The organism is Janthinobacterium amylolyticum (assembly GCF_051380655.1).
Taxonomy (GTDB): domain Bacteria; phylum Pseudomonadota; class Gammaproteobacteria; order Burkholderiales; family Burkholderiaceae_D; genus Janthinobacterium.
Genome location: NZ_JBNYXL010000004.1, coordinates 333,174 through 448,516, shown reverse-complemented (window position 1 = coordinate 448,516; position 115,343 = coordinate 333,174). Strand labels below are relative to the sequence as shown.

93 protein-coding genes and 5 tRNA genes (2 of these 98 cut by a window edge) are annotated in these 115,343 nt (G+C 64.1%); 53 read left to right on the top strand and 45 right to left on the bottom strand.

The annotated features are described in order from the left end of the window. From ACQ4WR_RS11285 to ACQ4WR_RS11275, 3 genes are all read right to left on the bottom strand, one after another. On the bottom strand, positions 1-976 hold the beginning of the coding sequence (locus tag ACQ4WR_RS11285; RefSeq protein ID WP_436487290.1) for an AAA family ATPase. It extends 2,783 nt beyond the left edge of the window; 976 of the gene's 3,759 nt are visible here — the first part of the coding sequence; it begins with the start codon at positions 974-976; the stop codon falls past the left edge of the window. Positions 977-992: 16 nt separating this feature from the next. Beyond that, entirely contained in the window at positions 993-2,219 is a 1,227-nt protein-coding gene (locus tag ACQ4WR_RS11280; protein WP_436487289.1) for an exonuclease SbcCD subunit D C-terminal domain-containing protein, read from the bottom strand. 142 nt (positions 2,220-2,361) lie between these two features. Next, entirely contained in the window at positions 2,362-5,382 is a 3,021-nt protein-coding gene (locus ACQ4WR_RS11275; RefSeq protein WP_436487288.1) for a PAS domain S-box protein, read from the bottom strand. Positions 5,383-5,662: 280 nt separating this feature from the next. Between ACQ4WR_RS11275 and ACQ4WR_RS11270 the strand changes: the two genes are divergently transcribed. Further along, the gene (locus ACQ4WR_RS11270; RefSeq protein ID WP_034755042.1) at positions 5,663-6,034 is read left to right on the top strand and encodes a YajD family HNH nuclease; all 372 of its coding nucleotides are present in this window, start codon (positions 5,663-5,665) and stop codon (positions 6,032-6,034) included. Positions 6,035-6,056: 22 nt separating this feature from the next. After that, positions 6,057-6,725, top strand: coding sequence for a winged helix-turn-helix domain-containing protein (locus ACQ4WR_RS11265; RefSeq protein WP_102299200.1), 669 nt, complete (start codon positions 6,057-6,059; stop codon positions 6,723-6,725). Between the two features lie 57 nt (positions 6,726-6,782). On the opposite strand, the gene ACQ4WR_RS11260 is transcribed toward ACQ4WR_RS11265, so the two are convergent. After that, complete coding sequence (locus ACQ4WR_RS11260; RefSeq protein ID WP_436487286.1) at positions 6,783-8,936, bottom strand: TonB-dependent receptor domain-containing protein; 2,154 nt, start codon at positions 8,934-8,936, stop codon at positions 6,783-6,785. Positions 8,937-9,200: 264 nt separating this feature from the next. Between ACQ4WR_RS11260 and ACQ4WR_RS11255 the strand changes: the two genes are divergently transcribed. Beyond that, positions 9,201-10,565, top strand: a complete 1,365-nt coding sequence (locus ACQ4WR_RS11255) for a sensor histidine kinase (protein WP_436487285.1) — start codon at positions 9,201-9,203, stop codon at positions 10,563-10,565. 25 nt (positions 10,566-10,590) lie between these two features. Here the strand turns inward: ACQ4WR_RS11255 and ACQ4WR_RS11250 are convergent, their stop codons facing one another. Continuing rightward, a complete protein-coding gene (locus ACQ4WR_RS11250) occupies positions 10,591-13,803 on the bottom strand; it encodes a di-heme oxidoredictase family protein (RefSeq protein ID WP_436487283.1) in 3,213 nt (1,070 codons plus the stop codon). A 10-nt stretch (positions 13,804-13,813) separates the two neighbouring features. On the opposite strand from ACQ4WR_RS11250, the gene ACQ4WR_RS11245 reads away from it, so the two are divergent. The 10 genes from ACQ4WR_RS11245 (at position 13,814) to ACQ4WR_RS11200 (ending at position 28,375) form a co-directional block, all read left to right on the top strand. Beyond that, a complete protein-coding gene (locus ACQ4WR_RS11245; protein WP_436487282.1) occupies positions 13,814-14,230 on the top strand; it encodes a hypothetical protein in 417 nt (138 codons plus the stop codon). 13 nt (positions 14,231-14,243) lie between these two features. Beyond that, complete coding sequence (locus ACQ4WR_RS11240) at positions 14,244-15,515, top strand: winged helix-turn-helix domain-containing protein (protein ID WP_436487280.1); 1,272 nt, start codon at positions 14,244-14,246, stop codon at positions 15,513-15,515. Further along, a complete protein-coding gene (locus ACQ4WR_RS11235) occupies positions 15,512-16,504 on the top strand; it encodes a DUF2804 domain-containing protein (RefSeq protein WP_102293408.1) in 993 nt (330 codons plus the stop codon). The genes ACQ4WR_RS11240 and ACQ4WR_RS11235 overlap by 4 nt, the downstream gene beginning before the upstream one ends. 197 nt (positions 16,505-16,701) lie before the next feature. After that, a complete protein-coding gene (locus ACQ4WR_RS11230) occupies positions 16,702-17,283 on the top strand; it encodes a serine acetyltransferase (RefSeq protein WP_436487279.1) in 582 nt (193 codons plus the stop codon). 222 nt (positions 17,284-17,505) lie between these two features. Further along, positions 17,506-20,166, top strand: coding sequence for a bifunctional acetate--CoA ligase family protein/GNAT family N-acetyltransferase (locus ACQ4WR_RS11225; protein ID WP_436487278.1), 2,661 nt, complete (start codon positions 17,506-17,508; stop codon positions 20,164-20,166). A 122-nt stretch (positions 20,167-20,288) separates the two neighbouring features. Continuing rightward, entirely contained in the window at positions 20,289-20,990 is a 702-nt protein-coding gene (locus ACQ4WR_RS11220; protein ID WP_436487276.1) for a hypothetical protein, read from the top strand. A gap of 180 nt (positions 20,991-21,170) precedes the next feature. Continuing rightward, positions 21,171-23,747, top strand: a complete 2,577-nt coding sequence (locus ACQ4WR_RS11215) for a DUF349 domain-containing protein (protein ID WP_436487274.1) — start codon at positions 21,171-21,173, stop codon at positions 23,745-23,747. Next, the gene (moaE, locus tag ACQ4WR_RS11210) at positions 23,744-24,217 is read left to right on the top strand and encodes a molybdopterin synthase catalytic subunit MoaE (protein ID WP_102293410.1); all 474 of its coding nucleotides are present in this window, start codon (positions 23,744-23,746) and stop codon (positions 24,215-24,217) included. Before ACQ4WR_RS11215 ends, moaE begins: the two co-directional genes overlap by 4 nt. 121 nt (positions 24,218-24,338) lie before the next feature. Beyond that, on the top strand, positions 24,339-26,945 hold the full coding sequence (gene clpB, locus ACQ4WR_RS11205; protein ID WP_102293411.1) for an ATP-dependent chaperone ClpB: 2,607 nt from the start codon (positions 24,339-24,341) through the stop codon (positions 26,943-26,945). A gap of 314 nt (positions 26,946-27,259) precedes the next feature. Then, the gene (locus tag ACQ4WR_RS11200) at positions 27,260-28,375 is read left to right on the top strand and encodes a polyamine ABC transporter substrate-binding protein (protein WP_436487273.1); all 1,116 of its coding nucleotides are present in this window, start codon (positions 27,260-27,262) and stop codon (positions 28,373-28,375) included. A 93-nt stretch (positions 28,376-28,468) separates the two neighbouring features. On the opposite strand, the gene ACQ4WR_RS11195 is transcribed toward ACQ4WR_RS11200, so the two are convergent. From ACQ4WR_RS11195 to ppk1, 3 genes are all read right to left on the bottom strand, one after another. Beyond that, complete coding sequence (locus ACQ4WR_RS11195) at positions 28,469-28,594, bottom strand: hypothetical protein (RefSeq protein ID WP_258002836.1); 126 nt, start codon at positions 28,592-28,594, stop codon at positions 28,469-28,471. A gap of 598 nt (positions 28,595-29,192) precedes the next feature. Then, positions 29,193-29,651, bottom strand: a complete 459-nt coding sequence (gene sixA / locus ACQ4WR_RS11190; RefSeq protein ID WP_102293413.1) for a phosphohistidine phosphatase SixA — start codon at positions 29,649-29,651, stop codon at positions 29,193-29,195. Positions 29,652-29,684: 33 nt separating this feature from the next. Then, the gene (ppk1, locus tag ACQ4WR_RS11185; protein WP_102293414.1) at positions 29,685-31,778 is read right to left on the bottom strand and encodes a polyphosphate kinase 1; all 2,094 of its coding nucleotides are present in this window, start codon (positions 31,776-31,778) and stop codon (positions 29,685-29,687) included. A 271-nt stretch (positions 31,779-32,049) separates the two neighbouring features. On the opposite strand from ppk1, the gene pstS reads away from it, so the two are divergent. The 14 genes from pstS to ACQ4WR_RS11115 all read left to right on the top strand — a co-directional run bounded on the left by pstS (position 32,050) and on the right by ACQ4WR_RS11115 (position 46,603). Then, a complete protein-coding gene (gene pstS, locus ACQ4WR_RS11180) occupies positions 32,050-33,099 on the top strand; it encodes a phosphate ABC transporter substrate-binding protein PstS (RefSeq protein ID WP_102293415.1) in 1,050 nt (349 codons plus the stop codon). A gap of 240 nt (positions 33,100-33,339) precedes the next feature. Further along, positions 33,340-34,311 carry a phosphate ABC transporter permease subunit PstC gene (gene pstC / locus ACQ4WR_RS11175; RefSeq protein WP_225240714.1) on the top strand — a complete coding sequence of 324 codons (972 nt, stop codon included), beginning with the start codon at positions 33,340-33,342 and terminating at the stop codon, positions 34,309-34,311. Continuing rightward, entirely contained in the window at positions 34,308-35,204 is an 897-nt protein-coding gene (gene pstA, locus ACQ4WR_RS11170; protein WP_102293416.1) for a phosphate ABC transporter permease PstA, read from the top strand. The genes pstC and pstA overlap by 4 nt, the downstream gene beginning before the upstream one ends. Before the next feature lie 38 nt (positions 35,205-35,242). Beyond that, positions 35,243-36,025 (top strand): phosphate ABC transporter ATP-binding protein PstB, encoded by a 783-nt coding sequence (pstB, locus tag ACQ4WR_RS11165; RefSeq protein ID WP_010396817.1) that lies wholly within the window; start codon positions 35,243-35,245, stop codon positions 36,023-36,025. A gap of 48 nt (positions 36,026-36,073) precedes the next feature. Beyond that, on the top strand, positions 36,074-36,784 hold the full coding sequence (gene phoU / locus ACQ4WR_RS11160; RefSeq protein ID WP_070218051.1) for a phosphate signaling complex protein PhoU: 711 nt from the start codon (positions 36,074-36,076) through the stop codon (positions 36,782-36,784). Between the two features lie 5 nt (positions 36,785-36,789). Next, positions 36,790-37,479, top strand: a complete 690-nt coding sequence (locus ACQ4WR_RS11155) for a response regulator (protein WP_034755074.1) — start codon at positions 36,790-36,792, stop codon at positions 37,477-37,479. Between the two features lie 11 nt (positions 37,480-37,490). Then, on the top strand, positions 37,491-38,807 hold the full coding sequence (phoR, locus tag ACQ4WR_RS11150) for a phosphate regulon sensor histidine kinase PhoR (protein WP_102293417.1): 1,317 nt from the start codon (positions 37,491-37,493) through the stop codon (positions 38,805-38,807). A 74-nt stretch (positions 38,808-38,881) separates the two neighbouring features. After that, positions 38,882-40,078: a selenoneine synthase SenA gene (gene senA, locus ACQ4WR_RS11145; protein WP_436487269.1), complete on the top strand. Its 1,197-nt coding sequence runs from the start codon at positions 38,882-38,884 to the stop codon at positions 40,076-40,078. Positions 40,079-40,120: 42 nt separating this feature from the next. Beyond that, positions 40,121-42,067: a UvrD-helicase domain-containing protein gene (locus ACQ4WR_RS11140; protein WP_436487267.1), complete on the top strand. Its 1,947-nt coding sequence runs from the start codon at positions 40,121-40,123 to the stop codon at positions 42,065-42,067. Between the two features lie 219 nt (positions 42,068-42,286). Further along, positions 42,287-43,189 carry an NAD-dependent epimerase/dehydratase family protein gene (locus tag ACQ4WR_RS11135; protein ID WP_436487265.1) on the top strand — a complete coding sequence of 301 codons (903 nt, stop codon included), beginning with the start codon at positions 42,287-42,289 and terminating at the stop codon, positions 43,187-43,189. Between the two features lie 402 nt (positions 43,190-43,591). Further along, the gene (locus ACQ4WR_RS11130; RefSeq protein ID WP_102293437.1) at positions 43,592-43,975 is read left to right on the top strand and encodes a LiaF transmembrane domain-containing protein; all 384 of its coding nucleotides are present in this window, start codon (positions 43,592-43,594) and stop codon (positions 43,973-43,975) included. Further along, positions 43,965-44,780, top strand: a complete 816-nt coding sequence (locus ACQ4WR_RS11125) for a LiaI-LiaF-like domain-containing protein (RefSeq protein ID WP_436487263.1) — start codon at positions 43,965-43,967, stop codon at positions 44,778-44,780. The genes ACQ4WR_RS11130 and ACQ4WR_RS11125 overlap by 11 nt, the downstream gene beginning before the upstream one ends. A gap of 6 nt (positions 44,781-44,786) precedes the next feature. Beyond that, complete coding sequence (locus ACQ4WR_RS11120) at positions 44,787-45,863, top strand: sensor histidine kinase (RefSeq protein ID WP_436487261.1); 1,077 nt, start codon at positions 44,787-44,789, stop codon at positions 45,861-45,863. Positions 45,864-45,874: 11 nt separating this feature from the next. Then, positions 45,875-46,603, top strand: coding sequence for a LytR/AlgR family response regulator transcription factor (locus ACQ4WR_RS11115; RefSeq protein WP_102293439.1), 729 nt, complete (start codon positions 45,875-45,877; stop codon positions 46,601-46,603). On the opposite strand, the gene ACQ4WR_RS11110 is transcribed toward ACQ4WR_RS11115, so the two are convergent. From ACQ4WR_RS11110 to ACQ4WR_RS11100, 3 genes are all read right to left on the bottom strand, one after another. Further along, a complete protein-coding gene (locus ACQ4WR_RS11110) occupies positions 46,592-48,853 on the bottom strand; it encodes an ATP-dependent DNA helicase (RefSeq protein ID WP_436487260.1) in 2,262 nt (753 codons plus the stop codon). The two genes, ACQ4WR_RS11115 and ACQ4WR_RS11110, sit on opposite strands and share 12 nt — an antisense overlap. Continuing rightward, entirely contained in the window at positions 48,850-50,502 is a 1,653-nt protein-coding gene (locus ACQ4WR_RS11105) for a VRR-NUC domain-containing protein (RefSeq protein WP_436487258.1), read from the bottom strand. Before ACQ4WR_RS11105 ends, ACQ4WR_RS11110 begins: the two co-directional genes overlap by 4 nt. A 95-nt stretch (positions 50,503-50,597) precedes the next feature. Then, positions 50,598-51,302, bottom strand: coding sequence for an SMI1/KNR4 family protein (locus tag ACQ4WR_RS11100; RefSeq protein WP_436487257.1), 705 nt, complete (start codon positions 51,300-51,302; stop codon positions 50,598-50,600). A gap of 168 nt (positions 51,303-51,470) precedes the next feature. Between ACQ4WR_RS11100 and ACQ4WR_RS11095 the strand changes: the two genes are divergently transcribed. Beyond that, positions 51,471-52,688: an MFS transporter gene (locus ACQ4WR_RS11095; RefSeq protein ID WP_102293423.1), complete on the top strand. Its 1,218-nt coding sequence runs from the start codon at positions 51,471-51,473 to the stop codon at positions 52,686-52,688. Beyond that, positions 52,685-53,314, top strand: a complete 630-nt coding sequence (locus tag ACQ4WR_RS11090) for a helix-turn-helix transcriptional regulator (RefSeq protein ID WP_436487255.1) — start codon at positions 52,685-52,687, stop codon at positions 53,312-53,314. Before ACQ4WR_RS11095 ends, ACQ4WR_RS11090 begins: the two co-directional genes overlap by 4 nt. Positions 53,315-53,369: 55 nt before the next feature. Here ACQ4WR_RS11090 and phaP read toward each other — a convergent pair whose 3' ends face one another. From phaP to ACQ4WR_RS11070, 4 genes are all read right to left on the bottom strand, one after another. Beyond that, positions 53,370-53,981 carry a TIGR01841 family phasin gene (phaP, locus tag ACQ4WR_RS11085; protein WP_436487254.1) on the bottom strand — a complete coding sequence of 204 codons (612 nt, stop codon included), beginning with the start codon at positions 53,979-53,981 and terminating at the stop codon, positions 53,370-53,372. A gap of 107 nt (positions 53,982-54,088) precedes the next feature. After that, positions 54,089-54,283 (bottom strand): hypothetical protein, encoded by a 195-nt coding sequence (locus ACQ4WR_RS11080; RefSeq protein WP_102293425.1) that lies wholly within the window; start codon positions 54,281-54,283, stop codon positions 54,089-54,091. Positions 54,284-54,332: 49 nt separating this feature from the next. Further along, a complete protein-coding gene (locus tag ACQ4WR_RS11075) occupies positions 54,333-56,564 on the bottom strand; it encodes an ATP-binding protein (RefSeq protein ID WP_436487252.1) in 2,232 nt (743 codons plus the stop codon). A 115-nt stretch (positions 56,565-56,679) separates the two neighbouring features. Next, positions 56,680-57,105: a winged helix-turn-helix transcriptional regulator gene (locus ACQ4WR_RS11070; RefSeq protein ID WP_436487251.1), complete on the bottom strand. Its 426-nt coding sequence runs from the start codon at positions 57,103-57,105 to the stop codon at positions 56,680-56,682. A 116-nt stretch (positions 57,106-57,221) separates the two neighbouring features. On the opposite strand from ACQ4WR_RS11070, the gene ACQ4WR_RS11065 reads away from it, so the two are divergent. Then, positions 57,222-58,073 (top strand): SDR family oxidoreductase, encoded by an 852-nt coding sequence (locus ACQ4WR_RS11065; protein WP_436487249.1) that lies wholly within the window; start codon positions 57,222-57,224, stop codon positions 58,071-58,073. Positions 58,074-58,185: 112 nt separating this feature from the next. Here the strand turns inward: ACQ4WR_RS11065 and ACQ4WR_RS11060 are convergent. From ACQ4WR_RS11060 to ACQ4WR_RS11045, 4 genes are all read right to left on the bottom strand, one after another. After that, positions 58,186-58,270, bottom strand: a tRNA-Leu gene (locus tag ACQ4WR_RS11060). Between the two features lie 87 nt (positions 58,271-58,357). Then, positions 58,358-58,442: transfer RNA gene (locus ACQ4WR_RS11055), tRNA-Leu, on the bottom strand. 72 nt (positions 58,443-58,514) lie between these two features. Next, a tRNA-Leu gene (locus tag ACQ4WR_RS11050) sits at positions 58,515-58,599 on the bottom strand. A gap of 350 nt (positions 58,600-58,949) precedes the next feature. Next, positions 58,950-59,034: transfer RNA gene (locus ACQ4WR_RS11045), tRNA-Leu, on the bottom strand. Positions 59,035-59,454: 420 nt separating this feature from the next. Here ACQ4WR_RS11045 and rnr point away from each other — a divergent pair. From rnr to ACQ4WR_RS11025, 4 genes are all read left to right on the top strand, one after another. Continuing rightward, a complete protein-coding gene (gene rnr, locus ACQ4WR_RS11040) occupies positions 59,455-62,028 on the top strand; it encodes a ribonuclease R (protein WP_436487248.1) in 2,574 nt (857 codons plus the stop codon). 3 nt (positions 62,029-62,031) lie between these two features. Continuing rightward, positions 62,032-62,775, top strand: a complete 744-nt coding sequence (gene rlmB / locus ACQ4WR_RS11035; protein ID WP_071324394.1) for a 23S rRNA (guanosine(2251)-2'-O)-methyltransferase RlmB — start codon at positions 62,032-62,034, stop codon at positions 62,773-62,775. Positions 62,776-62,977: 202 nt separating this feature from the next. Further along, positions 62,978-63,727 (top strand): serine O-acetyltransferase, encoded by a 750-nt coding sequence (cysE, locus tag ACQ4WR_RS11030; protein ID WP_436487246.1) that lies wholly within the window; start codon positions 62,978-62,980, stop codon positions 63,725-63,727. A 10-nt stretch (positions 63,728-63,737) separates the two neighbouring features. After that, the gene (locus tag ACQ4WR_RS11025) at positions 63,738-64,436 is read left to right on the top strand and encodes a YceH family protein (protein WP_436487245.1); all 699 of its coding nucleotides are present in this window, start codon (positions 63,738-63,740) and stop codon (positions 64,434-64,436) included. A gap of 115 nt (positions 64,437-64,551) precedes the next feature. On the opposite strand, the gene ACQ4WR_RS11020 is transcribed toward ACQ4WR_RS11025, so the two are convergent. The 12 genes from ACQ4WR_RS11020 to ACQ4WR_RS10965 form a co-directional block, all read right to left on the bottom strand. After that, positions 64,552-65,700 carry a GGDEF domain-containing protein gene (locus ACQ4WR_RS11020; RefSeq protein WP_436487244.1) on the bottom strand — a complete coding sequence of 383 codons (1,149 nt, stop codon included), beginning with the start codon at positions 65,698-65,700 and terminating at the stop codon, positions 64,552-64,554. 745 nt (positions 65,701-66,445) lie between these two features. Continuing rightward, positions 66,446-67,615, bottom strand: coding sequence for an HlyD family type I secretion periplasmic adaptor subunit (locus tag ACQ4WR_RS11015; RefSeq protein ID WP_436487242.1), 1,170 nt, complete (start codon positions 67,613-67,615; stop codon positions 66,446-66,448). After that, positions 67,612-69,744 (bottom strand): ATP-binding cassette domain-containing protein, encoded by a 2,133-nt coding sequence (locus ACQ4WR_RS11010; protein WP_436487240.1) that lies wholly within the window; start codon positions 69,742-69,744, stop codon positions 67,612-67,614. The genes ACQ4WR_RS11015 and ACQ4WR_RS11010 overlap by 4 nt, the downstream gene beginning before the upstream one ends. Before the next feature lie 28 nt (positions 69,745-69,772). After that, a complete protein-coding gene (locus ACQ4WR_RS11005; RefSeq protein ID WP_436487239.1) occupies positions 69,773-71,065 on the bottom strand; it encodes a TolC family protein in 1,293 nt (430 codons plus the stop codon). 177 nt (positions 71,066-71,242) lie between these two features. After that, the gene (locus ACQ4WR_RS11000) at positions 71,243-78,376 is read right to left on the bottom strand and encodes a hypothetical protein (protein WP_436487237.1); all 7,134 of its coding nucleotides are present in this window, start codon (positions 78,374-78,376) and stop codon (positions 71,243-71,245) included. A 775-nt stretch (positions 78,377-79,151) separates the two neighbouring features. Further along, positions 79,152-80,150 carry a hypothetical protein gene (locus tag ACQ4WR_RS10995; RefSeq protein ID WP_436487236.1) on the bottom strand — a complete coding sequence of 333 codons (999 nt, stop codon included), beginning with the start codon at positions 80,148-80,150 and terminating at the stop codon, positions 79,152-79,154. Then, positions 80,147-81,019, bottom strand: coding sequence for an ABC transporter ATP-binding protein (locus ACQ4WR_RS10990; RefSeq protein ID WP_102296423.1), 873 nt, complete (start codon positions 81,017-81,019; stop codon positions 80,147-80,149). Before ACQ4WR_RS10990 ends, ACQ4WR_RS10995 begins: the two co-directional genes overlap by 4 nt. Next, positions 81,016-81,396 (bottom strand): GntR family transcriptional regulator, encoded by a 381-nt coding sequence (locus ACQ4WR_RS10985; protein ID WP_436487234.1) that lies wholly within the window; start codon positions 81,394-81,396, stop codon positions 81,016-81,018. Before ACQ4WR_RS10985 ends, ACQ4WR_RS10990 begins: the two co-directional genes overlap by 4 nt. Positions 81,397-81,516: 120 nt before the next feature. Then, positions 81,517-82,257 carry a DUF72 domain-containing protein gene (locus tag ACQ4WR_RS10980; protein ID WP_436487233.1) on the bottom strand — a complete coding sequence of 247 codons (741 nt, stop codon included), beginning with the start codon at positions 82,255-82,257 and terminating at the stop codon, positions 81,517-81,519. Positions 82,258-82,326: 69 nt separating this feature from the next. Beyond that, entirely contained in the window at positions 82,327-83,082 is a 756-nt protein-coding gene (locus tag ACQ4WR_RS10975) for a UDP-2,3-diacylglucosamine diphosphatase (RefSeq protein WP_436487231.1), read from the bottom strand. 86 nt (positions 83,083-83,168) lie between these two features. Then, the gene (locus ACQ4WR_RS10970; RefSeq protein ID WP_102296430.1) at positions 83,169-83,660 is read right to left on the bottom strand and encodes a peptidylprolyl isomerase; all 492 of its coding nucleotides are present in this window, start codon (positions 83,658-83,660) and stop codon (positions 83,169-83,171) included. Positions 83,661-83,730: 70 nt separating this feature from the next. Next, positions 83,731-84,366, bottom strand: a complete 636-nt coding sequence (locus tag ACQ4WR_RS10965; RefSeq protein ID WP_436487229.1) for a peptidylprolyl isomerase — start codon at positions 84,364-84,366, stop codon at positions 83,731-83,733. A 278-nt stretch (positions 84,367-84,644) separates the two neighbouring features. On the opposite strand from ACQ4WR_RS10965, the gene cysS reads away from it, so the two are divergent. The 7 genes from cysS to ACQ4WR_RS10930 all read left to right on the top strand — a co-directional run bounded on the left by cysS (position 84,645) and on the right by ACQ4WR_RS10930 (position 91,535). Continuing rightward, on the top strand, positions 84,645-86,042 hold the full coding sequence (gene cysS / locus ACQ4WR_RS10960; protein ID WP_436487227.1) for a cysteine--tRNA ligase: 1,398 nt from the start codon (positions 84,645-84,647) through the stop codon (positions 86,040-86,042). Continuing rightward, positions 86,039-86,752: a DNA-3-methyladenine glycosylase family protein gene (locus tag ACQ4WR_RS10955; RefSeq protein ID WP_374755256.1), complete on the top strand. Its 714-nt coding sequence runs from the start codon at positions 86,039-86,041 to the stop codon at positions 86,750-86,752. Before cysS ends, ACQ4WR_RS10955 begins: the two co-directional genes overlap by 4 nt. Positions 86,753-86,806: 54 nt before the next feature. Beyond that, entirely contained in the window at positions 86,807-87,781 is a 975-nt protein-coding gene (locus ACQ4WR_RS10950; RefSeq protein ID WP_034756951.1) for an acetyl-CoA carboxylase carboxyltransferase subunit alpha, read from the top strand. A gap of 167 nt (positions 87,782-87,948) precedes the next feature. Then, on the top strand, positions 87,949-89,367 hold the full coding sequence (tilS, locus tag ACQ4WR_RS10945; RefSeq protein WP_436487224.1) for a tRNA lysidine(34) synthetase TilS: 1,419 nt from the start codon (positions 87,949-87,951) through the stop codon (positions 89,365-89,367). 196 nt (positions 89,368-89,563) lie between these two features. Beyond that, positions 89,564-90,811 carry an aspartate kinase gene (locus ACQ4WR_RS10940; RefSeq protein ID WP_102296438.1) on the top strand — a complete coding sequence of 416 codons (1,248 nt, stop codon included), beginning with the start codon at positions 89,564-89,566 and terminating at the stop codon, positions 90,809-90,811. Positions 90,812-90,921: 110 nt separating this feature from the next. Then, positions 90,922-91,014: transfer RNA gene (locus ACQ4WR_RS10935), tRNA-Ser, on the top strand. A gap of 392 nt (positions 91,015-91,406) precedes the next feature. After that, positions 91,407-91,535 (top strand): hypothetical protein, encoded by a 129-nt coding sequence (locus tag ACQ4WR_RS10930; RefSeq protein ID WP_436487222.1) that lies wholly within the window; start codon positions 91,407-91,409, stop codon positions 91,533-91,535. An 86-nt stretch (positions 91,536-91,621) separates the two neighbouring features. Here ACQ4WR_RS10930 and ACQ4WR_RS10925 read toward each other — a convergent pair whose 3' ends face one another. From ACQ4WR_RS10925 to ACQ4WR_RS10910, 4 genes are read right to left on the bottom strand one after another with little or no spacing between them, the layout of a single operon-like run. Beyond that, on the bottom strand, positions 91,622-92,725 hold the full coding sequence (locus ACQ4WR_RS10925) for a hypothetical protein (protein WP_436487220.1): 1,104 nt from the start codon (positions 92,723-92,725) through the stop codon (positions 91,622-91,624). 11 nt (positions 92,726-92,736) lie between these two features. Beyond that, entirely contained in the window at positions 92,737-93,507 is a 771-nt protein-coding gene (locus ACQ4WR_RS10920; RefSeq protein WP_436487219.1) for a PoNe immunity protein domain-containing protein, read from the bottom strand. A gap of 53 nt (positions 93,508-93,560) precedes the next feature. After that, the gene (locus ACQ4WR_RS10915; RefSeq protein WP_436487218.1) at positions 93,561-94,478 is read right to left on the bottom strand and encodes a PoNe immunity protein domain-containing protein; all 918 of its coding nucleotides are present in this window, start codon (positions 94,476-94,478) and stop codon (positions 93,561-93,563) included. Next, positions 94,475-95,299, bottom strand: a complete 825-nt coding sequence (locus tag ACQ4WR_RS10910) for a hypothetical protein (RefSeq protein ID WP_436487216.1) — start codon at positions 95,297-95,299, stop codon at positions 94,475-94,477. Before ACQ4WR_RS10910 ends, ACQ4WR_RS10915 begins: the two co-directional genes overlap by 4 nt. A 291-nt stretch (positions 95,300-95,590) precedes the next feature. Between ACQ4WR_RS10910 and ACQ4WR_RS10905 the strand changes: the two genes are divergently transcribed. The 7 genes from ACQ4WR_RS10905 to ACQ4WR_RS10875 all read left to right on the top strand — a co-directional run bounded on the left by ACQ4WR_RS10905 (position 95,591) and on the right by ACQ4WR_RS10875 (position 100,862). After that, positions 95,591-96,196: a hypothetical protein gene (locus ACQ4WR_RS10905; protein ID WP_146012432.1), complete on the top strand. Its 606-nt coding sequence runs from the start codon at positions 95,591-95,593 to the stop codon at positions 96,194-96,196. Positions 96,197-96,329: 133 nt separating this feature from the next. After that, on the top strand, positions 96,330-97,040 hold the full coding sequence (locus ACQ4WR_RS10900; RefSeq protein WP_436487326.1) for a DUF2325 domain-containing protein: 711 nt from the start codon (positions 96,330-96,332) through the stop codon (positions 97,038-97,040). A gap of 75 nt (positions 97,041-97,115) precedes the next feature. Continuing rightward, the gene (locus ACQ4WR_RS10895) at positions 97,116-97,943 is read left to right on the top strand and encodes a TlpA family protein disulfide reductase (RefSeq protein ID WP_436487214.1); all 828 of its coding nucleotides are present in this window, start codon (positions 97,116-97,118) and stop codon (positions 97,941-97,943) included. Between the two features lie 118 nt (positions 97,944-98,061). Beyond that, positions 98,062-98,337, top strand: coding sequence for a metal/formaldehyde-sensitive transcriptional repressor (locus ACQ4WR_RS10890; RefSeq protein ID WP_102298820.1), 276 nt, complete (start codon positions 98,062-98,064; stop codon positions 98,335-98,337). Between the two features lie 10 nt (positions 98,338-98,347). Beyond that, positions 98,348-99,328 (top strand): CDF family Co(II)/Ni(II) efflux transporter DmeF, encoded by a 981-nt coding sequence (dmeF, locus tag ACQ4WR_RS10885; protein ID WP_436487212.1) that lies wholly within the window; start codon positions 98,348-98,350, stop codon positions 99,326-99,328. Between the two features lie 92 nt (positions 99,329-99,420). After that, positions 99,421-99,762 (top strand): zinc ribbon domain-containing protein YjdM, encoded by a 342-nt coding sequence (locus ACQ4WR_RS10880; RefSeq protein WP_102298824.1) that lies wholly within the window; start codon positions 99,421-99,423, stop codon positions 99,760-99,762. Between the two features lie 65 nt (positions 99,763-99,827). After that, complete coding sequence (locus tag ACQ4WR_RS10875) at positions 99,828-100,862, top strand: RNA methyltransferase (protein WP_436487210.1); 1,035 nt, start codon at positions 99,828-99,830, stop codon at positions 100,860-100,862. Between the two features lie 183 nt (positions 100,863-101,045). Here ACQ4WR_RS10875 and ACQ4WR_RS10870 read toward each other — a convergent pair whose 3' ends face one another. Then, on the bottom strand, positions 101,046-101,450 hold the full coding sequence (locus ACQ4WR_RS10870) for a hypothetical protein (protein WP_436487208.1): 405 nt from the start codon (positions 101,448-101,450) through the stop codon (positions 101,046-101,048). A gap of 107 nt (positions 101,451-101,557) precedes the next feature. Next, the gene (locus ACQ4WR_RS10865; protein ID WP_077402374.1) at positions 101,558-101,785 is read right to left on the bottom strand and encodes a hypothetical protein; all 228 of its coding nucleotides are present in this window, start codon (positions 101,783-101,785) and stop codon (positions 101,558-101,560) included. Between the two features lie 126 nt (positions 101,786-101,911). Between ACQ4WR_RS10865 and ACQ4WR_RS10860 the strand changes: the two genes are divergently transcribed. Further along, positions 101,912-102,589, top strand: coding sequence for a phosphoribosylanthranilate isomerase (locus tag ACQ4WR_RS10860; protein WP_436487206.1), 678 nt, complete (start codon positions 101,912-101,914; stop codon positions 102,587-102,589). Here ACQ4WR_RS10860 and ACQ4WR_RS10855 read toward each other — a convergent pair. The 7 genes from ACQ4WR_RS10855 to ACQ4WR_RS10825 form a co-directional block, all read right to left on the bottom strand. Next, complete coding sequence (locus ACQ4WR_RS10855) at positions 102,586-103,491, bottom strand: LysR family transcriptional regulator (protein WP_436487204.1); 906 nt, start codon at positions 103,489-103,491, stop codon at positions 102,586-102,588. The two genes, ACQ4WR_RS10860 and ACQ4WR_RS10855, sit on opposite strands and share 4 nt — an antisense overlap. Before the next feature lie 282 nt (positions 103,492-103,773). Then, positions 103,774-104,328 (bottom strand): 4'-phosphopantetheinyl transferase family protein, encoded by a 555-nt coding sequence (locus ACQ4WR_RS10850; RefSeq protein ID WP_436487202.1) that lies wholly within the window; start codon positions 104,326-104,328, stop codon positions 103,774-103,776. Between the two features lie 9 nt (positions 104,329-104,337). Continuing rightward, complete coding sequence (locus ACQ4WR_RS10845) at positions 104,338-108,393, bottom strand: Pls/PosA family non-ribosomal peptide synthetase (protein ID WP_436487200.1); 4,056 nt, start codon at positions 108,391-108,393, stop codon at positions 104,338-104,340. A gap of 148 nt (positions 108,394-108,541) precedes the next feature. Continuing rightward, positions 108,542-109,249 (bottom strand): anaerobic ribonucleoside-triphosphate reductase activating protein, encoded by a 708-nt coding sequence (locus ACQ4WR_RS10840; RefSeq protein ID WP_436487198.1) that lies wholly within the window; start codon positions 109,247-109,249, stop codon positions 108,542-108,544. After that, positions 109,239-109,439, bottom strand: coding sequence for an anaerobic ribonucleoside-triphosphate reductase (nrdD, locus tag ACQ4WR_RS10835; protein WP_436487196.1), 201 nt, complete (start codon positions 109,437-109,439; stop codon positions 109,239-109,241). Before nrdD ends, ACQ4WR_RS10840 begins: the two co-directional genes overlap by 11 nt. After that, positions 109,436-111,184: a ribonucleoside triphosphate reductase gene (locus ACQ4WR_RS10830; protein WP_436487195.1), complete on the bottom strand. Its 1,749-nt coding sequence runs from the start codon at positions 111,182-111,184 to the stop codon at positions 109,436-109,438. The genes nrdD and ACQ4WR_RS10830 overlap by 4 nt, the downstream gene beginning before the upstream one ends. A gap of 118 nt (positions 111,185-111,302) precedes the next feature. After that, a complete protein-coding gene (locus ACQ4WR_RS10825) occupies positions 111,303-111,719 on the bottom strand; it encodes a hypothetical protein (protein WP_436487193.1) in 417 nt (138 codons plus the stop codon). Between the two features lie 160 nt (positions 111,720-111,879). Between ACQ4WR_RS10825 and ubiU the strand changes: the two genes are divergently transcribed. The 3 genes from ubiU (at position 111,880) to ubiT (ending at position 114,518) form a co-directional block, all read left to right on the top strand. Further along, the gene (gene ubiU, locus ACQ4WR_RS10820) at positions 111,880-112,917 is read left to right on the top strand and encodes a ubiquinone anaerobic biosynthesis protein UbiU (protein ID WP_436487192.1); all 1,038 of its coding nucleotides are present in this window, start codon (positions 111,880-111,882) and stop codon (positions 112,915-112,917) included. Positions 112,918-113,056: 139 nt separating this feature from the next. Beyond that, positions 113,057-113,953: a ubiquinone anaerobic biosynthesis protein UbiV gene (ubiV, locus tag ACQ4WR_RS10815; RefSeq protein WP_436487191.1), complete on the top strand. Its 897-nt coding sequence runs from the start codon at positions 113,057-113,059 to the stop codon at positions 113,951-113,953. Positions 113,954-113,972: 19 nt separating this feature from the next. Beyond that, entirely contained in the window at positions 113,973-114,518 is a 546-nt protein-coding gene (gene ubiT / locus ACQ4WR_RS10810) for a ubiquinone anaerobic biosynthesis accessory factor UbiT (protein ID WP_436487189.1), read from the top strand. Positions 114,519-114,651: 133 nt separating this feature from the next. On the opposite strand, the gene ACQ4WR_RS10805 is transcribed toward ubiT, so the two are convergent. After that, on the bottom strand, positions 114,652-114,915 hold the full coding sequence (locus ACQ4WR_RS10805; protein ID WP_146012274.1) for a heavy-metal-associated domain-containing protein: 264 nt from the start codon (positions 114,913-114,915) through the stop codon (positions 114,652-114,654). A gap of 236 nt (positions 114,916-115,151) precedes the next feature. On the opposite strand from ACQ4WR_RS10805, the gene ACQ4WR_RS10800 reads away from it, so the two are divergent. After that, positions 115,152-115,343 carry the beginning of a substrate-binding periplasmic protein gene (locus tag ACQ4WR_RS10800; RefSeq protein WP_436487187.1) on the top strand. It continues 690 nt past the right edge of the window, so the window shows 192 of its 882 coding nt (coding positions 1-192); the start codon lies at positions 115,152-115,154; its stop codon lies off the right edge, out of view.

Below are 115,343 nucleotides of genomic sequence, written 5' to 3'. Positions count from 1 at the left end.
TGGTGGCGGCATCGGCCGCCAGGCGCGTCACGGCGTCGACGAGGGGACGCGCCGGCTGCAGCAATTCCCACTGCGCCAGCGCGGCGCGGCGCTCGTCGGCGGCCGCGCGCTCCGCTACTGCGCCATCGAGCGCCTCTTGCGCGGCCGTCATCTGGGTCTGCAGCTTGTGCGTTTCCTGGTGCCAGCGCTGCTGCTGTTCCAGCACGGCCTTGCGCAGGTCGATGGTCTGCAATGCAGCTTCGGCGGCCTCGCCCAGGGTTGCCGTTTCGGCCCGCTCTTCCGGCGACAGGGGGCGCTGGTCGGCCAGCTTTTCGCCCAGGCGTTCGAGGATCTGCTTTTCCTTTTTTGCCCGCTCGAAGGCGCGCATGGAAATGTCGGTGTACATGCTGCTGCCCGTCAGGGTTTCCAGCAGTTCGCCCCGTTCATTGTCTTCCGTCTTGAGGAAGGTGGAAAACTCGTTCTGCGCCAGCAGCACGGCGCGCGTAAACTGCTCGAACGACAGGCCGATGCGTTTCTCTATTTCTTCCTTGACTTCCGTCTTGGTGCCGCCGATGGGCTGCAGCGCGGGCAGCTGGTGCAAGCTCATGGCCGTGGCTTGCAGCGCGCCCTCGGCCTTGGTGCGCGAGCGGCGCACGCTCCAGCGCGCGCGGTAGCTGGCGCCGTCATTGCCGACGAAGTCCACTTGCGCATAGCCTTCCGGCGTGCCGCGGCGCAGCAGGGTACGCGTATCCTGCGCGCTGACGGTTTCCTTGCCCACGTCGGGCAGGGCGCTGCCGCGCCCCAGCACCTTGAGCAAACGCGGCGTGGCGTCGTACAGGGCCAGGCAGAGGGCGTCGAGCAAGGTGCTCTTGCCCGCGCCCGTGGGGCCGCTGATGGCAAACAGGCCGGAAGACGCCAGCGGTTCCTGCTGGAAGTCGACTTCAAATTCGCCGGCCAGCGAGGCCAGGTTCTTGCCGCTGATTTTGAGGATTTTCATGTGTTTTTTTGAACGGTCAGGCGCCGGGCAGCAGCAGTTCGGCCAGGGCCGAGAGGAGTTCGGGCGGTGCTTCCTTGCCGTACTTTTGCAGGTACAGGCGGCGGAAGATGTCGTCCGGCTGCAGCTGGCCCAGCTGGTCGAGGGTCATGTTTTCCGGCGCGCTGCCGCGCGCGGCGCTCGATGTCTCGATTTTTGCCAGCCGTACGGGCTTGCCGTCCAGGGCCGCCTCGATGCGCGTGCGCAGGCCCGGTTCCGGCGCGTCCAGGCGCACGCGCACTTCCAGGAAGGGCTGCGCTTCCAGTGGCGCAGCGGGCACGTCGAGGGCGGCCAGCTGCGCCAGCACGTCGGTGATGGGCGCCGGCGTGGCGGGTACGCGCAAGAGCGGCACGGCGCGCGGCACCTCGATGGCGCGCACGTCCTGCAACTGTTCGCCTTCGAGGTCGAGGCACAGCACCTGATGGCGGTAATTCACCTCCGCGAAAGACAGGGGAATCGGGCTGCCGCAATAGCGGATGTGTTCCTGGCCGCCCACGGTTTGCGCCTTGTGCAAATGGCCCAGCGCCGCGTAGGCGATGGCCGCATCGAATATCCCCGAGGGCAGCATCTCCGTGCCGCCGATGACGATGCGCCGCTCGGAGTCGTTCGACATTTCGCCGCCCACCATGTGGCAGTGGCCCATGGCGATGATGGCCTGCCCGGGCTGGCGGCGCGCCAGCGCCAGGTCCGTCAACTGGCGGTACAGCAGGGCGATGCCGCCCAGGTAGGCGTCCTGCGTGTCGCCGGCCGGCAGTTTCGGCACGTCGCCGGGACGCAGGAAGGGCACGGCCAGGCACCAGGCCCGCACCTGGCCATCGCTGCCGGCCAGCGGCAGCAGCAGGCGTTCCAGGTCGATCTGGCCATCCTCGCCGCGCAGCAGATGGCCGATGACGTGGGTGCCGTGCGCGGCCAGCAGGGGGCCGGGTGCTTCCAGGCGGCCGGCCGAATCATGGTTGCCCGCGACGACGACCAGCTGCAGCGCGGGCAGGCGCGCGCGCGCCTGCTGCAGGAACACATACAGCTGCTTTTGCGAGGCGGCGGATGGATTGGCGTTGTCGAACACGTCGCCCGCCACCAGCAGCACGTCGATCCGTTCGGCCACGAGGGTGTCGAGCACCCAGTCGAGGAAGCGCTGGTGCTCGTGGCCCCGCTCAAAATTGTGCAGGGTCTGGCCCAGATGCCAGTCGGAAGTGTGCAGCAGGCGCATGGTGGGGCTATGGTAGGGAAGACAGGCGCCAATATAGCAGGAACGACAGGGGCAGACCCGCCGGCGGCAAGTTTCCTGGCAGGGGGACTTGCCGATCGCGAAGCGACTGGCCCCAGCCTTCAGTCGGGCTTGCCCTCAGCCATCAAGCGACAGTCGTGTCGGCTCTGTAGGTGTTCCTGCCATCCTGCTTGGCCCGGTACAGCAGCACGTCGGCGCGCTGCAGCAGCACGGCGGGAGAAATATCTTCGTCGCGGTAGAAGGCCAGGCCGATGCTGGCGGAAATGCGCACGGTGATGCCTTCCAGTTCGAACGGCTGCTGCATGGCGCTGACGATTTTTTCCGCCAGCACGGCCGCGTCTTCGGGTTTGCCGATCTGCTCCATGATGATGGTGAATTCGTCGCCGCCCAGGCGGGCGATGATGTCGGTGACGCGCATGGTCTGCGTCAGGCGCTGGGCGAAGGCGCGCAGCAGGGCGTCGCCGATGCCGTGGCCGTGCGTGTCGTTGACTGGCTTGAAACGGTCGATATCCATGTACATGACGGCCATCAGGTGCTGCTGCTGGCGGCTGGCGTGCATGGCGTCGCTGAGCTTTTGCTGGAAGCCGGCGCGGTTCGACAGGCCGGTCAGGGCATCGACCTGGGCCAGTTTCAGCAGCCGCTGTTTTTCGCGCTTTTGCACGGTGATATCCTGGCGCATGACGTGAAAGCCCACCACCTGCAGGTTGTCTTCGCCGATCTGCGGGATGTAGATCACTTCCATGCAGCGCTCGATGCCTTCTTTCTCGTCTTCTTCCTCGAAGCTCAGGGTTTCCCCCATCAGCACGCGCTCGATGTAGGGCACGACGGTGCGGTAGCGCGCCTCGCCCACGGTGGCGCGCACGCTGTTGCCCAGCACATGGCGCCCCGTCAGGCCGAATTCGCGCTCGTAGGCAATGTTCAGGAAGCGGTAGACCTGGTCGGCGTCGATGTAGGCGATCATGGCCGGCAGGGTGTCGGCGATGGTGCGCAGGCGCGCTTCGCTTTCCAGCAGCGCCACTTCCGATTCGCGCAAGGTGGTGATGTCGTCCAGGCTGCCCACATAGCCTTCCACCTGGCCGTCGATGAGGATGGGGGCGATTTTCACGGAAACCCATACCAGCTTGCCGTCGCGGTGCAGGCAGCGCAGGGTGGACTGGAATGGCGCGTGGCTGCGCGTGAGCTGTTCCAGCGCCACGTGCATCAGCGGATAGTCGTCCGGGTGCAGCGCGCTGGTCCAGCCGGCGCCCAGGGCGGCGGCGCGCGGCAGGCCCGTGATGGCCTCGAAGGTGCGGTTGACGTAGGTGCAGCGGCGCTGCCGGTCCAGGCGCACGAGACCCAGCGGCGAGGCGTCGTTGACGGCGGCCAGTTCGGCCTGTTTCTGGCGCAGCTCCAGCTCCTGCTGGCGGCGCTGCGAAATATCTTCGGCGATGCACAGGATATGTTCGATCTGCTGATGCTCGTCGAAGACGGGCACGGAGACGGCATGCAGGTAGCGCAGGCTGCCGTCAAGCAGGCGCAGCGGCATGTCCGTGTGGTCGATGACGCCCCGTTCGGCCAGGATGGCGCGGTCGTCCTCGGCGTCGTGCAGGCCGAAATCGGGTGCGAAGGCCTGGCCATCGGTCTTGCCGATGATGTCGGCGGCCAGGTAGCCCGTGATGTCTTCGGCGGCCTTGTTCCACACTTCCATCTGGCCGAAGTTTTCCGGCCGCGCGCTTTTCACGTAGACCAGCACGGGCAAGTGGTCGATCAGCGACTGCAGGAAGCTGCGGTTGTCCTGCAGCGCCAGTTCGTCGTGCTTGCGCGCGCTGATGTCGCGCGAGGTGACGGCCACGCCATCGCTGATCGGCACCACCTGGTGGCGCAGCCAGCGCGTGCCGCCGCTGGCCACGGGCAGTTCGAATTCATCTTCCAGCGGCTGGCCCGTTTCCATGACTTGCACGAAGCGCTGGAAAAAGCGCTCGCCGCGCAGCAGCGGCATGTGCGGCAGCACGCGCTGGCCCAGCAGTTCCGCGCGTGGCTTGCCCAGCATGTTGGCGGCCCGCTCGTTGACGTCGGCGAAAATGAAGTCTTCCACCGGCTTGCCCGGTGCGGGGCGCCAGGCTTTCAGCAGCAGCACGGAATCGAGGCTGCCCTGGTGCGCCGCGCGCAGCAGCGCCTGCGTTTCCTTGGCCTGGCGGATGCTGCGGCGCAGGCGGGCGCTCTGGCGCGCCAGCAGCGCGGTGAAACCGGCGATCAGCACGCTGGCGACGATCAGCGCGCCGAGGTAGGCCAGGCGCCGGTGCTCGAAGCGGGCCAGGGCCATGGTGCGGCTCACGCCCACCACGGCCAGCAGCGGGTAGCGCGGCAGTTCGCGGTAGCTGTAGATGCGCGGGACGGCATCGACGGGCGGCTCGATCACCAGTTCCTCGGGCGCGTGATGCGGCGGGCCGGGCATGCGGAAGTCGATGCGGTCGCTGATGATCAGTTGTTCGCCGAGGCGTCCCACCGTCAGGCCGCTGTCGCGCGCCACCAGCATCAGCGCGCCGTGTTCGTCGAGGTTCAGGCGGTCGTAGTCGTCGACGAAATACGTGGGGTCGACGAGGATGATGATGGCGCCGGCGAAATTGCCCTGGCCATCGTTCAGCCGGCGCGCCAGGCGGATGGTCCAGTGCTTGCTGTCGGCGTCGAGCATGGGCGTGTCGACCAGCGGCGTGTCGGCCGGATTGGCGGCCAGGGCGCGGAAGAAGGCCTGGTGCGCCAGATTTTCCGGAAAATAGGCGTTGGCGCTGTCGACCACATTGCCGTGCGCGTCGACCAGGGCGATCGGCAGCTCCAGTTTCGACGGCAGCACGCTGTCGAGCAGGCCCTGGCGGCGCGTGAATTCATTCAGGCGCAGGCCGCCGCCTGATTCTTCGTATTTGAGCTTGAACAGCTGCGTGGCGTGGTCGGTCTGGCGCAGGATGTAGCTGGTATGGTCGGCCAGGGTGCGCGCCAGCGACTGGCTGCCGGCCACGGCGTCGCGCGCGGCGCTGACCTGTTCCTGGCCCAGCTGATAGATGACGGCGCCCCACATCACGAGCAGCAGCAGCAGCGCGAAGACGGGCACCAGGCTGATACGGTAAACGTGGCTGGCAAGGCGTTGCAGGGGTCTCGTTATCGATATCACGGGCGCTTGCAGGCTAGATTCAAGTAAAAGGGGAGGACGGCGTGGCGCGCATCATAGCCGAAATCGGCCGCCCTGCGCGGAACCTGTTGCCGTCCCTCCCGTCGTCTGGTCGTGGTCTGTCGCTGGCCTTATTTTGCGTTAAATCAGGTAGCTGTGGTGCCACGCACGCTAAAAAAAGCACGCCACCCCCGGCAGGGGCTGGCGCCGTGGCAGAAAAAGTACAATTTCGCCGCCATCCTCATTAAAATGGCTGCTTCTTCCTCCCATATCGAAAGTTGTCATGCAGAGTAAAAAGCCCGACGCGGCACGGCTGGACAAGATCGTTGCCGAAGCGCGCCGCGCCGCCGACCAGCGCGAGAGCGGCTACCGCGAGCGTTCGCTGAAGATGTATCCGTGGGTATGCGGCCGCTGCATGCGCGAATTCACGCGCGCCAACGTGCAGCAGCTGACCGTGCATCACCGCGACCATAACCACGACAACAATCCGCCCGATGGCAGCAACTGGGAGCTGCTGTGCCTGTATTGCCACGACAATGAGCACTCGCGCTACCTGGAAGCGGACCGTGGCGCCGGCCTGCTGTCGGCCGAGGTGGCACCGGCCACGCACAATCCGTTTGCCGCGCTGGCGGGCCTGATCAAGAAAAAGGACTGAGCGGGCCTCTGGCCCTGATCCCATGCGCATCTTGCTGACCGAAGACGACCCGCAGCTGGGCCGCGCCACGCAGATCGGCCTGGAGCAGGCCGGCCACGCGGTGGACTGGGTGCAGTCGGCCGAACACGCCCACACGGCCGTGCGCCTGCACGACTATGCCTGCATCCTGCTTGACCTGGGCTTGCCGGGCGAGGATGGCATGCAGGCGCTGGGCGTGCTGCGCGACGCCGGCTACAGCGGCGCCGTGCTGATCGTCACGGCGCGCGACAAGGTGGGCGAACGCATCGCCGGCCTGGATGCGGGCGCCGATGATTTCATCGTGAAACCGTTCGACCTCGATGAACTGGCCGCGCGCATCCGCAGCGCCTGCCGCCGCGCGGCGGGCCGCCTGCGCGAAAACCTCGTGCATGGCGACCTGGTGCTCGATATAGCCGACCGGCAAGTGACGCAGGGCGGCCAGCCCGTCACCCTGACCCTGAAGGAATTCCGCATCCTGCAATTGCTGCTGGAGCATGGCGGAAGGGTGCTGAGCCGGGAACAGCTGGAAAAGAATCTGTACAGCTGGGGCGGCGAGGTGGAAAGCAACGCCGTGCAGGTGCACATCCACCATTTGCGCAAGAAGCTGGGGCGCGACTTGATACGCACCGTGCATGCGATCGGCTATTGCATCGACAAGCCGAAAGCGGCTTGATAACAAAACGGGCCGCCCTGAGGCAGCCCGTTGCGGTGATGTGGATGTGTTACGTCATCAGAAATCCATGGTGGCCGACAGCCACAAACGGCGGCCATCCATGCTGTTGACATAGCGGTTGGCGTAGTTCAGGGCCGGACCCGATCCCGGGCGGTAAGCCTGGTAGTCGATGAAGTCCTTGTTGAGCAGGTTGTACACGGCCGCGTTCAGGGTGACGCGCTTGTTCAGCTGGTAACTGGTGCCTACGTGCAACATCGTGTAGCCCTTGTAGTCGCCCAGCGCGGCCTTGGCGGCGCGCGTGGCAGCCGAGGTGCCCGGATCGCGGAAGCGGTCGCTGCGGTATTCGCCGCGCAGCCAGCCATTCCACTTGCGCGAGATATCCCACGACAGGCGCGCGTTGACGGCGTGCTTGGGCGTGTCGCTCAGCGGCTTGCCCGCGTTGCTGCCACTCTTCTGTTCGCTATCCGTGTAGGTGTAGTTGGCGCTGGCCGACAAGGTCTTGCCCAGCGGGAAGCGCGTGTTCAGCTCGACGCCGCGCGTGACGGCCTCGTCCACGTTGATCGACTGGCCGAACGCATCGACATTGGGCCAGTTGCCGAAACTGACGCAGCCGGGACGGTTCGGCGACGGACGGTAGTCGCAGTTGAGCAGGCCCGTGCCCGTCGTGATCTTGTCCTTGAACTCATTGTTGAACACGGTGCCGCTGGCGGTCCAGCCGGCCAGGTTGTCGAAATACGCGCCGATTTCCGCTGTCGTGCTTGTTTCCGGCTTCAGGTTCGGGCTGCCAACGAGGGGAATCGTGCCCTGGCCGCCAAAACCGTTGATGCCTGGCGACAGTTGTTCCACGCGCGGCGTCTTGTAGCCCTTGCTGACGCCGCCCTTGACGGTCCAGCCTGGCGTAGCGTTCCACACGGCATAGGCGCGCGGGCTGGTCTGGCCGCCGAAGATGCTGTGGTCGTCATAGCGGGCGCCGAAGGTCAGGGCGACGTTGTCCAGCACCTGCCATTCGTCTTCCAGGAACAGGGCTTTTTGCGTGAATTCGAATGTCTTTGGCGCCACGCCGTCCGTCATTTCCGCTTTCCACCATTGCGCGCCAACGGTGGCCATGTGCTTGCCCAGCGGCATGACCAGCTTGGTGTCGAAGACCTGGCTTTCCACTTCCAGGGTGCGCGCGCTGCCGGCCACGGCGCCTGGCGTGCCTGGCGGAATCGTGCGGCCCAGGGTTTCCGTCTTGTTCACCATGTAGCTGCTGTCCAGTGTGCCGAAGCCGAAGCGGCCCGTGTGCGACAGGGTCCACTGGTCGCGCTTGTATTTCTGCTCGGGGCCGTAGCCGCCCTGCACCGATTGGGTGCCGAGCTGGCCGCGCGAATTGTCATAGGTCTGGCGCCCCGCGTCGGCGTCGAGGATGACGGTATGAAAGCGGTTCGGCGTGAAGGCCAGGCGCGCGCCAAAGTTTTCAATGTCCGAGCGCACGGGGTTGGCGCCCATATTGGTGGGCACTTCAGCGCCGGCCGCGTTGGTGTAGTTGACGCTGGCCGCATCGCGGCGCTGCTTGCTGCCGCGCAGGGACAGGCCCAGCAGGTCGGTGGCGATGGGGCCGCTCAAGTAGAAGCGACCGGCCTTGACGTCGCCGAAGTCCGATTCTTCCTGCACGGTGTAGTCGGCCGAGACGGAACCCATCCACTCTTTGCCCACCTTGCGCGTGATGATGTTGATCACGCCGCCCATGGCGTCCGAGCCGTACAGGGTCGACATGGGGCCGCGGATGATCTCGATGCGCTCGATGGCTGCCAGCGGCGGCATGAAGCTCGTTTGCGTGCCGCCGAAACCGTTCGGCGTGACGTTGCCGGCCGCATTCTGGCGGCGGCCGTCGATCAGCACCAGGGTATAGTCGCTGGGCATGCCGCGGATGCTGATGTTCATGCCGCCCGTCTTGTCGGCGGCCGCGCCCACGTCGATGCCTTCCACGCTTTCCAGCGCCTGCGTCAGGTTGCCGAAGCGTTCCTTCGACAGTTCTTCACGCGTCAGCACGGTAATCGAGGCTGGCGCCTGCTTGATATCCTGTTCGAAACCGGAGGCGGACACCACCACTTCAGGCATGCTGGTGGTCGTTGCGACCTGCGCGTGGGCAGGCAGGCAGGACAGCGCGGCCAGGGCCAGGGCCAGGGTAGTGGGGCGCGGCAGGTGCGCGCGGCGGGTGCTGTTGGACATGCAAACTCCTGATGGTGGATGGCTTATTGTTAGGTTATTGATGGGTAGCGCTATCGAGTAATGGGAATCATTAGCAAAATAAGAATCATTTACAATTGCGGCCCTGACTTCCCATAAATTATTTCGCTCCGGATCTTGCGCAGAAGTTCTTAAGAGATTCTTAACAAGCCCGCGGCATCATGCAAACTCTTTCCCAAGGTCATATCCCATGTATCCAGCCGCCACCGAAACCGGCCTGAAAGCGCTCGCCTGCCAGGCGCCGGCATGAACGGGCTTCGCCTGCGCAGCTGGTCGCTGCGGCGCACCCTGCTGGCCGTGTTGCTGGGCCTGACCCTGGTCCTGTGGGTGGGCAGCGCCGCCATCGTCTACGTGGAAGCGCGCCGCGAAAGCCAGGAACTGTTCGACCAGTCGCTGACCGAGACGGGGCACTTGCTGCTGTCGCTGGTGGAAAAGGATGTGCGCGAACACGGCTTGACGGGACCGATCGACCTGCCGCTGCGCGGCCAGCCGAATCCCCACCATTATTTGCTGTTCAAGGTGCGCGACGCGCAGCAGCGGGTGTTGTACCGCAATGACGCGGCCAGCGATATCGCGCTGTCGCGCAGCGCGCCCGATGGCTTGTCGTGGACGACGATCGCCGGCCAGCGCTGGCGATTGTTTTCGCTGTGGGACCGGCAGCGCAGCCTGCAGCTGCTGGTGGCCGAGCCGACCAGCCACCGCGACGACATCAGTCGCGGCTTCTTTTACCGCATCGCGCTGTTCGGCCTGCTGCTGGTGGCGCTGGCCACCATCGCCATCTGGTGGAGCATCCACCGCGTGTTCCGCGTGCTGCAGGTGTCGGCCGATGAAGTGTCGGCGCGCACGCCGCATGAGCTGGCCGACGTGAACCTGAGCGGCGCGCCCGCCGAGCTGCATCCGCTGCTGCTGGAAATCAACCGCCTGTTCGGCAGGGTGCGGCACAGCCGCGACAACGAACAGCGCTTCACGGCCGATGCGGCGCACGAATTGCGCACGCCGCTGGCCGCCATCAAGACCAATCTGCAAGTGCTGCAGCGGGCCCGCAGCGCGCAGGAACGCGAGGAATTCATCGCCGCGCTGGGCGCCAGCGTGGAGCGCGCCACGCGCCTGGTCAACCAGCTGCTGGCGCTGGCGCGGCTCGACCCGCAGGCGCAGGAGGCTGTGCTGGCGCTGGCGCCGGGCGACCTGGCGCCGCTGCTGGCGCGGCAGGAGGCGCAGTGGCAGGCGCTGGCCGTGCCGTACGGGCTGGCGCTGACGGTAAGCATGGTGCCGGCGCCGTGCGCGCTGGACGCCGACAGCCTGCAGATATTGCTGCGCAACCTGGTCGACAATGCGCTGCGCTATACGCCGGCGCCGGGGGCTGTCGCCGTCAGTTGCGGCGTGGAGGAGGGGTGCAGCTACCTGCGCGTGGCCGATACGGGGCCGGGCATCGCGCCGGAAATGCACGAGCGCGTGTTTGAACGTTTCGTGCGCCTGGGCGGCGCGCAATTGCCGGGCAGCGGACTGGGACTGTCCATCGTGCGCCGCATCGCCGAACGGCATGGCGCGCACATCGTGCTGGGTGCCGGCCTGCAGGGCCGGGGACTGGCGCTGACTGTCATCTTTCCATGACAGCAGCGCCAGCCGTGCCTGATGCTTACAGCGACTTGAGGAAAGCCAGCAGCGCGTCGCGGTCCGTCTTCGACAGGGTCTCGAAACGCTGGCGCGCCTTGGTGCCTTCGCCGCCGTGCCACAGGATCGCTTCCGTCAGGCTGCGCGCGCGGCCGTCATGCAGGTAGCCGGCCTTGCCGCCGTTGCCCATGACTTTTTCCGTGTAGCCGATGCCCCACAGGGGCGCCGTGCGCCACATATTGCCCTGCGCCTGGCCTTCGCTGAACTTGTCGGCCAGCTCGGGGCCCATGTCGTGCAGCAGCAGGTCGGTGTACGGGCGGATGGTCTGCTTGCGCAGTTCCGCAAACAGGTGTCCGGCGCCCGTCTGCATTTCCACCGTGTGGCAGGCGGCGCAGCGCATGCCCTGGAACAGTTTTGAACCTGCGCTTACCTGCTGCGGGTCGACCTTGAGTTCGTCGATCGGCGCCACGCCTTTCGGGAAACCGCTGGCGATGCTGCGCTGGGCCGGCACGGCCACCAGGGCCAGGTACTGCGTGATCGACTGCAGGTCCGCTTCCGACATGCCGGGCTGCGCGCCGCCCGCCGCGCAGGCCACCGGTCCGGCCATGCAGGCGCGGTTTCGGTACACGGGCGAGGTGACTGCCATGTCCAGTAGCAGCGCGTCGGCCGCCTGGTGGCGCAGGGTGGCTTTCGAGGCTTTCCAGCCGAAGCGGCCCAGGCGCACGGCGCCCGTTTCCGGATCAAACACATAGTTGGGCTGTCCCTTGACGCCATCGGCGTCCGGCGTGCTGCGGGCGCGTGCCAGGATGTCGGCTTCCGGCACGGCTTCCAGCAAGCCCGTGCCGATCATCGGCGGCGCCGCGCGCAGCGAGACGATTTGCGGCACGGGGCCTTCGAAGGCCAGGGTTGGCTTGCGCAGTTCGATTTGCGTGCCGTCGGCCAGCGCCACCGTCCGCGCCGTGAAACCGCCCACGCTGACGCTGTTGCCCCAGTTTTGCGGCACGCCGGAAGGCGAGACGGCATTCATCTGGATGGCCGTGCCGTACTGCGGGTGCGGCACCTGCTGGCCCGCCGTATTGATGCTGGCGACGCGCACGGCCATTGTGTCGAGGCGCTGGTTCAGGGCCACGGGCGCGGGGCTGCGGCCATTGTTGACGTGGCAGGCGATGCAGGCCGACTGGCCGTAGCGCTGTCCCTGCAAGCCTACGGCCGGCGCGTAGCGGTCGTTGCCGCCTTCGTTATGCTCGCCGGTGGTGAAATTCGTGTGCACCAGGCGGCGCCCTTCGACGAAGCGCTGCATGTTCTGCATGCCGATGTTGTTGTGCGGCTGCTGGAACATGAACAGGGCGTTGTCCGAGTAGTTATACGACACGGAACCGAGGCCGCCGGACAGCGTTTCTTCCGGCAGTGGCACCGAATTGAGGCGCGGCTGCACGCCGTACCATGGCCGCAGGCCGGCGCCCACGACATACGTCCACTCGTACGAGTAGTAGCGGATGCCGCCGGCGTCGCCTTTCGCCGCCATCGAAGCGGTGGTGGAGAACATCGATGGCGACACTTCGATGATGTCGCCGGCCGTCAGCGCGCGCGCCTTGACGTCGCTGCCGTCCGGCATGCCGCTGGCGTCGAGGCCGCCATGGCCGGGATATTCCTTGATCAGCAGGGTGCAGGCGCCGTTGATGCCGTTGGCGTTCGTCAGGCGGTCATTGGCAGGGTAGGCCATGGGCTTGCAGACGGGGACATTGCGGTCCACCAGTTCGCCGGGCGACATCCAGCCGTAGCCCGTCACGCCCGGGCGGTCGAAGCCGCGGAAGAAGGCCACGCCGCCGGACAGGAAGTCGACGGTGGTGTACTGGTTGACGATGAGGGTCGGCTTGGTGACGCCGCGTACACGGCTGTTGTCGATGATTTCCACGCCCCAGGTGCGGTTCTTGAAGTACTGCGGCACGAAGGTGAGGTAATTGCCCGGCCCTTTGTCCTGCGGCAGGCCCGTGACGGGGTCCACCGTTTCATTCGGGCCGTAGCCGATTTCATTCCACTCCTCGCCCCGTTCGCGGCCGTGGCGCGCCAGGCCGCGCGCGCCGAAGCGCGTGACCAGGGTGCCGTCGGCGAGCGTGAATTGCAGGCTTTCCAGCGGCTGCGCGGCGGCCGGCAGCGGCGTCATGCCTGTGCCATCGGCGGGAAATTTCAGCGCCGAGGTGCTGGTCGATGGCAGGCTGTTGTCGCTGCCCGGCGTCTTGAAGCTCACTTCCAGCAGCGAGTAGCCGTACTGCGTGGCGCGCGCCACGCCCTGCAGGCGGATGTGGCGCGCGTTCACGCCCAGGTTGAAGAATTCCTCGGTGCCGCCGTGGCCATTGCTCACGTAGCGGATCTGCGACCATGTCTGGCCATCGTCGGAGACCTGCAGCGCGTACTGCTTGCCGTAGGCGTTTTCCCACAGCAGCTTCATGTAGCCGACGGGCGTCTTCGCGCCGAAGTCGAACTGGATCCAGGCGCCGTCATCGAACTTGCTGGCCCAGCGCGTGCCGGTCTTGCCGTCGATGGCCATGGCGGCCGACATGCCGTTGTTTTCCACCGGCGAGGAGGTGGCGGCCACGGGACGGATTTCCACGCCGGGCTGGTTCGGGTCGATCGTCACGGGCGGCACTTCGGTGACGGGCGGCGTTTCCGGCGGCGGCACGGGCGTGCCCGAGAACGCCTGGATTTCAAAGATGGAATAGCCGTACTGGCCCGCGCGCTTGACGCCCTGCATGCGCAGGTAGCGGCCCTGCGCCGTGAAGCCCGTGAGGTCTTCGATGCCGCCGTGGCTGTCGTCGACGCGCTGCACGGTGGTCCAGTGCGCATTGTCGTCCGAGACCTGCAGCAGGTAGGCGCTGGCGTGCGCGTTTTCCCAGGCGATGCGCACGCGCGTGATGGTTTGCGCGGTGCCGAAATCAAGCGTCAGGTATTCATTGTCGGAGAAGCCGCTGCCCCAGCGTGTGCCGTCGTTGCGGTCGATGGCCGCATTGGCCGACAGGTCGCCCCGTTCCGCCGAACTGGCCGTGGCGGCGACGGGCGCGAGCGCCGTTTCAGACGCCGTTTGCGCCAGCAGGCGCTGCGCCGTGGACGGCGTGCTGGCCGTATCGCCGCCGCCACCGCAGGCGGCCAGCAGCATGGCCAGGGCCAGCGGCAGGCCCTGTCTGGATAAGCGCGTGAGGCCGTGCCGTTGCGGCCGGTACCGAAGCTGGGATAGGTGCATATTCTCTTCCTTGTTTTTATTGATTAATGTTGAGATTGCTCAGAATGTTGAGATTGCTCAGACTGCTCGTTCCACCTTCCCGCCACGGCCGCCGCACGACGGCATGGATGCCGCCATCACCGCGGCGCCAGGCGGCCCGAAGCGGCAGGGCGTTGCACGGTTCGATGAGTACGGGGAGAAGGGTATTTTAAATTGCCGTATGGCAATATTTTCCATAAGTTATAGAAGCGCAAGATGCCTGTCAAGCGGTCTGCCGCAGTTGTCATCAAATGTTCATGCTGGCCGGATTTTTCGCACTATCGCGGTGCGGAACATGAAAAAAATACGTGACAACATGAAAAACATTCAGGAAAAAACCCTGGGTGCGCGGCGGGAATGCGGTATCTTCCTGAAATGCCTGCCGACGGCGCGCACCACCATTTGCTGAGGAATCTCCGACCTTGCCGACCTTGCCGACACCTGCCGCCACACCGCTGTCCCTCGCCGCCGCCCGCGCGCTGCACCTGGCCGCGCAGGGCCTGCTGCAGGCGCGCCGCAAGAAAGCCGTCAAGGCTGACGTGCTGGCCGCCATCCGCCAGATGGGCGTGCTGCAGATCGATACCATCCACGTGGTGGCGCGCAGTCCCTACCTGGTGCTGTGGAGCCGGCTGGGCGACTATCCGCAGCCGTGGCTGGAGCAGCTGCTGGCCGAAGGCGCGCTGTTTGAATACTGGGCCCACGAGGCCAGCTTCGTGCCCATCGAAGACTATGGCCTGTACCGCCACCGCATGCTTGACCCGGCCGCCATGGGCTGGAAATACTCGGTGAAATGGATGGCCGAGCAGGGCGAGGCCGTCGCTTCCGTACTCGAACATATCCGCGCCAACGGCGCCGCGCGCTCGGCGGACTTCGAGCGCACGGATGGCCAGGCGGGCGGCTGGTGGAGCTGGAAGCCGGAAAAGCGCTCGCTCGAAGTCCTGTTTACCTCGGGCGTGCTGATGATCGCCAAGCGCCACAATTTCCAGCGCTATTACGACCTGGCCGAGCGCGTGCTGCCGGGCTGGCACGACAGCCAGCTGCTGCCCGAAGAGCAGGTGCGGCGACGGTTGCTGCTGGCCAGCGTGAAGGCGCTGGGACTGGCGCGCGCCAGCTGGATCAGCGACTACTTCCGCACCAGGCAATCGCGCGCCAGCCTGGCGCAGGATCTGCACACCTTGGTCGACGAGGGCGCGTTGCTGCGCTGCGCCGTGGCCGGCTGGGACGATGCCGTGTACGTGCATGCCGCGCATGGAAAATTGCTGCGCGCCGCCGCCGGCACGCTGGCGCCCACCCTGACGACGATTCTGTCGCCGTTTGATCCCGTCGTCTGGGACCGGCGGCGCGCGCTGGAACTGTTCGGCTTTGACTACCGGCTCGAATGCTACACGCCGGCCGACAAGCGCCGCCACGGCTACTTTACCTTGCCGATCCTGCGCCGTGGCGCGCTGGTGGGCCGCCTGGACGCCAAGGCGCACCGCGCGCAGGGGCGCTTCGAGATCAAGTCGCTGGCGCTGGAAGCGGGCGTGCGCCTCAGTCCCCGCCTGGTGCAGGACGTGGCCGGCGCCGTGCGGCGTCTGGCGCTCTGGCATGCGTGTCCTGACATCGATATCGCGCGCGCGCAGCCGGCGCTGTTTGGCGCGCAGCTGGCCGCGGCGCTGCAGGACGGCGGCGCTGCCGCAAGGCGGGCCGCATGATGCTGCCACCGGCTCCGGCGCAGTTGCTCGACGCCGACGGCGTGCCGCATTTTGGCCGCTACACGGGCCAGCTGGCCGCCTTTGACTGGGCCGCGCTGGCCCCGCCGCACGCGCGTGGCGCCCTCTGGCGTTTGTTCCACCACAAGCGCTGGCATTACGTGGCCCTGTCGACGCCCACCCTGTTCTGTGGCGTGGCCATCGTCGACCTGGGCTGGACCAGCACGGCGTTCGCATATGCCTTCGACCGCCACAAGGGGAAGATCGTGGCCACCTTCTCGCAGGACGGCATACCGGGATTGAGCGCGTCCGTGGCGCCGCATGCGGGGGCAAGCAGCCGTTTCCGCTTCCTGTCGCACAGCATCCGCATCGAGGCGCAGCCGCAGCAGCGCTGCCGCCTGCTGCTCGATTGCGGCCATTTCGGCATCGACGCGGAATTCGGTCCGCCCGTGTCGCCCACCCTGCTGGCTGTGGGGCCGGTGGCCGGCGGCGGCGCCGTGCATGCGACGCAAAAATCGGGCGGCTTGCCGCTATGGGGCACGGTGCGCTGCGGCGCAATGGGCTATAGCCTGGACGACGGCGTGGCCAGCTTTGACTATTCGAATGGCTTGCTGGCGCGCGAGACGGAGTGGCGCTGGGCCTCGGCGCACAGCCTGGACCTGGGCTTCAATCTGCAGGCCGGCTATTTCGGCGCGCATGAAAACGCGCTGTGGCTCGATGGCCAGCTGTATGCGCTGGGCCGCGCGCATTTCGACTTCAACCCCGACAACCCGCTGGCGCCGTGGCATGTGTGGACGGACGACGATTTGCTCGACCTGCATTTCAAGCCGGAAGGCGCGCGCCGCGAGGATAAAAACCTGTGGATCGCCGCCAGCCGCTACATCCAGCCCATCGGCACTTTCAGCGGCTGGGTGCGGGCCAGCGCGGACTCGCCCAAGCGCATCGTGGCGCAGCTGGCGGGGGTGACGGAAAGCCACCGTTCGCGCTGGTAGAGGCCGCATCTGGATGCCGCCCGGCGCGCTTGCGCGCGCTCGCCCTGCGTCGCTTTACGCAATGCGAAACTTCCCTGCGCCAGCCTGCCTGCGCGCCACGCTATCTTGCGCAAGCTTGATTAATATTATCAATATATGTATTTATTTTAATATAATTGCATATAATGCATTTTTCAGGATGAGGGATAGCTATGTTAATGCGCGTGCTGGTATCGGCCTTTGGCTCGGACTGGAAGTTGAAGACACTCTGTAATGAGGTCAGGAATGCACGGATCAAGCGCTTGCTGGTCAAGTTGTATGGTTTGTACCAATACGAAAACAGCAGTTCGATCGCATGGAATTCGACGTTTCTTGGCAAACCGTATTTTCCTCATGGCATCAAGAGCATCTTCATTTCCGGCGGTGCACGTATCGGCCACAACTGCATAATTTTTCAGCAGGTGACGATTGGTTCCAATACCATGCCCAATTCCAAAGGGCAGGGTGCACCGCGGATTGGCGATAACTGCTACGTCGGCGCGGGCGCAAAGATCATTGGCAATGTGAATATTGGTAATAATGTTCGGATAGGCGCGAACGCTGTCGTGTACAGCGATGTACCGGACAATAGCGTGGTGCTGTCGGGCCAGCAGCGGACGATCGTGCGAGAGGAACAGCAGGACAATCGTTTCTATAGTTTTCGCGGCAGGTGGGTGTATTTTCAGGATGGTAACTGGTGTGATGTTGTCGATGCCGCTGTACTTGCCGGCCTGAACGCAAATCCCCCGCTGATCGCGTAGCGCCACGCCGCAGTGCCGCTCGCCCGCACCGCAGCTTCCCACTTTCCCCACCGCACCGCCTGCACGTCATGCGCGTGCTGTGCCGGCCTGCAAAGGCTGGCTGCCGCCATCCGTTTGGCCGGCACAGAAGTTTTTTGGAGAAACGCTTCACAAGGTCAAGTTTTTTTGCCGGCGCATCCTATACACTGGCGTAGCCGCTCCGGCGATCCATGAGGCCAGAACATGAGTATCCGTAATCTCGACAAGCTGTTCAAGCCGGCCTCGGTGGCGCTGATCGGCGCCACGGCGCGCGAACACAAGCTGGGCGCCATCGCCCTGTACAACCTGCTGGGCGGCGGCTACCAGGGCGAAATCTGGCCCGTCAATCCCAAGTACGACGAACTGATGGGCCTCAAATGCTACCGCAAGCTGGCGCAGCTGCCGAAAGCGCCGGACCTGGCCATCATCTGCACCCCGCCCGCCACCATCACGGCGCTGATCCGCGAACTGGGTGCGCTGGGCACGCGCGCCGCCATCGTCATGACCTCTGGCCTGGACCCCACGCGCGAACAGTCGCTGCGTCTGGCCATGCTGAAGGCGGCCAAGCCGCATCTGCTGCGCATCCTCGGCCCCAACAGCATGGGGTTATTGGTGCCGAAGCTGGGCCTGAACGCCAGCTTCGCGCACCTGGGCGCGACGAGCGGCAAGATCGCCTTTGTCTCGCAATCGGGGGCGCTGGTGTCGGGCGTGCTCGACTGGGCCAATGCGCATGGCGTGGGCTTTTCCAAGTTCATTTCGCTGGGCGCCAGCTACGACATCGATTTCGGCGACTTGCTCGACTACCTGGCCGGCGACATCGACACGGCCGCCATCCTGCTGTACATGGAAGATATCCACGCGGCGCGCAAATTCATGTCGGCCGCGCGGGCGGCGGCGCGCAGCAAGCCGGTCATCGTGCTGAAGGCGGGGCGCGAGGCGGAAGGCGCGGCCATGGCGGCCTGGCATACGGGCGCGCTGGCCGGTTCCGACGCCGTCTATGATGCGGCCATCCGCCGCGCCGGCATGCTGCGCGTGTACTCGGCCGAAGAATTGTTCGACGCCGTGGAGACGCTCACGCATATCCGCTCGCAGCGCGGCGAGCGCCTGGCGATTTTATGCAATGGCGGGGGGCTGGGCGTGATGGCCACCGATGCGCTGGTGGGCAGCGGCGGCAAGCTGGCGCAACTGTCGCCCGATACCGTCATCGCGCTGGAAAAGGCGCTGCCGCGCGGCTGGTCGCACGACAACCCGGTGGGCCTGCCCGGCGATTCTGCCGTGCAGCGCTATGCCGACGCCATCAAGCCCTTGCTCGACGAGCCGCAGGCGGACGCTTTGCTGCTGCTGCACGCGCCCACGGCCATGGTCTCGTCGGTCGACATCGCCGAAGCCGTCACGCCGCTGATCAAGGCCACTTCGCGCACGGTGCTGTCGTGTCTTCTGGGCGGCACGGCGGTGGCGCCTGCGCGCCAGATCTTCAACCGCGCCGGCATTCCCACCTACGACACGCCGGAAAAAGCCGTGCATGGCTTCATGCAGATCGTGCAGTACCGGCGCAACCAGGAAACCCTGATGCAGGTGCCGGCGCAGCTGCCCATGTCGGCCACGCCGCGCCGCGCGCGCGTGCGCGAAATCGTCGCCGCCGCGCTGGCGGCCGGCCAGACGGTGCTGGGCGAATGCCGCTCGAAGGAAATCCTGGCCGCCTATGGCATTCCCGTCGCCATCACGCGCATGGCGGCCGACGTGGAAGAAGCGCTGGCCGTGGCGGCCGATATCGGCTATCCCGTCGCGCTGAAAATCCACTCGCCCGACATCGCGCATAAATCCGACGTGGGCGGGGTGGCGCTCGACCTCGACACGCCCGACATCCTGCGCACGGCCGCCGCCGCCATGCTCAAGCGTGTGCGCCGCATGCGTCCCGACGCGCTGATCGACGGCTTCACGGTGCAGCAGATGGCGCGCCGGCCGCAGTCGCATGAACTGATCGTCGGCGTGACGACGGACGCCGCCTTTGGCCCCGTGATCCTGGTGGGGCAGGGCGGCATCGCCGTCGAAGTGACGGCCGATCACGCCATCGGCCTGCCGCCGCTGAACATGGTGCTGGCGCGCGACATGCTGGCGCGCACGCGGGTATCCAGACTGCTGGCCGGCTACCGCAACCAGCCGCCGGCCGACATCGATGCCATCTGCTACACCTTGATCCAGGTGGCGGAACTGGTGGCCGACATCGGCGAACTGGCCGAACTCGATATCAATCCGCTGGTGGCCGATGCCGACGGCGTGATCGCCCTCGACGCGCGCATCCGGCTGCAGCCTGGGCAGAAAAGCGATCGCCTGGCCATCCGCCCGTATCCGCAGGAACTGGAAGAGCAGGTGACGTGGATGGACCAGCCGATCCTGCTGCGCCCGATCCGCCCGGAAGACGCGCCGCAGCACATGGACCTGTTCCACGCGCTGGACCCGGACGACGTGCGCCTGCGCTTTTTCACCTCCATGCGCGAGCTGCCCGTGTCGCAGCTGGCGCGCCTGACGCAGATCGATTACGACCGCGCCATGGCCTTCATTGCCACGCGCACGGGGCCGGACGGCCAGCCGGAAACGCTGGGCGTGGTGCGCGCCGTGGCCGACCCGGACAATATCCACGCCGATTTCGCCATCGCCGTGCGCTCCGCGCTGAAGGGCAAGGGTCTGGGCCACATCCTGTTCGAGAAGCTGGTCGACTACTTCCGCAGCCGCGGCACGGAAGCGCTGGTGGGCGAGGCCATGGCGCGCAACAAGGGCATGCAGCGGCTGGTGAAAAGCTTCGGCGGGGAAGTCACGCCATCGGAGGAGCCGGGCGTCGTCAACCTGCATATCGGCCTGCGCTGAGGCTGCAGAAAGCGGGCCGCCGTCCCGCTTGGGTTTGTGCAGGATCAAGCCCGCCCCTGTCGGTACTCTTTACACTTTCACTTCCAGGATGATACATCCGGCGCGTTTTCGGGAGTGAGTGCATGCTTACGGCTACATATATATTGGTTTCCTTGTCGGTGGAACAGGCGAGCATCCGCATGAGCTTGCTCGCCTTTCAGAAATACATGCATGTGCAATTGCGTCATCAAAGCCGGCTGAGCCTGGCCCAACTGCAATACGCGGGCGACTGGCTGAACCGCCTGTACCAGGGCGGCTACTGGCGCAAGGTGGAAATGTACCTGATTCCCGCCATTCGCCAGGCCACGCCGCATGCGGACGGCTTGCTCGACGAGATCAATGGCTTGAACCACGCGGCGCTGGAAAGCATCAACGTGGTGCAGCAGCGCGCCGGCGCCGCCATCGACCATTCCGAATTGCAGGCCGAACAGCTGTGCGCGGCCATCGACGGCTTTTGCGCGGCGCTGCTGGAGCGCCTGGAAAAAGAGGAACGCGAACTGTTCGCCCTGGCGCGCAAGGTCATCGTCGGCGAAGCCTGGTTCGCCATCGCCTACCAATTCCTCGCCCACGATGCGCGCGCGCAGGAAGCGCGCCGCGACAAGGCGCAAGTGCTGCCCTTTGTTTTGCCTGCGCCTTTGCCTACCTCTTTGTCTGCCGCTTTGCCGGCATCCTTGCCAGGCCCTGTGCCAGCGCCTGGCACGCCTGCCGATGGCGCAGAAACGGCCGCGCAAGGCAGCGCGCCCGGGCCGCTGGCCATGCCGCAGCCCCTGCGTGCGCGGGCTTGAACGGTGAGCGAGCGCACTCCCCTGCAAGGCGCGCGCGGCGGTGGCGATTTTGCCGCCGTGGCGGCGGTGCTGTCATAGGGAAAAGATTCAGTTTACTCATTTGATAACTTGTTCATCCCTGTCCGATGCAATACCCCGGGCTTTGTTATGATGGTGGTTTTGATCCACGCGAAACCCGTCATGTTCGAATTTCTCTTCAAGCGTTCTGCCAGCAAGACTGCCGCACCCGATCCTGTCGTGGCAGAACAGGCCGCCGCCTCGGCGCAGAGCGCATCGCGCCGCGCCGAACAGGTCGCGCGTGCCCATGCGGTGGCTGGCGACGAAACCGCCGCCGCCGATTTCATCCTGTCCAGCGAATTTGCCGATGCCCGTTTGATCGCGGCCGAACACGTCCTTTCCCTGCCCCTGCTGGAAAAAGTCCACCAGGCCATGCGCAACACGGACCGCCGCGTCGCCAAGCTGATGCAGGGCCGTATCGACCTGATCCGCCACCAGGCGGCCGAGACCCAGCGCGCCCAGGCCAGCATCGATACGGCGCAGCGCCTGTTGAGCGATGAAAAGCTGAGCCCCAACCAGGTGGCCGAGCTGGACCGTCAATGGCAAGTCATCAAATCCACGCCCGAGCTGGCCGGCGCTTTTGCCGCCGCGCGCGCCGCGCTGGCCGCCCGCCTGGAAGCGCAAGTGCTGCTGCAGCGCGCCGTGATCGATGCCGTGGGCGCCATGCGCGCGCTGGCGGCCGGGGGCCAGTCCGCCGCCGAGCTGGCGCAAACGCTGGCCCGCCTCGATGCGCAGCACGCGCAGCATGCGCAATCGCCCGAGCGCGCCTCCTTGCCGAAACACCTGGAAACCGATTTCACGCAGGCGCGCGAGCAGGCGCAGTCCGTCCTGCAGGCGCTGCAGCAGCACCAGGCCGTGTTTGACGCGCGCCAGGCCGCGCTGGCCGAGTGGCAGGCGCAGGATGCCGCCACGCTCGACGCCGATACCCTGAAGCGCGCCTGGCAAGGCTTGCCGCGCTTGCCGGAGTCGCCCTTGTCCGACAGCTTGCAGCAGCAATTTGTTGCCCTGCTGGCCAGCGCGCCAGCGCCCGTGCAGGCCGCAACAGCAGAGGTGGCGCCACCCCATGCCGAGCCAGTGCCGCGCAAGCCGCGCCAGGAGCATGCCCCCGTCTCGAAAGAAGCGACGGAACAGTTCTTCAAGACGCTCGACGCCATGGAAGCGGCCCTGCAGGAAGGCTTGCTGCATGTGGCATCCGAGCACGACAAGACCTTGCGCGACACCAAACATGGCCGCTTGACGCCGGCCCAGTCCGACCGGCTGGCCCATGTGCGCGCACAATTCAAGCAATTGGCCGACTGGGCCCGCTGGGGCGGCAACGTCTCGCGCGAGGAACTGGTCAAGGCGGGCGAGGAATTGCCGGCGCAAGAGCTCCCGATGGCCGAGCTGGCCAAGAAGGTGGGCAGCCTGCGCGAACGCTGGAAGTCGCTCGACACCTTGTCCGGCCCGGCGCCGAAATCGCTGTGGGAGCGCTTCGACGCCGCCTGCAGCGTGGCCTACGCGCCGGCGGCCCAGCATTTCAAGCAGCTGGCGGAAGAGCGCCATGGCAATGCGGCCAAGGCCCAGGAACTGATCACGGAAACGGCGGCCCTGGCAGCCGAGGAAAGCACGGACTGGAAACACGTGGCATCGGCCTCGCAGCGCCTGCGCCAGGCCTGGACGCGCCTGGGCACCATCGACCGCAAGGAAAAGAAACGCCTGGATACGGAATTTGGCGCCGCGCTCGATGCCCTGTCGAAGCCGCTGGAAACGCAGCGCCAGATCGAGACGGCGCGCCGCGAGCAGCTGATCGTCGAAGTGGGCCTGCTGAAACCGTCCGAGCGCAACACGATCGACATGCTGAAAGCCTTGCAGGACAAATGGCAGGAGCTGGCCAAGGCCCTGCCGCTGGAACGCCGCGCCGAGCAGGCGCTGTGGCAGCGTTTCCGCGCCGCCTGCGACGATATTTTCGCCAAGCGCAAGGAAACGGCGCATGCGGCCGACCACGAGCGCCGCGAACACCTGCATGCGCGCGAAGCGCTGTGTGCCAGCCTGGAAACGGCCGTCATCCCCGAGGGCGACGACAAGAGCCGCACCGCCTTCATCAACCACTTGCTGCGCGACACGCGCGCGGCCTGGAACGCCACGGGCCCCGTGCCGCGCGCCAGCGAAGCGAAGATCGAACAGCGCTACCAGGCGGCCGTGGCCGGCGTGCAGGCGCAGGCCGACGCCATCGCCGAACGGGCCGGTGCGGCGCAAGCCAATGCCCTGCGAGACAAGCTGCGCCTGGTGCAATCGCTGGAAGCGGCACTGGCCGATGGCGCCGCCACCGACGCGCAAGCGTGGAACGAGCGCTGGAGCGCCTTGCCGCCGCTCGATATGCAATATGAACGCAGTCTGCAGCAGCGTTTTGCCGGCGCGCAGGCCGCGCTGGGCGAGGGCAGTGCCGCTTACGTGCAACAACTGCAGGCCAACCAGGCCAGACTGCTCGATGAAGTGCTGCGCCTGGAAATCGTCGCCGGTGTCGACAGCGGTGCCGAATTTGCCCGCGACCGGCTGAAGATGCAGGTGGAAGTGCTGCAATCGTCGCTCAAATCGGGCCAGAAGCCGCTCACGCAAGTGTCGCAGCTGATGCAGCTGTGCGCGATTCCCGCCGCCACCGATGCGCGCACGGCCAGCCGCATCGAAACCCTGCTGCGCCGCATCGGAGGCCAGGCCAAATGAGTACCTGCGTGCGCGTCCAGCAAGCCGATTTTGACTTGAGTGAAGAAATTGCACAATTGCGTGCAGGTAATCCCAAGGTGGGTGCCGTCGTCGGCTTCGTCGGCACCGTGCGCGACATGAACGAGGGGCTGGACGTGGCGGCCATGGAGCTCGAGCATTATCCGGGCATGACGGAGAAATCCATCGAGGCTATCGTCGAGCAGGCGCGCGCGCGCTGGCCATTGTCCGGGGCGCTGGTGATCCACCGCGTGGGGCCCTTGCTGCCGCAGGAGCAGATCGTGCTGGTGGCCGTGTCGTCCGCGCACCGGGGCGAGGCCTTCGCAGCCTGCGAGTTCATCATCGACTACCTGAAGACGGAAGCACCGTTCTGGAAGAAGGAAGACACGCCTGAAGGCGCGCGCTGGGTCGATGCGCGCGACAGCGACGAGACGGCGTTAAACAAGTGGAGCGCAAAAGCAAGCGCCATTTGAATCGAACACGCGCCGCACCGTAGCATTTGCCCAAGTGCATCAGTTTTCTGCTTTGTGTATGCTTGAAAAGTACTGCCTCACCCCAATTTGGTTAACAACTAATTAACCGGGAGCGCTTTTCATGCGACAAGATAAACTGACTACCAAGCTACAAGAAGCCCTGGCCGATGCGCAAAGCTTGGCCGTGGGCAACGACAATCCTTACATTGAACCAGTCCATTTGCTGACGGCCCTGTTGAACCAGGACGACGGCGGCGCCCGCTCGCTGTTGCAGCGTGCAGGCGTCAACGTGGGCGGCCTGTCGAAGGCCCTGACCTCGTCGATCGACCGCCTGCCGAAAGTGTCCGGCACGGGCGGCGACGTGCAGGTCAGCCGCGAATTCGTGGCCCTGTTGAACCTGGCCGACAAGGAAGCGCAGAAGGCGGGCGACCAGTTCGTTTCCAGCGAAATGGTGCTGCTGGCGATGACGGAAGACAAGTCCGACTGCGGCAAGCTGGCACGTGAAAACGGCCTGACCCGCAAGGCACTGGAAGCCGCCATCGGCGCCGTGCGCGGTGGCAACAAGGTCGATTCTCAGGAAGCCGAAGGCCAGCGCGAAGCCTTGAAAAAATACACCCTGGACGTGACGGAACGCGCACGCCAGGGCAAGCTCGACCCTGTGATCGGCCGCGATGATGAAATCCGCCGCACCATCCAGATCCTGCAGCGCCGCAGCAAGAACAACCCCGTGCTGATCGGCGAACCTGGCGTGGGCAAGACGGCCATCGTCGAAGGACTGGCGCAGCGCATCGTCAATGGTGAAGTACCCGAGTCCCTGAAGGGCAAGCGCGTACTGTCGCTGGACATGGCCGCCTTGCTGGCCGGCGCGAAATTCCGCGGCGAGTTCGAGGAACGCCTGAAATCCGTGCTGAAGGAACTGGCCATGGATGAAGGGCAGACCATCGTCTTCATCGACGAGATGCACACCATGGTGGGCGCGGGCAAGGCCGAAGGCGCGATGGATGCGGGCAATATGCTCAAGCCTGCGCTGGCGCGCGGCGAACTCCATTGCGTGGGCGCCACCACCCTGGACGAGTACCGCAAGTACATCGAGAAGGACGCCGCGCTGGAGCGCCGCTTCCAGAAAGTGCTGGTCGACGAGCCGACCGTGGAGGCGACCATCGCCATCCTGCGCGGCTTGCAGGACAAATATGCGCTGCACCACAAGGTGGAGATCACGGATGCGGCCATCATTGCCGCGGCCGAACTGTCGCACCGCTACATCACGGACCGCTTCCTGCCTGACAAGGCGATCGACCTGATCGATGAAGCGGCGGCGAAGATCAAGATCGAGATTGATTCGAAGCCGGAAGTGATGGACAAGCTGGAGCGCCGTTTGATCCAGCTGAAGATCGAGCGCGAAGCCGTCAAGAAGGAGAAAGACGAAGCATCGTTGCGCCGCCTGGGCCTGATCGAGGAAGAGATCGTCAAGCTGCAGCGCGAATACAATGACTTCGAGGAAATCCTGAAGGCGGAAAAAGCCGTGGTGCAAGGCAGTACGCACATCAAGGAAGAGATCGAGAACGTCAAGCTGCAGATGGAGCAGGCCACGCGCGAGAGCAACTGGCAGAAGGTGTCGGAACTGCAGTACGGCAAGCTGCCGCAGCTGGAAGCCCAGCTCAAGCACGCCGACAGCGGCATGCCGAAGGTCGATCCCGACCATCCCAAGCTGCTGCGCACGGAAGTGGGCGCCGAGGAAATCGCCGAAGTGGTGTCGCGCGCGACGGGTATTCCCGTGTCGCGCATGATGCAGGGCGAACGCGACAAGCTGCTGCACATCGAAGAGAAGCTGCACGAGCGCGTCGTGGGCCAGGATGAAGCGATCACGGCCGTGGCCGACGCCATCCGCCGCTCGCGCGCCGGCTTGTCAGACCCGAACCGTCCGTATGGTTCCTTCATGTTCCTGGGGCCTACGGGTGTCGGCAAGACTGAGCTGAGCAAGGCGCTGGCGACCTTCCTGTTCGATACGGAAGAATCGATGATCCGCATCGACATGAGCGAGTTCATGGAGAAGCATTCCGTGGCGCGCCTGATCGGTGCGCCGCCAGGCTATGTCGGCTACGACGAAGGCGGCTACCTGACGGAAGCCGTGCGCCGCAAGCCGTACAGCGTGATCCTGCTCGACGAAGTCGAGAAGGCGCACCCTGACGTCTTCAACGTGCTGCTGCAAGTGCTCGACGATGGACGCATGACGGACGGCCAGGGCCGTACGGTGGACTTCAAGAATACCGTCATCATCATGACCTCGAACCTGGGTTCGCACAAGATCCAGGCCATGGAAAGCGATGATCCCGGTGTCGTGAAGCTGGCCGTGATGGCCGAGGTACGTTCGCACTTCCGTCCCGAGTTCGTCAACCGTATCGACGAAATCGTCGTGTTCCACGGCCTCGACGAGAAGAACATCGGCGCGATCGCGAAGATCCAGCTGAAGATCCTCGAAGAACGCCTGGCGCGCATGGACATGGCGCTGAGCCTGACCGACGCGGCCTTGCAGCAAATCGCCGAAGCGGGCTACGACCCGGTGTATGGCGCCCGTCCGCTGAAACGGGCGATCCAGCAGCAGATCGAAAATCCGCTGTCGAAGCTGATCCTGGAAGGCAAGTTCGGCCCGAAAGACGAGATCCGCATCGACGCCCAGAACGGCAACCTGGTGTTTACGGGTGCGCAGGTGGGGCTGGACAAGGTGTAATGTTGGCAGGTCAGTCCCTGCGGGATTGGAAGCTCCCTCCGTCGGGGTAGCTTCTCCCGCAGGGTCTGCCCCCAGTTTCACTGCATTTGCAGTGAGGAAGATTTTCGACGTCTAGCAAAACCGTAGCGAGCGGCAGTGATTTGTGGCAGAGAAGCGCAACCGTACTTAAGTACGGTGAGCATCGCAGGCCGCAAAGCGCGACGCGCAGTAGGTTTTGATAGACGTCCTCACGCAGGGCGGTATCAGGCTAGACCTGATGCCGCCCTTCTTGCTATCATCGTCACTATTTTCTGACTATTTCCGGAGGCGGTACGATGGCATACACATGGCAAGCAGGGCGGCGCATTGGAGCGGGACTGACGTTGGCGGCGGCCGTGCTGGCATTGCCTGCCCACGCCCAGGAAGAAAAAGTCCTGAATATCTATAACTGGTCGGATTATATCGGCGACGATACGATCAAGAATTTTGAAAAGGAAACGGGCATCAAGGTACGCTACGACGTTTTCGACAACAACGAAATCCTCAATGCGAAACTGGTGGCGGGCAAGTCCGGCTATGACATCGTGGTGCCGACGGCCCAGTGGGCGCGCCTGCAGATCGATGCGGGCCTGCTGCGCAAACTCGACAAGAGCAAGCTGACGAATTTGGGCAACCTCGACCAGAACCTGCAAGCGAAGCTGTCGAAAATCGACCCGAACAACGACTACCTGGTCGACTGGCTGTGGGGCTACACGACGGTGGGCATCAACGTCAACAAAGTCAAGGCGGCACTGGGCGGCCTGCCCATGCCCGAAAACGCGTGGGACCTGATCTTCGACCCGAAATACGTCTCGAAGCTGAAGTCCTGCGGCGTTTCTTTCCTCGACTCGCCGTCGGAGGTGCTGCCGGCCGCCCTGCAGTACCTGGGCAAGCCTGCCTACTCGAAGAGCGCCGCCGATTACCAGGAAGCGGGCAAGGTGCTGCAAGCCATCCGTCCCTACGTGACGCTGTTCAGCTCGTCCGGCTACATCAATGACATGGCCAACGGTTCCGTCTGCGTGGCACTGGGCTGGTCGGGCGATATCAATATCGCGCGCCAGCGCGCCATCGATGCGAAGAATGGCAACGTGATCCAGGTGCTGGTGCCGAAGACGGCCGCGCTGATGTTCGACACCATGGCCATTCCCGCCGACGCGCCGCATCCGAACAATGCGCACCTGTTCATCAACTACATCCTGCGCCCGCAAGTGCATGCCAGCCTGAGCAACAAGGTCTTCTACGCGAATCCGAATCCGGCCAGCATCAAGTATGTGCGCAAGGACATAGGCGAGAACAAGGCGATCTTCCTGTCGGACGCCGACAAGCAGCGCATGGCCGCGCCGGAAGCGACCACGGCCGATATCCGCCGCCTGATGACGCGCATCTATACCAAGTTCAAGACGGGAGTGTAAGAGGGGATAGTCGCTGAATGTAAAAACAAGGATGGCGCGAGGGACGGGCCTGTAGGCCGTCGCTGGCGCCATGCTAGATTGCCGAGGTGAGCGCTACTCGTGGTAGCGGTCCATCAGCTTGTGGTGACTGCCGCGCGTTTCTTCGATCAGTTCAAAGGCGACGAAGCCGATGATGGCAGCGAAGATGGCGATGAAGAGGAAAACGAGGAAGGTTAACATGGTCTTTCAGCCGCCGTTGGACGGCTGTCCGCTGGGTTGCTCAATGTGCCGGAGCGGCGCTCCCGCACGTAGTTGATGCAACTAAACTCTAGCAGATCAGCAGCGCTTTACAAGGCCGCATTGTTGTAAATTCCACCATTATTTGTCCCAGCGCATCATTCGCGCATTTGCATCCAGGGGTCAGTCGCTTCGCGATCGGAATACGTCCCATCGGGAGGTATTTCCACGGCGGGTGATCCCATGTTGGGCATAACCTTATTTCACCACCAGATCATGCGCAATCCATGCCTTTACATAGGCGCTCACGGGGCGCCTGATTCGCGTTGCAATCCGGGGTCAGACCCGCCGGGTCTGACCCCATGGACTACGCATTTCCTTATTTCACCACCAGATCATGCGCCATCACGGCCTTTAAATAGACGCTGACGGCGTCGCCTGGCTCGCGCTGGGAGAACCTGTCCATTCTGCGCTGGCCTTGCGCATTTCCTTATTTCACCACCAGATCATGCGCCATCACGGCTTTTAAATAGACGCTGACAGGGTCGCCTGGCTCGCGCTGGGAGAACCTGTCCATTCTGCGCTGGCCTTGCGCATTCCCTTATTTCACCACCAGATCATGCGCCATCACGGCTTTTAAATAGACGCTGACAGGGTCGCCTGGCTCGCGCTGGGAAAACCACCATGCGCTGGCCTTGCGCATTTCCCAGTCCTGTTCCTCGCCCGTCAGCAGCAGGGCGGCCGCCTGGCCCAGGGTGGGCTGGTGGCCGACGATGAGGACGGTTTCCTTGCCGGCGGGCCAGTTCGCCGCCTTGAGGATGTCTTCCGCTTCGGCGCCGGGCGCCAGTTCCGTCATCAGCTTGAACTTGCGCCCCAGCGCCTCGGCCGTCTGCAGGGTGCGCAGGGCGGGGCTGACGAGGATGCGGCAGTTCTCCGGGAGTTGCGAGGCGAGCCACTCACCCATGCGGCGCGCCTGCTTTTGCCCTTTGACGGTCAGTGCGCGTTCGAGGTCGGGAACGCCCGGCTCGGCTTCTGCGTGTCGCCACAAGATGAGATCCATGCTGTACTCCTCTGTGTTGAGTGTGAAATAGCCTTATTCGCCGACCTCCGCGCCCGGCGTGCCCAAGGTCTGCATCAGGTATTGCTGGGCGCTGAACGGACTTTGCTTGCCGCGCGGCTTGCGGCGCGCGTAATGGCCCGTCGGCTCCAGTTCCCATGCATTTGTATTATCCTTCAAATACGGATTCAGGCCCTCGGCGATCACGCGCCGTTTCAGCGCCCGGTCAAGCACAGGGAAGGCCACTTCCACCCGGCGGAACAGGTTGCGGCTCATCCAGTCGGCGCTGGCCAGGTAAACATCGTGCGCCAGGTCGTTGCGGAAGTAGTAAATGCGGCTGTGTTCGAGGAAACGCCCGATCACGGAGCGCACCTTGATGTTTTCCGACAAGCCCGGCACGCCCGGCTTCAGGGTGCAGGCGCCGCGCACGATCAGGTCGATCTTCACGCCATCGGTCGAGGCCGCATACAGGGCGCGGATCACGGATTCATCCACCAGCGCATTGACCTTCACGATGATGCGCCCGCGCCGGCCCGCGCGGGCGATCTTCGCCTCGTTGCGGATAGCCTTGATGATCTCGCTTTGCAGGCCGAACGGCGCCAGCCACAGATGGTTCAGATTATGCGGCTTGGTCAGGCTGGTCAGGTGGATGAACACTTCGTTCACTTCCACGGCCAGGTCCTGGTTGGCCGTCAGCAAGCCGAAATCCGTGTACAGCTTGGTTGTGGTGGGGTGATAGTTGCCGGTGCCCAGGTGGGCGTAGAAACGCAGCGCGCCTTCTTCGCGGCGGATGACGAGCGCGACCTTGGCGTGCGTCTTCAAGCCCACCACGCCGTACACGACTTGCGCGCCCGCCTGCTCCAGCTTGTCTGCCCAGTTGATATTGGCTTCTTCGTCGAAGCGCGCCATCAGTTCCACGATAACGGTCACTTCCTTGCCAGCCTTCGCCGCCGTGATCAACGATTCCATCAGGTCCGAATTCATGCCGGTGCGGTAGATGGTCTGCTTGATGGCGACGACGGACGGATCGTAGGCGGCGCTGCGCACGAAGTCGATCACCGTCTGGAACGACTGGTAGGGGTGGTGCAGCAGGATGTCGTGCTTGTTCAGCGCGGCAAAGATATCGTTGCCGATGGCTTTGTGCGCGAGGCCGGGGAAGAAAGGCGGGAAGCGCAGTTCCGGCTGCTTGACGTGGTCGATCATTTCCGACAGGCGCACCAGATTGACGGGGCCGTTGACGCGGTAGAGGCGGCTTTGATCCAGGCTGAACTGGTCGAGCAGGAACTGCGACAGTTCCGGCGGACAATTGCGCGCCACTTCCAGGCGCACCGAGGTGCCGAACTGGCGTCCCACCAGCTCGCCTTTCAGGGCCTGGCGCAGGTTCTTGACTTCATCCTCGTCGACCCACAGGTCGCTGTCGCGCGTGACGCGGAACTGCGAATAGGCAATGACTTCGCGTCCGGCAAACAGGTCGGAAATGTGTGCATGGATGACGGACGATAATAAACAGAAGGACACGCCATCGCCGGAAATCTCGTCCGGCAGCTTGATGACGCGCGGCAAGACACGGGGCGCCTTGACGATGGCGATCGCCGTGCCGCGGCCAAACGCATCCTTGCCGCTCAGCGAAACGATGAAATTGAGGCTTTTATTCACCACTTGCGGGAACGGGTGGGCCGGGTCCAGGCCGATCGGCGTCAGCAAAGGCCGCACTTCGCGGTCGAAATACTGCTTGACCCACGCGCGCTGCGCCTCGTTGCGGTCGCTGTCGCGCAGCAAATGCACGCCCGCTTCGCGCAGGGCCGGCAAGACTTCGCTATTTAATATCTCGTACTGGCGTTCCACCAGCGCATGGCATTCCTTGCCGATGCGCTCCAGGTTGGCCGCCAGGGCAGGGTGGCCGGCCAGGGAGCCGCCGATGCTGCCGGCCGCCAGCAGGCTGGCCACGCGCACTTCAAAGAATTCATCCATATTGCTGCTGACGATGCACAGGTAGCGCAGGCGCTCGAGCAGTGGAATGTTCGGGTCTTCCGCCTGGGCCATCACGCGTCGGTTGAAAGTCAGTTGCGACAGCTCGCGGTCCAGCAGGATGCCCGACTTGGTCACTTCCATGTGCAGTTCAGGTTTCATATTCTTTTGTCTTTTCAGATAGTTAATTCTAGCCGTATTTCAGCATGTATGACGCGTTGTGAGTGTAATCATGAAATATGACGTAAGCGTGACATAAGCTGTCATAAAGCGTCGCCCGCCCTGTCATTTTTCAGGCCGCAAATGGCGATTCCCCGGGCGTAGGCAAATATTTCAGGAAATTTTGCGCATGTCATAAAGCTGTCATATTCGCTTGCTAGACTGCGCAGCATTCAACCGGGACTTTGTGCCCTAACAACCCTGAGGACTTGATATGCAAATGAAGCAAATGTTCAAATTTATCGTCGTGGGTGCTTCGGCAGCGATGGCATTTTCTTCCGCTTCCGTCATGGCGGCAGATATGACAGGTGCTGGCGCAACCTTCCCGTACCCGATCTACGCCAAATGGGCTGAGACGTACAAAGCCAACACGGGCAACGGCCTGAACTACCAGTCCGTGGGTTCCGGCGCTGGCATCAAGCAAATCAAGGCCAAGACTGTTGAATTCGGCGCCTCGGACATGCCGTTGAAGGCAGAAGAGCTGGAAGAAGCAGGCCTGATGCAATTCCCGGCCATCATGGGCGGCGTGGTCACCATCGTCAACCTGGACGGCGTCAAGCCTGGCCAGCTGAAGATGACGGGCAAGGTCGTTGCCGATATCTACCTGGGCAAGATCACCAAGTGGAGCGCGCCAGAGATCGCCGCGCTGAACACGGGCGTCAAGCTGCCGGACACGGAAATCACCGTGGTGCACCGCGCCGACGGTTCGGGCACGTCCTTCCTGTTCACCGACTTCCTGTCGAAAACCAACCCGGAATTCAAATCGAAAATCGGTGCTGGCTCGGCTGTGAAATGGGCCGTGGGCGTAGGCGGCAAGGGTAACGAAGGCGTCGCCGCCAACGTGCAGCGTATCAAGGGTTCGATCGGCTACGTCGAGTGGGCTTACGCCAAGAAAAACAATATGTCGCACACCCAGCTGCAAAACAAGGACGGCAACTTCCTGCAGCCTGACGACGAAAACTTCAAGGCAGCAGCCGCTTCGGCACCTTGGACGCAAACCCCAGGCTTCGGCGTGGTCCTGACCGACCAGGCTGGCAAGAACAGCTGGCCGATCACCGGCGTGTCGTTCATCCTGATGCACAAAGTCCAGGCTGACGCAGCCAAGGCCAAAGAAGTCCTGAAATTCTTCGACTGGGCCTACAAGAACGGTGGCGCCGCCGCCGTTGAACTGGACTACGTGCCAATGCCGGCATCGGTCATCAAACTGGTGCAGGACTCGTGGAAAGCCAACCTGAAAGATGCATCGGGCAAAGCCATCTACTAATCTGATAGCTTGACCATGTAAGTACCAATCCTTGCCCCTCCGCCAGCAGCACGGCGGGGCAGGGAGTTAGCCAGGACCGCCCGCAAGCCCTTGCAGACGGTCCTGGCTAAAGAAGCAAAAATAAAACAAGAGTTCACAACAGCAGTACCTGCAAACAGCGACACCGGCAGTACCACCCACATCTGGCACACTATGAGCGCACAATCTACCTCTTCCACGATCCCCATGCCAGGCGGCACCATGACCGATTCCATCAGTCACGCACAGATGCTTTCCACCATGCGCAAGCAGCGCTTCCAGGACTTCATGTTCCACAAGGTGACGATGCTGTTCGCCCTGTCGGTGCTGATCGTGCTGGTCGGCATCATCATTTCGCTGATCATGGAATCCATACCGGCCTTCAAGACCTTCGGCCTGCATTTCATCGTTTCGGCCGAGTGGGATCCCGTCAATGACCAGTACGGCGCCCTGATCCCCATCATCGGCACCCTGGTGACGTCTGTGATTGCCCTGCTGATCGCCTTTCCCGTCAGCTTCGGCATCGCCCTGTTCCTGACAGAAATCTGCCCGGCCTGGCTGCGCCGCCCGCTGGGCACGGCTGTCGAACTGCTGGCCGGCGTGCCATCGATCATCTACGGCATCTGGGGCCTGTTCGTTTTCGCGCCCCTGTTCGCCGACCACGTCCAGCCCATCCTGAAAGCCACCCTGGGCAACGTGCCTGTCATCGGCCAGCTGTTCAGCGGCCCCATGATGGGCATCGGCCTGCTGACGGCCGGCCTGGTGCTGGCCATCATGATCATCCCCTTCATCGCTTCGGTGATGCGCGACGTGTTCGAGATCGTCCCTGCCGTGCTGAAGGAATCGGCCTACGGCCTGGGCTGCACGCGTTGGGAAGTGGTGCGCAAGATCGTTTTGCCTTACACCAAGACCGGCGTCGTCGGCGGCGTCATGCTCGGCCTGGGCCGCGCGCTGGGCGAGACCATGGCCGTGACTTTCGTCATCGGCAACGCAAATAAACTGTCGTGGTCGCTGTTCGCCGCCGGTAACAGCATCACCTCGCTGCTGGCGAATGAATTCGGCGAAGCGCAGTCCGAACTGCACGTGGCGTCGCTGTTCTCGCTGGCACTGATCCTGTTTGTCATCACCTTTATCGTCTTATCCGCCGCCAAGCTGATGCTGGCTGGCATGTCCCGCAAGGAAGGCACGAAATGAGCCAGCTCAGCCAAGTTAGCAGCACCGACGTACCGGCCAAGCCGGCCATGAATCCTGTCTACCGCAAGCGGCTGCTGATGCACCGCATCGGCATCGCCCTGTCGGTAGCCGCCATGGCCCTGGGCCTGGCCGTGCTGGTGTGGATTCTGTTCACCCTGGTAGTAAAAGGCTTCGGCGCCCTGTCGGTCGACCTGTTCACGCAAACCACGCCGGCTCCCGGCAGCGAAGGCGGCGGCTTGATCAACGCCATCGTCGGCAGCGCCCTGATGGTGGGCCTGGCCACCGTGGTCAGCACCCCGATCGGCATCCTGGCCGGCATCTACCTGGCCGAATACGGCGAAGAAAACAAGCTGGCGCAAGTGACGCGCTTTGTGACGGACATCATGCTGTCGGCGCCATCGATCGTCATCGGCCTGTTCGTGTATGCGCTGTACGTAGCCCATGTGAAACACTTCTCCGGTTACGCCGGCGCCATCGCCCTGTCGCTGATCGCCGTGCCGGTGGTGGTGCGCACGACGGACAATATGCTGCGCTTGGTACCGAACAGTCTGCTGGAAGCCGCGTTTGCCCTCGGCGCGCCGCGCTGGAAGGTCGCCACCCTGGTGCGCTTGCGCGCCGTCAAGGCGGGCGTGATCACCGGTGTCCTGCTGGCCCTGGCCCGCATCGCCGGTGAAACGGCACCGCTGCTGTTCACGGCCCTGAATAACCAGTTCCAAAGCTTCAACATGAATGCACCGATGGCCAACTTGCCGTCCGTCATCGCTTCGTTTGCGATGAGCCCGTACGACAACTGGCGCTCGCTGGCCTGGGGCGGCGCACTGCTGATCACCTTCAGCGTGCTTGCCTTGAATATCCTGTCGCGCACCGTGTTCAGCCAAAAAGTCCCTAATTAAACAGATACCGAGCGAAGCGAACCCATATGAATACGCAAATGAATCCAGCACAAGACCTGGCACCAAAGAAGAAAACCATCGAGATTTCGGGCCTGAACTTTTTTTACGGCAAAACGCAAAGCCTGCATAACGTCAACCTGGACATCCACGAGAAGAAGGTCACGGCCTTCATCGGCCCGTCCGGCTGCGGCAAGTCGACCCTGCTGCGCACCCTGAACCGCATGTACGACCTGTATCCGGGCCAGCGCGCGGAAGGCTCGATCCTGTACCGCGGCCGCAACGTGCTCGACGCCGACCAGGACGTCAACATGCTGCGCGCCAAGGTCGGCATGGTGTTCCAGAAGCCGACGCCATTCCCCATGTCCGTGTACGACAACATCGCCTTCGGCGTGCGCCTGTATGAAGACCTGTCGAAGGGCGAGATGGACGAGCGCGTCGAATGGGCGCTGAAAAAAGCCGCGCTGTGGGGCGAAGTGAAGGATAAGCTGAGCAAGAGCGGCCTGTCGCTGTCGGGCGGCCAGCAGCAGCGTTTGTGCATCGCGCGCGGCGTGGCCGTGAAGCCGGACGTGCTGCTGCTGGACGAGCCAACGTCGGCGCTGGACCCGATCTCGACCTCGAAAGTGGAAGAGCTGATCAGCGAACTGAAACAGGATTACACGATCGCCATCGTGACGCACAATATGCAGCAGGCGGCACGCTGCTCCGACTATACGGCGTATATGTACCTGGGCGAACTGGTGGAATTCGGCGAAACGGACCAGATCTTCATGAATCCGGCCCGCAAGGAAACACAGGATTACATCACCGGCCGCTTCGGCTGATCCGCCCCGCATAACGACATACAAGACAACTGAATACGGAGAGACAGCATGATAGGCGAACATTCATCCAAGCAATACGACAACGAACTCGAAGCGATCCGCTCGAAAGTGCTGCTCATGGGCGGCATCGTTGAAACCCAGTTCCTTGACGCGATGACCTGCTTTCGCATTGGCAACCCGGAGCGCGCCGACCGCGTGATGCGCGAAGACGACGTCGTCAACCAGCTGGAAGTGTCGCTCGATGATGCCTGCAGCCATCTGATCGTGCGCCGCCAGCCGGCCGCCAACGACTTGCGCACCATCATGGCCACCATCAAGGTGATCACGGACCTGGAACGCGTGGGCGACGAGGCGACGAAAATCGCCCGCGTGGCGAAGAATCTGCACAAGCGCGGCAACGCCGTCGTCAACCATTACGAAATGGTGCGCGGCATCGCCAACACGGCCACCGACATGCTGCACGACGCGCTGGACGCGTTTGCGCGCAATGATGGCAAGCAGGCATTACAATTAATTGCACAAGATGCCATCATCGACCATGAGTTTCGGTCTATCATGCGCAACTTGATTACTTTTATGATGGAAGACCCGCGCACGATTTCGGCGGCGCTCGATACCCTGTGGGTGGCCAAGGCCATCGAACGGATCGGCGATCATGCGAAAAACATCGCCGAATACGTGATCTACGTGGTTGAAGGCAAGGACATCCGCCACACCAAGGTGGCTGCTCCCGCCATTTCCGAGGAGCTCCCTGAGTAAGCTTTATGGCATCTGATAAAACCACGGTATTGATTGTTGAAGATGAGCCGGCCATCGTTGAACTGGTGACCTATTCGCTGCGCGAATCCGGCTGGAATTGCTGTTCTGTACAAAACGTCGCCGATGCCTGGGAATTCATCCAGCACCGCACGCCGCACTTGATCCTGCTGGACTGGATGCTGCCGGATCAGACGGGCTTGCGCCTGCTGTCACGCATCCGCGCCGACCGCAATTTCGCCGCCATCCCCGTCATCATGCTCACCGCCAAGAGCATGGAAGAAGACAAGCTAGCCGGCCTGAACAGCGGGGCTGACGATTATGTCACCAAGCCGTTCTCGCCGCGCGAGCTGCTGGCCCGTGCCAAGGCCCTGTTGCGACGCAAGAGTCCGGAACACGCGCAGGCGCCCATGCGCGCCGGCAACGTGGCCCTGGACCCCGTCAGCTGCACCGTCATGATGGATGAACAGAAGATCGATATCGGCCATGCCGAATACAAGCTGCTGAAATTCCTGCTGGCCCATCCGGAACGCGTGTTTTCGCGCAGCCAGCTGCTCGACAAGGTGTGGGGCGACCATGTGGTGATCGAGGAACGCACGGTCGATGTCCACGTATTGCGCTTGCGCAAAGCCTTGAAAGAGGCGGAAAGCCTGATCAAGACGGTGCGCAGCGTCGGCTACATGTTGTCTGAAAAGTAAAGCTGTCCATTATGAATCCGAAATTGCTGTTCTGGGTACCGGCCGCCTTGCGCATGGTGCTGGCGCTGCTGGGCGTGGGTGTCGTCTGGTATCTGCTGGGCGCCACGTACGCGCTGGGCATTGCCTTCGTGCTGATGGCCATGATGGTGTTCGTGCAGCTGTCGTATCTGTTCCAGCTGAGTAACTGGCTGGACAATCCGCAAAGCGCCAAGCTGCCCGATGGCTGGGGGGCCTGGACCAGCATTTTCGCGCGCCTGTACCGCATGCGCCGCGACGACGAGAAAAACCAGGCCGAGCTGACGGAGTGGCTGGCGCGTTTCCGCCAGGCCATGCACCTGCTCCCAGACGGCGTCGTCATCATGGATGACGTACTGTTCCTCGAATGGTGCAATCCGGCCGCCGAGAAACACCTGGGCCTGACGCACGAACGCGACAAGGGCATGCGCGTTACCAACCTGATCCGCAGTCCCGAGTTCATGGATTACATCATCCTGGGCCGCTACGACCAGCCCTTGACGATCACCTTCCGCAACCGCAAGCTGATCGTGCAGATCATCCCGTTCGAGAACCGCCGCCAGATTCTCGTCACGCACGACGTGACGGAAACGGAACGCATCGAGATGATGCGCCGCGACTTCATCGCCAATGCCTCGCACGAGCTGCGCACGCCGCTGACGGTGATCGTCGGCTTCCTGGAAATCGCTTCCGCCGAGCTGGACCTGGACGCCGCCACGCGCGCCGCCCACCTCAAGCTGATGACGGAGCAGGGCCACCGCATGCAGCACCTGATCGAAGACATGCTGACCCTGTCGCGCCTGGAATCGGTCGACTATCCGCTGCGCCCCGAACCGGTGGATGTCAAAAAGCTCATGCAGCAGGTCTTGCGCGATGCCAAGGGGCTGTCGGCCGGCAAGCACGAAGTGACCATGGAATGCAATGGCCCCGACGTGCTGGGCAGCTACGATGAGCTCTACAGTGCGTTTGGCAACCTGGCGTCGAATGCCGTGCGCTACACGCCGGCTGGCGGCGCCATCACCCTGCGCTGGCAGGATGGCGCGGCCGGTCCGCAATTCATCGCGCAGGATACGGGCATCGGCATCAGCCCCGAGCATATCGCCCGCCTGACGGAACGCTTTTACCGCGTCGACAAGAGCCGTTCGCGCGAAACCCAGGGCACGGGCCTGGGCCTGGCCATCGTCAAGCACGTGCTGCTGCGCCACGGCGGGACCCTGGCCATCCAGTCCGTTGCCGACAAGGGCAGCAGCTTCATCGCCAGCCTGCCCAAATCCGTCATCACGCCGCTGCAAGGCGAATTGCTGGTCAAGTAAATGGCACAGGGGAAGCGTCCCCTGTGTGCCACAGCGACTAGTGCAATGTTGGCAAAAGTCGTTACAATCAGGCCATGACTTTAATCAACGCTTCCTTTCGCCATGCAGGCGCGCAGCAACTGGCGCAATCGCTGCTGGCCGCGCGCCAGGCCACCCTGTCCCTGTTCGACTGCTACACGTATGCGGGCCTCGACGTGGTGGCCGGCATGCCGCACCATCCTCAACTCAGCCCGCCGCTGTGGCAACTGGGCAATATCGCCTGGTTTGCCGAGTGGTACATCCTGCGCGAAGCTCCCTCCAGCCACCCGGCGGACGCCGTCTACAATTCGCTGCTGACGCGCGGCGACGATTTGTTCGATGCGAACATGGTCGATCACCGTGCGCGCTGGTCGCTGGACTTGCCCAGCCCCGGCGCCGTCAAGACGTATTGCCACGAAGTCCTGGACCGGGTGCTGGACAAGCTGTCGCGCGAAGCCAATGTCGACAGCGCCCTGGCGCCGTACCGGCTGGCGCTGGCGCATGAAGACCTGTGCGGCGAGCAGTTGCTGGCCGGCCTGCAATGGCTGGGCCTGAAAGGCCCCGAGGCGCAGCCGGCAAGCCCTTCCTTGCCGCTGGCGGCAGGCGAGATTTCCTTTCCGGGCGGTAGCATCGAGCTGGGTTCGCGCCGCGACGGGGGTTTTGCCTTCGACAATGAATGCCCGCCACACGCGTGTTATGTGCCGCCGTTTACCATCGATGCCGTGCCCGTGTCGAATGCCCAGTTCGCCGATTTCGTGTCGGACGGCGGCTACCAGAACCGCCAGTTCTGGAGCGCGGCCGGCAGCGCCTGGCTGATGCAGCAGGAGCGTTCGTCGCCGCTGTACTGGCTGCGCGACGGCATGCAGTGGCGCACCATGCGCTTTGGCCAGCGCATGACCTTGCCGCTGCACGAAGCCGTGCGGCACATCAACCTGTATGAAGCGCAGGCGTATTGCGCCTGGGCCGGGCGCCGCCTGGCGAGCGAGGCGGAATGGGAGTATGCTGCGCTGTCCGGGCATCCGGTGTTCCAGTGGGGACACGTATGGGAATGGACGGCGACGCCGTTCGAGCCGTATCCGGGCTTTGCCCCCGATGCCTGGCGTGAATATTCGGCGCCGTATTTCATGCAGCACCAGGCGCTGCGCGGCGCCGCGTTCGCCACGCCGCTGCGCTTGCGCTCGGCGCGCATGCGCGCCTTCCAGGCGCCGCAGCGGGTCGATGGCTTCACGGGCATGCGCACCTGCGCCTGGTAATGCCCGGGGACCAGGCATTCGCCCATCATTTCAGGAATACTTTTGAGTACAGATAACGCCCCGCAGTTCATTCCCAAACGCATCACGCCCACGCCGGAACAGGTCGCCATCCAGACGGCGCAAAAGAAGGTGGTGCTGATCGACGCCAATGCCGGCGCCGCCAAGACGACGACCCTGGCCCTGCGCCTGGCCGAAGCCCTGCACCGGGGCCGCGCGCCCGAACGCATGCTGGCGCTGGTGTTTACGGAAGCGGCACGCGTGGCCCTGCGCCAGCGCCTGCTGGAAGTGGGCGTGCCGCTCGGTGTCGTCAAGCGCCTGACGATCGACACCTTCGACGCCTTTGCCGCCAAGGTGCTGCTGCAGATGGAGCGCGTGCAGGTGGCCGCCATGCGCAGCGACGAAGAACTGCGTCCCGTGGCGTGGGAAGCGCTCGAAGTCGTGTCCGAGAAATATGCACACCGCTATGCGCTGGAAATCAATACGACGAATGCGGCGATCGCCGAATTCCTGAAGTTGCAACTGCGCACCAAGGCGCGCATGGATTTCCAGCATCCGGACTTCGAAAGCAATTCCCTGGAAGATAATCTTGAGTTGCTGGGCATGTCGCGCACGCATTATCTGTGGCTGCGCGAATACGAAGGCTTGCGCGGCGCCGACACGGGCGATATCCAGTTCCGTGCGCCGTTCGACGCCACCTACGACCTGGTGCGCATGCTTGACGGCGACGAACCGCTGCGCCAGCAGTTGCCCGCCTTCCAGATCATCGTGGCCGATGAATTGCACGATTTGAACGAAGCGTCGTTCCGCCTGCTGACCATGCTGATCCGCCGTGGCAACGCCTTTTTCTGTGGCGCCGGCGACAAGGATCAGGTCATCTACACGTGGTCGGGCGCCGATCACCGCTTTTTGCGCCAGCGTTTCGAGCAGGAATTCCCCACCTTGCAGCGCCTGCCGCTGACGGCGTCCTACCGCTATGGTCCGCAACTGGCGCACGCCGTCGGCGTGCTGAAGAACAAGGCCAGCGTCTCGGCCCTGTCGCGCGCCACCCACATCGAGGTGCTGCAATACGCGCATACGCAGGCGCAGGCCTGCAGCGCACAGCTGATCGCCGCCCTTGAGCACGCGCATGCGGGCACCACGGCGATTTTGCTGCGCGACCGTGACCAGGCTATCCGCGTGGAAACGGCGCTGTTCCAGAGCGGTATCGCGTATGGCCTGGTGGACATGAACAGCTATCTGCTGAGCCAGGAAGTGCTGATGCTGCGCGGCATGGTCGCCATCGCCCGCAAGGATTTGCACGCGATCAAGAGCGGCCCGCGCCGCGGCGACATCCTCGAAGCCCTGGTGGCCTTCGCGGAAATCCCGTTTACCCGCACGGAGCTGCAGCAAGCCAAGGCCGACGTCGCCAATTACCCGGACTTGCTGGAAGGCTTCCTGACCAACCAGCTGGCCAAGTCCCACAACCAGGCCAAGGCGGCCCTGACGCAGGCGGCCGTCGACTACCTGCGCGCGTTGCCGCCCGACGCGCTGGCCGGTGACGCCCTGCAGCATATCTTTGGCCTGATGCAGCTGGAACAGACGGCGCGCCGCATTTATGTCGACCCGGCCCAGGCGCGGGTCGTGGCCCGTTCCCTGCACGGTTTCATCGATGTCTGCCGCGAGGCGGGTGTGGCGCTGGGCGGTTTTGCCGGCTGGCTGGGCGAGATGGAAGAGGCCGTTGCCATCACCAGCGGCAAGGCGCAGCTGGTCATCGCCTGCATCGATCAGATCAAAGGCCTGGAATACAGCCACGTGATCTTGCCTTACCTGGCCGTCGATGAATTCCCACGCAGCAAGACCGACCCGCTGGAAGAGGAAAACCGCTTCTATGTGGCCGCCACGCGCGCGCGCGACAGGCTGACCTTGCTGACGCCGGAAGATCCCGCCTACCAGAGCCGCTACATCGCCGCCCTGCAGCTCAACCAGAAGATTGTTGCGTCGAAGTCATAGATCTTTTGCTGCGCAGCTGCTTTTTGCGAAGGCGGAAACGGCGCATACTTTGTCGGACTGATCACAATCGATCTGAACTTACAAAGGAGGAACGACGCCTAACAAAACCGTAGCGAGCGGCGATGATTTGTGGCTAAGAAGCGCAACCGTGCTAGAGCACGGTGAGCATCGCAGGCCGCAAAGCGCGACGCGCAGCAGGTTTTGTTTGGCGTCCACGGCATGAAGATTTTCTTGACAGGCGCGGCAGGTTTCATCGGCAGTTCCATCGCGGCGGGCCTGGTGCGCGCCGGCCACCAGGTCACGGGCCTCGTGCGTAAACCGGAGCAGGTGGCCGAGCTGGCCAGCATCGGGGTGGAGGGTATCGTCGGTACCCTGGACAACCGTGAACTCATCATCGGGCAGGCGAGGGCGGCCGACGCCGTCATCAATGCGGCCAGCAGCGACCACAAGGGGGCCGTGGAAGCCATCATTGAAGCGCTGGCCGGCAGCAACAAGCCTTTCCTGCACACCAGCGGCTCGTCCATCGTGGGCGATGCCTCGGGCGGCGAGGGCACGGAGCAGATTTATTATGAAGACAAGCTGCCGGCGCCGACGGCCGACAAGGCGGCCAGGGTCGCCATCGACGACCTGGTATTGGCCAGCGCCGACAAGGGCGTGCGTGCCAGCGTACTGTGCAATACCCTGATCTATGGCCACGGCGCCTTGCCGCGCGACAGCGTGCAGCTGCCGCGTTTGCTGAAACAGGCGCGCAAGAGCGGCATCGTGCGCCACGTGGGGCCGGGCCACAATATCTGGTCCAATGTGCACATCGACGACGTTGTCAGCCTGTACTTGCTGGCGCTCGAAAAATCGCCTGCCGGCACCTTTTACTTTGTCGAGTCGGGCGAAGCGGCCTTCCGCGACATGACGGCCGCCATCGCCGGTGCATTGCAACTGGGACCTGCGCAGGACTGGCCGCTGCCGGAAGCGATCGCCGAATGGGGCTACGAGATGGCTTCCTATGGCCTCGGCTCGAACAGCCGCGTGCGCGGCGAACGGGCGCGCAAGCTGCTGGGCTGGCAGCCGCAGGGGCCAGGCGTGCTGGAGTGGATCAAGCATGACATGCTGAATCCGCCCCACTGATTGCCGGCAGGATTGATGCAACTCAGCAAGACAGATGCTGTGTGCGCTAGCGAACGGTGCATTTGCGTGAACAGGGGTATGATGACTTTGCCTGGTTGAGACGCACTGCCGTGAAGTTGGCGGCATGTTCGATCTTCCTGCAGGTCAGCCGGTCGCCTCAAGGATCGGCACCAGATTTTGCCTTGCATGGGCCGCCCCGCCAGGGAATGCCCATCGGCGCCGTAAGTCGTGTACTGCATCAACCCCTTCAAGGCCGGCGCTTGCCGGTCTTTTTTTTCGCCCGTCGTTTTGTTGCGTGCCGTTTCGCCATCCACCTCCCCGTATCCGCCATTCGCCGAACAAGGCTGTCGCCGTGCGCCCATGGCGCGTATCTTTACGATTAACCAACAACAAGGGGATATCGTGAAACCAGAACAAGCGTATTGCCGGCGTACCCAGCTGCTGTGGGGCGTGCTGCTGATCGCCATCGGCGCCGTCATCCTGCTGGACCGGCTCGATGTGATCATCCTCCACGATTACTATTCACTATGGCATTATTGGCCATTGATCATGGTTGCCTTCGGCCTCAACAAGCTGGTCGCGCCCGTGTCCGCCAAGCAGGTGTTGAGCGGCCTGTGGCTGATCTTCTTTGCCGCCTGGTGGTATGTCTCGTATGAAGAGCTGTGGAACTTGAATTTCTACAATAGCTGGCCAGCCCTGCTGATTGCCTGGGGCGTGGGGCTGGTGCTGGAACCGCTGCTGAACAAACACTTTATTGCCTACCGGGAGTCCGAGCATGAAAAATAAACCGCCGCTGCATTCGCCATCGCAGATCGTGCTGGGCGTCATCGTCATCGGGCTGGGCCTGCTGTTCCTGCTCGATAACCTGGGCTTCATCAATGTCCGCTACACCTTCCGCTTCTGGCCCACGGCATTCATCGTCTTCGGCCTGCTGAAGCTGTCGCAAAGCCGCAGCGCGAATGGCTATTTGCTTGGCGGCATGCTGGTTTTCCTGGGCGTGGCCTGGACCCTCAAGCACATGGGCATCTTCTACATGAACTGGGACGTGCTGTGGCCCTTGCTGATCATCGGCGTGGGTGTGGCCGTGGTTTCGAAGTCCTTGCCCGGTTCGCAGCAGCGGCTGCGCCGCCGGCGCTTTGGCGCGCAACAGGACGGCACGGCGCCGGGCGATGCGTTTGGCCAGGCCAGGAATGGCGCCGTTTCGCTCGACAAGCAAGCCGATACGGCAGCGCCCGGTGCTGGCGCTGAGGGACATGCCGACGACGACAGCATCATCGAGGTGACGGCCATCCTGGGCGGCTATGTGCGGCGCGTGTCGTCGCAGCGCTTCAAGGGGGGCGACATCAACGTCATTATGGCGGGCTGCGAAATCGATTTGCGCCAGGCCTCGATCGAGGGTGAAGCCGTGCTCAACGTGTTTGCCCTGTGCGGCGGCATCACCATCAAGATTCCGCCTGACTGGAGCGTCGTGCTGCAGGGCACGCCCATCCTCGGCGGTTTCGAAGAAAAGACCATCGTGCCGCCGAACAAGGACAAGCGTTTGTATGTGACGGGCTACGCCATCATGGGCGGCCTGGAAATCCGCAACTAGGCGCGCATGTCCGGGCCATTGTCGAAGCGGCGCGGCGCCGTGGCGCTGTTCCTCGTCTGTCTGGCGCTGGGCCTGGCCCTGGCGGTCATGCTCGCCAGGGTGGCACAGGCGCCGTGGCTGAATGCGGCCCTGCTGGTCGTGCCCGCCACGCTCGTGTATGCGATCGGCACGGGCTTTTCCGCCTTTTACCTGTGCCGCGCCTATCCCCTGAATGCCCGCCATCCGGCCGCCATCGCCGGCGTGATGGGCGTGGCGGCCCTGTTCGCTGGCTTGCTGTGGGCAACCCTGCTGCAGTTCCTGAACAGCGTCAGCCTGTTGCTGGACGTACGCTGGTTGGGCGTGAACCTGAGCCAGTCGCTGCTGGCCCTGTTCTTTGGCGTGGGCGTGCTGCTGTATTGCCTGGTGGCTGCCGTGCATTATCTGCTGCTGGAATTCGTGCGCGCCAAGACGGCCGAGCAACGGGGACTGGAAGCGCAACTGATGGCCCAGGAAGCCCAATTGCGCATGCTGCGCACGCAGATCGACCCGCATTTCCTGTTCAACAGCTTGAATTCCATCAGTGCCTTGACGTCGATCAATGCGGCGGGCGCGCGCCAGATGACCTTGCAACTGGCCAGCTTCTTTCGCCAGAGCCTGAGCCTGGAAGCGCACAAGAAAATCGCCTTGCAGGAAGAGCTGGTGCTGATCCGGCACTTCCTCGCCATCGAGCAGGTGCGCTTTGGCGCGCGCCTGCAAGTGGCGGAAAGCATCGATGCCGCCGCGCTGGCGTGCCTGCTGCCGCCCATGCTGATACAGCCGCTGGTGGAAAATGCTGTCAAGCATGGCATTTGCGACTTGACGGAGGGCGGCCTCATCACCATCGAGGCGCGGCGCGCGGGCAGCCTGCTGCACATTCGCGTGAGCAATCCGGTGGAGGCGGATCAGGCACCGGCGCGCGGCAATGGCGTGGGCCTGGAAAACGTGCGACAGCGCCTGGCCGGCGCCTATGGCCACGAAGCCGGCGTGCACTGGGCGCGGCGCGGCGCGACGTTTGACGTGACGATATCGATGCCGGCGCAGACCGGCGATATGGAGGAAGAATGATGCAGGCAAAAATGCGCGTAGCCATCGTCGACGATGAACTGCTGGCGCGCGGCGTGCTGCGCGAATACCTGGCGCGCCACGACGATATCGAGGTCGTGGCCGAATGCGCCAACGGCTTCGAGGCCGTCAAGGCCATCGCGGAACTGGAGCCGGAGCTGGTGTTCCTCGACATCCAGATGCCGCGCCTGGACGGCTTCGAAGTGGCGGAACTGATAGGCGCAAAGACGCGCCTGATCTTTGTCACGGCCTACGACCAGTACGCCTTGAAGGCCTTCGAATGCCATGCGCTCGATTACCTGCTGAAACCGTTCAGCGAGCAGCGCTTCGAGCAGGCGCTGGCCCATGCCCGCGCCCACCGCAGTGCGCCTGAAGCTGTGCAGGCGGCGGCGCGCGAGGCGGCCACGCGCGCCGCGCCGCTCGACCGCGTGCTGATACGCGACGGTGCCAAAGTCCACGTCATCGCCAGCGCGCGCATCGACTACATCGAAGCGCAGGACGATTACATCAGCATCCGTTCGGAAGGCAAGTCCTACCTGAAAAGCCAGCGACTGTCGGAGCTGGAAACCCAGCTCGATCCCGCCAAGTTCCTGCGCGTGCACCGGTCGTATCTGCTCAACATCGACGGCATCCGCCGCATCGAGGCGGCAACGAAAGACAGCCACGTGGCCATCCTGCGCGACGATACGAGGATACCCGTGAGCAAGGCGGGCTACCAGAAGCTCAAGGTTTTAGTTGGCTAGCTGCACATCCCACCACGTGGGCAAGAGTTGCCGGATTTCCGGGCGCGAAAAGCGGTCGTCGATCAGGTAGACGACGCCCTTGTCCGACTGCGTGCGGATGACCCGGCCGGCCGCCTGCACCACTTTCTGCATGCCCGGGTACAGATACGTGTAGTCGTAGCCGGCGCCGAAGATGTCGCCCATGCGCTGGCGGATCTGTTCGTTGACGGGGTTGATCTGCGGCAAACCGAGGGTGGCGATGAAGGCGCCGATCAGGCGCGCGCCCGGCAAGTCGATGCCTTCGCCAAACGCGCCACCGAGCACGGCAAAGCCGATGCCGCGCGTCTCCAGGCCGAAGCGCCCGAGGAACTGGCTGCGCGCAGCGTCATCCATACGGCGCGGCTGCTGCCAGAGGGGCACGTCCGGATAATGTTGGGCGAACAAGTGGGCCGTCTTTTCCATGTAGTCGAAGCTGCTGAAAAAGGCCAGGTAATTGCCCGGCGTTTCCCCGTACTGGCGCGCCATCAGCTGGGCGATGGGCAGCAGCGAGGCGGCCCGATGCTGGTAGCGCGTGGAAATATTATCGGCCACGCGCACGGACAATTGTTCCGCCTGGAACGGCGATTCCACGTCGACCCAGGCCGTGTCGGCCGGCATGCCCAGGGTATCGCTGTAGTAATTCCACGGACTCAGGGTGGCGGAAAACAGGGCCGTGCTGTGGCTGGCCGCGAAGCGTTCCTTCAGGAACGGCGCGGGGACGATGTTGCGGATGCAGACGGTGGAACCCGTCTCCGTTTTGCTGACATCGAACAGCGAATGTTCGGCGAAGCTTTCCGCCAGGCGGTTGATCAGCAGCACGTCGAAATAGAAGCGCTGCAAGTCTTCGTCCAGGGAAGTGGCGTGCTCGGCCATGTAGTCGCCGATGGCCGTGGCCACGCCTTGCAGGGCGCCAAAGAATTTCTCGGGCAAGGCCGCATGCACGTGGTAGTCGCCGTCCTGTTCTTTCAGCAAAGCCGTCCACTGGCGCGCGAGGCGGTCCAGCGGCTTTTTCAGTGCCTCGGGCGCGAACTTGCGCAGTATTTTCAGATTGATCTGCTGCAGCTCGGCCGAGTACATGCTGCGTGCGCGAGAGACCATATTGTGCGCCTCGTCGACCAGCACGTTGACCTTCCAGTCGTGGGCCAGGGTCATGCCGTACAGCATGGCGCTGAGGTCGAAATAATAGTTGTAGTCGCCGATCACGACATCGCTCCAGCGCGCCAGTTCCATGCCCAGGTAATACGGGCAGATGCCCTGCTGCAAGGCGATGGCGCGCACGGCTTCCTTGTCGAGTATCAAACCGCTGGCCAGCGCCACTTCGCGCGCCAGCGGCAAACGGTTGTAAAAACCCTTGGCCAGCGGACACGCTTCGCCGTGGCAGGCCTTGTCAGGATGCTCGCAGGCGCTGCTCTTGGCGCTCAGTTCCAGCACGCGCAAGGGCAGCAGCGGGGCGCTATCCTTCAGGATGGCGCAGGCGTCGAGCGCCATCTGGCGGCCCGGAACCTTGGCGGCCAGGAAAAACAGTTTATCCAGGCCATGCGCGGCCGTCGCTTTCAGCATCGGGAACAGGCTGCCCACCGTCTTGCCGATACCGGTCGGCGCCTGCGCCAGCAAGCCGCAGCCACGGCTGCTGGCCTTGTACATGGCCTCGGCCAGCTGGCGCTGTCCCGGGCGAAAGTGCGCATGGGGGAAGGCCATGCTGGTGAGCTGCGCGTCGCGGCTGGCGCGGTGCGCCATTTCCTGTTCGGCCCAGTCGAGGAACAGCGCGCAATGCTGCTCGAAGAAGGTACGCAGCGCCCCGGCCGTGCATTCCTCGTGCATGAGCGTTTCCTTCTGGCTCGCGATATCGAAATACACGAGCGCCACGCGCAGCATGGGCAGGTTCAGCTGCTGGCACAGCAAGTGGCCATAGATGCGCGCCTGCGCCCAGTGCAGCTGGCGGTGGTTGGCAGGCATGGCGTCCAGGTCGCCCCGGTATGTCTTGATTTCTTCCAGCTGGCGCCGCGCCGGGTCGTAGCCATCGGCGCGGCCCCGCACGTGCAAGGGTCCGAAGTTGCCGGACAGGCTGATTTCGCGCTGGTAATCATCGTCGCGTCGGCCCGTGACGGTGGCGTGGCCCGCCATGCCTTCCTGCGCCGTGGGCGAAGGCGTGAAGCGCAAGTCCAGGTCGCCCACCTTGGCCGTAAACTCGCACAGGGCGCGCACGGCGATCGTGTACGTGTTGCCGCTCATGCCGCCGCCTGCCATTGCAGGTAGCACACGCTGACGGGCATGGCGTGCCGGGCGCAATAGGCGATCCAGCGCAGCTGGTTGTCTTGCAGGCGGTCGCCCGGCCCCTTGACTTCGATCATGCGGTAGCGCTGCTCCTGCGGCCAGAACTGGATCAGGTCGGGGAAGCCGCTGCGGTTGCTTTTGATGTCGAGCAAGATGCGTTCAAACGCTTTTTTCAGGTGCGCGGCCGGGATGCAGGCCAGCGCCAGGTCCAGCAAGCCATCGCCCAGCACCTCCCAGCTGACGAAGGGCGAGGCGATGCCATGCTTGGCGGCCAGGGTGGCGCGGATGCTTGCCTGGTAGCTGCCGTCGTCCAGCCGCGCCAGGCAGGCGGAAAAATCGCCGCTGCGGCGCAGGTAAAAGTCGGCGCTGTGCAAGTCGGCGGGGCCACGGTGGAACGGGTGGAAGAAGGCACCGGGGATGGCCTTGAAGATGGCGGGCCAGCACAGCAGGCCGAACAGCGAATTGATCAAGGTGTTTTCCACGTAATACACGGGCGCCTCGTCGTGGCTCAGGTACTGCCTCACGACGCCTTCCACATAGCAGGCCTGTTCCGGATGCGGCAGCAGCAGGTCGATGCGTTCCACGCTTGCCGCCGCGCTGGCCGCCTGCTTGGCATGGCCCAGCTTGCGTCGCAGACGGGGCGCCATGCGCAGCAGCAATTGCTGTTCCGCCTCGCTTTCCGGCGCCGCCAGGGCGATGGTCAGCCTGTCGTAGGCCGCTTGCGGCTGCTCATCTTTTTCCAGCACGCGGATGGCGCGGCCGCGCGCGCCCGGATAGCGGCAGTCGGCATAGGCGCGGTAGGCGGCGGGCCAGTCCTGGCATTTTTCCAGGTGCTGGGCGATCTGGAAGGTCAGCTTGTCGCGCCGGCTGGCCAGCCAGGTATTCTCGGGCGGCAAAGGCAGCGCGGCCAGTTCCCGCAACACTTCGTCGGCCGGCGCGCTGTCGTTGTAGCGTTCGCGGCACTGGTGCAGCACTTCATAGTGCTCGATATCCTGGCGCGTGCGAAAACCGCGCGACTGCGGCGAGAATTCCACTTTTTCGTATTGGTACACGCCCAGGTCTGACAGCACGAATTCCGACCAGTCCTGGTGATAGTTGCCAAAGTAAATCAGGCGCAGGCGGTCGCACAGGGGCTGCATGCCGATGCGGTACAGCACGTCGGTGCAGGCCGGATACCACGCGGAGAACGCTTGATCGTCCGCATGCTGTTCGCGCAATGCCTCCAGCTGCTCGGCCTTGCGCGCCACCCTCAAGGGCGCGGCGAGGTCGAAGGCCTGGGCGATTTCCGCCTTCAGCAGCAGGTCGAACAGTTCTTCGAGCGAGATGACGGGATCGGCCACCACCCAGCCCGTCGCCAGCAGGGGCAGGGCGGCGGCGCGCGTGTCGCCGATTTCAGGGTAATTGAGTTTGCTGGCGCGAAACAAACAGCCCTTGCGCATGACGAGGCGCACGAACAGGGCGCGCGAGGGCAGCGGCAATGCGCCGAACTGGGCGATGAATTGCGTTTCTTCAACGCTCAGCAGGTCGGCATAGCGTGTGGCTATCCAGCTCAGCACATCCTGGAAATTGTCCAGATAGTACAGGGGATTTTCCAGGACTCTCAGCATGGGAATATCAATAGGGCAAGATGCAAGGTGACGGGTTTTACTGTGTTTATATACAGTTTAAACCTTCATCCGCCGCTTGCCCAGCGATTTTGTGTTCAGCCAGCCGCGCCGTAGGCAAAACAGTCGTCGTATTTATCGTAGGCAATCAGTTCCGCGCGCAGGCTGGCCAGTTCCATATCGGTCAGCAAGCCCCGGTGCGCTTCCGTGCGTCCTTTCGGCAGCGCCACGTCGTAATCGATGATGTCCCTGGCCAGCAGCGCCTGCAGCACTTCCGCCTGACGTGCCGTCAGGTAGCGCGCATGCGTGCCCATGGTTTTTTCCAGCTGTTCCCTGAATTCCTCGTCGCTGACTTCGTTGTACGTGTCCTGATCCGCCATGCTTTGGAGCAGCATCAGGAACAGGAAGTCGGCCAGGTTGCGCGCCAGGTGCTGCGCTTCCTCCTGGTCGTGCCACAGCAGCACGACGGGCAGGTCGCCGCCTTGCTGGCCGGAAGCGAAAAAGCAGTAGTGGTCGCCCGCGCCCGTCTGCGCGAACGGAATGAAGCGCAAGGCAGGATCGATCTGCCGGTAATCGTCGGGATCGGCAAGCTCGTCGAGAGCCTGCGCGACAGCCGTGACGCTCAGCAACTCGAAATCGTCGGCGTGCAGCAGCAGGGTGGAGCGATCCTTCAAGGTGGGGTAGACCTGCTGGTACCAGGCGGGCCCGTACTCGCCCACGTTCAGCATGCCGTCGTGTTCAAGCTGCTTGTAGAGTGGCGGATAAGTGAAGCCGTAGTGTCGTTCGATGTCGGACAAGGTCATGAGGTGTCTGGTGTCGTGGCAATGCCGCGCACTGTAGCACGGGGCTTTGACCGTGGGCGCGACGCTTGCCACGGTGTGGCATCAATTAATAAACAATTTAGTTTACTTATCTAATGGCCCCGGCTATTCTTGCCATACCAATATAATCAAGACACCCGCTGAGGCTGCATGAAAAATATCATCCTGATTTCCGCCGCCTGTTTGCTGGCGCTGCTGTCGACCATCGGCGCGTCCCTGCCTTACCCGATCCTGCCGCCGCTGTTCGCGGCCGAGGCGCCGAATGCCTTCAATAATTTCCTCGGCTTGCCCTCCAAGCTGCTGTTCGGCCTGGCGCTGACCATCAATCCGCTGGGCCTGCTGATCGGTTCGGCCTTGCTTGGTCCCCTGTCCGACCGCTATGGCCGCCGTCCGCTGCTGATGCGCACGGCCGTGGGCGCCGCCATCGGCCACGCCATCACGGCCTGGGCGCTGGTGATCCAGTCCTATCCCTTGTTCATCGTCGCCCGTTTCATTACCGGTTTGCTGGAAGGAAATGGCGCCGTGGCGCGCGCCATGCTGGCCGACCAGCTGACGGGAGCGCTGCGCCTGCGTGCCATGTCGTGGCTGAACGGCGCGTTTTACCTGGGCTGGCTGGTGGGGCCGATCCTCGCGGGCGCCACCCTGGTATGGGGCGTGACGGTGCCGTTCTGGATCGCCGCCGCCGCGCTGATGCTGGTCGCCGTGCTGGTGGCCGCAGGCTTGCCGCGCGAAACGCCATCGTTGCTGACGACCTCGTGGTGGCAGGTGGCGCGCGACCAGCATTCGCTGAACCTGCTGCGCCACGACGAGCTGCGCACCCTGTTCATCGTGCAGCTGGCGCTCACTTGCGGCGTGGCCAGCTTTTACGAATTCTATCCGCTGTGGCTGGTCGAGACGGCCAACTACAATGCGCAGGCGATTGCCTGGGTGAATGTGGGCCTGTGCGGCACCATGACCATCACTTCGCTGCTGGCGGGCGGACCCAGCCGCCATGCGCCCTTGCTGCGCGCCTGCTGGTATGCCTGCGGCGTGGCGCTGGCCGTGGGCGTGCTGGCCATGGGCAATATCTGGGTGGGCATCGCCGCCATCGTTCTGTTCGGCATTCCGAACGCGCTGTACAACACGGTGATCCAGGGCTGGTGCGCCGAGCGCTTCAGCGCGCACGGTCAGGGTGCCGTGATGGGCTTGCTGGCCACCACCTTTTGCATCGCCAACATCGTCGTCGCCCTGAGCGGCTCCGTGCTGACCCTGATCGACACGCGCTTGATCCTCATCGCCGGCGCCTGTTCTGCCGCCTGGGCCGCCTGGCGCATGGCGGCCTGGCGGCGCCAGCTGGACGGCGCCGTTGACGCGAAGGCGGTGGCATGAACGCCAGCACGTCGGAGCAGACGCTGTTCCTGCTGAAGATGCGCGGGCCGCAGACGGCGCAGCAGCTGGCGGCCTTGCTCGATATCACGTCCATGGGCGCGCGGCGCCAGCTGGAGGCGGCGCACGAGCGTGGCCTGGTGGCTTTCGAGGACGTGGCCGACAAGGTGGGGCGCCCGTCGCGGCGCTGGCGGCTGACGCAGGCGGGCCATGCGCGCTTTCCCGACCGGCATGCCGACCTGACCCTGGAATTGATCGCGCAAGTGAAAACCCTGTTCGGCGACGAAGGACTCGATAAACTGATCGGCGCGCGCGAACGCAGCAGCGAAGCTGCCTACGGCAAGCTGGTCGACCCTCGGCTTGACTTGGTACAACGGGTGGACAGCCTGGCGCGGGCGCGCGATGGCGAAGGCTACATGGCCCATGCCGAGCCGCAGGACGATGGCAGTGTCTTGCTGGTGGAAAACCATTGCCCGATCTGCGCGGCGGCCACGGCGTGCCAGAATTTTTGCCGCTCGGAGCTGGCCATCTTTCAACGCGTGCTGGGCGACGATTGCACGGTGGAGCGCAGCGAATATCTGCTGGAGGGCGGAAGGCGCTGCGTGTACCGGATTTTGCCGGTGAGATGAACCCCAGCAAAGGCTGGGGTCAGACCCGGCGGATCTGACCCCACATTGAGTCACCTTATTTTTTCGCTGCCTTCGGCTTGGCCGCAGGCGCTGCCTTTTCAGGTGCAGTGCTGGCGCCGCTCGTGGCTTTTTCCGTGGCCTGCGCCACTTGCGCGCTGGCCTTGGCGATCTGCTCTTCCACCGTTTTCACGGCCTGTTTCGTGGCCTTGGTCACTTGCTCGTAGCCGAGGAAGGCGTTGTCGATGGCGGCCTTGACGATGGCGACGGCGTTTTCCGAGCCGGGCGGCACGTTTTTCGTGACGTCGTAGATCAGGGCGCTCAAGTTGCTTTTCGCTTCAGCCACATGGGCTTCGGCGGCCGTGGTGAATTCCGTGTGGATTTCCTTGATGATGTCGTCGAGCTGCTGCTTGTACGCTTTCGCGCCGGCCACGCCCGGTTGCAGCTGGGCGGCAGCGGCGGCCATGGCGGCCTTCGGATCCTTGGCCTGGCTGATTTCCTTGCTGGCGGCAAGGCCATCCTCGATGCCGCTCTTGGCGGTGGCCATGTTCAATGCCAGCACCTGTTCCACGCCTTGCACGGCCTTGGTGGTGAGGGTGTTGAAGGTCATCAGCTGGAATTCAAACAGGGCCTTGGTGGCCGATGCGAATTGTTCCGGATTCGTAAACATGTGGTCTCCTCGGTTTGAATAGATACGTTCTTATCGTTCCATACTCTTTCGATGCCGCATTGCCATCGCTTGATCTCAAGCCGGTTCCCCGTGTGGTCATGGCCCCATTATTTAGCAAGCGCCGGTTTTTCGCAACGGCTATCTTTGTACGGTCCCGAGGCCAGTTCCCAGCCAAATCCCAGGGTGGACTGGGCGCACGACAGGGTGCCGTCGACCTTGCTGCGCCATTTGTACCAGGGGGCCGGTTCGGCCCAGGCGCCGGCGCACATGGCCAGCAGGACCGTGGCGAGCAGGTATTTCATGGTCTTGCTCCATCAGAATGCGATGGCGACATTGTAGCGCGCCTGTGCCTCAGGCGGCACCCGACTGGGGCGCGGCGACGGGCAGCAGCAAGGTGAAGGTGGTGCCGGCGGGACTGCTGCTGGCGTCGATATGGCCGCCCAGCACGCCCGTGACGATATTGTGCGCCACGTGCAGGCCCAGGCCCGAGCCGCCCGAGCCGAGCTTGGTCGTGAAGAAGGGGTCGTAGATATGCGTGAGGTCGTCGGCGGCAATGCCCACGCCCGTGTCGGCGATGGACAGGCGGATGTTCCGGCCATCGTCGCTGCCGCGCGCGGTGATGGCGATGCTGCCGCCGCTGCGTCCTTCGAACGCGTGGCGCAAGCAGTTTTCCAGCAGGTTGCTGAGCACCTGGCCCAGCGGGCCGGGATAGCTGTCCATGGCCAGTTCGTCCGGCACATCCTGCGTCAGGCTCACGCCGGCCGCCTTGAGCGGAGTGGACATGGGCAGCATCAGTTCTGCCACGAACTGGCGCAGCAGGAAGTGGCGCCGCTGCGAGCTAGCGCGGTCGACGGCGATCTGCTTGAAGCTGGACACCAGGTCGGCCGCGCGCTGCAGGTTGCGCAGCATGATGGCGTCCGCCTCGCTGGCCTGGGTCAGATAGGTTTCCAGCTCGGAACGGCGCAAGCCGTCGAGGAAGCTGGCCTGGATCTCGCGCGTGCGCTCGGCCATGGTGGTGGCCACCACCAGGCCGTTGCCGATCGGCGTATTGAGTTCATGCGCGATGCCCGCCACCAGCGCGCCCAGGGCGGCCAGCTTGTCGCGCCGCACCAGTTCCTCTTGCGTGATGGACAGGTTTTCCAGCGCCGCGGCCAATTCGCGGTTCGCCTGTTCCGATTGTTCCTTGGCCTGCGTCAGGGCGGCCGTGCGTTCGTCCACCAGTTCTTCCAGGTGGGTGCGGTGGCGCTGCAGTTCGCGTTCATGGCGCATGCGGCCGATCGCGATGCCGGCCAGGTCGGTGGCCGTGTCGATCAGGCCCAGGTCGTGCGCATCAGGGCTGCGCACGTCGCGGTAATACATGGCAAACGAGCCCAGCACGGCGCCATCCTGGCCGAAGATGGGGCGCGACCAGCAGGCGCGCAAGCCGAACGGCGCGGCCAACTCGCGGTAGGGCGCCCACAGCGGATCGTGCATGATATCGCTGACCACCACGGCTTCGCGCCGGAACATGGCCGTGCCGCAGGAGCCCACGCCGGGACCGATGGCCACGCCTTCGAGCAGGGCCATGTAGGCGGGCGGCAGGCTGGGACCGGCCGCGCTGTGCATGTGGATGCCGTCATCGTCGAGCAGCATGATGGAACACAACACGCCACGCGCCTGGCCCTCGATCAGCAGCAGCAGATGGTTCAGGGTGGGAATCAGGGGCGCGCCCTTGGCGACCATTTCCAGCAGCGCGCTCTGGCCCGCACGCATGGCTTCGGCCAGGATGCGCTCCGTCAAGTCGATGATGCGCGCATGCACCAGCTGGCGGCCCGGCACGGACAAACGCATCAGCCGGATTTCGCAGGCGATCGGGTGGCTGTCGCGATGGCAGCAGGTGGCGCGGAAGACGACGATCCTGCCTTGCAGGGTGGCGCGTATTTTCTCTTCCAGCAGTTGCGGCGAGGCGCGGCCATCGTCCTGTGTCCTGGGAAACAGCCGTTCCATGCCGCCTTGCAGCAGGTCGGCCAGCGGCATGCCGAACAGGCTTTCCGCCAGGTGGTTGGCGTCGATCAGCAGCTTGTTGTCGATGTCGAACAGCAGGACGGCGTCGGGCGAGCCGGCCAGGATGGAGTGGTAATTGACTTCCAGCGTTTGCGGATGCAAGGGGCGCGGCGCCGTGGCCGCATGCGGCACGGGCGCGTCGGCCTTGTGCAGCGCCAGTTCCATGAGGATTTTTTCCGCCACGTCGCGCGCATTGAAGGGCATCTTGATGTAGTCGGAGGCGCCGGCGCCCACGCTGCGGCCCTGTTCCTCGGCGCTGGGGGTGGCCGACATCAGCAGCAGCGGCACGCCATGGCGCCCGCCCGCATTGCGCAGGCGCATGCAGGCCGCGCCGATATTCGTGCCGGCCAGGGCCGCGTCGAGCAGGATCAGGTCCGTGCCGCCCGCCGCCAGTTCCACGCCCTCGTCGACATCGCCCGCCAGTCCCGTGCCCAGGTTATGCCGGTCCAGCACATACAGCAGTTCGCGCACATCGTTTGGCGAATTGCTGACCAGCAGCACATTGGCCCGGTCGGCGATGTTGGAAATCAACTGATTCATGGTGTCGCGCCCTTACGCGGTTCATGGGGCTAGTATTACATCAAGGCAAGTAGGAGTAAACGATAATTCTTGATGGCCAAAAGCAATGCAATTGGCCGCCCGGCGCAGGCCTTCATCAGGCGGCGTTTTTCGCCGCCGCCGCTGCCAGGCCGGCGCGCGCCTGTTCGATGCGCGCATAATTATCCTCGATCCAGTCGACCAGCACGGCCAGCCGTTCGGCCGCCTCGCGTCCCATCGGCGTCAGGCTGTACTCCACTTTCGGCGGGATCACCATATAGGCCTGGCGCAGCACGAAGCCGTCGCCGGCCAGCGCTTCCAGGGTTTGCGCCAGCATTTTTTCACTGACCCCGCCCACTTCGCGGCGCAGTTCGCTGAAGCGGCGGGTGCCGCTCAGCAGCAGAACCAGTACCAGCACGGCCCAGCGGCTGGTCAGGTGGCTGAGCACGACCCGCGACGGGCAGGCGGCCGCCAGCAGGTGCGCGTCCTGGTTCTGGCGGGCGAGGGCGGCGCGCAGGCTGGCGCCGGGAGTGTCTGTGGACATGATAGTTGGCCTTGTTAATTAAAATTTTACTTATACTTACCAAAAGGTACGTACTTACAATAAGTAAGTAATAGTCCTATTATAGGGTTTTACCACCCACGTACCAAGGAGAAATCATGATCGTCATCACCGGCGCCACAGGCAATCTGGGCCAGCACGTCATCGCCAGCCTGCTCGCATCCGTTCCCGCAGGCCACATCATCGCCGCCGTGCGCAACCCGGCCAAGGCTGCCGACCAGGCCGCCAAGGGCGTGCAAGTGCGCCAGGCCGATTACAACGATGGCGCCAGCCTCGACGCGGCTTTCCAGGGCGCGACGAAAATCCTGCTGATCTCGTCAAGCGAAGTGGGCCAGCGCGCGCAGCAGCACCAGAACGTCATCGATGCGGCCAAGCGCGCCGGCGTATCCCTGCTGGCTTATACCAGCGTCTTGCGCGCCGACACCTCGCCGCTGGGCCTGGCCGCCGAGCACGTGATCACGGAAGCGGCCATCCGCGCATCAAGCCTGCCTTACAGTTTCTTGCGCAACGGCTGGTACCTGGAAAACCATACGGAACACCTGGCGCCCGTGCTCGAGCATGGCGTCGTGCTGGGCGCGGCGCAGGATGGGCGTTTCTCGTCGGCCGCGCGCGCCGATTACGCGGCCGCGGCCGCTGCCGTGCTGACGGCGGCCCAGCCGCAAGCCATTTATGAACTGGCGGGCGACCAGGGCTTCACCCTGGCGCAATATGCGGCCGAAGTGGCGCGCCAGTCGGGCAAGCCGATTGTGTATAAAGACTTGCCGCAGGCGGACTTCAAGGCAGCGCTGGTAAGCGTGGGCGTGCCGGAAGGCTTTGCCGATCTGCTGGCCGATTCCGATGCGGGCGCGGCCAAGGGCGGCCTGGAAGACCATGGCAAGCAGTTGAGCGCGCTGATTGGCCGTCCGACGACGACCCTGTTTGACGCCGTGAAGGCGGCGCTGGCGAAATAAGGGGAGGGGATGCCGCAGGCGGAAAGCTGCGCGGCATTGTTGACGTTTGCAACCGGGAATGAAAAAAGCCGCAAACTCGTGAAAGTTTGCGGCTTTTTTGCGAATTTGGTAATGGTGCCCACGAAGGGACTCGAACCCCTACACCCGAAGGCACATGGACCTGAACCATGCGCGTCTACCAATTCCGCCACGTGGGCACTGATGCTGCTTGCTGCTGCTTGTTGCTATGTCTCACTACTATACTGCTGTACTGCGGATTACAACGATCGACAACTCGTTGCTGGTGGTGCCCACGAAGGGACTCGAACCCCTACACCCGAAGGCACATGGACCTGAACCATGCGCGTCTACCAATTCCGCCACGTGGGCATTGTGCTGCTAACTGCTGTGCTACCTTACTACTTTTTACTGCGGACAACAACGAAAACGACTCGTTGCTGGTGGTGCCCACGAAGGGACTCGAACCCCTACACCCGAAGGCACATGGACCTGAACCATGCGCGTCTACCAATTCCGCCACGTGGGCATTGTTACTGCTTGCTGCTTGTCGCTGCATGTTCTGCAGCGAGGACAAAATCATAAGGGCTGGCGCGCATTCGGTCAATCAACATTTCGCACTTTTCTTCAAGAAACATGGTTTTTCTTTCAAAAAGGGCTTTTCCCTATGAGAAAAGGGTAGATTTGCCTCTTTTTTCAGCGCTTTTGCCGATGCATGCGGGGCGCTTGCATCAGGCGCGGGCGAAAAGCTGTGGCGCTGCGCGCAGAGTGCGCAAGCCGCGAATGGCGGGAGTGCTGGCGAAGGGAGGGGAGAATGCTGCGGAAATGAAAAAAGCCGCAAACTCGTGAAAGTTTGCGGCTCTTTTGCGAATTAGGTAATGGTGCCCACGAAGGGACTCGAACCCCTACACCCGAAGGCACATGGACCTGAACCATGCGCGTCTACCAATTCCGCCACGTGGGCACTGATGCTGCTTATTGCTGATGCCTTCTTACTTTTTACTGCTCGAGTATTTGTTGCAAAACAACTTACTGCAACAATTCTGCTATTATAGCGGCTTGAAGAGTTTTGCGCCAGATGAGCTTTCGCTCCATACTGCACATCAACCCTGTACCGCTTTCCTGCAACTGCATTCCCGTGAAGGTTTGTCGCTGCAAGAGACCGAGATTATAGAGCAATATTTGCCGAAGTCAAATGCATTGCGCAGCTTTTCTCCTTTTTTTCATCGGCGGGGTACTTGTACTGTTTCCGATACGCTGTCCGTTAGGTAAACCTAGGCGTCGTCCGGTACACTACCGGACATCACCGTGTCAATATTGACGGTGATGTCATCGGTCTTTGTTCTCCGTTTGATCACTGTCAATAACAACTATAGAAATACTTTTGAGCCAAAATACCCACACCATTCCCAGCCGGGAGGACATTCTCGGCATTTTCCGCAGCGTCAACGCGCCTCTCGATCCGCAAACACTCGGGAAAACGCTGCAAGTGCATGCCGATTCCATGGATGTGCTCGTTCGTCGCCTGAAGGCGATGGAGCGCGACGGCCAGCTCAAGTCGGATGCCAGCGGTGTTTTCTCGCTGGCCGACCAGAGCGCGCTCGTCGCCGGCCGCGTCACCAGTCACCGCGATGGATTCGGCTTCGTCATTCCTGACGACGCCAGCGCCGACCTGTTCCTGCCTGAGAAAGAAATGCAGAAAGTGCTGCATGGCGACAAGGTCATGGCCCGCATCGTCGGCACGGACCGCCGTGGCCGCCCGGAAGGCACGATCGTGGAAGTCACGCAGCGCGCCAATACCCACGTCATCGGCCGCCTGATCCAGGAAAACGGCAACTGGGTGGTGGCGCCGGAAGACCAGCGCATCGGCCAGGACATTTTAGTTACCGGTTCGGTGGGCAAGGCGAAAGCCGGCCAGATCGTCAGCGTCGAGCTGACCGAGCAGCCCATGCGCTTCAAGCAGCCTGTCGGCAAGATCGTCGAAGTGCTCGGTGCGCTCGATGATCCCGGCATGGAAATCGAAATTGCCGTGCGTAAATTCAACGTGCCGCACATCTTTTCCGCCGCCGCCTTGAAGCAAGCTGAAAAACTGCCGTTCGAAGTGCGTGCCGCCGACCTGAAAGACCGTGTCGACCTGCGCGACGTGCCGCTCGTCACCATTGACGGTGAAGATGCGCGCGACTTCGACGATGCCGTGTATTGCGAACCCGTCAAGGTGGGCCGCGCCAACTGCTTCCGCCTGATCGTCGCCATTGCCGACGTCAGCCATTACGTGAAGCCGAACGACGCGCTCGATACCGATGCGCTCGAACGCAGCACCTCCGTGTATTTCCCGCGCCGCGTGATCCCGATGCTGCCGGAGAAACTGTCGAATGGCCTGTGTTCGCTGAACCCTGCCGTCGACCGTTTGACCCTCGTCTGCGACGCCGTCGTCAGCGACAAGGGCGAACTGAAGGCTTACCAGTTCTACCCGGCCGTCATCCATTCGGCCGCGCGCCTGACGTATGACGAAGTCGCCGCCGTGCTGGGCAACACCAAGGGACCAGAGGCGGCACGCCGCGCGGACATCCTGCCGCACCTGCAGAACCTGGAAGCCGTCTACCGCGCCTTGCTGAAAGCGCGCATGGAGCGTGGCGCCATCGACTTCGAGACGACGGAAACGTATATCGTCTGTAATAGCGCCGGCAAGATCGAGAAGATCGTTCCCCGCACGCGCAACGAAGCGCACAAGATCATCGAAGAGTGCATGCTGGCGGCCAACGTTTGCGCCGCCGATTTGCTGCTGCGTAACAAGCACCCGGGCACCTACCGCATCCACGCCAGCCCGACCAAGGAAAAGCTCACGCAAGTGCGCACCTTCCTGAAACAGGTTGGCCTGAACCTGACGGGCGGCGATACGCCATCGGCCTCCGATTACCAGACCCTGATGCAGCAGATCAAGCAGCGTCCCGATGCGGCCCTGCTGCAAACGATGCTGCTGCGCTCGATGCAGCAAGCCGTCTACAGCCCGGACAATATCGGCCACTTCGGCCTGGCGTACGAGGCATATGCCCACTTCACCAGCCCGATCCGCCGCTATCCCGACCTGCTGACGCACCGCGCCATCAAGGCCATCTTGCAAGGCAAGAAATACGAGCCGAAACTGTCCGACAAGGTTGTGCTGAACACCAATGTGTCGAACGCCACGCGCAAGCAGCAGGCGAAGGACAAGGCCGACGGCAAGCCGAAGAAAACCGACCTGACGATCTGGGACGCGCTGGGCGTGCACTGCTCGGCAAACGAGCGCCGCGCCGACGAAGCGTCGCGCGACGTCGAAGCCTGGCTGAAGTGCTACTTCATGCAGGACAAGCTGGGCGAAGAGTTTACCGGCACGATCACCGGCGTGACCACCTTCGGCGTGTTCGTGCAGCTCGACACCCTGTTTGTTGAAGGCCTGGTGCACGTCACCGAGCTGGGCACCGACTACTTCCAGTACGACGATGCGCGCCATGAACTGCGCGGCGAACGCACGGGCAAGCGCTACCAGCTGACCGACCGTCTGACGGTGCAAGTGGCACGTGTCGACCTGGAAACGCGCAAGATCGACCTGCGCCTGGTGACCGATGCGGAACTGGCGGGCGAAGACGCGCCGGCCAAGTCCAACGGCAGCGGCAAGCGCAAGGGCGAAAAGAAATCCATGGTCAAGCCTGGTCCAGCGACCGAGCAGCGTCATGAGATCAAGAGCGGCGGCAAGGGCGGCGGCAAGCCATCCAGCAAGCCGGCGGCCGCCAGGCCGGTAGCCGCCCCCGTAGCCAATGTGGCAAGCAAGGCGGCACCCAAGGCAGCCTCGAAGCCGGCAGCCAAGGCGGCAGCCCCGAAGGCCGCGCCGAAGCGCAGCAAAACCCCAGCCGCGGCGCCCGCTGCGGCGGCACCACGAGCAGCAAAAACTGTATCAAAGACAAGCAAGAAGAAGCGATAACAAATGAAGAATAAAATGATTTTCGGCTTCCACGCCGTCACCTCGCGTTTGCGTCATGAAGCGTCGTCCGTGGAAGAAATTTTCGTCGATGCCAGCCGTGTCGACGGCCGCATGAAGGACATGATCGCCGCCGCCAAGTCGGCCGGCGTGCGTGTCATGCCTGTCGATTCCTCGCGTCTGGACAAGATCGTCGGCACGCGCCGCCACCAGGGCGTGATCGCCTTCGCGTCGCAGCTGTCGCTGGCACGCAATCTGGACGAATTGCTGGACGCCATCGACGGCCCGCCGCTGCTGCTGATCCTCGACGGCATCACCGACCCGCACAACCTGGGCGCCTGCCTGCGCGTGGCCGACGGCGTCGGCGCACATGCCGTCATCGTGCCGAAGGACCGCGCTGTGGGCCTCAACGCCACGGCCGCCAAGGTTGCCAGCGGCGCCGCCGAAACCGTCCCGTACATCACCGTGACGAATCTGGCGCGCACCATGCGTGAACTGAAGGACCGCGGCATCTGGCTGATCGGCACTTCGGACGACGGCGAAAAAGGCTTGTACGAAGCCGATTTCACGGGCCCGACGGCCCTCGTCATGGGTTCCGAAGGCGAAGGCATGCGCCGTTTGACGCGCGACACCTGCGACATGCTGGTCAGCATCCCGATGTTCGGCTCCGTCGAGAGCTTGAACGTGTCCGTGGCTTCCGGCGTGTGTCTGTACGAAGCCCGCCGCCAGCGCATCGCGAAAGAAGGCTAAAAAACGTCCAGGGCGGCGTTGCATTGCCTCGCCGTACTTGCGTACTGTCTTCGGCAATGCGCCTTGCCCTGAACATTTTGTAGCGCTTCTTTGATCAGCCGCCGCCCTTGAGGCGGCGCTTGTTTATCTGCCTCTCCGGCAGCACCCCGCCGAATACGCTACCATTTGCGTCTTGTCTCTTACCTATTCAGAAATCCGTCTTATGTTCCACCACTTGCGCGAAGACATCAACAGCATCATCGAACGTGACCCCGCCGCCCGCAATGGCTGGGAGGTGCTGACCTGTTATCCGGGCTTGCACGCCATCGTCATGCATGGCTGGGCGCACTGGTGCTGGACGCGGCGCCTGAAGTGGGTGGGGCGCTTCATTTCGTATCTCGGCCGCATCATCACGGGCATCGAGATCCATCCTGGCGCCAGCATCGGCCGGCGCGTCTTCATCGACCATGGTTTCGGCGTGGTGATCGGCGAGACGGCCGTCGTCGGCGACGACTGCACCATCTACCAGGGCGTGACCCTGGGCGGCACCTCGCTGCACAGCGGCAGCAAACGCCATCCGACCCTGGAACGCGGCGTCATCGTCGGCGCCGGCGCGCAAGTGCTGGGCAACTTCACGGTGGGCGAGTACGCCAAGGTGGGTTCGAACGCCGTGCTGCTCAAACCCGTGCCGGCCGGCGCCACGGCCGTCGGCAACCCCGCGCACATCGTGCAAAAGGATCTCAATGCCCTGCGCGAAGGCAGCACGGCCCATCTGTTCGCCGCCTACGGCGTCACGCCGAACGGCGACGATCCGCTGTCGAAAGCCCTGCAGGGCCTGATCACGCACGCCGTGGCGCAGGAGCAGCGCATCGAAACCATCCTCGCCACTCTGAAGGCGGCGGGCATTTGCTGCCAGGCTGTGCCTGAATGTGATAAATTGGATTCGGAACAAATGAACAAGCTGGTTGATTAAGGATAGACGCATGAATACTGATGTGACGGCAGGCGAAAAAAGCACTGACAATCCCAATCTGCTCGACCCGTTCGAGATCCGCGTGCTGGCCGTGCTGGCCGAAAAGGAAGCGCTGACGCCGGACAGCTATCCGCTTTCGCTCAACGCCCTGACCAATGGCTGCAATCAGCTGTCCAGCCGCGACCCCGTGATGGCGCTGTCCGAGGAAACCGTGTACGACGTGCTGCAGCGCCTGATGCAGCGCAAGTTCGTCAACGGCATCACGCAGGCGGGCGCGCGTGTCGCCAAGTACGAACACCGCATGCGCATCAAGTGGTCGCTGGAACAGGACAAGCTGGCCATCCTGACGATATTGATGCTGCGCGGCTTGCAGACGGCGGGCGAGATCCGCAGCCGCAGCGGCCGGGTGCATGACTTCAAGTCGGTGGCGGAAGTGGAATCCGGCCTGCAATTTTTGATCGACAAATACCCGCCGCTGGTGGCCAGGCTGGCCGTCGCGCCGGGCGCCAAGGAACCGCGCTACGGCCACTTGCTGGGTGGCGAGGAAGCGCTGGCGCAGAGCGAGACGGCAGCCGGTTTTGCCGGCGCCGTCAGCGCGCCGCAGCAGGTCAGCCGTGTGGCCCAGCTGGAACAGGAAGTGCTGCAATTGCGCAGCGATTTCGATGGCCTGGCGGCGCAGTTCGAGGCCTTCCGCAAGCAGTTCGAGTGACAGGGCAGGCCGGATGAGCGGGGCCGCCGAGGCGCAGCGCGCCCACGGCGGCGAGCGATAGCGCCAGTTCTTCGGCTTTTTCAGCGTCAGGCTGATTGCGCAGCGCCGGCCGGCGTCAGGCGGCCCGCACCACCCGCACGCTATCGCGGCCCTCGCGCTTGGACGAGTACAAGGCGGCGTCGCCCAGTTCGAGCAGTGCCGCCAGGCTTGCCGGTGGCCGCTCGAACAAGGTGGCGCCCACGCTCAGGGTCACCGCCTTGGGCGTGGCGAATGCCTGCTGCGCCATCTGGCCGAACATGCCGCGCAAGGCATTTCCCAGCGCCACCACGCTGTCGCTGCTGGCCCCATGCAGCAAAATCACGAACTCGTCGCCTCCCAGCCTGGCCGCCAGGGCACCCTGCGGCAGGGTGTTGCACAGCATTTCACTGAGGGCCACCAGCAATTTGTCGCCCGCGCTGTGGCCGTGCAAGTCATTGACCTGCTTGAAATTGTCGATATCGATCAGCAGCAGGGCGCCGGGGCTGTGCGGCGAGGCCTGCTCCAGCAGCGCGGGCGCCCGTTCGTCCAGGGCGCGGCGGTTGTACAGCGCCGTGAGCGGGTCGCGCGCGGCCAGCTGCTCGATGCGTTCCTCGCGGCGGTGGCGTTCCGTGCCCGTCATGGACAAGGCGATCAGCATGATCGCCATGGCCCCTTCCACCAGCGAAATCTGGATGACTTCGCCACGGAAGCCGGCCAGATCGACGAAGGTATTGAGCGCAACGATGGAAGCGGCCTTGGCAAAATAAAAAAGGCCATGCAGCAGCAGCACGTAGCGCAGCTGCACCGCGCCCACGCTGAGGGAAACGCCATGCGGGCGCAGCAGGTAGCTGGCGCGCAGGCAGATGCCGGCGATGAGCAGCGACTGCACCACGAACATCACCTTCGACCACCAGGGGGCACCGGGCACCAGCAGCATGGCCAGCCAGGCGAGGGGAAGCAAATACCACGCACGCGACAGGCGCATGTCCATGAACCTGGCCACGCCCGCCAGGAACAGCCAGTGGGCGGCGATCAGCAAGCCGTTGGCAAACCAGATGCCGATCAGCAGAAAACCGCTGGTGCGCAGCAGGGCCAGGACGCAGCCCACCGTAATGACGGCGAACCCCGCACTCCAGAACAGCAGCGATTTTTCGCGCACGCTGCGCCATTCCACCGCCAGGTACAGTGCGGCGGCCGCGGCCAGCGCCGTAGTGAGGATGAGGATGGTGGAAGGATCGAGTGCCATGATTCGGGAGGGCGTGAGCTTGCGCAGATAAAGCGAGGAAGGGTAGTTCGCTATTTTAGCGCTCTCCAGGCCAGGTTTGGCCTGTCTTTGTTGACCACAAGTATCAAATATGTGCTGCCGCCAACAGTCAGCGGCCGATCGACGCTGCCGCGTGGCCATGGCGCAAGGCGCCGGATCACGGGGCGCAGGCCGCGCTGCCTTGCGCCCGCGTCGGTGGCTGCTTTGGTGTGCCCGGCGATTATGAGGTTGTGTGGACCCTTGCGGCAGGCACCACGCGGGTGAGCCCGGATTGGTACATAGTGTCATGTATAAACAACACAAACGTGGTAATGGCCGGCGAAATTCTCCGGACATGATCTGCCTGCTCTGCTCTGCTCTGCTCTGCTCTGCTCTGCGGTGCCAAGGCAAGGCAGCCATGCCAGCCTGACAGGCGCAAGCCAAAACTGTTCTCATCTGGCCGTGAGAGATAGTCATGCATGGCATTCCAGGTGCCATTCCGGTGGCCACCGACATATGCGCAAAAAATCGCATTTGAACGCCTCGATCAATGCTTGCAGCGTAGTGATATTTGATACCTCCACGGTGCATTCGCGCATGGGGAAATGGGGGCGCCGTGCCAGAGAAGACGTCAAAATAATCATTCCAGGCGATGGGCGCTGCGCCGCGAAAGCCATCCTCCCCGGCAGTGCGAGGCAAGCCCGCACATTGTCCGGACCGTTTTGTCGGGGAGTCTATCGGCGATACATCACCGTTCCCCCATCGACTCCGAAAACGTCTTGGTGATCGGTTTCGTCAGGTAGCGCAAGACCGTCTTGCGGCCCGTGTTGATTTCCACCGTGGCCGTCATGCCGGGCTGGATGAGGATTGGTTCGCCGTTCTTGCCGATCAGATTGCGCCCGCTGGTCTTGATCTGCACGCGGTAGTAGGGCTGTTCATTGCCCTTGTTGTCTTCGCTCAGGGTATCGGCGCTGATGTAGCTGACGGTGCCGCGCAGGCGGCCGTAGATGCCGTAGTCGTAGGCGTCGAGTTTCACGGCCGTGGGCAGGCCCGGCTTGATGAAGGCGATGTCGGCCGGCTTGACCTTCGCTTCGATGATCAGGTCATCGTCGGTGGGCACGATCTGCAGGATTTCCTCGCCCGGCTTGGCCACGCCGCCCAGCGTTGTGAGGCGCACGTTGCGCACGATGCCGTCCGTGGGCGCGTAGATATCCGTCGAACCCAGCTGCTCCTTGCGCTGCGTCACCGTCTGCAGCACGCCGGCCAGGTCTTCCTGGGCTTTCACCATGTCCGTCTGGCTGTCCTGCAGGTATTTGTTGCGCCGGTTGGTGATCTGCGCCTGGATGTCGACCACTTGGCGCCGCAGTTTCAGCACTTCGGCGCGGCTGACATCACCCGTTTCCAGCAGCGGCAAGTTCATTTCGAGTTCTTCCTTGATCAGCTTCATGGCGCTTTCCAGCGCGCCCACTTCCGCCTGCACGGCGCCTTGGCGCTTGCTGAACAGGGCCAGCTGGTTGGCGCGGAATTCGGGAAACGCCTGCAGTTCGGGCGGGAATTTCGGCGTGCCGCCAAACACCTCTGCCTGCAGGCGCGCCACGGCCGCCTTCAGGCCGGCCGCCTTGGCCGTGCTTTCCAGGTAGCTCGTCTCGGCGCGCGTGCGGTCGAAGCGCGCCAGCAGTTCGCCCTTTTTCACGATGCTGCCTTCGTGTACGCGCAATTCGGCCAGCACGCCGCCGTCGGCCACCTGGATGATCTGGTTGCGCGAACTGGCGATCACCTGGCCGTTGGCGCGCGTCACCTGGTCCAGCTCCGCCCACGAAGCCCAGGCGATGACGCCCGCCAGCGCCGCCGTGCAGCTCCAGATCAGCACGCGGCCCCGTTTGGCTTCTTCTTTTGCTTCCACCTTGGCCAGTTTCATGCGACGGCTCCTTGCGCCACCGGCGCTGGAGCTGGAGCTGGCACGGCCTGCGGCTTGCCCGACAGCTTGGCCAGCACGACGTCGCGCGGGCCGTCGAGCAGCACCCGGCCCGCCTGCAGCACCACCAGCCGGTCGAGCAGGGGCAATAGGGCGTTCTTGTGCGTGGTGGCGACCATGGTCACGCCTTCGGCCGCCAGTTCACCCAGCAAGCCGACGATGCGCGCTTCCGTCTTCGCATCCATGGCGCCCGTCGGTTCGTCCAGCAGCCAGATTTTCGGTTTCGCCAGCAGCAGGCGCGTGACGGCGATCAGCTGGCGCTGGCCGCCGGAGACGCCGCGTCCGCCTTCGGTGATGGCCAGCGCCAGTCCGCGCGGCTGGCCCAGTATCAGTTCGATCAGGCCGGTGCGCCTGGCCGCCGCGAGGATCGCTTCCTCGCCCGGGTCGGCCAGGCCCAGCAGCAGGTTGTCGCGCAGGGTGCCGCTGAACAAGCGCGTTTCCTGCGGCAGGTAGCCGATCATTTCGCGCATCACGGGCGGCGCCAGCAGGGCCATGTCGACGTCGCCCAGGTAGACCTTGCCCTCGGCCGGCTGGTACAGGCCCGAGGCCAGTTTCAGCAGGGTGCTCTTGCCCGAGCCGATGGCGCCCACCAGGCCGACCCGTTCGCCCGGACGGATGGCCAGCGCTTCGACTTCCAGCGCCACCTTTTGCGCGCCGCCATACGTAAAGCGGATGCGCTCGAAGCGCAGGCCCTTGTCCAGGCTGCGCGGCGTCAGCGCGAATTGCGCATTGTCCGCCTCGTTGGGCAGGCTGATGACCTGCTCCAGGCCATCGATCGAGGCGCGCGCATGGGCCCATTGCACCATCACGGCGGGCAGCTGCACGATGGGCATCAGGGCGCGGTTGCTGATGATGGTGCAGGCCATCAGGGCGCCCATGGTCATCTGGTTCTCCGCCACGAACCAGGCGCCCATGGAGATCAGCGCCACGTTGGTCAGCTGCTGGAAGGCGGCCGTGATGTTCTGCGACAGGGCCGCATAGTCGCGGATATTCTGCTCGGCATAGCTGGTCTCGGCCACCAGTTCGGCCCAGCGCGCCTGCATCATCCATTCGGCGCTGCTGCCCTTGAGGGTTTCGACGCCGTCGACGGCTTCCACCAGCAAGCCGGCCTTGCGGTTGCTGGCATTGAGGTTCTTGCGCGTGTGGGCCTGGATGGCGCGCTGGAACATCAGGCCGCACAACAGGGCCAGGGGCAGGGCCACCAGCGGCACCACCACCAGCCAGCCGCCGATGATGGTGATCATGGCCAGGAAGATCAGGGCGAAAGGCACGTCGGTGAGCACGAACAGGGACGTCGAGGTAAGCACGCCGCGCACCATCTCGAAGCCCTTCACCTGCGCCGCCAGGGTGCCGACGGAGGCAGGGCGTGCTTCCATGCGGATGCCCAGCATGCGCTGGAAAAACCACTCGGACAGCTCATGGTCGACGTCATTGCACGAATGGTCGACGATGCGGCTGCGCACCTGCTTGAGGATGAATTCCAGGCCGATCGACAGGGCCACGCCCACCACCAGCACCCACAGGGTGCTGAAGCTCTGGTTGGGGATCACGCGGTCGTACACCTGCATGGAAAACAGCGAGGTGGCCATGGTCAGCAGGGTTACCAGCGCGGTGGCCAGCACGGCGTCGACAAACACGCTTTTCTTCAGCCACAGGGCATTGCGCACCAGGCCAAGGGCGCCGGGACGCGCCGCGCTTTTCTCGCTGCGGCGCGGCAGGCCCACGCAGGCCAGGCCGGCCAGCGTCGCCAGCAGCAAGGGACGGCCATCGCTGCCTTCGCCATGCCAGGCGCCGTCGGCGCCGCGCGACTGCAGCAAGCCCCAGCCCGTGCTGGGGCTGTAGACGGCGAACGGCAGTTCGCCCGGCGTCGGCTCGTGCAGCAGGCGCGCCGCACCTTCCAGCCCGGCCGCCTGCCAGACGGTAGTCAGCACCACGCCTGGCGCGCCGTTGTCGTCGATGTCATCGAGCTGGCGCTGCAGGTCGGCCAGGCGGGCGGCGGCCAGGTGCTGGCCCGTGAGCCGCGCGGCCCTGTCGATGAGTGTCAGCAAGCCGTGTTTGATGGAGGTGTCCACGCTGTCTCCCGGTTAGATTCTGTGGCGGTCAGTTGGCGCGCGCCGATGCCGCGGGCGCCGTGCGTCCGGCCAGGGTGCCCGTCTGCGCGGCCAGGCGCAGGCTGGCCGCGATGGCTTGCGCGCGCGTGTCTTCCAGCGCGAACTGCGCCTGGGTGGCTTCGCGCACGGCGTTGAGCACATCGTTCCAGCTCTTGCGCCCGATCACATACTGGCGCGCATACGATTCGAATACCTGCGTCGATGTGGTGCTGGCCTCGCCCGCGTTGCCCAGGCGCTGGCGGCTGGCTTCTGCCTCGTTCCAGTCCAGGGTGAAACGCTCGCGCACGTCGCGTTCGGCCGCATCGTGCGCCGCGCGCGCGCCTTCGCGCCGGGCCACGGCCGCATCCACGCCGGCCTTGGCCGACAGGCCGGCGCCCGGCTGCGCCTGCAGCACCAGCATGGCGCGCGTGCGGTTGTCGGCATTGATGCCGCCCGTGGGTTTTTCCACGCGCAGCACGACCTTCGGCAGGTAGGCCGAGCGTTGCAGGGTGATTTCCGAATCGGCCGCCTGCGCCTCGTAGTCGAGCCGCTGCAGGGTGGGCGAATAGCTGATGGCCTGGCGCATGACCCGATCCAGGCTGGCGTCGGGCAGCGGCTCGCCGACGCCGACGCCGGTGCTGCTGACCACGCGCACCGGCTTGCCGGCCAGCTGCGACAGCTGCGCCAGCGCGTTTTCCAGCGCCTGGCGCGCGTTCGACACGTCGTTGGCCGCCTGGTAGGCGCGCGATTCGGCCAGGCGCTGGTCCGTCTGCGAGCTGACCGACTGCACCACGCGGCGCCTGATCATTTCCAGCAGGCGCTGGTGTTCGGCCAGCCCTTCCTCGGCCGAACGCACGCGCGCCGTCTGGCGCAGCGCTTCCGTATAGGCGCTGATCACGCGCAGCGAGAGGGTCAGGCGTTCTTCCTCGATGGCGGCGCCGGCCGCGTCGACCCGGCTGCCCGCCGCATCGATGCCGGCGTCGATGCGCCCGCCGCTCCACAGCGGCTGGTCGATGCGCACCACGCCGCCCGTTTCCCGCGAACCCGTGGGCACTTCCGCCGACAGGCTGGGATAGCGCTGCCATTGCGCGCCATCGAGGTCGGCCCGCGCGGCGGCCTGCGCCGAGCGTTTGCCCTGCACGGCGGGGTGGCTTTGCAGCGCCTGCTGCAAGACCTGGTCGAAGGTCCAGGCAGTGGCGCCCTGGGCGTGGACAACGGCGCTGGCGCTGGCCATGGCCACGGCCGCCAGCACGGCCGCGAGACAGGGCAGGATGCCGGCCCAGGGGCGCCGGCGCAGATGCATTGCTGGGAAACCGCGTAATCTCATCCCGTGTTTTTCCGGCCTCGCGGCCTGAAGGTATGCATGCAATACCGCCGCTTGCGCGGCTATCGCAGGGGGAGCGCGGACCCTGCCAGTGACTGCAGCCATGCTGGCCGCGCTCCTCCCGCACCTTGCAACTTCTTTGCCGTCACGCCGCCGTCAGACGACGAAGTTGGCCGCCGTCAGCTGCGTGATGTTGACGCCGCTCAGCAGCACCAGCGCCGTGTCGATGGCGTTGGCGTTGCTCAGGTCACTCGAGTGGTAGACCGTGACGGCGCCGTTGTTCTGCGCATCGGCGATCACGATATAGCCTTGTCCCGACAACACGCTGCTGTCGGCCGCGATGGCACTGGCGGCAGCCTGGATCGAGACGGCCGTGCCGTCGAAGATGAACAGGTTGTCGTTGCCAAAGTCCGTGCCCAGGTTGACGCCGATTGCCACCGATGCCGTCAGGTCGGCAATGGCCGACATGTCGATCACATCGCCGCCAGTCGCTGTCGGGCCCGCATCGAAGCTGGCCACCGTCAGCGGGTTGTGCAGCGCTTGCTGGCTCAGCACGAGGAGCTGGCTCGCGTCCGTCAGGTCGGCCTGGGCCTGGGCGGCGGCGGCCACGGCGGCATCGGCATTCGCCGCCACCGTCAGCGAGGCAGCATCCGTCAGGTCCGCTTGCGCCTGCGCCTGCAGTGCCGCGGCCGCGGCCGCATCAGCTGCCAGGTGCAGGGCGTTGGCGTCCGTCAGGTCGGCGCTCTGCGACGCGGCCAGTGCCGCCGCCGCCGCCGCGTTGGCGGCCAGCGTGAGTGCCACGGCGTCGGTCTGGTCGGCGATGGCTTGCACGGCGGCGGCATTGGCGGCGTCCGCATCCGAAATCAGGGCCAGGGCGCTGGCGTCGGTCAGGGCAGCGAGGGCATTGGCTTGCACCAGCGCCGCATCGGCCGCCTGCGCGTCCGCCTGCGCCTGGGCCGCTGCCGCATCGTCGGCAAAGGCCGCGTTGGCATTGGCATGTGCCTGCGCCGCCGCTGCCGCTGCGCTGGCGGCTACCGCATCGTCCGCTTGCGCCGCTTGCAGGGCCGCCAGCGAGGCAGCGGCCTGTGCCTGCGCCAGCGGCGCGGCCGCATCGGCTGCATGCGCGGCGGCCGCCGCGGCAATGGCGTTATTGGCGTTGACGGTGGCCGCCGCGGCGGCCGCGTCGTCCGCCTGCGCCTGCTGCGTGGTGGCCAGCGAGGCGGCCGCTTGCGCGGCGGCTGCCGCTGCCGCATCGTCGTCGTTCTGCGCCGCCGTGGCTGCCGCCAGGGCGCTGGCTGCGGCCGTTGCCGTGCTGACGGCCAGGGCATCGGCGGCGATGGCTGCCGCTTGGGCGCCGGCCGCGGCGGTGGCATTGGCTGCCGCCTGGTTGGCGGCCGTATCGTCGGCTTGCGCCGCTTGCGCGGCAAGCAGTGCTGCCGCCGCTGCCGCTGCGCTGGCTGCGGCCGTGGCGTCGGCCGCGGCGGCGGCCGTGGCAGCCGCTTGCGCCAGCGCTGCTGCCGCGGCGGCGTCGGCTGCCGCCTGGTCGTCGGCGACGGCAGCGTCATGCGCGGCCTGTGCATTGGCGGCATTGCTCGCTGCCAAGGCCGCTGCCGCGTCGTCCGCCTGCGCCGCCTGGGTGGCGGCCAGGGTAATGGCAGCCGCTGCCGCTGCCGCTGCGGCGGCAACATCGGCGTCGTGCGCGTTTTGCGCGGCCAGCTGGGCGGCGGCGGCTGCCGCTGCCGTGGCGGCCACGTCGGCATCGGCGGCAATGGCCGCATTCAGCGCCGCTTGAGCGTTGGCGGCGGCTGTTGCGGCGGCCGCTGCCGTGGCGTCGTCGGCCTGGGCATTGAGCGTGGCGGCCAGCGAGATTGCCGCTTGCGCTGCCGCCGCTGCTGCTGCCGCATCGGCGTTCTGTGCCGCGACCGCCGCCGCATGCGCCGCTGCCGCATTGGTGGCGGCCGTGGCTGCCGCCGCATCGTCGGCCTGGGCCGCTGCCAGCGCCGCGTGGGCCGCCGCCGCATTGGCGTTAGCCTGGGCCGCATCATCCGACGCGCTCTGGGCGGCCAGCAGGAGGTTCAGTTTCAGGGTCTTGTCGTTGTCGGCATCCGTGGCGTTGATATCGGCTGTCACGGCGGCAGTCAGGTTGGCGATGGCCGCATTGAGCGCGATATGAGCGTTCGCCGCTGCCGTGTCGGCCAGCTGCGCCGCCAGGGTGGCGGCGGCCGAGAGCGCCGCCGTGTGGGCGGCATTGGCGGCGGCATCGTCGGCGGCCAGCGCTGCGCTGGCCGCTGCCAGTGCGTTGTTGGCTACCGTGGCGAGGGTTGCCAGGGCGGCATCTGCCAGCAGGGCGGCGTTGGCAAGCAATTGCGCGGCTGCCGCGGTGGCTGCCGTGGTGGCCGCCGCGGTGTCGTCGTTCTGCGCCGCCGTGGTGGCGGCGAGCGAGGCGCTGGCTGTCGCGATGGCCGCGTTCAGTGTTGTCGTGGCCGCATTCAGGGCTGCCTGGGCACTGCTTGCGGCTGTGGCGGCGGTAGCGGCAAGGCTGTCGTCGTTCAGGGCCTGGTTCAGCGCGGCCAGCGCGCTGGCCGCCGTCGCCGCGGTCGTGCCGACGGCGAGATCGGCCGCTTGCGCCGCCTGTGTGGCAGCCAGCGAGATGGATGCCGTGAGGGCGGCGGCGGCGGCGGCGATATCATCCGCCTGCGCGTGCTGTGTGGCGGCGGCCGAGATGGCGGCGATGGCGGCGGCTGCGGTAGCTGCCGTGTCGGCGGCCGTGGCCGCGGCTGCTGCGGCCGTGGCATTCGTGGCGTTGATTGCAGCGGCAGCGGCGGCGGCATCGTCGGCCAGTGCCTGGTTCAACGCGGCCAGGGCGTTGGCGGCGATGGTGGCGGCGCTGGCGGCCGTGTTGTCCAGCGTTTGCGCCGCCTGGGCAGCCGCTTGCGAGGCGGTGGCCACGGTAGCGGCGGCAGCGGCGGCCACATCGTCGGCGATGGCGGCGGCTGTGGCGGCGTTGGCCAGCACGGCGGCAGCGGCCGTGGCTGCCGCATTCGCGTCAGCAGCCAGTGCCGCATTCAGGGCGGCCAGGGCGTTGGCGGCCGTGGCTGCCGTCGAGGCGGCTGCCGTGTCGGCCGCTTGCGCCGCTTGCGTGGCGGCCAGCGAGGTGGCCGCCACGCCGGCGGCGGTGGCCGCAAGCGTGTCGTCCAGCGCTGCCGCCGTGGCGGCCGCCTGCGAGGTCAGTGCCAGGGTGGCGGCGGCGGTGGCGGCATTGTCGGCGTTGAGCGCATTGTTCAGCGCCGTCAGCGACGCCGCTGCCGTGGCTGCCGTCGAGGCGGCTGTCGCATCGTCAGCCTGTGCCGACAGCGCGACGGCGCGCGACAGGTTCGCCGTGGTGGCGGCCGTGGTGGCGGCCAGCGCCGCCACCAGGTCGAGCGGGTGGGCGGCCGAATAGGCCGCCAGTGCCGTGGCGTTGGCGGCGTCGTTGTTGGCGATGGTGGTGAGTGCCGCCGCATCCGTCAGCGCGGCCTTGGTGGCGGCCACGGTGGCCGCTGTCACGTTCAAGGTGTGCTGGGTACCCAGTACAACGGCATCCGTCAGGCCGGCCAGGGCGGCGGCGGCCGTGGCGGCCGTGGCGTTTACGGTGGCGGCCAGGTTCAGGGCCACGGCATCCGTCAGGTTGGCTGTCGTTTGCGCGGCGGTGGCGGCGGCAGCGTCAACGGTGGACACCAGGCCCAGGGCCACGGCGTCGGTCAGCGCGGCCGTGGCGGCAGCCGTGTTGGCGGCGGCGGTGGCGGCCGTCGAGACGGTTCCCAGGGCCACGGCATCGGTCAGGTTAGCGACGGCGGCAGCGGCGCTGGCAGCCGTGTTGGCGGCCGTCGACACCAGGCCCAGGGCCACGGCATCGGTCAGGTTGGCCGTCGTTTGCAGGGCGGCGGCGGCGGCCGCGTCAGCCGTGGCGACCAGGCCCAGGGCCGTGGCGTCGGTGGCGGCAGCGGCGCTGGCAGCCGTGTTGGCGGCGGCCGTCGCGGCAGCCGATACGGTGCCCAGTGCCACCGCATCGGTCAGGTTGGCAACATTGGCAGCCGTGCTGGCGGCCGTGTTGGCGAGACTTGCCACCAGGCCAAGGGCGGCGGCGTCCGTCAGGTTGGCTGTCGCCTGCAGGGTCGCGGCCACGGTGGCGTCGGCCGTGGAGATCAGGCCCAGGGCGGTGGCGTCCGTCAACGCCGCCAGGCTGGCGGCCGAGGAGGCGACCAGCGCATCGGCGTTCGAGATGAGGCTCAGTGTGACGGCGTCGGTCTGGCCCGCTGTCGTCGCGGCGGCTGCCGCGGCGGCGTCGGCAGCTGCCGATACCAGGCCCAGGGCGACGGCATCGGTCAGGTTGGCCGTGTTTTGCGCCGCCGTGGCGGCCAATTGCGCCAGCGTATTGGCAGAGCTCAGCGCGTTGACGGTGGTCTGGGCGGCCAGCTGGGCGGCGGCATCGGTGGTGGAGATCAGCCCCAGCGCGCCGGCATCGGTCAGTGCCGCCGTGGCGGCGGCAGCGGTGGCGGCAGCCTGTGCGGCAGCGGCGGCGCTGACGGCCGAGATATCGATCCCGCCGAGGGCGGCGGCAGCTTCCGCCGCCGAGACGGCGGAAGCTGCCGTGGCGGCCAGCGCCGCTGCGTCGGTCAGGTTGGCCGTCACTTGCAGGGCGGTTGCCGCTGCCGCATCGAGCGTGGCGGTGGCGGCAAGGCTGATGGCATCCGTCAGGCTGGCGGTGAGGTCGGCGCTGTCGGCATCGCCCTGCAAGGCATTGACGGTGGCCGTCAGGTCGAGCACGCTGGTCTGGCCGGCCGTGACGTTGGCGGCCAGGGAGGCGAGGTTGGCGAGATTGAAGGCGTTGAGCGCCACGTTGACATCCAGCAGGCTGGCCTGGGCATTGGCGGCAGCCGCATCGGCGTCGGCCTGGTCTGCCGCTTGCTGCAAGGCGACGACATCGGTCTGGTCAGCCACTGCCTGGGCATTGGCGGCGTCGTTCGCGGCGGCCGCGTCGGCGGCTGCCAGGGCGGCGGCATCCGTCTGGTTGGCCGTGGTTTGCGCGGCCAGCGCGGCGGCGGCGTCCGCGTCGGAAATCACTTGCAGGGCGGCGGCATCCGTCAGCGCGGCTTGCGTGGCGGCGCTGGCGGCCGTGGCGGCGGCCGCGTCAGCAGAAATTTGCAGCGCGGCGGCATCGCTCTGGTTGGCGGTGATCACGGCATTGGCAGCGGCGGTCGCGGCAGCGGCGGCCGCGATATCAAGCGCGGCGGCATCCGTGGCATTGGCCACGGCGGCGGCAGTGGCCGCCGTGCTGGCATCGGCGTTGGAAATGACGGCCAGGGCGGCCGCGTCGGTCAGGCCGGCCTGCACTTGCGCCGCGTCCGACGCCAGGGTGGCCGCATCGGCGATCAGGCCCAGGGTAGGCGCATCCGTCTGGTTCGCTTGCGTCTGCGCGTTCGCGGCAGCCGTCGCGGCGGCATTGGCGGCCGCTTGCAGGGCGACGGCGTCGGTGGCGTTGGCGAGCGAGGCATCCCAGGCGGCCACGCCGGCGGCGGCGTCGGCGGCCATCGTCAGGGCGACGGCGTCGGTCAGCGCAGCCTGGTTGGCTGCTGTCGTGGCTGCCGTGGCGGCATTGCTGGCAGCCACGCCCAGGGCTGCCGCATCGGTGGCATTGGCCGCTGCGGCGGCATTCGCCGCAGCGGTGGCGGCGGCGTTCGACGCGGCGGCCAGGGCGGTGGCATCGGTGACATCGGCCAGTTCGGTCGCGGCGGCAGACGCGGCTGCGTCAGCATCCGACACCAGCGCCAGGACGTCGGCATCGGTAAAGCTGGCCTGGATGCCGGCGGTGACGGCGGCGTTGGCGGCGGCCGTTGCCGCCAGGTCCAGCGCGGCGGCATCCGTGGCATTGGCCAGCGCCGTGGCGGCGGCAGCGGCAGCGGCGTCGTTGGCCGCGATGACGCCCAGTGCGGCGGCATCGGTCAGGTTTGCCTGCGCAATGGCGGCGGCGGCGACGACATCGGCCGCGTCGGCGATCAGTTGCAGCGCAGGTGCATCGGTCTGGTCAGCCTGCGTTTGCGCCGCATCGGCGGCCGCTTGCGCGGCGGCGGCGTTGGCGGCGGCCGTGACGGCAGCCGCATCGGCATTTTGCGCCGCGGTCGTGGCGGCCAGCGAGGCGGCGGCCGTGGCCGCGGCAGCAGCGGCAGCGTTGTCGTCATTTGTGGCGAGCGTGGCGGCTGCCTGCGCGCCGGGCACGACGGCGGCCGTGCTGATGGCCAGCGCATCGTCGCTGTCGGCGCTATTCGCGGCGGCCAGGGCTGCGGCTGCCGCGGCGGCGGCTTGCGCGGCCAGCTGGTCGGCCAGCGTGGCGGCATTCGCGGCTGCCTGCGAGGCGGCGGCCGTGGCTGCCGCTGCGGCGGCGCTGGCGTCGTCGGCCAGCGCGCTGTTGGCGGCATTCAAGGCGGCAGCGGCGGCCAGCAGGATGGTGTCGCCAACCGTAATGGTGAGAGAGGGATTGTTGGGATCGACCTGGCCGCCCGTGCCACCTCCAGTGCCTCCGGTACCACCGCCCGTGCCGCCTCCGGTACCGCCCGTGCCACCGCCTGTGCCTCCGGTGCCACCTCCGGTACCGCCCGTGCCACCGCCTGTGCCTCCGGTACCACCTCCGGTACCACCCGTGCCACCACCCGTGCCTCCGGTGCCCGAGCCGCCCGTGCCGGAACCGCCGGCGGCAGCGCCGCCGCCGCCACCGCCGCCAGCCGCGGCGGCGACCAGCCCAATGCCGCCGATCGCGCCCAGGGCGCCGAGTCCGCCGAAGCCGCCGGCGGCACCGGCAGCACCGGCGCCAGTTCCTGCGCCAGCCGAGGCGCCGGCGACGTCAACGATGCTGCCACTCGGTATGCCCGCCGCACCGGCGCCTGCCCCTGCGCCTGCTGGCGCGGCCGCACCGCCATTGCTGTCGCTTTGTGGCGTGCCCAGATCGGCATTGCCCGTACCAGCCTGGCCTGCCGCCGCGCCGCTACCACCGCCAGCCCCTGCCGCCAGCGCCGCTGCGGCGGCTGCGGCGCCAAGCACGCCGGCATTGCCTGTTTCGGCACTGCCCGTGACTTCGACGACGTTTTCCGCTGGCATGGTTTGATCGGCTACGGCGCCTTGCGCCAGTTCGTCTTCGTCATACTGCTTGCGCTCGCCATGCCTGGTAACGGCGGCTTTTTTATTGCTTGAAGTGCTCTTGGCACCGGCGGCATCGGCATTGACGGAAGGTTGTGCTGGGTTTTGTGGGGTGGCCATTTGAAAGTCTCCGGAAGAGGTTATGCGTTCGGTCAATTTTTTAATGAGTTAAAAAATTAATAAATATAGATACGTTTCCATGGTTTCTCCGGCGTGGCTTGGGCCGTGATCGCTCTTGATTGCCTGCTGTGTTTACAGTGGCAAGTAAAACATATTTGTATAAAAATCGCAGGTGCAAAAAAGTGCTGCGCTGAAAATATTTAAAATGTTATTTTTATATTTGTTATCTACTGCACTATTTTTCTTTCCTGTTACTCAGAAAAAATCACGTGCAAATTGCAGGGACGGGCGCCATGGCATGTTACTAACCGTTGTTTACTTTGCGTCTTTCCCTGCTATCACTCTGAGGATAGTTTCAATTTTGAAACATTCAATTTCATTTTGACCACTAGCCACACCTCTATTCTGTCAAGGTTTACGCAAATCAATAATCACGAATTGTCACGAAATCGTGCTTTTCTGCTGAATTCGCTGTCGGGTTCCAGTATTTCTGCGACTTTCCTCCAAAAAGCGTTTCGCTATCAAATTGGTAGTTGTTGCTTTTTGATGCGACGATTATAAAATTTGATTGGTAATAAAATGCGATAGAAATAATTATTTGTAATTTATATATCAATAAAAAACTATCGAATGAATAGTCTTGATGATTCAAGGGGAATGCCGATATTAACTATCAGGGCGATAGTGAATATTCGCCTGGAGTGAAATGGCGCTGGAATGGAAAACGCCCCGGCGGGCGGGGCGTTCTTTTTGTGGGCGGTGCGGGGAAGGGCGGTCAGTTTTCCTCGCGCCAGCTGCGCAGGCGGATGGCGGCGTACAGCAGTGCCGCGCCAGCCGCCGCGCCCAGCCAGGTGGCGGGCAAGGCCAGGCTGGACCAGGAGTTGCTGAAAATGTCGACGCGCGGCAATGGCGCACCCTGTGCCATCGCCTGTACCTGCGGCAGCAGTTCCGGTTCGAACAAATACCAGCTGCCGGGGATGGTGCCCAGCAGAGCGCGCCCGATGACATTCATCTGTATCCAGTTGATGTCGTTTTCCGTCAGCGTCAGCTTGCCCAGCCAGACCGTCAGGATCAGCAGCAGCAGGGGCACGCCGACGGCCCACAGGAATACCTTGGACCTGGCCCAGCTCGATACCATCAGCAGCCAGCCCACGGTTGGCAGGGCCCACAGGCAATACACGGGCAGCAGGCCGAACACGCGCAGCGGTCCCAGATACAGGCCGGGCGAAGCGAGCAGCTCGGAAAACACGAAGATGCCGTTCGCTGCCAGCACGCTGCCGAGTATCAGCAACAGCAGCAGCGAGGTGAGGCTGGCCGCCGCCACCACGATCAGCGGCGCGACCAGCAGCGCGATGGCCGCTTTCGACAGCACGGTTTGCGCATCCGAGATGGGCAGCGATTTCCAGAACAGTACGCTGCGGTCGCGGCGCTCGTCATGCAGGGCGCTCAGGCAATAGAAAAACACCAGGAAACCCAGCGCCAGGTACAGGGGCGTGGCCGTGTAGGTGTAATTGTTGGCCACGGTCTCGATGATTTCCATGCGGCGCGGGGCGAACGAACGGGTGCCGAGGATGGCGCTCCAGGTGATGGCCTCGCCATTCACGGTCATCGCCGTGCGCACCTTGGTCTGGGCGATGGTGCCGATCATGATCAGGGTGGCCAGCACTGTCATGGCGATGCCGATGATTGCAGGCGTCCACAGCAGCATGCCCTTGTGTTCCCACAGTTCGCGGCGGATCAGCCATTTCATTTTGTTGATGGGGGAAATGCTCATTGGTACGATCCTTTCATGGTCGCGACAAACAGGTCAGCCAGGCTGGGCGTGCGCAGCTCTCCCAGGGCGGCCAGCTGGGTGCGGGCGACGCCGTCGAACAGCATCACCGACTTGCCGAATACGCTGCGTTCGCTGATCGGCAGCAGGGCGCGCGCAGGATTCACATGTTGCGGGCCCACCATCACCTCGATATAGCGTTCGCCCACTTCTTCCATTGTCGAGGCCAGCACGATCTTGCCGTCGCGAATGAACATCAGGTCACTGAGGATGTGTTCGACTTCCTCGATCTGGTGCGTGGTGATGACGATGGTCTTGTTTTCATCGAAATAGTCTTCCAGTAAGTTCTGGTAGAACTGCTTGCGGTACAGGATGTCCAGGCCCAGGGTCGGTTCGTCGAGCACCAGCAGGCGCGCATCGATGGCCATCACCAGCGCCAGGTGCAGCTGCACGATCATGCCTTTCGACATGGCCTTGACTTTCATCTTCGGCGCCAGCTTGGTGTGCGCCAGGTAGCGCTCGGCCTTGCTGCGGTCGAAACGCGGATGCACGCCAGCGACGAAATCGATGGCGTCGCGCACACGCAGCCAGCCCGGCAAAATCGCCACGTCGGCGATGAAGCACACGTCATCCATCAGCGCGTCGCGCTGCGTGCGCGGGTCGCGCCCCAGCACCGACAGATCGCCTTCGAAACCCGTCAGGCCCAGGATGGCTTTCAGGGTGGTGGTCTTGCCCGAGCCATTCGGGCCGATCAGGCCGACGATGCGCCCCGGCGCGATATCAAAGCTGATGTTGTCGATGGCCGCCTGCTTGCCATAGTGCTTGCGCAGGCCGCGCGCGCTGATGACGCTGTCCTTGTTCAATTCACTCATGCGTTTTCTCCCTCGGCGTCGTCCTGGCGGCTGGCCAGCAGCAGTTGTTGCATATCCAGGCCCAGGCGCGTGATGCGTTCCAGCACGGCCGGCCATTCCTCGCGCAGGAAGCGCTCGCGTTCACTGGCCAGCAATTTGTCGCGGGCCCCTTCCAAGACGTACATGCCAAGTCCTCTGCGTTTTTCCACCAGGGCATCGTCGACCAGTTCCTGATAGGCGCGCGACACGGTGATCGGGTTGAGTTGGTAGTCGGCCGCCACCTGGCGTACCGACGGCAGGGCGTCGCCAGACTGCAGCACGCCATCGAGCATCATGCCCACCACCTTGGCCTTGAGCTGGCGGTAGATGGGGCTATTGTCATGCCATTCGGCGCTCATGGGATGCGCTCCCACAAGGGGAGGGCGGGATGGCGCGCAAGCGGTGCTGGGGACATCGGAGCTCCTTGCTGTCTTGTTGAGTTGGTGTTGTAGTTAACTATAACACTAAGATCTAAAAAATCAAACGCTATTTCCGCCCAGCTGGCATTGCAGTTCCAGCGCATTGAACAGGGCGGCGCCAGCCGCGGTATTGTCGAAGATGCACCAGCTGTCCGGGTGTGCGGATTGGGCGAGCTGCGTTGCCAGTGCCGCCAGGTACTCAGTGCTGTAGTCCGAATAGTAGATGCGTGGGCTGCCGTGCAGGCGGAAATATGCCACCGCCGTCGTCGGCACATGGGGGCCGGGCTGGCCGGCGGGCGGATCGGCCCGCACGCGCGTGATGCCTTGCATCGTCAATAGTTCGGTCGCGCCCGCCGCAAACCAGCTGGGATGGCGCGCTTCACAGGCCAGCATGCCATCGAAGCGCTGGCGCAGCGTATTGAAAAATTCGGCGGCCACGTCCGCCTCGAAACGCAGGCTGGGCGGCAGCTGCACCAGCACGCAGCCCAGTTTATTCCCCAGTTGCATAACCTCTCCCGCAAAGCGATCGAGTTCAGCGGCACAGTCGCGCAGGCGCCGTTCGTGCGTGATGCTGCGCGGCAGTTTCACGCTGAAGCGGAACGTGTCGGGCACGCTGGCGGCCCAGCGCGCATACGTGGCGGGCTGGTGCGGGCGATAGAACGAGCTGTTGATTTCCACGCAGCCCAGCACCTGGGCATAGCGCTGAAGATGGCTGCCGGCGTGTGGAAAATGGCTGGCGGCGGCGCTGGAAATGCTCCAGCCGGCCGTGCCGATATAGGGTGGGGAAGGGGGCGTGCGCATGCCGCCATTACAGCAAGGCCAGGCGGGCACGGCTATCGGACAAACGCCCGTGCGGCGGTCGGCGCACGCCTAGTCGATGATGTCGCCGTTCAGGTCGTGACGCGTGATGTTGCCGCGCGCATCGATGGCGATCCAGCCGCCGCGCGGCTGTTGCGGCGGCGTCACGTCGCATTCCCAGTCCGGCAAGACATAGCGCAAGGTGTCGTCGACCTGGTGCAGGGCAGGGCGGTGCGTGTGGCCGTGGATCATGATGGTGCTGGCGTGTTCGGCGAATACTTGCGCCACGGCATCGGGCGTGACATCCATGATGTCCATGGATTTTTCGCCATTGTGTTCGCGGCTGCTTTTGCGCAAGCCGTCGATGATGGCCTTGCGCTGCGCCAGCGGCATGGACAGGAACTGTTTTTGCCAGGCGGGCTGGCGCACCATGGCGCGAAACTCCATGTATTGCACGTCTTTCGTGCATTCGGCGTCGCCATGCAGCAAGACGATGCGCCGGCCGGCAATGGTGGCCACGTGCGGTTCGCTGAGCAGGGTGGCGCCGGCGGCGGCGGCAAAGCCGGAGCCGACGAGAAAGTCGCGGTTGCCGGCGATCCAGTAGACATGCACGCCCGCATCGCTGACGGCGCGGATGGCGGCCGTCATGCGCGCATTGAACGGGTCTTCCAGGTCATCGTCGCCGGCCCAGTATTCGAACAGGTCGCCTAATAGATACAGCGCTTGCGCATATTGCGCATGGTGTTCCAGGAACGATAGAAACGCCGCGCTGGTGCGCGGGTGCGAGCTCTGCAGATGCAGGTCGGAAATAAAGAGTGCGGCAGGCATTGTCATCGTTCAACGCTCCCAAAAAGTGATGTACATGGAAAAGCGCAAACGCTGCAATGCCTGTTATGCATGATGCGGTAGCCTGATTACGCGGCTTCTACCTTCTCGATGATGACGTCCGTCACTGGCACGTCGGCGAACATGCCGGCGCGCGAGGTTTTCACGGCGCGGATGGCGTCGACGACTTCTTTGCCGTCCGTCACTTTACCGAACACGGCGTAGCCCCAGCCGTCCTGGCCTGGATAGTCGAGGAAGCTGTTGTTCTTGATGTTGATGAAGAACTGTGCCGATGCCGAGTGCGGATCCGACGTGCGGGCCATGGCCAGGGTGTAGGTATCGTTTTTCAGGCCGTTCTTGGCTTCGTTTTCCACGGTGGCATCCGCTGGCTTTTGTTTCATGCCTGGCTCGAAACCGCCGCCCTGGATCATGAAACCGTCGATGACGCGGTGGAAAATCGTGTTGTCGTAGTGGCCGGCTTGCATGTAGGCGAGGAAGTTGGCAACCGTTTTCGGCGCTTTTTCGGCGTCCAGTTCAGCGGTGATCTTGCCCAGATTGGTGGTGATGATGACGGAGGTCATGATGATCCTTAATAAATTGGATGAAGAATGATTCAACGGCCCCGTGCGACAGGGCCGTAAAAACGCTATTTTACAGTTTTGCGGGCGCGGACTTGAGTAAAGTCGCCGATTCGATCACCACGGGCGTGACGGGCACGTTCTGGTGCGGTCCCTTGTCGGCGACGGGCACGGCCTTGATCTTGTCGACCACGTCCATGCCGCTGACGACCTTGCCGAATACCGTGTAGCCGAAACCGTCGCGGCCAGGGTAGTCGAGCGCGCCATTGTCATTGACGTTGATGAAGAACTGCGCGGTGGCCGAATGCGGGTCGCCCGTGCGCGCCATGGCGATGCTGTAGGTGACGTTCTGCAAGCCGTTTTGCGCCTCGTTCCTGACCGGTGCCTTGGTGGCTTTCTGCTTGATCTTCTTGTCGAAGCCGCCGCCCTGTATCATGAAGCCATCGATGACGCGGTGAAACACGGTGCCCTTGTAGTAGCCGCTTTTCACGTACTGCAAGAAATTGGCGACGCTTTTCGGTGCTTTTTCCTGGTTCAGTTCCAGCACGATCTCGCCCATATTCGTTTTCAGGGCCACATGCGGCGTGGGATCGAGGGTGGCGGTGGGGGCGGCAGGCGCGGCAACGACGGCGCCACCCAGGGTCAGGCTGGCAAACAGGGTGCAGAAGCGGGCCAGGAAAGACAGGCGCTGCGGTTTGGTTTCTTGCATGGAGGCGTCCTTAATCGTTATTTTTCTCTAAACTTGCTTTAATTGTAAAGAAGTGAAAATTCGGTTGAACATCGTAAAAACCTGATTCATATCGGGCCAGTATGGTTTTTATCAATGTTATACTTGACCGCTAACGCCCTAATTCTAACAAACAAGAACAACAATATAGCTGGTCGTCCAGTCTCGGCGCACACGGTAGTTCAGTGGCGCGGCACCCCCGGTGTCCGCGCCTGTCTGTCGTTTTGCCTGGCTGGTGGCCGCTCCACTTGCAAAGTACGATGAGCAATCTAAAGATTTACAACACCCTGGCGCGCGAGAAGCAGGTATTCGTCCCGATGGAAGCCGGCAAGGTACGCATGTACGTGTGCGGCATGACCATCTACGATTATTGCCATATCGGCCATGCCCGCATGATGATGGCCTTCGACGTCATCTACCGCTGGCTGAAGGCTAGCGGTTTCGATGTCACGTATGTGCGCAACATTACGGACATCGACGACAAGATCATCCGCCGCGCCGTGGAAAACGGCGAGACGATTTCCCAGCTGACGACGCGTTTCACGCAGTACATGGATGAAGACACGGCCGCGCTGGGCATCCTGACGCCCGACCATACGCCGCGCGCCACCGAATACGTGCCGCAGATGCTGCGCCTGATCGAGCAGCTGGAAGCGAAAGACCTGGCTTACCAGGGCGCGGATGGTGACGTGAACTATGCCGTGCGCAATTTCCCCCACTACGGCAAGCTGTCGGGCAAGTCGCTCGACGACCTGCGCGCGGGCGAACGTGTCGACGTGAATACGGGCAAGCGCGATCCGCTCGACTTCGTGCTGTGGAAGTCGTCGAAGGATGCCGAGCCGGAAGAAGTCAAATGGGATTCGAAGTGGGGCAAGGGCCGCCCGGGCTGGCATATCGAGTGCTCGGCCATGTCGTGCGCCTTGCTCGGCGAACAGTTCGACATCCATGGCGGCGGCGCGGACCTGCAATTCCCGCACCACGAAAACGAGATCGCCCAATCCGAAGGCGCGTTCGGCCATACCAGCGTGAATTACTGGATCCATAACGGCTTCGTACGCCTGGACAATGAAAAAATGTCCAAGTCGCTTGGCAACTTCTTCACCATCCGCGAAGTGCTGCAAAAGTTCGATGCCGAAGTGATCCGCTTCTTCATCCTGCGCGCGCACTACCGCAGCCCCCTGAATTACTCCGACGTGCACCTGGACGACGCGCGCCTGTCGCTGACGCGTCTGTACACGGCGCTGGCCGACGTGGCCGTGGAAGAGGGCGCCATCGACTGGAACGAAGCCCACGCCGTGCGCGTGCGCGACGCCATGGATGACGATTTCAACACGCCGCTGGCCGTGGCCGCCCTGTTCGACTTGGCAACGGAAGTCAACAAGAGCAAGTCGCCCGCCCTGGCGCGTCAGTTGAAGGGCCTGGCGGGCGTGTTTGGCTTGCTGGAACGCACGCCGCAGCAATTCCTGCAAGCTACTGTCGGCGCCGCCGCCGGCGGCCAGGATGAGGCGGCGGGCATCGAGCAGGCCATCGCGGCGCGCAGCGCGGCGAAAAAAGCGCGCGACTTTGCCCAGTCCGACAAGATCCGCGCCGAATTGCTGGCCGCTGGCATCATTCTCGAAGACAAGCCTGACGGCACGACCAACTGGCGCCGCGCATGATGGCGACGTCCAGGGAAAACGGGGAAGCGCCGGTGGCGGCGCAAGTGATCCAGGTGCCGCACTACTGGGAAGAGGCGAAGATCGAGCTGATGAAGCGCGACCGCATCATGAAAAAGCTCATCCCGCAATTTGGCGACCTGCACCTGGTCGGCCATAGCGACCCGTTTACCACCCTGGCCCGTTCGCTGGTGGGACAGCAGATCACGCCCAAGGCGGCCGATGCTGCCTGGAAAAAGCTGCTGCTGGCCTGCCCGAAATGCACGCCATCGCAAGTATTGAAGGCGGGCGCCGAGCAATTGGCCGCCTGTGGCTTGTCCAAACGCAAGACCGAATACATCCTCGACCTGGCCGACCATTTCAAGGCCAAGCGCGTGCACGCCAGCCAGTGGGACCAGATGGATGACGAAGCCGTGATCGCGGAGCTGGTGCAGATCCGCGGCATCGGCCGCTGGACAGCCGAGATGTTTTTGATATTTAATCTGCTGCGGCCGAACGTCTTGCCGCTCGACGACCCTGGCCTGATCCAGGGCATCAGCGTCAATTACTTCTCCGGCGAACCTGTTTCCCGCAGCGATGCGCGCGAAGTTTCCGCCAACTGGGAACCGTGGCGCACCGTGGCGACGTGGTATTTGTGGCGCAGTCTCGACCCTGCAGCCGCCCCTGCCGCACCCGATGCAGCCCCCGGCGCACCAGCCGGTACGGTAAAATAAACATAGATGACGCCGCGCGCCCTGGCGCCGTGGCCGGTAAAACCTGGAGGTACAATGACTAAAACGACTTTCCTCAATTTTGAACAGCCGATCGCGGAACTCGATTCCAAGATCGAAGAGTTGCGCTTCGTGCAAGACGATTCGGCCGTCGACATCTCGGAAGAGATCGACCGCCTGGCCAAGAAGAGCCAGCAACTGACCAAGGATATCTACGCCAAGCTGACCCCTTGGCAAGTGGCGCAGATCGCGCGCCACCCGCAGCGCCCGTACACCATGGATTACGTGAATGAAATCTTTACCGATTTCCACGAACTGCATGGCGACCGCAGCTATGCGGACGATCTGTCCGTCGTCGGCGGCCTGGCCCGCTTCAACGGCCAGCCGTGCATGGTCATCGGCCACCAGAAAGGCCGCGACACGAAAGAGCGCGCCATGCGCAATTTCGGCATGCCGAAGCCGGAAGGCTACCGCAAGGCCATGCGCCTGATGAAAGTGGCTGAAAAATTCAACTTGCCTATCTTTACGTTCGTCGACACGCCAGGCGCCTTCCCCGGCATCGACGCGGAAGAGCGCGGCCAGTCGGAAGCCATCGGCCACAACCTGTATGTGATGGCGGAACTGAAAGTACCGCTGATCGCCACCATCATCGGTGAAGGCGGTTCCGGCGGTGCGCTGGCCATTGCCGTGGGCGATGCCGTGCTGATGCTGCAATACTCGACCTATGCCGTGATCTCGCCGGAAGGCTGCGCCTCCATCCTGTGGAAGAGCGCCGAGCGTGCCTCCGACGCGGCCGAAGCGCTGGGCCTGACGGCGCACCGCCTGAAAGCCATGGGCCTGATCGACAAGATCATCAACGAACCGCTGGGCGGCGCCCACCGCGATCCGAAACAGATGGCGACCTTGCTGAAACGCGCACTGGCCGACACCCTGCGCCAGTTCCACGGCATGAAAACCAAGGACCTGCTGGCCGCGCGCCACGAAAAACTGCTGAGCTACGGCAAGTTCAAGGAAACCACGCCGAGCGAGTAAGCGTTATTGGCTACGCAGCAAAATGCTAGGGTTAGACGGGGACGCCGAGTCCCGTCGGGTCTGACCCCTGATTTTCGCCTGCAATGAATAAGTATTTCCAGGGACAGTCCGCTAAACGACACCATCCGTTTAGCCGCCTGTCCCTCTTTGCATTCCCGGAGTCCACATTGAAAAAGCAACAAATCGCCACCGTGCCCGACATCTTCGCCCGCGCGTTGGAAACCTGCGAACCGCAAGCCGGCGGGACGATAGGCATCGCCCTCAGCGGCGGCCTCGATTCCTCGGCCCTGTTGCACCTGGCGCATGCCTGGGCGCAAGAGCATGGCGTGGCCCTGCATGCGTTCCACGTGCACCACGGCCTGAGTCCGAACGCGGATGCGTGGCTGGCGCACTGCGAGCAATTGTGCGCCGGCATGGGCATCGCCTTTGAAGCGCGCAAGGTCGCCGTGGAAAAGAATGCGAAGACGGGCACGGAAGAGGCGGCCCGCAAGCGCCGTTACGCGGCCCTGGGCCAGCTGTGCGCCGCGCATGGCGTGCGCCTGCTGCTCACGGCCCACCACCAGGATGACCAGGCTGAAACGGTGCTGCTGCAATTGCTGCGCGGTTCCGGCACGGCGGGCTTGTCCGGCATGGATGGCGCCAACAGCGCGCCCGAGCTGCTGGGCAATCCGGACCTGGTAATGGCGCGCCCGCTGCTGCCCGTGTCGCGCAAACAGCTGGAAGCGTACGTGGCGAGCCATGCGATCGCGCACATCCACGACGAATCGAACGACGATCCCCGCTTTGCCCGCAATGCCCTGCGGCACCAGGTGATGCCCGTGCTGGCGCAGGCGTTTCCCGGTTTCCAGGAACGCTTTGCCCGCAGCGCCCAGCATGCGCAGTCGGCGCAGCGTCTGCTGACGGAACTGGCGGTGCAGGATCTGGCGGCGTGCCTCGATGGCGACTGCATCGAGCTGGCGAAATTGCGCGCGCTGAGCGCGGACCGCTGCTACAACCTGCTGCGCCACTGGTTCGGCACGCGCGGCTTGCGCATGCCGTCGACGGCGTGGCTGGTGGAAATGCTGGCGCAGCTGCTCGAAGCGCGGCCCGACGCGCAATTGCTGGTGACGCATCCCGACTGCCACGTGCGGCGCCACCGCGACCGCCTGTACCTGACGCCGAAACTCGATGACCTGGCCGGCATGCGCGAGCGTGACGACGCCGGCATTCCCGGCCTGGAAAAGGTCAGCCAGGCATTCACCTGGAAAGGCGAGGCCAGCCTGGCGTTTCCCGCGTACGGCGGCGTGCTGCATTTCGATGCGGTGGCAGCGGGCGGGCAGGGCATCGATATTGCCTGGCTGCAAACACAGACCCTGAGCATCGATTTCCGCCAGGGCGGCGAGCGCCTGAAGCTGGCCTTGAACCGTCCCACCAAGAGCTTGAAATACCATTACCAGGCATTCGATGTGCCTGCCTGGGAACGTCAACGCCTGCCCCTTGTCTGTGCGGCGCAACAATTGCTGTATGCGGCTGGTATTGGCCTCGACTGTCATTGCCTGAGCTTGTTAGATCGTCCACGCATCACCTTGCGCTGGCAGTCCTGCTGAGCGTGGGAGCGGCCACCACGGCCACTTGCAAGGTGGCCGGCAAGTGGCTGCCCAAGCCAGCTGGACTGCATGAATTGGTTATTTCCATATATGTAATTGGTATGAGCTAATGCGCTTTTTAGCTTGTTATTTTGCATTGCGGCATGTAGAGTAAAGCCCTCCTTTTTTATTCTTCTTGAGCGGAAACTTCACTCTTATGGCTTTAATCGTCCACAAATATGGCGGTACGTCGATGGGCTCGACTGACCGTATCAAGAATGTCGCCAAGCGCGTTGCCAAGTGGCACGACGCCGGGCATCAAATCGTGGTGGTGCCATCCGCCATGTCGGGCGAAACCAACCGCCTGATTGGACTGGCCAAGGAAATCATGGATCAACCCGATCCCCGTGAACTTGACATGATCGCCTCGACAGGCGAACAAGTGTCCGTCGGCCTATTGTCGATGGCACTGCTGGCGATCGGCAAACAAGCCGTATCCTATGCTGGCTGGCAAGTCGCGATCAAGACCGATTCCGCCTTTACCAAGGCACGCATCCAGTCGATCGATGACGAGAAAGTCAAACGCGACCTCGATGCGGGCAAGATTGTCATCATTACCGGTTTCCAGGGCGTCGACGAGAACGACAATATCGCGACCCTGGGCCGCGGTGGTTCCGACACGTCGGCCGTGGCCATCGCCGCCGCCATGAAGGCGGCCGAGTGCCTGATCTTCACGGATGTCGACGGCGTCTACACGACCGACCCGCGCGTGGTCTCCGAGGCGCGCCGCCTGAAGACCATCACCTTTGAAGAAATGCTGGAACTGGCTTCGCTGGGCTCCAAAGTGCTGCAAACGCGCTCGGTGGAATTTGCCGGCAACTACCGCGTGCCCACGCGCGTGCTGTCGTCGCTGACCGACCCGATGTTGCCGCTGGAAATAGAAGCCAATTCAGGCACCCTGATTTCGTTTGAGGAAGATACAAACATGGAACAAGCAGTCATCTCCGGCATCGCCTTCAACCGCGATGAAGCCAAAATCACCGTGCTCGGCGTGCCCGACCGTCCAGGCGTGGCGTACCACATCCTGGGGCCGGTGGCGGACGCAAATATCGAAGTCGACATGATCATACAGAATCAGTCGGTCGACGGTAAAACGGACTTCACCTTCACCGTCTCGCGCGGCGAATATGCGCGCGCCCTGGCCGTGCTGGAAGCGAACCGCGAAGCACTGGGCGCGGCCAGCATCACGGGCGACGCGAAAGTGTCGAAACTGTCCGTCGTCGGCGTCGGCATGCGCAGCCACGTCGGTGTCGCATCGCAAATGTTCCGTACCCTGTCGGAAGAGGGCATCAACATCATGATGATTTCGACGTCCGAGATCAAGATCTCCGTGCTGATCGATGAAAAGTACATGGAACTGGCCGTGCGCGCGCTGCATAAAGCGTTCGAGCTGGAAAAAGCTTAAAAATGTAAAAATATTGCCCCACGCCCTTGACCAAAGGGGGGGCAATCGATATTATGACGTTCGTCGCTGCAGCGCAGTTAGCTACAGAGACATAGTTGAGTAATCAGCTAGGAGACGTGGCCGAGTGGCCGAAGGCACATCCCTGCTAAGGATGCATACGGCTTATACCTGTATCGTGGGTTCGAATCCCACCGTCTCCGCCAGAATCAAACAAAAAAGCCTCCCCTGCGGGAGGCTTTTTTGTTTGTCTGGACGGAACGGTGGGATTCGAAGACGCAGCGCCCTGAGGGGCGCGAGGCTATCCGAATCGCCCAGCCACCGCGCTGCGCGCGGCACGTTGGCCGCGCAGCGGCCAGCGCCGTCGCCTCATCTCAGGCTGTAGCGGCGAGCGCCGTCTGCTGCCGATTCAGCCGCACCTGGCCTCAAGCTTGATACATCTCAGCCTTCACCACTAATGCTTGCCAGATACCCCCTGACGGCTATCAGTGCGATTTCGGTGTTGATCTCGGCTCAGGAAAAAGCATCGCTGGTCCCGCTGGTCCCATCTGTTGATGTCTGCGGCGCAGCGACAATTTTTCCTGTCGGGCGTATCCGCATGACCGCCACTGCGCTCTGCCTGCACCAGCGCCGACAGAGCCAAAAGATCCCGCGCACGAAGACGGAAGGGCGCGAACCGGTCGATTCAAGCTGGGCCAGCTATGGCCTGTCCGGCAAGGCGGGGTAAGGTGTACAGCGGCGACGACAGCGTGCTGATATCGAGCAATCTCCATCCGACGGAAGAGGCCACTGCCTGATACGACCCGGTCCCCATCATTGCATGCCTGCCGCCGCCCTGGCTTGCTTGTCGCACTCGCGCACCGTCGCTTTGCATGCGGAAAACGCTTCCAGATAGGTCACGGCGGTCTGCCGCGCTGCGACCTGTTCTGCCACCCGCTGCTTGAGCTGCAACGGAGTCGTCGGGGGCAGTTTCTCCAGTTTTTTGCCGACGTCTTGTAGCGAATTCTTTTGACGCGCCAGTTCCGCAGCCAGCACGGCTTTGCGCTCGGCGGCGGGCAGGGCCGGATACAGCCGGCCATTGCCGGCATTCACACCGCCATCCTCCGTCATCGACAACGACGCCTGCGGGACGCGAAATTCCAGCGCCAGTTGGCCATCGGCTTGCACGATGACCAGCAGTTCCTCGGTGGCAGTGCCGGCCGGCAGCGGCAAGGTGCGCGTTTCCGGCTTGCCGTCCGGCAGCCAGCGGTATTCGATGTTGACCCGTCCCGGCTTGTGTGGGGCGCCTGGCAGGTAGAAGCAGCAATTGGCGGCGCTGCCCATATAAGGGTTCAGGGGATCGGTATCGACGGCGTTGGCCGGATGGCCGGCATCGCTGACGCCGACCTGGATGGGGCGGGCGCTGTAGTTCAAGGTGCTGACCGCTATCTTTGCCTCATCGGCCCCGGGCTGGTAGTCATGCTGGTCGCGCTCGCCCCGTTCGGCATGGCCTGCCAGCAGCGGACGGCGCTGCATGGACTTGATGCCGATGGCAAAGATATGGCTCAGGTAGCCCGTATCCGAGCGGCCGTCGTGCGAATAACTTCCGCCGGGCGTGTAGTAGAGGTAGCCGACGTCCTCTATCGCCAGTGCGCGCACCTTGCCGTCCTGAGGGAATAATGGTTCCGCCAGGTAGCGGTCCCCGGCGCCCATGACCTTGGCGGAGAGCACGCCGGCCCATGCCCGTTCGCCCGCGAAACGGGGAAAGACGTTGAATTCGCCATCGATGAAGGGTTCGATCTTCAGCACATCCTGTGTCATGCCCGTGACGGGATCGATGACGGAATAAATGCCCGGGAAAGGTGTGTCGGCGGCGAGCGACAGCGCGGGCGTGGCGAAGATGAGGCAGGCGGCGATCACGGCGGGTTTGCTGCGCATGCGGGCTCCAATCATGTAGAGAGTGACTGACGGTGGAGTGCCGTCAGGTCGGCGGGATAGAATGCGGCATCGCGATAGCAGCTGTCGTCGATGTCGAGCAGGCATGTGATGGCGGCCGCTTCCCATGACCAGTAGCCTGAAAATGAGGTGTCACGCGCGTAGCTGCCATAGTAGGGTTCGCGGCGGCTGGCATCGTACCATTTTGCCAGGTAGTCCTGCATCAGCGCCGGACGCGCCTGTTTTTCTGCCGCAAATATCTTGAGTGTCTTGACATAGGGCTGGCGGCGCGTGCATGTTGGCCAGGCGGTGTCCCTGCCAGCGACGGAAAAGGCCAGCAGGCGTTCGACCAGCCCATCTTTTTCATGGTTGTTGAAATCGATGACGGGTGCCAGGCGGGGCAGCCAATTGCCCCAACCCAGGAGAATGCCAAGGCAGATCATCCAGTTGACCTGCTCGTAGCCGTCACCAGGCAGGGCGAAGTGGGGAAATCCCTGTTCCGCGGCGCCGGCCTGCACGTCAAAAGCCCTGTCATAGCTGGCAAACTCTTCCCAGTATTCCAGTACCGTGGGGTACAGCGCGCGCAGATCGGCTGTCGTGTGGCCAGCGCTGTAAGCCAGACTGAGCAGGTCGATGCCGTCCCATGCCCGCTGGCGCGTGGCCGTCATGAAGTTTTCTGGCGCAATAGCGCGCAGCACTTCCGCCGGCTGCGACAAGCCGGCGGCCACCATGCCGATGTCTTCTTCGATACCATGCTTGCTTTCAAGGTAGATCGCGTATGACAACAGCGGTTCCCTGCGCCTGGATAAAAAAGTGTGTTCGTCCAGCGTCTGCATCGTTACTCCCGCAGAGCCGTGTCGGATGAGGAATGTCCCGCTTCGACACGCCCGTTATGTTTCGGCGGTTCCGCAGCCAGACTGGTATAGCGGCCTTCTTCCCATAATGTTCGCGCATAGTCGACCAGGTCTTTGGGGTAGACCAGATGGTCGATCTGGCTATCGTCCAGGTCGAGTATAAAGACGGTCGCACCCGCCTCAAAGGCCCAGTAACCGTAATACGCGGCATAGCCTTCGTCGCTGATGTTGAGATGCTCATCGTGCCAGCGTGGATGATTTTTCATGGCCGGATACCACTGTTTCAAATACTTCTGGAGCAGGGCCAAGGCAGCGTTGTCGTCTTCTTCATAGAATACTTGCAGCAGGGTGTTGTAGGGCTTGCTGATAATGCAGGTGTCCAGGTCTTGACTGTCCTCGACATACGCGCCAATCAATTGCTCGAACAGCCCATCGCTGCCACGGTGGCTGCGCAGCACGTGGACGATGCGTAGGGCTGATCGTTGATCGCGCAGCAGGATGGCGATGCTGAGCAGTTGTAGTGTGTCTTCATAATCGGAAAGGATGGAAAACTGCGGGGCACCCTGGAATTCATATGGCCCATCTTCTGGAAACTCGAGCGCCGCTTCCTGTTGATAGAGTTGATCGACGTCGTTCCATTCTTCAAATTTATCTACGATGCCTGCAATGCGCGGCGCCAGAGCAGCGATCGGTTCGCCAGCCGTATAGTCGAGCATCCAGATCCAGAACGCTTCCAAATACAAAAAATGATGGACGGAAGCATTTCCCTGCAGTGAGTCGGCTATTCTTTTATTTTCGAGTTCAACATCGATTATCGCGAGTTGATTTTCCCGCGTTTTATGGTAAAGATCTTCGTAGAGAAATTTCTGCCGGCGCCGCACGTCGAACGGTGCGGACATCATGGTTTTTCCGTCGTTTTTGCTGATCGCTGGCGCAGTTCGGCGCTTTGCCAGTCGCTGTCGGCGTCGTTGAAGCTTTCGTTGGGATTGCCGTCCCATTGGCCAAAGCCCGGCAGCGCCATGTGGTCGTTGCGGATCGGCTTGAGCAGTTTGTTAAGTAGCGCCGGCAATTCCGGCACACCGTCTTCAACCAGGTGGACCGACGGTTCCTTGCCCAGTTCGCTCCATAGGCCGGAGTCGAGCTCGTCGATCCGGATTCGCGGATGCTGGAGGCTGAGTTTTATCTGGTCGCGACGGAGGTCCAATTTTTTGCGCAACGTATCCGATAGCAAAAAGCCCCATGTTGGCGGGCGGATGCCGTCGGCCAGCGTGCCGTCTTTCGCGCCAGCGGCGCTGATGGGCCGTGCGCCCAGCGTGCGGTAATCCCAGCGGCACAGTTCGATGCCGCTGGTTTGCTGGCGCAGCTGCATGCGCCAGCGGTCCATGGTGTCTTGCGGCATGACGGCGCCTGGCCGGCTGTCGGCGATGCTGGCCTGGGCGTTAGGCTGGAAACTGCCGTTGTGGTCGGCGATGACCACGGTGTGGCTGCCCAGGCTGGCGCTGCCCGCGTTGGCCGCGTCGAGCGACAGGGCGGCGATGTGGAAGACATAGCCCAGTCCCAGGCCTTCCTCGCCGCGCACGCACTCGGCCAGCAGCACATCCTGGCCCAGCGGCGTGCTCAGCTTCAGCAGGCGCGTGGCCTGGCTGAAGCCGCTGGCGATGGATGCCGCGCTGGAGGAGGCACGGGGTGGCGACGACGCGCTGGCATGAACCGGTTCGGACATTGATAGCGACTCCGCTTGGAGAAATGAGCGTACTTGCAATTAATTCAATGATTTACTTATAAGATTACACCTTAGAAATAGTGATTTCACAAGCGCGATTCAATTGAATCGTGCGCCAGGCCCTGCCATGCACGGGCCGTGCGGGCCGTTTTCTCCCGTTCTGCTAGAGTGCCGTTCTTGTCAATTCCACCATTCGAAAAAATGCTGCGCAATATTTCTTGAATACACTTTCATGGCGCGCCATGCCTGGTTTTCGGCCGCCATCGCCATCTCACGTGAACCGGAGCAATCATGAATACAATGAAATACGCTGTCGCCGCCGCCCTGTGTGCCAGCCTGTCGCCCGCCTTGGCGGCCACATCCACCGTCGAACCACCGTTTCTCGATGTGCTGAGCTATCAATATGCCACTTGCGTCCAGCCCGCCTATCAGCAGGCCGACCTGCTGGTGCAGGATGGAACCGGGCGCTACCAGATTGATATCAAGGGCGAGGCCTACACGGTCGAATTGCAGGAACGCATGGGCTTTTCGCTGCAGGCAGGCAAAGGCGGACCCGTGGCGGCCGTCGTCAAGCTGGACCGGCCGCCCAAGGGACAGTTCGAGGAGCAGGCGCGCTGGCGCGAACGCTGGCTACGCGATGTGGCCGAGCGCAGCGGCGTGGCGCTGGACGTACGCACGCTTGCCGGCGGCGCGCGCCTGCTGGCCGTCAACAAGGCTGAGATCAAGGGCAACTTTGTCGGCCAGTCCCTGCTGATCGACCCGGCACGACTGTTGTTCATCGATGTGGCGTGGCCGAACACGCTGGACATCTATCGTGGCCCCGACGGCCTGGGGCATGTGCGCCATGTGCAGGACGACGTATGGCAGCGCCTGCTGTCCTGCCCGCCGGCTGCGTGACGCCGGCGGCCACCGCATACCCCTACTGCGCGCACGCACATAGACAAATAATAATGATTCTCATTTATAATGCGAATCCATGGGGTAGCGATGGGCTGGCGCCATGGCGCCACGGTCGGTGAAGGAGGGCATGATGGGCAGTGTGTATGGCAACGAGGACATGATCGCGCACGAGCATCGCGTGCTGATGGCGGAATATGGCCGCGCGCAGGCGCGCTGCAGTGCGCAACTGGCTGCGCAGGCAGCCCGCATCGCGCAGCTGGAGTCGGAGTTGATGCGCGCGCGCGCGCAGGTCGTGATCCGCGATACGAAGCTGGCGCTGGCGCGCGAGGAACTGGCCGAAATGGCGGCGGTCGCGCCCGGCTTGCCGACGCGGGCGCGGCTGGCGCGCAAGGTCGAATGGCTCAGCGAGCGGGTGCAGGATTTGATGCGCGAATTGCTGCGCCTGCAATGGGTGCCCGCGCCATCGGCCGTACCGCGCTCCGCGCTGCAGGCGCAGTTGCTGGCTGGCGTGCGCGAAAAAGCCGTACTGTATGTGGGCAATTATGTAGACCGCGAAGTGGGGCCGGACGCCGACGGCGCCAACGTGGCGCAGCAAGCCATCGAGCAGGCCGGCGGACGCTTCCTGCACCATGCGGGCGGCGGCGATGGCGCAGACGATGCAGCGGCGCTGGAAGCGAGCCTGGTGGCGGCCGACCTGGTGATTTGCCAGACCGGCTGCGTCAGCCACGATGCCTACTGGCGCGTGCACGACCATTGCAAGCGCACCGGCAAGCAGTGCGTGCTGGTGGACCAGCCGCAAGCCATGCATTTCGTGCGCAAGGAGGCGCTGGCCGCTTCCTGACTTCCTGTTTTTTTAATGCCCGCTTAATCCGCATGGGTCACAATGGCCGTCCATTCGACGTCCTTGAAAGCGCCCATGCTGTCCCTGCAAATCGGTCCTCTGGCCCTGCCTGTGGGCCTGGTCCTGTTGTTCGTCTCCCTGTTTGTCGCCTACGGCGTGGCCTGGTGGTTGCGGCGCTACCGCCAGCTGCCCGACGCCGGCCCCCTGGTTTCCGACATGCTGATCGCCGGGCTGCTGGCCGCGCGGCTGGCATTCGTCCTGCGCTGGCATGAGCAGTACCTTGCCGCGCCCTGGTCCATCATCAACATCCGCGATGGCGGCTTCCTGGCGCCGGCCGGCATCGCCGGCGCGCTGGCCATCGCCGCGTGGCGCTGCCGGCGTCCGGCCATGGCTGCCATGCGCCGTCCGCTGGCGATCAGCGTGGCGGCTGGCGCGCTGTCCTGGGGCGTGTTGAGCGCGGGGCTGGGCCTGGCGTATGACAGGCCGACGGCCTTGCCCGCCGTGGCGCTGCGCACGCTGGACGGCGAGTCCGTCAGCCTGGCGGCGCTGGCCGCCGGCAAGCCCGTGGTGGTCAACCTGTGGGCCAGCTGGTGCCCGCCATGCCGGCGCGAGATGCCCGTGCTGGCCGCCGCGCAGCAGGCGCGCGCCGATATCGTTTTCGTGTATGCCAACCAGCGCGAGGATGCAGCGGCCGCCAACGCCTTTTTGGCGCCTTCCGGCCTGGCGCTGCGCAATGTGGTGCTCGACAGCGAGGCGGCGCTGGGCAAGGCGGCCGGTTCCTCCGCCTTGCCGACCACCCTGTTCTATGACGCCAGGGGGCGGCTGGCCGATACCCATCTCGGTGAATTGTCCGATGCCTCGCTGGCCAGCAAATTGCAGAAGATCGCGCCGCCCGCGCCGTAGCGCATTCCCGCTCACCGGGCCGCCCATCCGCGAGGATGCGCGGCTTTTTTTATGCCTTGCCGCACGCCGCATGCGTTCTGATAGTATACCCCCCTATAGTATTTTTCAGGATGAAGACATGGGACACACGGCGCACAACAAGACCAAGCTGCTCAATCGCGTGAAGCGTATTCGGGGACAGGTGGAAGGACTCGAGCGGGGCCTGGAAGAGGGGCGCGATTGCGGCGAGGTGCTGCAGCTGATCGCCGCCGTGCGCGGCGCCGTGAATGGCCTGATGGCCGAAGTCATCGAAGAGCACCTGCGCGAACACGTCGCCAGTCCCGACATTTCCGCCGACGAGCGGAGCCGGGGCGCCGACGACATCGCCGGCATCCTGCGTACCTATCTCAAATAAGGAGCACGCCATGCACACCCCATCCCTCAAGGAAGACCTCTCCGCCTGGCAGCACGACCACGTTTTTGACAGCAGCAATGGCAAGGCCGAACGCCGCGCGCGCATCGTCATGTGGATCACCCTGGCCACGATGATGCTGGAGATTGCCGCCGGCTGGTGGTACAACTCCATGGCCCTGCTGGCCGACGGCTGGCATATGAGTTCGCACGCGCTGGCCATCGGCCTGGCCGCGTTTGCGTATGCGGCTGCGCGCCGCTATGCGCGCGACCCGCGCTTTGCCTTCGGCACGTGGAAGATAGAAGTGCTGGCCGGCTATACCAGCGCCATCCTGCTGCTGGGCGTGGCCGTGCTGATGGTGGTGGCCTCGCTCGAGCGCCTGTTCTCGCCGCAGGCGATCCATTATCCGCAGGCGATGGCGGTGGCTGGCTTCGGCCTGGCGGTCAACCTGGTGTGCGCGCTGATCCTCGGCGGGCATCATGACCACGATCACCACCATGGCCACGATCATCACGGTCACGACCACCACGGCCACGATCACCATGGCCATGACCATGGCGAAGACCTGAACATGAAGGCCGCGTATGTGCACGTGCTGGCCGATGCGGCCACCTCCGTGCTGGCCATTGTCGCGCTGGGCGGCGCCTGGCTGTATGGCTGGAACTGGCTCGACCCCGTGATGGGTATCGCCGGCGCCGTGCTGGTGGCGCTGTGGGCGAAAAAACTGATGCAGGAGACGGGCAAGGTTTTGCTGGACCGCGAGATGGACCACCCGGTGGTGGCCGAAATCCGCGAAGCCGTGGAAGTCGAGCAGGACGGCGACACGCCACGCATCGTCGATCTGCACGTCTGGCGGGTTGGCAAGCAGTTGTACTCGTGCGCGCTATCGGTGGTCAGCCGCGATGCCAGCCTGACGGCGGCCCGGCTGCGCGCGCGCATCGGCATACATGAGGAAATCGTCCACAGCACCATCGAGATTGTGCGCCGGACTTGATAATGATGGTGAAAAAAGCACGCTGATGCGGGGCGTAGGCAGTATACTGTCGGCTTTTACAGCACAGCGCTGTTCACCAGACAGAGAGAAGTATGAGCACATTACCCCCATGCCCACAATGCACATCCGAATTCACGTACGAAGACGGCAGCCAGCTGATCTGCCCCGAGTGCGCGCATGAATGGTCGGCCACGGCTGGCGAGGCGGTGGAAGAGGGCGCCCGGGTATACCGCGATGCGGCCGGCAACATCCTGCAGGACGGCGACACGGTCAGCGTCATCAAGGATTTGAAATTGAAGGGCGGCGGCGGTGTCGTCAAGATGGGTACCAAAGTCAAGAACATCCGCCTGGTCGACAGCGACCACGATATCGACTGCAAGATCGATGGTTTCGGTTCCATGAGCCTGAAGACCGAGTTCGTGAAAAAAGTCTAAGCTTTTATTGCCATACGCGGCGCGCCTCGCAATCCTGCCGGCGCGCCGTTCTTTATTCAGACGCCATGCAAATCGACACCATCCGCCAGCGCCTGCGCGCCTTGGGCGCCAAGCCCTTGCACGAACAGCGCGTGCTGCGCGACTGGATACAGGCGCAGCCGCACGACCAGGGCCGGCGCCGCGCCGAGGATTTCCTGCCGCTGCCCGTGCGCGTGGCCTTGCCCGCGCTGGACGCGGAATTGCAGGGCATGCTGAAACTGTTGAGCAGCCACCCGGGCGCGGACGGTTCGGCGCGCCTGCTGGTGGGCCTGCACGATGGCCAGACGGTGGAAAGCGTGCTGCTGCCGCGCGATGGCCTGTGCGTGTCCAGCCAGGTCGGCTGCGCCGTTGGCTGCCAGTTCTGCATGACGGGGCGCGACGGCCTGATACGGCAAGTCAGCAGCGGCGAAATCGTCGCCCAGGTGGTACTGGCGCGCACCCTGCGGCCCGTGAAGAAAGTTGTCTTCATGGGCATGGGCGAGCCCGCGCATAACCTGTCTAATGTGATGGAAGCCATCGAACTGCTGGGCACTGAAGGCAATATCGGCCACAAGAACCTGGTGTTTTCCACCGTGGGCGACCCGCGCGCCTTCGAGCGCCTGCCGCAAGGGCGGGTCAAGCCGGCGCTGGCCCTCTCCTTGCACACGACCAAGCCGGCGCTGCGCGAACAGCTGCTGCCGCGCGCGCCAAGGCTGTCGCCGCGCGAACTGGTGGACTTCGGCGAGTCGTATGCGCGCTTGACCGGCTATCCGGTGCAGTACCAGTGGACGCTGATGGAAGGCGTGAACGATGGTGACGACGAGATGGATGGCATTGTCGAACTCTTGAAGGGCAAGTACGCAGTGCTCAACATGATTCCGTACAACACCATCGACGATCTGCCGTTCCGGCGCCCCAGCTGGGAAAAGGCGCGCGCCATTGCGGCCGCCCTGCACGCGCGTGGCGTGCTGACCAAGCTGCGCGATTCGGCCGGGCAGGATGTGGAGGGCGGCTGCGGGCAGCTGCGCGCGCGCGCGGCGAAAGGCAAGGTCATTGCCATCCGTGCCAGCGTGACGGCGTAGGTCGGATTAGCGGAGCGTAATCCGACATTCGCACATGCACCAACCATGGTGTCGGATTACGCGGTGCCCGCCAATCCGGCCTACGTGACGCTCTCTCGCAATCTCAGCCGCGTAATCCGACTCTTTGCCAGCGTATCTGAGCTTGTCGGCTTACGCGGTACCCGCCAATCCGACCTACCCGGCTCACACGCCACCCAGCAAATCGTTTTCATTCAATATCGCAAACGCGATCTCGGGATGCGCGGCCAGGCAGCGGCGCACGGCGGCGGGGATGGCTGCGCGTGTCTTGCGGCACAGGCCCGGTTGTTCCAGCAGGCGTATCTGGAAGCCGCGCACGGTGCGTACTTCGCCGCTCCCGGGCGCGATCTGCAGTTCCACGCCCAGGTTGTCGCGCAGGCGCTGCTGCAGTTTCTTCAGCTGCGCATAGTCGCCGATGTTCTCGATGTGCGCGAGCAGGCGCTTTTCTTCCGCCAGGTTCAGGCGCAGGATGGCGATGTCCGCCAGCGGATCGTGCAGCAGCTGCTCGCGTTCGCAGTCGCACAGCTGCGGCGGGCACTCCTTGCGGACTTCAAAATCGACAATGCGCATGCTGGTGTTCCAGTGGCGTTCGAGGGGCAACTGCGGAAAAATCCAGTATCGGCCGGCGCCTGGCGCCTGTCAATCTGCGCCGCAGCATCGCCCTGCAACAAGCGGCATCAGCGCGGGCTGACGATCAGGCGCCAGCGGATCGGCCCCTGCTCGCTGCTGTGCTGGTGGTGGTTTTGCGGCGGCATGACGTGGCCTTCCGTCGAGACGATTTCGTGCGCGCAGCCGTCGCAGCGGTAGATGCCTGAATACGGCACGGCTTCACCGGGCGAGGTCAGCTCATCGAAGCGCGGGTGCATGGAGCGGGCCACGTAGCTGGGGTTCTTGTAGTCGGCCATGGGTTCCTCGGGAAGTGGGCAATGGCCCATTCTGGCACACAATCGCGCGCGGCCTTGACCGCGTGCCTTGGCGTGCGCGCCGCGCCGTGTTGTAATGTTGACCATCCAACTCGAACATCCCAGGCCATGAGAACCCGCATCAAGATCTGCTGTATCGCATCCATCGACGAAGCGCAACTGGCGATTGCCGCCGGCGCCGACGCGCTGGGCCTGGTGGCGGCCATGCCGTCCGGCCCCGGCGCCATTCCCGATGCGCGCATCGCGCAGATCGCCGCCTGGACCCCGCCGCCCGTGGCCACTTTTTTGCTGACATCCGAGACGACGGCGCAAGCCATCGCGCAGCAGGTGCGCGTCACGCAGCCATCGACCGTGCAGATCGTCGGCCATGTCGATCCTGGCGAAGTGGCGGAACTGGCCCGCTTGCTGCCGCAGGTGCGGCGCGTGCAGGTGATCCACGTGGAAGGACCCGAGGCGCTGGACCTGATAACCGCCTACGCGCCCCACGTGCATGCCTTTTTGCTCGATTCGGGCCGCCCCGGCGCTGCCGTCCCGGAACTGGGCGGCACGGGGCGCACGCATGATTGGTCCGTCAGCGCGCGTTTCGTGCGTGCCAGCCCGCGTCCCGTTTTTCTGGCCGGCGGCCTCGATGCGGCCAATGTGATGGAAGCGCTGCGGCTGGTGCGCCCCTACGGCATCGACCTGTGCTCGCGCGTGCGCACGGACGGCAAGCTCGATGTGATGAAGCTGGCCTTGCTGATGGCAGCCGTGCGCGATGCGGATGCGGTGCTGTATGCGGAAGGCTAAGCGGCCGGCAATGTGGCCATCTCGCGCACGAACGCCTCGGTAAACGCGGCCACCATGCCGCTGGCCGCGCGCGGCGAGATGAGGCCGACGACGGAGTGCGACTCCTCGTCGGGCAGGGCGATAAAACGCACGCCGGGCGGCGCCACCAGGCGCATGCTGTCCGGGACGATGGCGATGCCCATGTTCGCTTCGATCAGGTTCAGCTGCGAGGTCTTGCGCGACAGGGCGCGGGCCGCCTTGGGGAAGAAGCCCTGCGCCAGGCACAGGCCCGCCACCAGGTAGCTGAGGCCGCCCCGGTCCTTGTGCGGGATCGAGACGAAGGCCTCATTGCGCAGGGCGGCTATGCTCGTGCGCTCCAGCGCGGCCAGCGGCGACATCGCTGACACGGCCACCACCAGCTTTTCCGCAAACAGTTCGCGCACGATGATATTGGCGTGCTTGCGCAGGGTGGGCAGGCGCACGAGACCAAGGTCGGCGCGGCCTTCCTCGATATCGGCCGCCTGGTTTTCCGACGATCCCTTGGAGATATCCAGCGAAACGCCTGGGAACTGCGCCAGCAGGCGGTTCAGGACGGCACCGATGGCGGGCGTGAGGGTGACGGAACTCGAATGCAGCAGGCGGATGATGCCTTGCGCGCCCTGTCCCACGTGGCGCGTCTGGCGCACGGTTTCCTCGATGTCTTCCAGGATGCGTCTGGCCCGTTCATAGAAGACCTGGCCGGCCGGCGTCAGCTCGATATGGCGCGCGTCGCGCGTGAGCAGCAGCGCCTGCACCTCGCCCTCCAGCTCCTTGATCTGCCGGCTCAGGGCCGACTGCGCGATGTACAATTTCTCCGCCGCGCGCGAATAGCTGCCCGCATCGACAATCTCGACAAAGTACTTGAACTGTTTGAGAGAAATCAATCGTATGCCTTTTCGAGATCGGTGACTGCCTGATTTGATATTCGCCTTGTCCCCGCGTTCGCGCTACAGTGGCCTGGTCCGCTGTCATTGCAAAGGAAAGACCATGCTGGAATTGATCGGAGTGCTGGGAGTACTTATCAGTATTATCGTAAAACTGATTTTCGTCCAGATTGGTGGGGCTGGTGACGGCAAAGAGGACTGATCGGAAATCAAGCCACTGGCGAACAGGCCGGGGTCGGTTCCTTCGGAATCGGAATACGGCCCACAGGACCCAACTCCCCCTCAGGGTCCGACCCCGGTCTTCGTTTTCGGGGTTGCCAGCATTGCGACAAATCCGTTCTGTAAAGCGATGTGCTGCACATTGCAATTCAGTGACATTTCATCCCACTCCACCAATTGTAAACCCGCGCACTTGAGTGCCGCCTCGCGCGCCGTCCACGCCTGCGCCAGGCGCACCGGGCGTTGCGTATCGGGGCAGGCGGCCAGCTCCTGCGCCACCTGCGGCCCCAGGAAATCGCGCGCCAGATGGAACCAGTCGGCAATATCCTGCACGCGCATGACGTCGATGCCGACAGGACCATGCAGGTGGACCGCAGCCAGCGAGAGTCCCTCGTCATGGCTGAACGACAGGCCCGCAACGCCGCCGGGCAGCAGCAAACGGGGAGGGGTGCCCGGCGCAGACTCCACTGAAATCGCCTCGCTATCCAGCTTGAGCCACTGTGCCGCCGCCTCGCGCACGGCCTGGCGCAGGTGCGCGCGTGCTGCCATGCGGGATGGCGGCGGCACGATGCTGATCGCCAGCACGCCGTCGCCCGACCAGAGCACCGTAAAATCCATCAGCTGCAATCAGCTACGCAAAGGCGCAGCAGGGCAGCCCGCCCAGTTGCTGCCGGCGGGGATGTGCTCGCCCTTCATCACCAGGGTCAATGGCCCCAGGCGCGCATTGTCGCCCACCTTGGCGCTGTACAGCACGGAGCTGCGCGGGCCCATGTAGACGCGCTGGCCGATGTCCACGTGGTCGATCTTCATCACGCGGTCTTCGAACAGATGCGTCTGCGGGCAGGTGAGGGCATTCAATTCGCTGTAGTCGCCGATGTGCACGCAGTCGAATTCCGTGATGTCGGTGGTGTCCATGTAGACGCCGCGGCCGATCTTGCAGCCGAACAGGCGGAAGGCCAGCGGCAGCCACGGCGTGCCGCGCAGGTAGCGCATGAAGTTGGGTACGGCGATGCCTTCGTACAGGTTGGTGACGCCTTCGGAGACCCAGACGAACGGCGTCCACATGGGCGCTGCATGCTTGCGGTAGCGTCCCAGCAGCAGCCACTTGAACAGCACGACCACCAAAAAATTGCCGATGCCGTAGGCCAGGCCGGCGATCGCCAGGTCGCCCACCACTTCGCCCCAGCGCCCGGCCCCCGCGATCGGCATCACGTCCAGCACGAGGGTGTAGCCGACTGCGATCACCACGGCGTGCGGCGCGACGATGCGGAACGCTTCGATCAGGCTTCGGCCCAGGCGGCGCAGCAGCGAAGGCTTGAAGGTCAGGTGTTCGGCAAAACCGCTGACCTGTTCGCGCGCGGGCAAATGCATGGGCGGAGAACCGAGCCACGTGTCGCCGCTGTGCATCTGCGCATTGCGCGGCGCGTGCGTGTGCACGCCGATCAGCACGTGCTCGGGCAGCACGGTGCCGTCCGGGATGTAGCTGCCATTGCCGACAAAGCTGCGGTGCGAAATGACGGTGGGACGCATGGTCATCCAGCCGCCGTCTATCTGCTCGTCGCCCAGCATGACGGCGTCGGCGATGAAGGTGTCGTCGCCCAGGGTCAGCATGTCCGGCACCACGCCCAGGGCAGTGGAAATCTCGGCGCCCTTGCCGACCTTGGCGCCCAGCAGGCGGTACCACCACGGCGCGAACACGGTGGCGTAAATGCCGTGCAGGACGTTCAGGCTCGATTCCTGGATATGGCTGACCAGCCACTTGGCGCAATAGATATTGCTGTGCACGGGCGAGCTGCCCGGCTTCAAACGGGGCAGCGCGCCCCAGCGGATGGCGGCCGACAGCAGGGCCGTGAGCACGATCAGCACGGCGCTGGCGGGGAAGGCCAGCAGGAAGTAGCGCGCCAGCTGCGTCGTCACGTCGCGGCCCTGCAGCCACGGCATCATTTCGCGTTCGTCGAACCAGTCGATCAGCACGAAGCTGGGGAAGACGGGCATGAAGAACAGCACGGCAATCAAGACCATGCCGAAGCAGAAGAACACGGTTTCGCCCGTCAGGCGCAGGCGCGAGACGGCGGGTCGCGGCGGCTGGTTGGCAGGGTCGAACGCGCCGATGTCGCGCGCGGGCGAACCCGTGTAGATCCTGCCTGCCGGTACCGTGGCGCCGTCGGCCAGCGCCGATTGGCCTTCCAGGTGGCCGAAGGCGCCCATGCTGGTATTGCCTTCCATGATCGCGTAAGAGCTGATGCAGCAGTCGTTGGCGATGCGGATCTGGCCCAGCAGCAAACGGCCCCGCTCGACCCGGGCGTTTTCAAAGTTGACGGCATTGCCCACGCTGACGTTGTCGCCGATGGCCAGCAGGTCGGGCGCGCGCAGGGTCATCGAGCCGATGACGACTTCCTTGCCCACTTTCGCGCCCAGCGCGCGCAGCCACCAGCTGTTCAGGGACGAGCCGCTGAGCAGGTAGGCGGGCGCCGATTCGACCAGGCGGTCGGCCAGCCACCAGCGGTAGTAGGTGACGCCCCACAGCGGATAGCTGCCCGGCTTCAAGCGCCCGGCGATCAGCCACTTGCCGGCAATCGCAATGATAAATTCGGCCAGGGTCGCGAGTAAAAACACGCCGATCGAGGCGGCGATGGCGCGCGGCACCGTGTCGCCCGTGTCGCCCGTGAAGAAGTGGTAGGTGAAGAAGGGCGCCATCCACTGCGCCATGCGCAGGGTCACGAGACCCGGCACTGCCGCCGCCTGGGCCGCGCCGCACAGCCAGCGTTTCACCGTGGATGGCGGCGTCCACTCCGCTTCCGGCGTGGCCAGCGCCGGCGCTTCGTTCAATACGGCGGCGATCTTGCCGATCTGCCGGTTCTGGTAAATGTCGCGCACCGTCATGTGGGCGTAGGCGGGGTCGGCGCGCAGGGCGGACGCCAGGCGCGCGGCCAGGAAGGAGTGGCCACCGAGGTCGCTGAAGAAGTCCAGCTGGCGCAGGATCGCCTGGCCGGGGAACAGCTTGGCCAGCGCCGCGAACAGGGCCGCTTCGGCCGGCGTTTCAGGCACGTCCGATACACCCGCCTCGCCGGCTGGCGATGCGCACAGCGGCATGGCCTTCAGCGCTTTTCTGTCGATCTTGCCCGAGGTCAGGCGCGGCATCAGCGGCAGCAGTTCAAAACGGCCCGGCACCATGTACGGCGGCAGGTGCAGGTTCAAGGCCGCGCGCAGGGTTTTCGCCGCCAGCGCATCGGCCGGCGCCTCGTCGCTGCCGACGATATACGCCACCAGCTGGTCGATGCTGTCATCCTTGCGCAGCAAGACGGCCACGGTGCCGACGCCTGCCTGCTGCGCCAGCACGGCTTCGATCTCGCCCAGCTCCACGCGGAAGCCGCGTATTTTGACCTGGTCGTCGGCGCGGCCCAGGCACAGTACCTGGCCATCGGCATCAATGCGCGCCAGGTCGCCCGTGCGGTACAGGCGCGCATCATCGGGTCCCGTGCTCCAGGGATTGGGCAGGAATTTTTCCACGGTCAGGTCGGGGCGGCCCAGGTAGCCCTCGGCCAGGCCGGGGCCGATGATGCACAGCTCACCCGTCTCGCCGCGCGGCAGAAGGACGAGAGGACGGTTTTCTCCCGGCTCGGCCACCTGCAGCACTAGCAAGCCGTAGTTGGGCAGCGGCGTGCCGATGGTGACCGGTTCGCCGGGGCGCAGGCGCGCCAGGCTGCACGAGACGGTGGCTTCCGTGGGGCCATAGGTATTGAACATGGCGCGGCCCGGGCGCGACCAGCGCTCGACCAGCGACTCGGGGCACATCTCGCCGCCCAGGTTGATCAGGCGCAGTTCTGGCACGTCCTCGGCGAACAGGGCCAGCAGGGTCGGCACGGCATGCAGCACCGTGACGTGATTGGCGGCCAGCGCGCGCGGCAGCGCTTCCGGGTCGCCCGATATGTCCTTGGGGCCCAGCCACAGGGTGGCGCCCACCAGGTAGGCGATCCAGATTTCCTCGAACGACATGTCGAAGGCGACGGAAAAGCCCTGGTAGACGGTGTCGGACTGCGCCACTTCCAGCACGGCGTTTTCGCTGCGCAGGAAGTGGCAGATGCTGCGCTGATTGATCAAGATGCCCTTGGGCTTGCCCGTGGAGCCGGACGTGTAGATGACGTAGGCCGGGTGCTCGGGCAGAACTTTGCCGCGCGCGGGCAGATGTTCGCCCGGCGCGGCCGGCGCCAGCAGGCTTTCCGCCGTCCATACGGGACGGCCCAGTCCCGCGTCGGCCAGGCGCGGCGCAAATTGCGCGCAGCTGACGACACCGGCTCCGTTGGCGTCATCAAGGCACACTTGCAGGCGCTCGACTGGCGTGTCTTCATCGACGGGCAGCCAGGCGGCGCCCGCCTTGGCAATCGCCGCCTGCATCAGCAGCAGATGGGCGCCGCGCGGCAGCCACAGGCCCACGATGTCGCCGGGCTTGACGCCGGCCGCCACCAGGCGCGAAGCGGCCAGACCCGCCTGCGCGTCGAGTTGCGCATACGTGATGCGGCGCGCGCCATCGATCAGGGCAGTCTGTTCCGGGCAGCGGCGGGCCGTCGCTTCCAGCAGGTCGGCCAGCACTTCCTCGCGCAGCAGATCCGGTCGCGGCGGGCCGTACAGGATATCGGCGTGGGTGGAGGGAGTGCCTGGGCTGGCTGCGGTGAAATCGTTCATGGATGACGCTTATCTGTAATGCTGAATGAGGGAGCAAACGGGCCGCGCGCGGTGCGCGGCACACTTGCTACATTACAGCACACCAGACTTTTCAGCGTTGCAGAACGGGGAATTTTGCGGTGCTTTCCACAATTATGTGGCGGCAGGCTCAGTTGCCAACATTACGGAATGTAAAACGCGGAAACATGGCGCCGATATGCGCCAATGTCTGCGCGTCAGGATAGCCGTGCAGGGGGCGGCCGGTGAGTGCCGTATCGAGGCAGCCTTCGGCGCGGAACTGCTGCAGCACGTAGTTGTTGACGCCTTTCGCGGCCAGGGTGCTGGCCAGGGCCAGCAGCTGTTCGTCCGGCAGCAGATCCGGATGCACGGTGGTGCGGCATTCGTGGGCCACGCCGCTGGCAACGATCGCTTCCAGGCAGGCGCGCGCCGGGTCGCCGCTGCCGGCCACGCGGGTTACATGACGATAGTCGGCAAACGGCGCCTTGATGTCGAAGCCGACCCAGTCGACCAGCGGCAGCACTTCCTGCAGGCGCTGCGGATAGATGCAGGCCGTGTGCAGGCCGATGCCGAACCCCAGTGCCCTGGCGTCGTGCATGGCGCGCTCCAGCGCCGGGTCCATGCACGCTTCGCCGCCGCTGAAGACCACCGCATCGACCAGGCCCACGCGGCGGCGCAGCCAGGTCAAGACGTCCTGCCAGGGCATCACGCCTTCCGGCGTGCGCGCCTGTAAATGGGGGTTGTGGCAATAGCCGCAACGCCAGGGGCAGCCCTGCACGAAGACCACGGCCGCCAGCTTGCCCGGATAGTCGCTGGCGGAAAAGGGCGTCAGGCCGCCCACTTTCAGTTCAAGCGCCATGGCAGGCGGGCCGGCCAACCTTGGCGCTCGCTTCCGTAAAATACTGGCGCTCGTGGAATTCCCCCTGCTTGCCGATGTTGAACGAGGCGACGGGGCGGTGGTAGCCCATCACGCGTGTCCAGATTTCGCAGCGCTGGCGTTCGGAGTCGAGCAGGGTGATGGCGGGAGTGAAGTCGGGACGTGCGTTCATGGCGTTTCCTCAAGTGATGGGCCAGGGTGGGCCTGCTTGCGGGCGATCAGCTCCGCGTCGCAGGTGGGGCAGAATTCATGTTTGCCGGCCAGGTAGCCGTGGCGCGGGCAGATGGAAAAAGTGGGCGTGACGGTGATGTAGGGCAGCGAGAAGCGGCTCAGCGCGCGTTTTACCAGTTCGCGGCAGGCGTTGGCGTCGGACAGTGCTTCCGTCATGTACAGGTGCAGCACGGTGCCGCCCGTGTATTTGCGCTGCAGGGCATCCTGCAATTCCAGGGCCTCGAACGGGTCGTCCGTGTGGCCGACGGGCAGCTGCGAGGAATTCGTGTAATACGGATTGTCGCTGGTGCCCGCCTGCAGGATGGCGGGATAGCGTTTGCGGTCTTCGCGCGCGAAGCGGTAGGTGGTTCCCTCGGCCGGTGTCGCTTCCAGGTTGTACATGTGGCCCGTCTCTTCCTGGAATTGCACCATGCGCTCACGCACGTGGTCAAGCAGGCGCACGGCCAGCGCGTGGCCTTCCGGACTCGTGATGTCGTAAGCGTCGGCGCTGAAATTGCGGATCATTTCGTTGATGCCGTTCACGCCCAGGGTGGAAAAGTGATTGCGCAGGGTGCCCAGGTAGCGTTTCGTGTACGGGAACAGGCCTTGCTGCATCAGCTCCTCGATGGTGCGGCGCTTGATTTCCAGGCTGGTCTTGCCCAGTTCCAGCAGACGGTCCAGGTCCGCCAGCAAGGCTGCTTCGTCACCGCGCCACAAATGGCCCAGGCGCGCGCAGTTGATGGTCACCACGCCCAGGGAACCCGTCTGCTCGGCGGAACCGAACAGGCCATTGCCGCGTTTCAGCAGTTCGCGCAAGTCCAGCTGCAAGCGGCAGCACATGGAGCGGATCATGTTCGGCTTGAGTTCCGAATTGATGAAGTTCTGGAAGTAGGGCAGGCCGTAGCGGGCCGTCATTTCGAACAGGCGCTGCGCGTTGTCGCTATGCCAGTCGAAATCCTCGGTGATGTTGTAGGTGGGGATGGGGAAAGTGAAGACCCGGCCCTTGGCGTCGCCCGCCATCATGATCTCGATGTAGGCGCGGTTGATCATGTCCATTTCCGCCTGCAGCTCGCCATAGCTGAAGTTCATTTCCTGGCCGGCGATGACGGGAATCTGCTCGCGCAGGTCGTCCGGGCAGACCCAGTCGAACGTCAGGTTGGTGAACGGCGTCTGCGTACCCCAGCGCGACGGCACGTTGAGGTTGAAGATCAGCTCCTGCATGTATTGGCGCACGTCTTCGTAGCGCAGGCCGTCCTTGCGGATGAACGGCGCCATATAGGTGTCGAAGGAGCTGAACGCCTGCGCGCCGGCCCACTCGTTTTGCAGGGTGCCGAGAAAATTGACGATCTGGCCAATGGCGCTCGACATGTGCTTCGGCGGGCCGGACTCGATCTTGCCCGGCACGCCGTTCAAGCCTTCATGCAGCAGGGTGCGCAGCGACCAGCCGGCGCAATAGCCGGCCAGCATGTCGAGGTCGTGGATGTGCAGGGCTGCCTCGCGGTGCGCGGCGCCCACGTCGGGCGGATATACCTGGTCCAGCCAGTAGTTGGCGATCACCTTGCCCGACACATTGAGTATCAGGCCGCCCAGCGAATAACCCTGGTTGGCGTTGGCGTTGACACGCCAGTCGCGCCGTTCCAGGTATTCATTGATGGACGCGGCGACATCGACCTGGCCGCGTGATGGAAGAACTGCATTCGTCGTCATGAAACCTCCAATAAACACAACATGCGGTGTTTTTATGGAGATTAATCACTAAATATAGTGGCGTCAAAGGGCGCGTGCGATTGCCTGGCGAATCCTTGACCCAGGTGAAAAAAACGCCTCAGCGGTTTTTTTTCACGCCCGCCTGGCGCAGGATCAGCCACGTGGCGCCGCACCAGGCGCTGCCGCAGATGGCGATGCTGATGATGGAGGCGGGCAGCACGTGCGTCCAGATTTCCAGCGCCGAGTAGGTGCTCCAGCTGGCCACGCGCGCGTCGAAGGTGACGTAATTGGCCAGCTGCCAGTAGACGGCCAGCAGGCCGGTACAGATGGCTGCCTGGCGTGCCACGGGCATGGCGCGGCGGGCGAAGACGGCTTGCAGGAACAGCAGCAGCATGCCGGCCCAGGCGCCCAGCGCCTCTGGCGAGAGGATGTTCAGCGCCTCGGCGTCATAACCGTCGGCGGGCGAGGCCCACTGGATTTGCAGTACGGTGAGAAACAGGGTCAGCAGGAAAATGAGCAGCGGTTTGCGGGGCATGGCGGTCGTGGGAACAGGGTCGAGGTGGGCATTTTACAGCCAGGTCAAGCAAGTTGAACACGCGCCAGTCATGCATGCATTCCTTCACCTGCGTCAAGGACTGCGCTGCCAGCGCGGGGCTATAGTCTGCACCCTGAGCCGACACAGGAATGTGAACATCATGATGCTTGAATCAACCACCGCCACCCGCGTGGCCGGACCGCTGGAACTGGTCTGTCCCGCCGGCAGCCTGCCTGCCCTGAAAGCGGCCGTCGACAATGGCGCCGACACCGTTTACCTGGGCTTTCGCGACGCTACCAATGCGCGCAATTTCGCCGGCCTCAATTTCGATGAAAAGGCCATCGCCGAGGGCGTGCGCTACGCCCACCAGTATGGCCGCAAGGTGCTGCTGGCGCTGAACACCTATCCGCAGCCGCACAACTGGGCCGTGTGGCGCAGCGCCATCGACCGCGCCGCGCTGGCGGGCATCGACGCCATGATCGTCGCCGACCCGGGCCTGATGGCCTACGCCAGCGAGCACCATCCGCAACTGCGCCTGCATTTGTCCGTGCAGGGCTCGGCCACGAACTACGAAGCCATCAATTTTTACCATGAACACTTCGGCATCGCCCGCGCCGTGCTGCCGCGTGTGCTGTCCATGGCACAGGTCGAGCAGCTGATCAGCAAGACGGAAGTCGAGATCGAGGTCTTCGGCTTCGGCAGCCTGTGCGTGATGGTCGAGGGGCGCTGCGCGCTGTCGTCGTATGCGACGGGTGAGGCGCCGAACACGCACGGCGTGTGCTCGCCGGCGAAAGCCGTGCGCTGGCTGGAAACGCCGCAAGGCCTGGAGTCGCGCCTGAACGGCGTGCTGATCGACCGCTACGCGCCGGGCGAAAACGCCAGCTATCCCACCCTGTGCAAGGGGCGTTTCGAAGTCAACGACGAAGAGTATTACGCCATCGAGGAACCGGCCAGCTTGAATACCCTGGCGCTGCTGCCACAGCTGATCGCCATGGGCGTACGCGCCGTGAAGATCGAAGGACGCCAGCGCAGCCCCGCCTACGTGGCGCAGGTGACGCGCGTGTGGCGCGAAGCAATCGACGCCTGCCGCGAAGGCAATGCGCGCTACGCAGTCAGGCCGGGCTGGATGGCGGCCATGGACAAGCTGGCCGAAGGACAGCAGCACACATTGGGCGCCTACCATCGCTCCTGGAAATAGCAAAACCTGCGGCGCGTCGCGAGGCGCGCCTGCGATGCTCACCGCCTCGGCGGCGCCGTGCTATGCCACGGTTGCGCTTCTCGACCACGCCGCGAGCCGTTCGCAACGGCTTTGCAGCTTAAAAAATACTGGAAAAGGCATGCTGAAACTATCTTTGGGTCCCTTGCTGTACTACTGGCCGCGCGGGACCGTCTTCGAGTTTTACCAGCAGATGGCCACGTCGGCCGTCGATATCGTCTACCTGGGTGAGACCGTGTGCTCGCGACGGCACGAACTGCGCCTGGGCGACTGGCTCGATATCGCCGACATGCTGACGGCCAGCGGCAAGGAAGTGGTGCTGTCGACGCAGGCGCTGATCGAGGCGGGCGCCGAACTGGCGACCCTGCGCCGTATCACGGCCAATGGCCGCTATTGCGTCGAGGCGAACGACATGGGCGCCGTGCATTGCATGGAAAAGGGTGCGCCCTTCGTCGCCGGTCCGCATTTGAACCTGTTCAATGGCCCCAGCCTGCAACTGATGGCGCGCCTGGGTGCGCGGCGCTGGGTGATGCCGCTGGAAATGGGCCAGGCGGCGCTGGCCGAAATGCAGCGCCAGAAACCGCAGGGGCTGGAGACGGAAGTCTTTGCCTACGGCCGCATGCCGCTGGCGTTTTCCGCGCGCTGCTTCACGGCGCGCAACCGCAATCTGCCGAAGGACGATTGCGGCTACAGCTGCCTGGAAGAGCCGGACGGCTTGCTGCTGCGCACGCGCGATGAAGTGCCGTTCCTGGTACTCAATGGCACGCAGACGCAGTCCGCGCTGGTCTACAACCTGGTGCGCGAACTCGACGCCATGCGCGACATGGGCGTGGCCGTGGCGCGCATCAGCCCGCAGGCGATGAACACGGAAAAAATCATCGCCATCTTTGACCGCGCGCGGCGCGGCCAGGTCAGCGGCATCGGCGCCCAGGCGCAGCTGGCCGCCTGCCAGCCGGCCGGCGCCTGCGATGGCTATTGGTATGGCCAGCCCGGCATGGAACAGCACACCGCCCATTGAGCGTATCGAAAGGATGATCATGCAAGACCAACTGGAAAGACTGCCCGTCCCGGCCCCGGTGCCGGTTTCCGCTACCCACGGCTCTTGCAAGGCGGGGCCGTCGTACCGCCTGCCGGAACCGCTGGCCGATCTGCTGTCCAAGCTGCCGCCGTATCCCGCGTCCTGGCTGTTCGTGCAGGGATTGAACCGGCTGCTGGCGCCGCAGCTGCCCGACGACGTGCGGCGCAGCCTGGAAGGGCGCAGCCTGCGCTTGCGCCTGCTCGACGCGGGCATCGCCTTCGATTTCGAGTGGCAGGGCACGGTCTTCGTGGCCGAGCGTTATGTGGACGTGCCGGAGCTGTGCATTGCCGCCAGCGTGCATGATCTGATGCTGCTGGCGCGGCGCCAGGAAGACCCGGACACCCTGTTCTTCAGCCGGCGCCTGAGCCTTGAAGGCGACACGGAACTGGGCCTGCTGTTCAAGAACACGCTCGACGCCATCGAGCTGCCGCCGTTCGACCTGCATGCGCTGGGACCGCGCCGCGTGCTGGCCCACTTGCGCGACCGCGGCGCGCGCGGCGGCTAGCAGGCAAAGGCGGAAAAAGACGGAAAGGCGGCAGGTGCTGCCAGGGAGCGTATTGGCTTGCGGGAGGCCGCTGAGGGTCAGCTTAGGGCGGCTTGGTGACAGCTGAGGACAGCTAATGACAGCTAATGGCAGCCTAGTGGCGGCAGTGGCCGCAGGCGCCGCTGCACGCGGACAGCTGTTCCTCATCCGTCGCTTCGCCCATGAAGCCGGCGTCATTGACGGCGGCCAGCAGGCGTTCCTGCGTGGCCAGGCGTTCGTCGAACTGCACCGTGGCGCCATGGCGCGCCAGCGAAACGCAGACGGTTTCCACGCCGTTGACCGCTTCGAGGGCGCCCGTCAGCCGGTCGGCGCAGCCTTCGTGATCCATGCCGATGATATTCAAGCGTGCTGTTTGCATGTGTTCCTCTTGTTTTTCAGATAAAAAAACAGCGTAGGCGAGGCGCGTGCATGCCGTCCAGCGCAGCACGCACAATTTTTTTTGTATTTGTGCTTTTATTGATCTGGATTAATTCTGCCGCAGCGCAGGACTGCCGTTATTGCTATCGTTTTATACATAGTTTCCATATTCCAGTCGACAAGCGTGCGCTGCTGGGCGATACTGTCTTTCTGATAATAAATGCCGGAAGGAGAGTGATGCAGCGCCGTTCCCTGCTGACGCTCGCCTGTCTTTGGCCGCTGCATTGCGCGCAGGGCGCGGCTGCCACCGCTGCCAAGCCGCCCCGGCTGCTGCGCTATCCGCGCCACCAGGCATTCGACGACCCGCAGCAGGCATATGTCACGGCCGTGCTGCAACTGGCCTTGGCGCGTTCTGGCCAGGACTATGCG

Excerpts from the sequence above, each read along its gene's own strand:
- ubiU (WP_436487192.1), top strand. The coding sequence starts at position 111,880 with ATGATGCTTGAATCAACCACCGCCACCCGCGTGGCCGGACCGCTGGAA.
- ACQ4WR_RS10910 (WP_436487216.1), bottom strand. The coding sequence starts at position 95,299 with ATGTCCGAACCGGTTCATGCCAGCGCGTCGTCGCCACCCCGTGCCTCC.
- ACQ4WR_RS11280 (WP_436487289.1), bottom strand. The coding sequence starts at position 2,219 with ATGCGCCTGCTGCACACTTCCGACTGGCATCTGGGCCAGACCCTGCAC.
- pstS (WP_102293415.1), top strand. The coding sequence starts at position 32,050 with ATGCAAATGAAGCAAATGTTCAAATTTATCGTCGTGGGTGCTTCGGCA.
- moaE (WP_102293410.1), top strand. The coding sequence starts at position 23,744 with ATGAGTACCTGCGTGCGCGTCCAGCAAGCCGATTTTGACTTGAGTGAA.
- ACQ4WR_RS11265 (WP_102299200.1), top strand. The coding sequence starts at position 6,057 with ATGCGCATCTTGCTGACCGAAGACGACCCGCAGCTGGGCCGCGCCACG.
- ACQ4WR_RS10955 (WP_374755256.1), top strand. The coding sequence starts at position 86,039 with ATGATGGCGACGTCCAGGGAAAACGGGGAAGCGCCGGTGGCGGCGCAA.
- cysE (WP_436487246.1), top strand. The coding sequence starts at position 62,978 with ATGTTCCACCACTTGCGCGAAGACATCAACAGCATCATCGAACGTGAC.
- cysS (WP_436487227.1), top strand. The coding sequence starts at position 84,645 with ATGAGCAATCTAAAGATTTACAACACCCTGGCGCGCGAGAAGCAGGTA.
- ACQ4WR_RS10985 (WP_436487234.1), bottom strand. The coding sequence starts at position 81,396 with ATGAGCGCCGAATGGCATGACAATAGCCCCATCTACCGCCAGCTCAAG.
- ACQ4WR_RS10805 (WP_146012274.1), bottom strand. The coding sequence starts at position 114,915 with ATGCAAACAGCACGCTTGAATATCATCGGCATGGATCACGAAGGCTGC.
- ACQ4WR_RS10850 (WP_436487202.1), bottom strand. The coding sequence starts at position 104,328 with ATGGATTTTACGGTGCTCTGGTCGGGCGACGGCGTGCTGGCGATCAGC.
- ACQ4WR_RS11125 (WP_436487263.1), top strand. The coding sequence starts at position 43,965 with ATGAAAAATAAACCGCCGCTGCATTCGCCATCGCAGATCGTGCTGGGC.
- ACQ4WR_RS11100 (WP_436487257.1), bottom strand. The coding sequence starts at position 51,302 with ATGACCTTGTCCGACATCGAACGACACTACGGCTTCACTTATCCGCCA.
- ACQ4WR_RS11155 (WP_034755074.1), top strand. The coding sequence starts at position 36,790 with ATGGCATCTGATAAAACCACGGTATTGATTGTTGAAGATGAGCCGGCC.
- ACQ4WR_RS10865 (WP_077402374.1), bottom strand. The coding sequence starts at position 101,785 with ATGGCCGACTACAAGAACCCCAGCTACGTGGCCCGCTCCATGCACCCG.
- ACQ4WR_RS10900 (WP_436487326.1), top strand. The coding sequence starts at position 96,330 with ATGGGCAGTGTGTATGGCAACGAGGACATGATCGCGCACGAGCATCGC.
- ACQ4WR_RS10980 (WP_436487233.1), bottom strand. The coding sequence starts at position 82,257 with ATGCGCACGCCCCCTTCCCCACCCTATATCGGCACGGCCGGCTGGAGC.
- ACQ4WR_RS10950 (WP_034756951.1), top strand. The coding sequence starts at position 86,807 with ATGACTAAAACGACTTTCCTCAATTTTGAACAGCCGATCGCGGAACTC.
- ACQ4WR_RS10995 (WP_436487236.1), bottom strand. The coding sequence starts at position 80,150 with ATGAGCATTTCCCCCATCAACAAAATGAAATGGCTGATCCGCCGCGAA.
- ACQ4WR_RS11005 (WP_436487239.1), bottom strand. The coding sequence starts at position 71,065 with ATGCATCTGCGCCGGCGCCCCTGGGCCGGCATCCTGCCCTGTCTCGCG.
- ACQ4WR_RS10890 (WP_102298820.1), top strand. The coding sequence starts at position 98,062 with ATGGGACACACGGCGCACAACAAGACCAAGCTGCTCAATCGCGTGAAG.
- ACQ4WR_RS10925 (WP_436487220.1), bottom strand. The coding sequence starts at position 92,725 with ATGCGCAGCAAACCCGCCGTGATCGCCGCCTGCCTCATCTTCGCCACG.
- ACQ4WR_RS10905 (WP_146012432.1), top strand. The coding sequence starts at position 95,591 with ATGAATACAATGAAATACGCTGTCGCCGCCGCCCTGTGTGCCAGCCTG.
- ACQ4WR_RS11110 (WP_436487260.1), bottom strand. The coding sequence starts at position 48,853 with ATGAGCGGCAACACGTACACGATCGCCGTGCGCGCCCTGTGCGAGTTT.
- ACQ4WR_RS11220 (WP_436487276.1), top strand. The coding sequence starts at position 20,289 with ATGCTTACGGCTACATATATATTGGTTTCCTTGTCGGTGGAACAGGCG.
- clpB (WP_102293411.1), top strand. The coding sequence starts at position 24,339 with ATGCGACAAGATAAACTGACTACCAAGCTACAAGAAGCCCTGGCCGAT.
- ACQ4WR_RS11250 (WP_436487283.1), bottom strand. The coding sequence starts at position 13,803 with ATGCACCTATCCCAGCTTCGGTACCGGCCGCAACGGCACGGCCTCACG.
- ACQ4WR_RS11090 (WP_436487255.1), top strand. The coding sequence starts at position 52,685 with ATGAACGCCAGCACGTCGGAGCAGACGCTGTTCCTGCTGAAGATGCGC.
- ACQ4WR_RS10870 (WP_436487208.1), bottom strand. The coding sequence starts at position 101,450 with ATGCGCATTGTCGATTTTGAAGTCCGCAAGGAGTGCCCGCCGCAGCTG.
- pstA (WP_102293416.1), top strand. The coding sequence starts at position 34,308 with ATGAGCCAGCTCAGCCAAGTTAGCAGCACCGACGTACCGGCCAAGCCG.
- ppk1 (WP_102293414.1), bottom strand. The coding sequence starts at position 31,778 with ATGAAACCTGAACTGCACATGGAAGTGACCAAGTCGGGCATCCTGCTG.
- ACQ4WR_RS10975 (WP_436487231.1), bottom strand. The coding sequence starts at position 83,082 with ATGCCTGCCGCACTCTTTATTTCCGACCTGCATCTGCAGAGCTCGCAC.
- ubiT (WP_436487189.1), top strand. The coding sequence starts at position 113,973 with ATGCAAGACCAACTGGAAAGACTGCCCGTCCCGGCCCCGGTGCCGGTT.
- ACQ4WR_RS11225 (WP_436487278.1), top strand. The coding sequence starts at position 17,506 with ATGAGTATCCGTAATCTCGACAAGCTGTTCAAGCCGGCCTCGGTGGCG.
- ACQ4WR_RS10915 (WP_436487218.1), bottom strand. The coding sequence starts at position 94,478 with ATGATGTCCGCACCGTTCGACGTGCGGCGCCGGCAGAAATTTCTCTAC.
- ACQ4WR_RS11120 (WP_436487261.1), top strand. The coding sequence starts at position 44,787 with ATGTCCGGGCCATTGTCGAAGCGGCGCGGCGCCGTGGCGCTGTTCCTC.
- ACQ4WR_RS11115 (WP_102293439.1), top strand. The coding sequence starts at position 45,875 with ATGCGCGTAGCCATCGTCGACGATGAACTGCTGGCGCGCGGCGTGCTG.
- ACQ4WR_RS11105 (WP_436487258.1), bottom strand. The coding sequence starts at position 50,502 with ATGCTGAGAGTCCTGGAAAATCCCCTGTACTATCTGGACAATTTCCAG.
- senA (WP_436487269.1), top strand. The coding sequence starts at position 38,882 with ATGACTTTAATCAACGCTTCCTTTCGCCATGCAGGCGCGCAGCAACTG.
- ACQ4WR_RS11020 (WP_436487244.1), bottom strand. The coding sequence starts at position 65,700 with ATGGCACTCGATCCTTCCACCATCCTCATCCTCACTACGGCGCTGGCC.
- ACQ4WR_RS11135 (WP_436487265.1), top strand. The coding sequence starts at position 42,287 with ATGAAGATTTTCTTGACAGGCGCGGCAGGTTTCATCGGCAGTTCCATC.
- ACQ4WR_RS11215 (WP_436487274.1), top strand. The coding sequence starts at position 21,171 with ATGTTCGAATTTCTCTTCAAGCGTTCTGCCAGCAAGACTGCCGCACCC.
- pstC (WP_225240714.1), top strand. The coding sequence starts at position 33,340 with ATGACCGATTCCATCAGTCACGCACAGATGCTTTCCACCATGCGCAAG.
- ACQ4WR_RS11095 (WP_102293423.1), top strand. The coding sequence starts at position 51,471 with ATGAAAAATATCATCCTGATTTCCGCCGCCTGTTTGCTGGCGCTGCTG.
- ACQ4WR_RS11255 (WP_436487285.1), top strand. The coding sequence starts at position 9,201 with ATGAACGGGCTTCGCCTGCGCAGCTGGTCGCTGCGGCGCACCCTGCTG.
- rlmB (WP_071324394.1), top strand. The coding sequence starts at position 62,032 with ATGAAGAATAAAATGATTTTCGGCTTCCACGCCGTCACCTCGCGTTTG.
- ACQ4WR_RS11080 (WP_102293425.1), bottom strand. The coding sequence starts at position 54,283 with ATGAAATACCTGCTCGCCACGGTCCTGCTGGCCATGTGCGCCGGCGCC.
- ACQ4WR_RS11235 (WP_102293408.1), top strand. The coding sequence starts at position 15,512 with ATGATGCTGCCACCGGCTCCGGCGCAGTTGCTCGACGCCGACGGCGTG.
- phoU (WP_070218051.1), top strand. The coding sequence starts at position 36,074 with ATGATAGGCGAACATTCATCCAAGCAATACGACAACGAACTCGAAGCG.
- ACQ4WR_RS10875 (WP_436487210.1), top strand. The coding sequence starts at position 99,828 with ATGCAAATCGACACCATCCGCCAGCGCCTGCGCGCCTTGGGCGCCAAG.
- dmeF (WP_436487212.1), top strand. The coding sequence starts at position 98,348 with ATGCACACCCCATCCCTCAAGGAAGACCTCTCCGCCTGGCAGCACGAC.
- ACQ4WR_RS10940 (WP_102296438.1), top strand. The coding sequence starts at position 89,564 with ATGGCTTTAATCGTCCACAAATATGGCGGTACGTCGATGGGCTCGACT.
- ACQ4WR_RS11195 (WP_258002836.1), bottom strand. The coding sequence starts at position 28,594 with ATGTTAACCTTCCTCGTTTTCCTCTTCATCGCCATCTTCGCTGCCATC.
- ACQ4WR_RS11070 (WP_436487251.1), bottom strand. The coding sequence starts at position 57,105 with ATGTCCACAGACACTCCCGGCGCCAGCCTGCGCGCCGCCCTCGCCCGC.
- ACQ4WR_RS11000 (WP_436487237.1), bottom strand. The coding sequence starts at position 78,376 with ATGGCCACCCCACAAAACCCAGCACAACCTTCCGTCAATGCCGATGCC.
- ACQ4WR_RS10830 (WP_436487195.1), bottom strand. The coding sequence starts at position 111,184 with ATGACGACGAATGCAGTTCTTCCATCACGCGGCCAGGTCGATGTCGCC.
- ACQ4WR_RS11260 (WP_436487286.1), bottom strand. The coding sequence starts at position 8,936 with ATGTCCAACAGCACCCGCCGCGCGCACCTGCCGCGCCCCACTACCCTG.
- ACQ4WR_RS10845 (WP_436487200.1), bottom strand. The coding sequence starts at position 108,393 with ATGAACGATTTCACCGCAGCCAGCCCAGGCACTCCCTCCACCCACGCC.
- phoR (WP_102293417.1), top strand. The coding sequence starts at position 37,491 with ATGAATCCGAAATTGCTGTTCTGGGTACCGGCCGCCTTGCGCATGGTG.
- ACQ4WR_RS10860 (WP_436487206.1), top strand. The coding sequence starts at position 101,912 with ATGAGAACCCGCATCAAGATCTGCTGTATCGCATCCATCGACGAAGCG.
- ACQ4WR_RS11200 (WP_436487273.1), top strand. The coding sequence starts at position 27,260 with ATGGCATACACATGGCAAGCAGGGCGGCGCATTGGAGCGGGACTGACG.
- nrdD (WP_436487196.1), bottom strand. The coding sequence starts at position 109,439 with ATGAACGCACGTCCCGACTTCACTCCCGCCATCACCCTGCTCGACTCC.
- ACQ4WR_RS11025 (WP_436487245.1), top strand. The coding sequence starts at position 63,738 with ATGAATACTGATGTGACGGCAGGCGAAAAAAGCACTGACAATCCCAAT.
- ACQ4WR_RS10840 (WP_436487198.1), bottom strand. The coding sequence starts at position 109,249 with ATGGCGCTTGAACTGAAAGTGGGCGGCCTGACGCCCTTTTCCGCCAGC.
- sixA (WP_102293413.1), bottom strand. The coding sequence starts at position 29,651 with ATGGATCTCATCTTGTGGCGACACGCAGAAGCCGAGCCGGGCGTTCCC.
- ACQ4WR_RS10895 (WP_436487214.1), top strand. The coding sequence starts at position 97,116 with ATGCTGTCCCTGCAAATCGGTCCTCTGGCCCTGCCTGTGGGCCTGGTC.
- pstB (WP_010396817.1), top strand. The coding sequence starts at position 35,243 with ATGAATCCAGCACAAGACCTGGCACCAAAGAAGAAAACCATCGAGATT.
- ACQ4WR_RS10965 (WP_436487229.1), bottom strand. The coding sequence starts at position 84,366 with ATGCAAGAAACCAAACCGCAGCGCCTGTCTTTCCTGGCCCGCTTCTGC.
- ACQ4WR_RS11015 (WP_436487242.1), bottom strand. The coding sequence starts at position 67,615 with ATGAAACTGGCCAAGGTGGAAGCAAAAGAAGAAGCCAAACGGGGCCGC.
- ACQ4WR_RS11270 (WP_034755042.1), top strand. The coding sequence starts at position 5,663 with ATGCAGAGTAAAAAGCCCGACGCGGCACGGCTGGACAAGATCGTTGCC.
- ACQ4WR_RS10880 (WP_102298824.1), top strand. The coding sequence starts at position 99,421 with ATGAGCACATTACCCCCATGCCCACAATGCACATCCGAATTCACGTAC.
- ACQ4WR_RS11065 (WP_436487249.1), top strand. The coding sequence starts at position 57,222 with ATGATCGTCATCACCGGCGCCACAGGCAATCTGGGCCAGCACGTCATC.
- phaP (WP_436487254.1), bottom strand. The coding sequence starts at position 53,981 with ATGTTTACGAATCCGGAACAATTCGCATCGGCCACCAAGGCCCTGTTT.
- ACQ4WR_RS10930 (WP_436487222.1), top strand. The coding sequence starts at position 91,407 with ATGACCGCCACTGCGCTCTGCCTGCACCAGCGCCGACAGAGCCAAAAG.
- ubiV (WP_436487191.1), top strand. The coding sequence starts at position 113,057 with ATGCTGAAACTATCTTTGGGTCCCTTGCTGTACTACTGGCCGCGCGGG.
- ACQ4WR_RS11230 (WP_436487279.1), top strand. The coding sequence starts at position 16,702 with ATGCGCGTGCTGGTATCGGCCTTTGGCTCGGACTGGAAGTTGAAGACA.
- ACQ4WR_RS10825 (WP_436487193.1), bottom strand. The coding sequence starts at position 111,719 with ATGCCCCGCAAACCGCTGCTCATTTTCCTGCTGACCCTGTTTCTCACC.
- ACQ4WR_RS10990 (WP_102296423.1), bottom strand. The coding sequence starts at position 81,019 with ATGAGTGAATTGAACAAGGACAGCGTCATCAGCGCGCGCGGCCTGCGC.
- ACQ4WR_RS11075 (WP_436487252.1), bottom strand. The coding sequence starts at position 56,564 with ATGAATCAGTTGATTTCCAACATCGCCGACCGGGCCAATGTGCTGCTG.
- ACQ4WR_RS10970 (WP_102296430.1), bottom strand. The coding sequence starts at position 83,660 with ATGACCTCCGTCATCATCACCACCAATCTGGGCAAGATCACCGCTGAA.